The sequence below is a fragment of the Streptomyces sp. NPDC001401 genome (genome assembly GCF_042895385.1).
Lineage (GTDB): Bacteria > Actinomycetota > Actinomycetes > Streptomycetales > Streptomycetaceae > Streptomyces.
On sequence record NZ_JBIAWI010000006.1, the window covers coordinates 57,672 to 156,716 of the forward strand.

At 71.5% G+C, this 99,045-nt stretch carries 85 protein-coding genes, 1 pseudogene and 2 riboswitches (1 of these 88 cut by a window edge); of the genes and pseudogenes, 45 read left to right on the plus strand and 41 right to left on the minus strand.

Annotated features, from left to right (window positions below; genetic code table 11):
- From ACFY10_RS21485 to ACFY10_RS21510, 6 genes are all read right to left on the minus strand, one after another.
- Positions 1–986, minus strand: partial view of an LLM class flavin-dependent oxidoreductase gene (locus ACFY10_RS21485; protein ID WP_390666768.1) — the 5' portion only. It extends 55 nt beyond the left edge of the window; the window shows 986 of its 1,041 coding nt (coding positions 1–986); its start codon is at positions 984–986; the stop codon falls past the left edge of the window.
- The gene (locus ACFY10_RS21490) at positions 983–2,683 is read right to left on the minus strand and encodes a dipeptide ABC transporter ATP-binding protein (RefSeq protein WP_390666769.1); all 1,701 of its coding nucleotides are present in this window, start codon (positions 2,681–2,683) and stop codon (positions 983–985) included. The genes ACFY10_RS21485 and ACFY10_RS21490 overlap by 4 nt, the downstream gene beginning before the upstream one ends.
- A complete protein-coding gene (locus ACFY10_RS21495; protein ID WP_390666770.1) occupies positions 2,668–3,588 on the minus strand; it encodes an ABC transporter permease in 921 nt (306 codons plus the stop codon). The genes ACFY10_RS21490 and ACFY10_RS21495 overlap by 16 nt, the downstream gene beginning before the upstream one ends.
- Positions 3,585–4,544 (minus strand): ABC transporter permease, encoded by a 960-nt coding sequence (locus tag ACFY10_RS21500; RefSeq protein WP_390666771.1) that lies wholly within the window; start codon positions 4,542–4,544, stop codon positions 3,585–3,587. Before ACFY10_RS21500 ends, ACFY10_RS21495 begins: the two co-directional genes overlap by 4 nt.
- Positions 4,545–4,547: 3 nt before the next feature.
- The gene (locus ACFY10_RS21505; RefSeq protein WP_390667099.1) at positions 4,548–6,164 is read right to left on the minus strand and encodes an ABC transporter substrate-binding protein; all 1,617 of its coding nucleotides are present in this window, start codon (positions 6,162–6,164) and stop codon (positions 4,548–4,550) included.
- Between the two features lie 236 nt (positions 6,165–6,400).
- Positions 6,401–6,517: a putative leader peptide gene (locus ACFY10_RS21510; protein WP_390666772.1), complete on the minus strand. Its 117-nt coding sequence runs from the start codon at positions 6,515–6,517 to the stop codon at positions 6,401–6,403.
- A 33-nt stretch (positions 6,518–6,550) separates the two neighbouring features.
- Positions 6,551–6,664, minus strand: a riboswitch (SAM riboswitch).
- A gap of 94 nt (positions 6,665–6,758) precedes the next feature.
- Here ACFY10_RS21510 and ACFY10_RS21515 point away from each other — a divergent pair.
- Positions 6,759–7,148 (plus strand): hypothetical protein, encoded by a 390-nt coding sequence (locus tag ACFY10_RS21515; protein WP_390666773.1) that lies wholly within the window; start codon positions 6,759–6,761, stop codon positions 7,146–7,148.
- A 93-nt stretch (positions 7,149–7,241) separates the two neighbouring features.
- Here ACFY10_RS21515 and ACFY10_RS21520 read toward each other — a convergent pair whose 3' ends face one another.
- On the minus strand, positions 7,242–7,604 hold the full coding sequence (locus ACFY10_RS21520; protein ID WP_390666774.1) for a four-helix bundle copper-binding protein: 363 nt from the start codon (positions 7,602–7,604) through the stop codon (positions 7,242–7,244).
- A 273-nt stretch (positions 7,605–7,877) separates the two neighbouring features.
- Here ACFY10_RS21520 and ACFY10_RS21525 point away from each other — a divergent pair, with 273 nt between their 5' ends.
- Positions 7,878–8,249 carry a hypothetical protein gene (locus ACFY10_RS21525; RefSeq protein ID WP_390666775.1) on the plus strand — a complete coding sequence of 124 codons (372 nt, stop codon included), beginning with the start codon at positions 7,878–7,880 and terminating at the stop codon, positions 8,247–8,249.
- 147 nt (positions 8,250–8,396) lie between these two features.
- Here the strand turns inward: ACFY10_RS21525 and ACFY10_RS21530 are convergent, their stop codons facing one another.
- Positions 8,397–8,789 carry a cupin domain-containing protein gene (locus ACFY10_RS21530; protein WP_390666776.1) on the minus strand — a complete coding sequence of 131 codons (393 nt, stop codon included), beginning with the start codon at positions 8,787–8,789 and terminating at the stop codon, positions 8,397–8,399.
- Between the two features lie 455 nt (positions 8,790–9,244).
- On the opposite strand from ACFY10_RS21530, the gene ACFY10_RS21535 reads away from it, so the two are divergent.
- The 5 genes from ACFY10_RS21535 to ACFY10_RS21555 all read left to right on the plus strand — a co-directional run bounded on the left by ACFY10_RS21535 (position 9,245) and on the right by ACFY10_RS21555 (position 14,242).
- A complete protein-coding gene (locus ACFY10_RS21535; protein ID WP_390666777.1) occupies positions 9,245–10,147 on the plus strand; it encodes a TauD/TfdA dioxygenase family protein in 903 nt (300 codons plus the stop codon).
- Positions 10,144–11,031 (plus strand): ABC transporter permease, encoded by an 888-nt coding sequence (locus ACFY10_RS21540; RefSeq protein ID WP_390666778.1) that lies wholly within the window; start codon positions 10,144–10,146, stop codon positions 11,029–11,031. The genes ACFY10_RS21535 and ACFY10_RS21540 overlap by 4 nt, the downstream gene beginning before the upstream one ends.
- On the plus strand, positions 11,028–11,768 hold the full coding sequence (locus ACFY10_RS21545; protein WP_390666779.1) for an ABC transporter ATP-binding protein: 741 nt from the start codon (positions 11,028–11,030) through the stop codon (positions 11,766–11,768). The genes ACFY10_RS21540 and ACFY10_RS21545 overlap by 4 nt, the downstream gene beginning before the upstream one ends.
- A 69-nt stretch (positions 11,769–11,837) precedes the next feature.
- The gene (locus ACFY10_RS21550) at positions 11,838–12,893 is read left to right on the plus strand and encodes an aliphatic sulfonate ABC transporter substrate-binding protein (RefSeq protein WP_390666780.1); all 1,056 of its coding nucleotides are present in this window, start codon (positions 11,838–11,840) and stop codon (positions 12,891–12,893) included.
- Between the two features lie 38 nt (positions 12,894–12,931).
- Positions 12,932–14,242, plus strand: a complete 1,311-nt coding sequence (locus tag ACFY10_RS21555; RefSeq protein ID WP_390667100.1) for an LLM class flavin-dependent oxidoreductase — start codon at positions 12,932–12,934, stop codon at positions 14,240–14,242.
- Positions 14,243–14,401: 159 nt separating this feature from the next.
- Here ACFY10_RS21555 and ACFY10_RS21560 read toward each other — a convergent pair.
- Positions 14,402–14,749: pseudogene (locus ACFY10_RS21560) on the minus strand (arabinofuranosidase catalytic domain-containing protein); the annotation flags it as partial.
- A gap of 315 nt (positions 14,750–15,064) precedes the next feature.
- Here ACFY10_RS21560 and ACFY10_RS21565 point away from each other — a divergent pair.
- Positions 15,065–16,924: an ABC transporter ATP-binding protein gene (locus tag ACFY10_RS21565; protein ID WP_390666781.1), complete on the plus strand. Its 1,860-nt coding sequence runs from the start codon at positions 15,065–15,067 to the stop codon at positions 16,922–16,924.
- Between the two features lie 8 nt (positions 16,925–16,932).
- Here ACFY10_RS21565 and ACFY10_RS21570 read toward each other — a convergent pair whose 3' ends face one another.
- From ACFY10_RS21570 to ACFY10_RS21580, 3 genes are all read right to left on the minus strand, one after another.
- Complete coding sequence (locus ACFY10_RS21570; RefSeq protein WP_390666782.1) at positions 16,933–17,949, minus strand: MASE1 domain-containing protein; 1,017 nt, start codon at positions 17,947–17,949, stop codon at positions 16,933–16,935.
- A gap of 95 nt (positions 17,950–18,044) precedes the next feature.
- On the minus strand, positions 18,045–19,379 hold the full coding sequence (locus ACFY10_RS21575) for a PP2C family protein-serine/threonine phosphatase (RefSeq protein ID WP_390666783.1): 1,335 nt from the start codon (positions 19,377–19,379) through the stop codon (positions 18,045–18,047).
- A 106-nt stretch (positions 19,380–19,485) separates the two neighbouring features.
- The gene (locus tag ACFY10_RS21580) at positions 19,486–19,701 is read right to left on the minus strand and encodes a hypothetical protein (RefSeq protein ID WP_390666784.1); all 216 of its coding nucleotides are present in this window, start codon (positions 19,699–19,701) and stop codon (positions 19,486–19,488) included.
- A gap of 295 nt (positions 19,702–19,996) precedes the next feature.
- Here ACFY10_RS21580 and ACFY10_RS21585 point away from each other — a divergent pair, with 295 nt between their 5' ends.
- Positions 19,997–20,131 (plus strand): hypothetical protein, encoded by a 135-nt coding sequence (locus ACFY10_RS21585; protein ID WP_390666785.1) that lies wholly within the window; start codon positions 19,997–19,999, stop codon positions 20,129–20,131.
- 1 nt (position 20,132) lies between these two features.
- Here ACFY10_RS21585 and ACFY10_RS21590 read toward each other — a convergent pair whose 3' ends face one another.
- Positions 20,133–21,758: a PucR family transcriptional regulator gene (locus ACFY10_RS21590; protein WP_390666786.1), complete on the minus strand. Its 1,626-nt coding sequence runs from the start codon at positions 21,756–21,758 to the stop codon at positions 20,133–20,135.
- 306 nt (positions 21,759–22,064) lie between these two features.
- Between ACFY10_RS21590 and ACFY10_RS21595 the strand changes: the two genes are divergently transcribed.
- The 4 genes from ACFY10_RS21595 to ACFY10_RS21610 are packed head-to-tail and all read left to right on the plus strand — an operon-like array spanning position 22,065 to position 29,331.
- Positions 22,065–23,333 (plus strand): aspartate aminotransferase family protein, encoded by a 1,269-nt coding sequence (locus tag ACFY10_RS21595; protein WP_390666787.1) that lies wholly within the window; start codon positions 22,065–22,067, stop codon positions 23,331–23,333.
- Positions 23,285–26,281: an FAD-binding and (Fe-S)-binding domain-containing protein gene (locus tag ACFY10_RS21600; protein ID WP_390666788.1), complete on the plus strand. Its 2,997-nt coding sequence runs from the start codon at positions 23,285–23,287 to the stop codon at positions 26,279–26,281. The genes ACFY10_RS21595 and ACFY10_RS21600 overlap by 49 nt, the downstream gene beginning before the upstream one ends.
- Positions 26,278–27,717 carry an NAD-dependent succinate-semialdehyde dehydrogenase gene (locus tag ACFY10_RS21605; RefSeq protein ID WP_390666789.1) on the plus strand — a complete coding sequence of 480 codons (1,440 nt, stop codon included), beginning with the start codon at positions 26,278–26,280 and terminating at the stop codon, positions 27,715–27,717. The genes ACFY10_RS21600 and ACFY10_RS21605 overlap by 4 nt, the downstream gene beginning before the upstream one ends.
- A gap of 60 nt (positions 27,718–27,777) precedes the next feature.
- Positions 27,778–29,331, plus strand: a complete 1,554-nt coding sequence (locus ACFY10_RS21610) for an oxidoreductase (RefSeq protein WP_390666790.1) — start codon at positions 27,778–27,780, stop codon at positions 29,329–29,331.
- A 10-nt stretch (positions 29,332–29,341) separates the two neighbouring features.
- On the opposite strand, the gene ACFY10_RS21615 is transcribed toward ACFY10_RS21610, so the two are convergent.
- The gene (locus tag ACFY10_RS21615; protein ID WP_390666791.1) at positions 29,342–30,091 is read right to left on the minus strand and encodes an IclR family transcriptional regulator; all 750 of its coding nucleotides are present in this window, start codon (positions 30,089–30,091) and stop codon (positions 29,342–29,344) included.
- 273 nt (positions 30,092–30,364) lie between these two features.
- Here ACFY10_RS21615 and solA point away from each other — a divergent pair, with 273 nt between their 5' ends.
- From solA to ACFY10_RS21675, 12 genes are all read left to right on the plus strand, one after another.
- Complete coding sequence (gene solA, locus ACFY10_RS21620; protein WP_390666792.1) at positions 30,365–31,498, plus strand: N-methyl-L-tryptophan oxidase; 1,134 nt, start codon at positions 30,365–30,367, stop codon at positions 31,496–31,498.
- Positions 31,499–31,720: 222 nt separating this feature from the next.
- A complete protein-coding gene (locus ACFY10_RS21625) occupies positions 31,721–32,689 on the plus strand; it encodes a succinylglutamate desuccinylase/aspartoacylase family protein (protein WP_390666793.1) in 969 nt (322 codons plus the stop codon).
- Positions 32,690–32,798: 109 nt separating this feature from the next.
- Positions 32,799–33,902 carry an ABC transporter substrate-binding protein gene (locus tag ACFY10_RS21630; protein WP_390666794.1) on the plus strand — a complete coding sequence of 368 codons (1,104 nt, stop codon included), beginning with the start codon at positions 32,799–32,801 and terminating at the stop codon, positions 33,900–33,902.
- Positions 33,895–35,028, plus strand: coding sequence for an ABC transporter ATP-binding protein (locus ACFY10_RS21635; RefSeq protein WP_390666795.1), 1,134 nt, complete (start codon positions 33,895–33,897; stop codon positions 35,026–35,028). The genes ACFY10_RS21630 and ACFY10_RS21635 overlap by 8 nt, the downstream gene beginning before the upstream one ends.
- A 5-nt stretch (positions 35,029–35,033) precedes the next feature.
- The gene (locus tag ACFY10_RS21640) at positions 35,034–35,954 is read left to right on the plus strand and encodes an ABC transporter permease (RefSeq protein ID WP_390666796.1); all 921 of its coding nucleotides are present in this window, start codon (positions 35,034–35,036) and stop codon (positions 35,952–35,954) included.
- Positions 35,951–36,817, plus strand: a complete 867-nt coding sequence (locus tag ACFY10_RS21645; RefSeq protein WP_390666797.1) for an ABC transporter permease — start codon at positions 35,951–35,953, stop codon at positions 36,815–36,817. The genes ACFY10_RS21640 and ACFY10_RS21645 overlap by 4 nt, the downstream gene beginning before the upstream one ends.
- Positions 36,814–38,205, plus strand: a complete 1,392-nt coding sequence (locus ACFY10_RS21650; protein WP_390666798.1) for an aminotransferase class III-fold pyridoxal phosphate-dependent enzyme — start codon at positions 36,814–36,816, stop codon at positions 38,203–38,205. The genes ACFY10_RS21645 and ACFY10_RS21650 overlap by 4 nt, the downstream gene beginning before the upstream one ends.
- A 25-nt stretch (positions 38,206–38,230) precedes the next feature.
- The gene (locus tag ACFY10_RS21655; protein WP_390666799.1) at positions 38,231–39,184 is read left to right on the plus strand and encodes a succinylglutamate desuccinylase/aspartoacylase family protein; all 954 of its coding nucleotides are present in this window, start codon (positions 38,231–38,233) and stop codon (positions 39,182–39,184) included.
- The gene (locus tag ACFY10_RS21660) at positions 39,181–40,626 is read left to right on the plus strand and encodes an aldehyde dehydrogenase family protein (RefSeq protein WP_390666800.1); all 1,446 of its coding nucleotides are present in this window, start codon (positions 39,181–39,183) and stop codon (positions 40,624–40,626) included. The genes ACFY10_RS21655 and ACFY10_RS21660 overlap by 4 nt, the downstream gene beginning before the upstream one ends.
- Entirely contained in the window at positions 40,623–41,561 is a 939-nt protein-coding gene (locus ACFY10_RS21665; RefSeq protein WP_390666801.1) for an aldo/keto reductase, read from the plus strand. The genes ACFY10_RS21660 and ACFY10_RS21665 overlap by 4 nt, the downstream gene beginning before the upstream one ends.
- Before the next feature lie 45 nt (positions 41,562–41,606).
- On the plus strand, positions 41,607–42,272 hold the full coding sequence (locus tag ACFY10_RS21670; RefSeq protein WP_390666802.1) for a haloacid dehalogenase type II: 666 nt from the start codon (positions 41,607–41,609) through the stop codon (positions 42,270–42,272).
- A gap of 14 nt (positions 42,273–42,286) precedes the next feature.
- Positions 42,287–43,570: an NAD(P)/FAD-dependent oxidoreductase gene (locus tag ACFY10_RS21675; protein WP_390666803.1), complete on the plus strand. Its 1,284-nt coding sequence runs from the start codon at positions 42,287–42,289 to the stop codon at positions 43,568–43,570.
- Here the strand turns inward: ACFY10_RS21675 and ACFY10_RS21680 are convergent.
- The 3 genes from ACFY10_RS21680 to ACFY10_RS21690 form a co-directional block, all read right to left on the minus strand.
- Positions 43,543–43,758, minus strand: coding sequence for a hypothetical protein (locus tag ACFY10_RS21680; protein WP_390666804.1), 216 nt, complete (start codon positions 43,756–43,758; stop codon positions 43,543–43,545). The two genes, ACFY10_RS21675 and ACFY10_RS21680, sit on opposite strands and share 28 nt — an antisense overlap.
- 169 nt (positions 43,759–43,927) lie before the next feature.
- Complete coding sequence (locus ACFY10_RS21685; protein ID WP_390666805.1) at positions 43,928–44,134, minus strand: hypothetical protein; 207 nt, start codon at positions 44,132–44,134, stop codon at positions 43,928–43,930.
- Between the two features lie 126 nt (positions 44,135–44,260).
- Positions 44,261–45,535, minus strand: coding sequence for a hypothetical protein (locus ACFY10_RS21690; RefSeq protein ID WP_390666806.1), 1,275 nt, complete (start codon positions 45,533–45,535; stop codon positions 44,261–44,263).
- Positions 45,536–45,795: 260 nt separating this feature from the next.
- On the opposite strand from ACFY10_RS21690, the gene ACFY10_RS21695 reads away from it, so the two are divergent.
- The 12 genes from ACFY10_RS21695 (at position 45,796) to ACFY10_RS21750 (ending at position 56,173) form a co-directional block, all read left to right on the plus strand.
- A complete protein-coding gene (locus ACFY10_RS21695; protein WP_388816252.1) occupies positions 45,796–45,909 on the plus strand; it encodes a putative leader peptide in 114 nt (37 codons plus the stop codon).
- A gap of 131 nt (positions 45,910–46,040) precedes the next feature.
- A complete protein-coding gene (locus ACFY10_RS21700; protein WP_390666807.1) occupies positions 46,041–46,937 on the plus strand; it encodes a glutathione S-transferase C-terminal domain-containing protein in 897 nt (298 codons plus the stop codon).
- Between the two features lie 66 nt (positions 46,938–47,003).
- Positions 47,004–47,113, plus strand: a riboswitch (SAM riboswitch).
- 29 nt (positions 47,114–47,142) lie between these two features.
- Positions 47,143–47,301, plus strand: coding sequence for a hypothetical protein (locus ACFY10_RS21705; RefSeq protein ID WP_361258533.1), 159 nt, complete (start codon positions 47,143–47,145; stop codon positions 47,299–47,301).
- A gap of 154 nt (positions 47,302–47,455) precedes the next feature.
- The gene (locus ACFY10_RS21710; protein WP_390666808.1) at positions 47,456–48,436 is read left to right on the plus strand and encodes an amino acid ABC transporter permease; all 981 of its coding nucleotides are present in this window, start codon (positions 47,456–47,458) and stop codon (positions 48,434–48,436) included.
- Positions 48,433–49,230 carry an amino acid ABC transporter ATP-binding protein gene (locus tag ACFY10_RS21715; protein WP_390666809.1) on the plus strand — a complete coding sequence of 266 codons (798 nt, stop codon included), beginning with the start codon at positions 48,433–48,435 and terminating at the stop codon, positions 49,228–49,230. Before ACFY10_RS21710 ends, ACFY10_RS21715 begins: the two co-directional genes overlap by 4 nt.
- Positions 49,231–49,318: 88 nt before the next feature.
- Positions 49,319–50,341 carry an ABC transporter substrate-binding protein gene (locus ACFY10_RS21720; RefSeq protein WP_390666810.1) on the plus strand — a complete coding sequence of 341 codons (1,023 nt, stop codon included), beginning with the start codon at positions 49,319–49,321 and terminating at the stop codon, positions 50,339–50,341.
- A 79-nt stretch (positions 50,342–50,420) separates the two neighbouring features.
- A complete protein-coding gene (locus ACFY10_RS21725) occupies positions 50,421–51,146 on the plus strand; it encodes a GNAT family N-acetyltransferase (RefSeq protein ID WP_390666811.1) in 726 nt (241 codons plus the stop codon).
- 55 nt (positions 51,147–51,201) lie between these two features.
- Positions 51,202–51,288 (plus strand): putative leader peptide, encoded by an 87-nt coding sequence (locus tag ACFY10_RS21730; protein ID WP_390667101.1) that lies wholly within the window; start codon positions 51,202–51,204, stop codon positions 51,286–51,288.
- A 77-nt stretch (positions 51,289–51,365) separates the two neighbouring features.
- Positions 51,366–52,580, plus strand: a complete 1,215-nt coding sequence (locus ACFY10_RS21735; RefSeq protein WP_390666812.1) for an LLM class flavin-dependent oxidoreductase — start codon at positions 51,366–51,368, stop codon at positions 52,578–52,580.
- Between the two features lie 20 nt (positions 52,581–52,600).
- On the plus strand, positions 52,601–53,974 hold the full coding sequence (locus ACFY10_RS21740) for an NtaA/DmoA family FMN-dependent monooxygenase (protein WP_390666813.1): 1,374 nt from the start codon (positions 52,601–52,603) through the stop codon (positions 53,972–53,974).
- On the plus strand, positions 53,971–55,056 hold the full coding sequence (locus tag ACFY10_RS21745) for an LLM class flavin-dependent oxidoreductase (protein ID WP_390666814.1): 1,086 nt from the start codon (positions 53,971–53,973) through the stop codon (positions 55,054–55,056). Before ACFY10_RS21740 ends, ACFY10_RS21745 begins: the two co-directional genes overlap by 4 nt.
- A complete protein-coding gene (locus ACFY10_RS21750; protein ID WP_390666815.1) occupies positions 55,049–56,173 on the plus strand; it encodes an MsnO8 family LLM class oxidoreductase in 1,125 nt (374 codons plus the stop codon). The genes ACFY10_RS21745 and ACFY10_RS21750 overlap by 8 nt, the downstream gene beginning before the upstream one ends.
- Positions 56,174–56,176: 3 nt before the next feature.
- On the opposite strand, the gene ACFY10_RS21755 is transcribed toward ACFY10_RS21750, so the two are convergent.
- Complete coding sequence (locus ACFY10_RS21755; protein ID WP_390666816.1) at positions 56,177–56,689, minus strand: hypothetical protein; 513 nt, start codon at positions 56,687–56,689, stop codon at positions 56,177–56,179.
- Positions 56,690–56,896: 207 nt separating this feature from the next.
- Here ACFY10_RS21755 and ACFY10_RS21760 point away from each other — a divergent pair, with 207 nt between their 5' ends.
- Positions 56,897–57,874, plus strand: a complete 978-nt coding sequence (locus tag ACFY10_RS21760) for a cytochrome c oxidase assembly protein (RefSeq protein ID WP_390666817.1) — start codon at positions 56,897–56,899, stop codon at positions 57,872–57,874.
- Between the two features lie 629 nt (positions 57,875–58,503).
- Here ACFY10_RS21760 and ACFY10_RS21765 read toward each other — a convergent pair.
- A complete protein-coding gene (locus tag ACFY10_RS21765; RefSeq protein ID WP_390666818.1) occupies positions 58,504–59,406 on the minus strand; it encodes a LysR family transcriptional regulator in 903 nt (300 codons plus the stop codon).
- A gap of 188 nt (positions 59,407–59,594) precedes the next feature.
- Here ACFY10_RS21765 and ACFY10_RS21770 point away from each other — a divergent pair, with 188 nt between their 5' ends.
- A complete protein-coding gene (locus tag ACFY10_RS21770) occupies positions 59,595–59,888 on the plus strand; it encodes a DUF1330 domain-containing protein (protein ID WP_390666819.1) in 294 nt (97 codons plus the stop codon).
- A 49-nt stretch (positions 59,889–59,937) separates the two neighbouring features.
- Here ACFY10_RS21770 and ACFY10_RS21775 read toward each other — a convergent pair whose 3' ends face one another.
- The 5 genes from ACFY10_RS21775 to ACFY10_RS21795 form a co-directional block, all read right to left on the minus strand.
- Positions 59,938–61,419, minus strand: a complete 1,482-nt coding sequence (locus tag ACFY10_RS21775; protein WP_390666820.1) for an FAD-binding protein — start codon at positions 61,417–61,419, stop codon at positions 59,938–59,940.
- A gap of 109 nt (positions 61,420–61,528) precedes the next feature.
- Positions 61,529–63,058: an APC family permease gene (locus ACFY10_RS21780; protein WP_390666821.1), complete on the minus strand. Its 1,530-nt coding sequence runs from the start codon at positions 63,056–63,058 to the stop codon at positions 61,529–61,531.
- Positions 63,059–63,360: 302 nt separating this feature from the next.
- Entirely contained in the window at positions 63,361–63,645 is a 285-nt protein-coding gene (locus ACFY10_RS21785) for a hypothetical protein (RefSeq protein WP_390666822.1), read from the minus strand.
- A gap of 59 nt (positions 63,646–63,704) precedes the next feature.
- Positions 63,705–64,229, minus strand: a complete 525-nt coding sequence (locus tag ACFY10_RS21790; RefSeq protein WP_390666823.1) for an AAA family ATPase — start codon at positions 64,227–64,229, stop codon at positions 63,705–63,707.
- A gap of 144 nt (positions 64,230–64,373) precedes the next feature.
- Positions 64,374–65,462 carry a M12 family metallopeptidase gene (locus ACFY10_RS21795; RefSeq protein WP_390666824.1) on the minus strand — a complete coding sequence of 363 codons (1,089 nt, stop codon included), beginning with the start codon at positions 65,460–65,462 and terminating at the stop codon, positions 64,374–64,376.
- Between the two features lie 95 nt (positions 65,463–65,557).
- Between ACFY10_RS21795 and ACFY10_RS21800 the strand changes: the two genes are divergently transcribed.
- Positions 65,558–67,480 (plus strand): LuxR C-terminal-related transcriptional regulator, encoded by a 1,923-nt coding sequence (locus tag ACFY10_RS21800; RefSeq protein ID WP_390666825.1) that lies wholly within the window; start codon positions 65,558–65,560, stop codon positions 67,478–67,480.
- 89 nt (positions 67,481–67,569) lie between these two features.
- Here ACFY10_RS21800 and ACFY10_RS21805 read toward each other — a convergent pair whose 3' ends face one another.
- Both ACFY10_RS21805 and ACFY10_RS21810 read right to left on the minus strand, forming a co-directional pair.
- Entirely contained in the window at positions 67,570–68,061 is a 492-nt protein-coding gene (locus ACFY10_RS21805) for a hypothetical protein (RefSeq protein WP_390666826.1), read from the minus strand.
- 141 nt (positions 68,062–68,202) lie between these two features.
- Positions 68,203–70,767, minus strand: a complete 2,565-nt coding sequence (locus tag ACFY10_RS21810) for a CHAT domain-containing protein (protein WP_390667102.1) — start codon at positions 70,765–70,767, stop codon at positions 68,203–68,205.
- A gap of 148 nt (positions 70,768–70,915) precedes the next feature.
- On the opposite strand from ACFY10_RS21810, the gene ACFY10_RS21815 reads away from it, so the two are divergent.
- The 3 genes from ACFY10_RS21815 to ACFY10_RS21825 are packed head-to-tail and all read left to right on the plus strand — an operon-like array spanning position 70,916 to position 73,505.
- Entirely contained in the window at positions 70,916–72,352 is a 1,437-nt protein-coding gene (locus ACFY10_RS21815; protein ID WP_390666827.1) for a S8/S53 family peptidase, read from the plus strand.
- Positions 72,353–72,387: 35 nt separating this feature from the next.
- On the plus strand, positions 72,388–72,987 hold the full coding sequence (locus ACFY10_RS21820) for an RNA polymerase sigma factor (RefSeq protein WP_390666828.1): 600 nt from the start codon (positions 72,388–72,390) through the stop codon (positions 72,985–72,987).
- A 5-nt stretch (positions 72,988–72,992) separates the two neighbouring features.
- A complete protein-coding gene (locus tag ACFY10_RS21825) occupies positions 72,993–73,505 on the plus strand; it encodes a hypothetical protein (protein WP_390667103.1) in 513 nt (170 codons plus the stop codon).
- A 15-nt stretch (positions 73,506–73,520) separates the two neighbouring features.
- On the opposite strand, the gene ACFY10_RS21830 is transcribed toward ACFY10_RS21825, so the two are convergent.
- From ACFY10_RS21830 to ACFY10_RS21845, 4 genes are all read right to left on the minus strand, one after another.
- A complete protein-coding gene (locus tag ACFY10_RS21830) occupies positions 73,521–74,741 on the minus strand; it encodes a cytochrome P450 (protein WP_390666829.1) in 1,221 nt (406 codons plus the stop codon).
- A 72-nt stretch (positions 74,742–74,813) separates the two neighbouring features.
- Complete coding sequence (locus ACFY10_RS21835) at positions 74,814–75,611, minus strand: N-formylglutamate amidohydrolase (protein ID WP_390666830.1); 798 nt, start codon at positions 75,609–75,611, stop codon at positions 74,814–74,816.
- Positions 75,612–75,680: 69 nt separating this feature from the next.
- The gene (locus ACFY10_RS21840) at positions 75,681–76,247 is read right to left on the minus strand and encodes a dihydrofolate reductase family protein (protein WP_390666831.1); all 567 of its coding nucleotides are present in this window, start codon (positions 76,245–76,247) and stop codon (positions 75,681–75,683) included.
- A 97-nt stretch (positions 76,248–76,344) separates the two neighbouring features.
- Positions 76,345–76,893: a YciI family protein gene (locus ACFY10_RS21845; protein WP_390666832.1), complete on the minus strand. Its 549-nt coding sequence runs from the start codon at positions 76,891–76,893 to the stop codon at positions 76,345–76,347.
- A 94-nt stretch (positions 76,894–76,987) separates the two neighbouring features.
- Here ACFY10_RS21845 and ACFY10_RS21850 point away from each other — a divergent pair, with 94 nt between their 5' ends.
- Complete coding sequence (locus tag ACFY10_RS21850; RefSeq protein ID WP_390666833.1) at positions 76,988–78,163, plus strand: DNA glycosylase AlkZ-like family protein; 1,176 nt, start codon at positions 76,988–76,990, stop codon at positions 78,161–78,163.
- Here the strand turns inward: ACFY10_RS21850 and ACFY10_RS21855 are convergent.
- From ACFY10_RS21855 to ACFY10_RS21870, 4 genes are all read right to left on the minus strand, one after another.
- Entirely contained in the window at positions 78,113–78,412 is a 300-nt protein-coding gene (locus ACFY10_RS21855) for a hypothetical protein (protein WP_390666834.1), read from the minus strand. The genes ACFY10_RS21850 and ACFY10_RS21855 overlap by 51 nt on opposite strands.
- 148 nt (positions 78,413–78,560) lie before the next feature.
- A complete protein-coding gene (locus ACFY10_RS21860) occupies positions 78,561–79,157 on the minus strand; it encodes a TetR/AcrR family transcriptional regulator (protein ID WP_390666835.1) in 597 nt (198 codons plus the stop codon).
- A 10-nt stretch (positions 79,158–79,167) separates the two neighbouring features.
- Positions 79,168–80,613: an MFS transporter gene (locus ACFY10_RS21865; RefSeq protein ID WP_390666836.1), complete on the minus strand. Its 1,446-nt coding sequence runs from the start codon at positions 80,611–80,613 to the stop codon at positions 79,168–79,170.
- Between the two features lie 32 nt (positions 80,614–80,645).
- Positions 80,646–81,047: a DUF3291 domain-containing protein gene (locus ACFY10_RS21870; RefSeq protein WP_390666837.1), complete on the minus strand. Its 402-nt coding sequence runs from the start codon at positions 81,045–81,047 to the stop codon at positions 80,646–80,648.
- 102 nt (positions 81,048–81,149) lie between these two features.
- On the opposite strand from ACFY10_RS21870, the gene ACFY10_RS21875 reads away from it, so the two are divergent.
- Positions 81,150–81,770, plus strand: coding sequence for a MerR family transcriptional regulator (locus ACFY10_RS21875; RefSeq protein WP_390666838.1), 621 nt, complete (start codon positions 81,150–81,152; stop codon positions 81,768–81,770).
- 23 nt (positions 81,771–81,793) lie between these two features.
- Here the strand turns inward: ACFY10_RS21875 and ACFY10_RS21880 are convergent, their stop codons facing one another.
- From ACFY10_RS21880 to ACFY10_RS21910, 7 genes are all read right to left on the minus strand, one after another.
- Complete coding sequence (locus tag ACFY10_RS21880) at positions 81,794–83,095, minus strand: NAD(P)/FAD-dependent oxidoreductase (protein WP_390666839.1); 1,302 nt, start codon at positions 83,093–83,095, stop codon at positions 81,794–81,796.
- Positions 83,074–83,838: a 4'-phosphopantetheinyl transferase family protein gene (locus ACFY10_RS21885; protein WP_390666840.1), complete on the minus strand. Its 765-nt coding sequence runs from the start codon at positions 83,836–83,838 to the stop codon at positions 83,074–83,076. The genes ACFY10_RS21880 and ACFY10_RS21885 overlap by 22 nt, the downstream gene beginning before the upstream one ends.
- The gene (locus ACFY10_RS21890) at positions 83,835–85,640 is read right to left on the minus strand and encodes an acyl-CoA dehydrogenase family protein (RefSeq protein ID WP_390666841.1); all 1,806 of its coding nucleotides are present in this window, start codon (positions 85,638–85,640) and stop codon (positions 83,835–83,837) included. Before ACFY10_RS21890 ends, ACFY10_RS21885 begins: the two co-directional genes overlap by 4 nt.
- Positions 85,640–87,328 (minus strand): acyl-CoA dehydrogenase family protein, encoded by a 1,689-nt coding sequence (locus tag ACFY10_RS21895; protein ID WP_390666842.1) that lies wholly within the window; start codon positions 87,326–87,328, stop codon positions 85,640–85,642. Before ACFY10_RS21895 ends, ACFY10_RS21890 begins: the two co-directional genes overlap by 1 nt.
- Positions 87,316–88,944, minus strand: a complete 1,629-nt coding sequence (locus ACFY10_RS21900; RefSeq protein WP_390666843.1) for a PfaD family polyunsaturated fatty acid/polyketide biosynthesis protein — start codon at positions 88,942–88,944, stop codon at positions 87,316–87,318. The genes ACFY10_RS21895 and ACFY10_RS21900 overlap by 13 nt, the downstream gene beginning before the upstream one ends.
- A 30-nt stretch (positions 88,945–88,974) precedes the next feature.
- Positions 88,975–96,363 (minus strand): beta-ketoacyl synthase N-terminal-like domain-containing protein, encoded by a 7,389-nt coding sequence (locus tag ACFY10_RS21905; RefSeq protein WP_390666844.1) that lies wholly within the window; start codon positions 96,361–96,363, stop codon positions 88,975–88,977.
- Positions 96,364–96,445: 82 nt separating this feature from the next.
- Positions 96,446–99,045: SDR family NAD(P)-dependent oxidoreductase (locus tag ACFY10_RS21910; protein ID WP_390666845.1), on the minus strand; the 2,600-nt coding region annotated here is incomplete at its 5' end.

The following is a 99,045-nucleotide window of genomic DNA, read 5'->3' on the forward strand; positions in this document are numbered from 1 at the left end:
GCGATCAGGTGCCGTACGTCGTGCAGGATCTGCTCGTACTCCTCCCGGTGGAACTCGTAGGGCAGCTCAAGGCGCAGTTCGGACACCTCGGTGACCACCGGGTCGGCGGTCAGCTGCTCCAGGATCTGCTCGGCGGTTCCCACGACGTCCGGGGCGAACAGGGTGCGTTTTGGGCCCTGGGGCGCCAGGGTGCGTTCGTGGCGGCTCGCCGCGTAGGCGCGGTAGCGGGCGCGGGTGGCCGTGTCGGCGCTGTCGAGCGGCACGATCACCCGGCCCAGTGCCACGCGCGTCGGGCGGTCTCCCGGCAGGGCGCGCCGGTACTCGGAGAGCAGGTTCAGCTGGGCCGTGCCGAAGTCGTCCGTGCCCTCGCCGGTGACGATGTTGCCGGACAGCAGACCGAGGCCGTTCTCGCCGGCCCAGCGGACCGAGCGCAGGCTTCCGCCGCCGTACCAAATGCGTTGCGCCAGACCGGGATTGTGCGGTTGGAGGCGGGGGCGCTGGACGTTGCCCGGCGAGTGGATGACCGTGTCGGGGGTGCCGAGGTAGTCGCCGCGCAGGTTCTCCACGACCCGGGCGATCCTGCCGTACGACAGGTCGAAGCCGCGCCAGTCACCGTCGTGCACCACGTCGCCGAGCAGGTCGGCGTGCGGCATCCCGGTGCTGAAACCGATCTGGAGCCGGCCCCGGGACAGTACGTCGGCCAGCGCCAGGTCCTCGGCCAGGCGGAACGGGCTCTCGTAGCCGATGGGGATGACCGCGGTGCCGAGGTCGATCCGCCGGGTGCGCTGGCCGGCCGCGGCGAGGAACACGGCGGCCGAGCCGACGCCGTGTTCGAGGTGGCGCTGTCGGATCCAGGCGCCGTCGTAGCCGAGACCTTCGCCGTATTCGAAGAGCCCGAGGGTCTCCTCCAGGCCCGGGTAGGGGTCGTCGTCGGCGAAGTTGCCGGGCGTGAGGAAGGCCAGGGAAGTGATGACGGGAGTGCTCATGCTGGTCCTCGGCTCGTGGTGGTTTCCGCGACGGGGGAGGGCAGACCCCCGCCGGGGATCGCTGCGAGCAGTTCGCGGGTGTACTCGTGGCGGGGCTCGGAGAAGAGGTCCTCGGGCGGGCCCGTCTCGACGACGCGTCCAGACCGCATGACGGCGACCTGGTGCGCGATCTGGCGTACGACGGCCAGGTCGTGGGAGATGAACAGGTACGCCACGCCGGTGTCCGCCTGCAACTCGGCGAGCAGGTCCAGGACTTGGGCCTGGACGGAGACGTCGAGCGCGGAGACGGGTTCGTCGCACACCACCAGGTCGGGGGAGAGGGCGAGGGCGCGGGCAATGGCCACGCGCTGGCGCTGTCCGCCCGACAGTTCCGCCGGTCGGCGCTCCAGTGTGGAGGCGGGCAGCGCGACCCGGTCGAGCAGTTCGCGGGCGCGGCCGAGCCGGGAGGCGCGGTCGCCGACCTTGAACGCCCGCAGCGGCTCGGTGATCACCTCGCCGATGGAGAAGCGCGGGTCGAGGGAGGCGTACGGGTTCTGGTAGATGAGCTGGGCGCGGCGGCGCAGCTGCCTGACCCGGTCGCCTTTGGCGGTGGTGACGTCGGTGCCGTCGAACAGGACCTGTCCGGAGGTCGGGTCGGTGAGACGGAGGACGAGGCGGGCGGTGGTGGACTTGCCCGAGCCCGATTCGCCGACCAGGGCGAGGGTCTGCCCGCGGTGCACGGTGAGGCTGACGTCGTCGACCGCGCGCAGGGTGCGAGCCTCGCCTCCGGCGCGCGGCAGCCTGAACTCCTTGACCAGGTTGCGTACCTCGACCAAAGGCTCACTGGTCGGCGCGGCGGAGACCGGGGTGCGGGGGCGGGCCGTGGTCAGGCTCGGTGCGCTGGCCAACAGGCGGCGGGTGTACGGGTGTTGGGGGTCGGCCAGCACGGCGCAGGTCTCGCCCGCCTCGACCACCTTGCCCTGCTCCATGACCACCAGGCGCTGCGAGCGGTCGGCGGCCACTCCGAGGTCATGGGTCACGAGCAGGATCGCCGTGCCCAACTCCTCGGTGAGGTGCTGGAGATGGTCGAGGATGACGCGCTGCACGGTGACGTCGAGCGCACTGGTCGGCTCGTCGGCAATGATCAGCTTCGGTTTCGCGGCGATCGCCACGGCGATCAGGGCCCGTTGCCGCATGCCGCCGGACAGTTCGTGCGGGTACTGCCGGGCCCGGACGGCCGCGTCGGGCAGCCCGGCCCGGTCCAGCACGGCGATCGCCTCGGCGGCAGCCGTACGACGGGTTGCGAGACCGTGGATGCGCAGCACTTCGGCGACCTGCTCGCCGATCCGCTTGACCGGGTTGAGCGAGACCGTCGGATCCTGCGGGACCAGCCCGATCTGTGCGCCGCGCACGGTGCGCAGCTCCGCCTCCGACAGCGCGGCGAGGTCGTGCCGGCCGAAGCGGACCGTGCCCGCGTCGATGGTGCCGTTCGCCGCCAGCAGCCGGGTGACGGCGTGCGCGGTGGTGCTCTTGCCGGAGCCGGACTCGCCGACCACGGCAGTGACTTGCCCGGGCCTGACGTCGAGGTCCACGCCCCGCACCGCCGCTACCGTGCCGCCGCGAGTGCGGTACGACACGGACAGGCCGCGGATCTCCAGCAGTGGTGTGGTCACGTCCTCACCGTTCTCATGTTCATGGGTCGTCATCGCCGGGACCATTCGCCGTCCAGCGCCCGCGCGATGCGGTTGGTGGCCAGCACGGTCGCGGCGATCGCCAGACCGGGCAGCGCGGTCAACCACCAGGCGTTGGCGAGGTAGTTGCGGCCGTCGGAGATCAACGTCCCCCATTCCGGGGCGGGTGGCGGCGCGCCGTAGCCGAGGAAGCTCAGCGCGGACACGGCCAGGATCGAGGCGCCGAAGTCCAGTGTGGCCAGGACGATCACCGGCCCTGCGGCGTTGGGCAGGACGTGCCGTCCCAGCACCGAGTACCAGCGGGCTCCGCTGGCGCGGGACGCCTCGACGAACACCGCCTGCCGTACCCGCAGGACTTCGGCGCGCGCCACCCGGGCGAAGGAGGCGACGCTGGCGATGCCGACCGCGACCGCCACCTTCACCGTCCCGTACCCGAGCGCGGTGACGAGGGCCAGCGACAGGAACAGCGCGGGGATGGAGAGGAGGACGTCGACGAAGCGCATCAGCACGTCGTCCACCCAGCGGCCCACGAACCCGGCGACCACGCCGAGCAGACCGCCGACCACGAACGCGACCAGGACCGCGATCAGCGTGGCCTTGAGGGAGAGTTGGGCGCCGTGCACCACGCGGGAGAACACATCACGGCCCAGTTCGTCCGTGCCGAACCAGTGACTGCCGCTCGGACCACGGAAGTTCTGGGACGGCACACCCTTGAGCGGGTCCTGTGAGGTGAACAGGTCCGGCCAGAAGGAGGCCAGCACCACCAGCACGAGGACGACGGCCGACAACAGCAGACCGGGGCGGCGCAGCAGGAAGCGCAGCACCTGCCGTACGTTCGCACGACGGCCCGGTGCCGCGGGCGGTCCGGCCTCGACCGGGCGGGCGAGGCCGAGGGCGGCCTCCGCCTGGTCGTCGACAAGGCTCTGACTCATACGAAGCTCGCCCTCCTGTCCGAGGCCACCACGATCCGCGGGTCGAGGAGCGGATAGACGAGGTCGACGACCAGGTTCGTCACCACGAAGATCAGCGCCCCGAACGCCACCACCCCCTGGACCAGCGGGATGTCCTGGGCGGTGACCGCGGCGGCGGTCACCCGGCCAAGGCCGTCGCGGGAGAACACCGTCTCGACCACCACCGAACCGGCGATCAGCTGCCCGACCAGCAGGCCGACGACCGTCAGCGCGGGCAGCGACGCATTGCGCAGCGCGTGCCGCAGATGCACCCGCCACCGGCCGGCGCCCTTGGCGCGCGCGGTCTCCACATAAGCCTGGTCCAGTGCGGTGAGCAGGCTCTTGGCCAGCACCTGCGCGACCTGCGCGCCGGTCGGGATCGCCAGCGTCAGGGCCGGCAGCACCAGGCCCCGCAGCCCGTCGTTGCCGAACGCCGGGAACCAGTGCAGCCGGAACGAGAACGCCTCGACGAGCAACAGCCCCACCCAGAACGTCGGGACCGACACCCCCAGCGGGGGCAGCGACAGCAGCAGCTGCCGCAGCCACCGCTGCGAGGTGTACGTCGCCACCACCGCGAGAGCGCCGCCGAGCAGCACCGCCAACAGCAGTGCGGCACCAGTGAGTTGGAGTGTCTGCGGCAGCGCGTCGGCCAGCGTGGAGGTCACGGGGCGGCCCGTGGAGACCGCGTTGCCGAAGTCCCCACGTACCGCCCGGCCGAGATAGTCGGCGTACTGCACCAGCACCGGCTTGTCGAAGCCGTACTCGTGCCGCAGCGCGGCGAGCCGGGCCGGGTCGACGTCCCCCGAGTCCATCCCGGCACCGGCCATCGCGGAGACCGGGTCGCCGGGCAGGAAGTCCAGCACCAGGAACGACACCGTGTACGCCGCCCACAGCACGCCGACCGCCTGCGCCAGCCGTTTGATCACATAGCGGCGCATGCGCTAGCCGATCCAGGTGTCGTGCAGCTGGATGCGGCTGCCCGAGTCGAAGTCGAGGCTGTGCACCTTCTTCGACACGGCCAACTGGGTCTGGAGCTCCACCACCGGCACGTTGTACGCGTTCTGCACGATCAGCTTCTGCGCCTCGGCCACCAGCTGCGCGCGCTTCGCGGTGTCCGTGGTCGCGGCCTGCCCGGACAGCGCCGTATCCAGGGAACTGGCAGGCAGCCGGTAGAAGTTGGCCAGCTGGGAGGAGAAGGAGCTGCGCAGGATGTCCGGGTCGGAGCGGGTCACGTTGCCCCACACCACGTCGTAGTCACCGCGCTGGAGCGTGGTGGCGAACTCGCTGACCTGGCGCTGCCTGAGCACCACATCGATCCCGACGGCCTTCAGCTGCTGCTGGACCAGCTCCAGTGCGGGCTGGTTGGTGGCCGCGTTGGGGAACCAGGTGATGGTCAGGCTCAGCTTGTTGCCGCTCTTGGCGCGGATACCGCCGCTGCCCGCCTTCCAACCGGCCGCGTCCAGCAGGGACTTGGCCTTGGCCGCGTCGAAGGCGAGGTCCGAGGAGAGATCGGTGTAGTCGGGCGTGGTGTGCGCCAGGACGCTGGTCGCCGGCTGGGTGCCGGTCGGGAACACGGTGTCGGCGATCTGCTTCCGGTCGACGGCCGCCACGATCGCCTGGCGCACCTTCGCGTCCTTCAGCAGCGGCCGCGAGTTGTTGAGCCCGAGGCCGAACACCACGCCGGGGTTGGCCCGGCGCAGGAGGGTGACCTGACCACCCTTCAGTGCCGCCTCGTTGGCCTTGCCGACGCTGCTGATCGCGTCGACCTGCCCGGACTGGAGACTGCCGGCCCGCACTCCCGCCTCGGGCACGACCTTGAACACCAGCTTGTCCAGGTAGGCCTCGCCCTTCTTGGACCGCAGCGAGGAGCCCCAGGCGTAGCCGGTGCGCTTGGCCAGAGTGATCGACTGGTTCTGCACATACTGCTTCAGCACGAACGGCCCGGAACCGATCACGCCGTTGCTGCACTTCTGCTGCGGGGTCTTCTTCACGCTCGCCGACGACTCGATACCCAGCGAGTGGGTCGAAGTCGCTTGCAGGAACTGGGCGTTGGGCTGCTTGAAGACCACCTTGACGGTGAGCGGGTCGACCACGGTGGTGCTCTTGACCCCGCTCAGGAAGCCCTGCGCGAGGACGCCCAGGGGGCCGAGCTTCGGCACCGCGTCGAAGTTGTCCTTGACCACCTGCGCGGTCAGCTTCGAGCCGTCGCTGAAGGTGACGCCCGACCGCAGGTGGAAGGTGAACGTCGTTGCCTTGGCTTCGATGTCCCAGCTCTTGGCCAGCCACGGCACGATCTTGCCGGTCTTGGGGTCCTGGTCGGTCAGGGAGTCCACGGTCTGGCGCACCGAGTAGATGCTCTCGTTGCTGCCGACCTGCTGCGGGTCCACGCAGCCGGCGTCGGACCCCACCGCGAAGGTCAAAGTGCCGCCGGACTTCGGTTGGCCGCTTCCGCTGCCGGAGCCTTCGCCACTCGAACCGCAGGCGGTCAGCAGAACACTGGTGGTCAGAAGGGCGGCCAGGGATGCCCATCGAGAGGTGCGGAAAGACGGTCGGGACAGTCTGGAATCCGGAAGTGCTGTCACGGAGGGGTTTCTCCTACTCGTGTCACCAGGCACGGGGTGCCGTGCGAGGCACGGCCGTGCATGGGCGTGCGGCCCCGGCCGGATCGACACCGGGAACGGGGTGCGCTGTACAGACAGGGGGTCAGGGGGAGGACACCGCGAGAGGCGGCAACGGGAGAGGCGCGATGCAGCTGTGGCCGGTGACGGACGTCAGCCGGCGCCGACCGGGCTCGTCAGGCCTGACAGAAGCAGCTGGTCGAGCGCTTCAGATCGATGTGGCGTCGGCGCGAGAGCCGGGAGAACGCCGTGGCGTCGGCGAAGGAGGCGGGCAGGTCACCGCAGTGCCGCATGCCGGTCCCCCCATCTCCGGCCCCGGTTGCGGGGCCACGCGCTTGCGGGAGTCGTCGATGACCCCGCCGGGCTTTCACCTGGAGCACCCCACCGCGCGGGAGGGTTGCCGGTCAGCGAGCCAGGGCTTGACGCTGACACTCAATGCCGATCGCGATGCTACGGAGCGGTCTTGTCGTACGTCAATGCCGGAATCGGGGGGCCCTGTTCGAGAGAGCGGGGCCGTCTCACGTGCCGGGATGTGTGGCTGACACGGAGGGCGCCCTCGCCGCCCGCGCCGCCGATCTCCCGGTCCGTGGCGACCGGCCGCCCCCTACCCCTGACCACACACCTGCATCCGAGCCGTCCACCGGAGGAACTCCCCATGACGGACCGCCACACCGGCTGCCCGGTGTGCACCTCGCCCTGGAGGCCGACGGCGGCGCCCACCCCGCCGCCCAAGTGACCCCGACCGCACGGGCGGTGCGTGAGGCGGCCGTCTTCGCCGAGCACGCCGGCTTCGCCCTCGTCACCTTCGCCGGCGCGCCGCTCCCGGAACTCCAGAGCCGGGGTGTCCTCCGCACCGAGTACCGGGGCAGCACCCTGTGCGACCACCTGGATCTGCCACCGCTCGCCGCCACGCCGGTCGACTGAGCGAACGGGCTGTGCGCTCCCGCGGTCACAGCATCAGCTGTCGGCGTCGAGGGCACCTGGCTGCGGGTGCCCTCGACGCCGATCAGGCAGGGCTCACATCGTGGCGCCCGACATCGCGCGGCACATCTCGGCGGTGCGGCGACACGCCTCCGCGCAGCGCATCATCATCGGGTCGTCCGGCATGGACATACACGCCTCGGCGCACATGTCGCACGCCTTGGCGCACATCGCGCACATCTCGGCCGACATGGGTGAGCGGCGCATCATCATGTCCGCGCACATCCGGGTCATCTCGGAGCAGTCCATGACCGCGCGCATGATCTGCATCGAGGGCGCGCCGCCCATCTGCATGCAGGCGCTCATGGTCTCCTCGCACACGGCGTGGCAGGACATGCACGCCTCGACGCAGTCCTGCATCTCCTTGCTCATGGCGGTCATGGGGCCGGTCTGGGTCATGGCTCCTCCTGGGGGGTGAGGGGGCCCGGGGCGGGTCCCTTGCCCCTCGTTCTACTTCCTCTCGTGCCCGCTTGCCACGAGGCGGGCGGGAGCATTCCGTGCGTTTTTGCCCGAAGTGCCCGGACCCGGCGTGGACCGCGTCACAGGCTGGCCCAGGCGAGTGATCGACTCACCACTCGCGGTCGATCCCCCGGAGTGGGTGACATCGACTAGCACGGCCTCGACGTCTCGCTCGGCGCGATCGCAGGGCAGGCCGGGGTCGGCGCCGGCACCGTGTACCGGCACTTCCCCAGCAAGGAGATCCTGCTGGAGGCCGTACTCGTCCAGCAGGTCGACGACTTGGTGGACGCCGCACGATGGGCTGCCCGAACTGCCCCTGTGCCGGCGTTCTTCGGCTTCCTCCTCGAGGTCGTCGAGACGTCGTACGGGCGCAAGCACGCGTGTGACGCGCGGACGATGTCGCCGCGCTCACTGTCGGGTGCGGAACGATACGGGCCGCTCACCGCGACCGGACCGGCGGCACTCGCATGGTGCACCTGGCACTGGAGGGTCTGCGGAATTCCGCACCGGTCACGGAAGGGCGGGGTTGTCGTGACAGTCCCGGGACGCTGCACGCTGCACGCTGCACGCGGCGCCACGGTGTGAGGAGTGCGGGGCCCGGCTCGATGCCCGGGCCACCGGCGGCCGCGCGCGTTACTGCGGCGCGACCTGCCGACAGCGAGCACACCGCCGCCGCGTGGGAATGGCCACGGGCGTTGAGCAGCGCGTCGAGGCCGGTGCCGTCGCGGACGGCTAGGGCGCGTCGGGGGAGGCGACGCCGTCGTGGCCGCGGCTGCCCCGGCTGGACGTATGGCTGCGGATCACGAACATCATCACGCCCTCCGGGCTCGTCCACGGCCCGTGCTCCATCCCCGGGTGCCGGTACGCGTACATCCCCGCGGTGAACGTCTCGCCGAGGCGCAGGTCGGTGAGGGAGCCGTCGAGGATGTACACCTCCTCGAAGAAGTCGTGTCGGGCGGCGCCCTGCGGGCTGGTGTCCGTCCCGGGTTCGTACCGCTGGAGCACGGTGGCGTCTCCCGTCTCGGGATCCACGGCCAGCATCTGCTCCCACACGCCGGCGGGCGCGCCGGGCGGCCGCCGCCAGGGTGCCGGGGGACGGTGGAACTCGGATTCGGGTCTGCTCATCGGCAGTACCTTTTCACGGATCGGCCGGAGTGAGGGTTCACGGATCGGCCGGAGCGGGGGCCGCACGCAGGCGGAAGCCCACGCCCCGCTCCCTGGCGAGCAGGGACGCGGCGCACGGCTGCGCCGAGACGTTCCAGGTTTCCGCAATGTGATACCTGTCCGGAACCCATTGACCGAGGGCGCGGGCGTCTGCTCAACTCACGTTCCATGACCCCGCGCGTGGATTTGACTCGGCGGCGCCACATCGACCTGGCGCACGTCTCCAGCGCGTTCTGTTGTCGTTGAGGACCCTCCTCTCTCCGGTCCTCCTTCTTCTTCTTTCTTCTCTCCTCTCGTCCCCGATTCCGGGGCAGAGGTAGGTCCGCGCAGTCGGCTGCCGGTGCATTGACGCACCGGCGGCCGCAAGCTGCGCGTCCTTGACCTGAATCTGACATTCACAGTTCTCGGAGCTCCGCATGTCTCCGTCCATCCGTAAACTCACGAGCCGCATCGGCGCGGTCGTCGAGGGCGTCGACCTCACGGCGCCCCCCGACCCCGCGACGATCACGACGCTCCGTCAGGCCCTCAACGAGCACAAGGCGATCGTGTTCGACCAGGTCGACCTCGACAACGCAGGTCAGGAACGGGTCGCCGGATGGTTCGGCGAGCTGACGACCGCCCACCCGAACGTGCCGGCCGCCGACGGTACGACCAATGTGCTCGCCGTCGACAGCGAGACCTCGAAGGCGAACGAGTGGCACACGGACGTCACCTTCGTGCTCAACCCCCCGCAGCTGACGACCCTCCGGTCCATCGTGATCACGCCGTACGGCGGACAGACGCTCATCGCCAACGCCGCCGCTGCCTACCGCGACCTGCCCGACCCGCTGCGCGCCCTCGCCGACTCGCTGCGCGTCGTACACACCAACCAGTACGACTACGCCCGCTCCGCGGCCACTTCGGCACAGCGCGCGGAGTACGACCGGGTCTTCGTCTCGACGCCGTACGAGACCGAGCACCCCGTCGTCCGGGTGCACCCGCTGACCGGTGAACGCGGGCTGTTCATCGGCGGGTTCGCCAAGCGGATCGCCGGTCTGTCCAGCAGCGACTCGGCGGATCTGCTGCGGCTCCTGCAGTCGTATGTCACCCGGCCGGAGAACGTCCTCACCTGGACGTGGTCCCCGAACCAGCTGCTGATCTTCGACAACCGGATCACCCAGCACTACGCGGTGGACAACTACGACGACCACCCGCGCCGCCTCAACCGCGTGACCGTCGCGGGCGAGATACCGGTCGGTGTCGACGGCCGCCGCAGCGAGCAACTCGTGGGCGACGCCTCGCACTACAGCAGCGTGCTGGAAGTGGAGGTGGCGGCATGACCGAGGTCAGCCTCACGGGCCCGGCGGTAGTTCCGGCCGCCGAGCCGCCGAGTGCCCCGGGGCGCGAGGTCTTCCTGCCGCGTGACGCCCGTCGGCGGACGCCGCTGCACACCCTGCGCGAGCGGCTGCGCTGGCCGCTGGGCATCTACACGACCCCGGTCGTGATCCTCATCGCCTGGGAGCTCCTCGCCAGGGCCGGAGTCCTGAAGAAGACCTACGCCCCGGCGCCCACCTCCATCGTCAAGTCGGCCGTCGATCTGTGGCAACAGGGCGTTCTCGGACCGGACTTGGCCGTCTCGCTGCAGCGGGCCGGCATCGGTCTCGCGATCGGTCTCACGGTCGGCATCGTCAGCGGCGTCCTCGGCGGGCTGCTGCGCAGCGGCGAGTATCTCTTCAACGGCGTCGTGCAGATCCTCAACACCATCCCGCTGCTGGCCGTACTGCCGCTGATGATCGTGTGGTTCGGCATCGACGAGCTCACCAAGGTGCTGCTGATCTCGTTCGGTGCCGGTGTGCCGATGTACGTCAACCTGTTCGCCGCGATCCGCGGTGTCGACCAGCGGCTCATCGAGATGGCGCGGACCACGGGCGCGGGCAACTGGCGCCTGGTGACACGGGTGTTGGTGCCCGGAGCCCTGCCGGGATTCCTGGTGGGCCTGCGCTTCTCCCTCGCCTACAGCGTCCTCGGCCTCGTGGCTGCCGAGACGGTCAACGCCGACAAGGGTCTCGGCTTCCTGATCACCCAGGGACAGACCTACCTGCAGACCGGCCAGGTCTTCGTGGGGCTGGTGATCTACTCGCTCCTCGGTCTGCTCGCCGACCAGTTCGTCCGGGTTCTCGAGCGGGTGCTGCTGCGGTGGCGCCCCAGTTATGAGGCAGCATGACCACCACGATCGCCCCCCAGGACACGCGGCCCCGCCGGCAGGCCGGCGCCGTCGTCGAGCAGGTCGTCCGCCGCTTCGGCGACCGTGTCGTCCTCGACCACCTCGACCTCACCATCGGTGACGAGGAGCTGGTGGTCCTGCTGGGCCCTTCCGGTTGCGGCAAGAGCACCCTGCTGCGCCTGCTCGCCGGCCTCGACCGGCCCGACGGCGGGCGGGTGGAGGTCCCGGCCAAGCGCGCCATCGTGTTCCAGGCCGACCGGCTGCTGCCGTGGCAGCGGGTGCTGCGCAACGTCACCCTCGGCCTGCACGGACCGGACGCCGACCGGCGCGCCCTCGCCGTCCTCGCCGAGGTCGGACTCACGGGCCGCGAGAAGGCGTGGCCCAAGGAGCTCTCCGGCGGCGAGGCCCAGCGCGTGTCGCTGGCCCGGGCGCTGGTCTCCGAGCCCGAACTCGTCCTGCTCGACGAGCCGTTCGCGGCACTGGACGCCATCACCCGGCTGCGCATGCACGACCTCGTACGGGCCCTGCGCAGCAAGCACCACGCGGCCATGCTGCTCGTCACCCACGACGTCGACGAGGCCATCGCGCTGGCCGACCGGGTCGTCGTCATGAGCAACGGCCGCATCGGCACCTCCCACCTCGTCGAGCTGTCGGCCGCCGACCGCGAAGCGAGCGTCGCCCGCGAGGAGCTGCGCTCCTCGCTCCTCGAAGACCTGGGTCTGGCCAACCAGCACTGAAACCAGCCCGGTTACCTCCGCCACCCCCCGACTCGTCCCCGCCCCAGCACAGAAAGCACGTGAGAAACCATGCCCACAACACCCTCCCGTATCGTCGGCGCCCTCGGCCTGCTCGCCCTCGCGGGCACCCTCGCCGCCTGCGGAACGGAGTCGGAGGCGGCGGCCCCGCTGAGTCAGGCGAGCGGATCCAGTGCCGACAGCCACCCCGAGTGGAAGAAGTACACCTTCACCATCGGCGACAACGGCGGTGACGGCAGCCAGGAGCTCGCGAAGATCACCGGCGTGTTCGACAACGCCCCCTACAAGGTGAAGTTCGCCCGCTTCACCTACGGCCCGCCGCTCGTGCAGGCCGCCGCGTCCGGCGACATCGACCTCGGCAGCGTCGGCGACGTACCGCCGATCACGGGAGCGGCGAAGGAGTACGGCTTCAAGGTCGTCGCCGTCAACCGCTCGCTCACGCCCACCCAGTCCAGCGAGAACATCATCGTCCCCAAGGGCTCCACGCTGAAGACGCTCAAGGACCTCAAGGGCAAGAAGCTCGCCGTCCCGCAGGGCAGTTCGGCCCACGGCCTGGCCCTGAACGCGCTGAAGAGCGTCGGCCTCACCCCCAAGGACGTGAAGCTGGTCTTCCTCGACCCGGCGGCCGGCGCCACGGCCTTCAACACCGGCAAGGTGGACGCCTGGTCCATCTGGAACCCCCAGTCGGCGATCGCCGTCAAGAACGGTGCGCGGATCCTGGCCAAGGGCCTCCCGCCCATCGACCAGACCAGCAGCTACTACGTCGCCGGCGAGAAGTCGCTGAACGACAAGACCAAGCGGGCCGCCCTCACGGACGTACTCGAGCGCCTGGCCCACGAGTTCGCCTGGGCGATCAAGCACGAGGACAAGTACGCGGAGGCGATCTCCAAGGAGGAGGGCATCCCCCTGGCCGACGCCAAGACGTCCCTGAAGGCCTTCGAGACCCGCGTGACCCCGGTGGAGAAGTCGGACATCGCGGCCGAGCAGAAGCTCGCCGACGCCTTCCTGGAGGCGGGGCAGATCACCAAGAAGGTCGATGTCGCGTCGATCGCCGACAACCTCCTCCCGGCCGGGTACGACAGCTCGAAGCTGGACGTCCAGTCGTGAGCGGGGGAAGACGCCGGCTCCACCTCAACGCCTTCCTCATGGAGGCCGGCCATCACGAGGCGGCGTGGCGGCTCCCGCACAGCAACCCGCGGGCCGACTTCGACCTCCAACACTGGGTCAGGCTGGCCCAGTTGGCCGAGAGCGCCAAGTTCGACTCCCTGTTCCTGGCGGACGGCCCGGCGCTCATCGGCACCGGCGAGTTCCGCCCGCCGGGCCAGCTCGAGCCGCTCACGCTGCTGACCGCGCTGTCCCAGGCGACCAGCAGGATCGGCCTCATCGCCACCGTGTCGTCGACGTACAACGAGCCCTACAACCTGGCCCGCCGGCTCGCCTCGGTCGACCATGTCAGCGGCGGCCGCGCCGGCTGGAACATCGTCACCTCGGCGGGCGCCGACGAGGCGGCCAACTTCGGCCTCGTCAACCGCCCCGACCACGCCGAGCGGTACGCCCGGGCCGACGAGTTCCTGCACATCGCCAAGGCCCTCTGGGACAGCTGGGAGGCCGAGGCCCTGCTCGCGGACAAGGCCACGGGGCGCTACGCCGACCCGTCCCGGCTCCACCAACTCGACCACCGGGGCACGTACTTCAAGGTGGCCGGCCCTCTCAACGTCGAGCGTCCGCCGCAGGGTTACCCGCTGCTCGTGCAGGCCGGTTCCTCCGAGGACGGCAAGGACTTCGCGGCCCGGCACGCCGAGGCCATCTTCACCGCCCATCAGACGTACGAGCGGGCGGCCGCCTTCTACGCCGACATCAAGGCGCGGACCCGCGCGGCGGGACGTGACCCTGACGGCGTGATCGTGCTGCCGGGCATCGTGCCGTACATCGGGTCGACGGAGGAGGAGGCCCGGGCGCTGGCGAGGCAGTTCGACGAACTGCGCGTGCCGGAGTACGGGCTGCGCCAGTTGGCGGCGGTCTTCGAGACCGAGCCGTCCGTGTTCGAACTCGATGCGCCGCTGCCGGACTTCATCCTCGCCCGGCCCAAGCTGGAGGGCTCGCAGAGCCGCTCCGACCTGATCATCGAGCTGGCCGTCCGCGAGAAGCTGACGGTGCGCCAGATCATCTCGCGGCTCGGCGGCGGCCGCGGCCACTTCGAGTTCATCGGCACCCCGGAGCAGGTGGCGGACACCGTCATCAGCTGGTTCGAGGGCGGGGCGGCGGACGGCTTCAACATCATGGCTCCGGCCCTGCCGTCGGGCCTGGAGTCCTTCATCGAGCACGTTCTGCCGATCCTGCGCGGCAAGGGCCTGTTCCGGGAGGAGTACGAAGGCACGACCCTGCGCGAGCACTACGGGCTGCCGGTGCCGGCCAACCAGTTCCACCGGGCTCGGCCTCATGCGTCCGGCGACTGACATCGAGCCGCCGGCGCTGCGCGTCCAGGGGCTGAGCAAGACGCGCCCGCACTGCGGTCGGGCCCGAGTTCCCCGACTGATCCGGGAGGCCCGACGGCGCGAAGAGCCCGCGCAGGCGGGAGGCTGCGAAGGCCCTTCTTGTGTGCCGTCCTACCTGCCGTAACCGGCTGCGGTGATGTTGGCCTGCACCGCGTTCTCGGTGGCGTCCGACGGATGGCCGGAGGTCATGACACCTTCGTAGAAGGTGCCGGCGGATCCGTGGCTGTTGTCGCCGCCGATGCCGAGGATGATGGCTCCTTCCTTCTTCATCGGGTTGTAGCCGGAGACGTTGGGGCGCGCGCCGTTGTAGAAGGTGGACAGGGAGCCGGACTGGGCGTTGCCGCCGCGGATGGACCAGCGGCCCGGTCCGCCCTTGACGACCGCGGTGAGGTAACGGTGGCTGATCGACGGGTCGCCCGCGTTGTAACGGGCGTTGACGCCTGAGAACAGGCCGTTTTCGAGGTCGGCGCGAGTACCGCGGCGCCCACGGCCTGCCGCCCGGCCAGGACGCGGCACGGCTGCGCGCCCGCCTTGCCGCGGCGGGGCAGGTTCCGGTTCTGCTCGACGGGTCGGGCGCGAAGCCGTGACGGACGACGTTTGAGCCAACCGGGAGACGACGGAAAACGCTTGGACGCCGCGGGTGCGGGCGCGGGACACTCCCATCCCTGGCCTGCCCGTATGCGCGCGATGGCGTCGCCGCGACCGTGCAAGGGCGCTCACTCCGACGGCAACCCCACCGAGGCAGCACGCGCAGGTCCGCCGCAACAACCACACGGGATCGGGATGGGATTACCTGAATCGGGCAAGGTGTCGCCGCGCAGGGGCTCCGTGCTCCTCGCACTTCGTTACTACGGACGGGAGTTGGGCCGGCTGCGGCTGTGGGCCGTGCCCGGCATGCTGCTGCCCGCGCTGGGCAACATCGGGCTCAGCTACATCGCGCCGCTGGTCGTCGCGAAGCTCGTCGGCCGTATCGCCGCGGACGCCGGTATCGGCATCGGCTCGACACTGCCGTACGTCCTCGGCTTCGCCGCTGTCCTGCTGCTGTCGGAGGGGATGTGGCGTATCGGTCTGCACTGCCTGAACCGCGTCGACGCCCTCGGCATCGAGCACCTGTATGTGCTCGGTATGGACGAGCTGTTCGCCAAGGACGCCGCGTTCTTCCACGACAACTTCGCCGGGGCGCTGACCAAGCGGGTGCTGAGTTTCGCCTCCCGCTTCGAGGAGTTCGCCGACACACTGACGTTCAACATCGTGGGCAGCCTCGTACCGCTGGTGTTCGGGTCGGTGGTGCTGTGGCGCTACGAACCGCTGCTCGTCGTCGGGCTGTTGGTGATGATCACGCTGACGGCGCTGTGCGTGGCGCCTCTCATCCGGCGCCGCCAGGCGCTGGTCGACCAGCGTGAGGAGGCCATCGCCCGGGTGTCGGGGCATGTCGCCGACAGTCTGATGAACATGGACACGGTGCGGGCGTTCGCCGCGGAGCACCGCGAGGCCGCCGAGCACCGTACCCGCGTCGCCCACTCGCGGCGGCTCATGCTGAGGTCGTGGGACTACGGCAACCTGCGCATCGACACGCTGGTCGCGCCGATGTCCGTACTGACCAATGTGCTGGGCCTGCTGCTCGCGGTCGCGCTCGGCGGAGGCGAGCACGGCGTGGAGGCGGTCGTGGTCGCCTTCACGTACTACAGCAACGCCACGAAGATCATGTTCGAGTTCAACCAGATCTACCGCCGCCTGGAAAGCTCGATGACGGAGGCCGCGCAGTTCACCGAACTGCTGCTGGTTCCGCCGACCGTGCTCGACCCCGCGTCGCCTGAGCAACTGCTGCCGGGGCCCGCCGATGTCCGCTTCGAGCGGGTGACCTTCGCCCACGGGGGCGGGAATCCGCTCTTCGAGGGCCTCGACCTGGCCGTGTCCAGCGGGACGAAGATCGGTCTCGTCGGCCGGTCCGGCGGGGGCAAGACCACGCTGACCCGGCTGCTGCTGCGGATGACGGACATCGACGCCGGCCGGATCCTGATCGGGGGGCAGGACATCAGCAGGATGCGCCAGGCCGACCTGCGCGGCCTGATCGCCTATGTGCCGCAGGACCCGGCGATGTTCCACCGCACGCTGCGGGAGAACATCGCCTTCGCCCGGCCGGACGCCACCGACGCCGAGCTCCGCCGCGCGGCCGAGGCGGCGCACGTCACGGAGTTCGCCGACGCGCTGCCGGACGGCTTCGACACCATGGTGGGCGAGCGCGGCGTCAAACTGTCCGGCGGACAGCGCCAGCGGGTCGCCCTCGCCCGGGCGATCCTGCGAAACGCGCCGATCCTGCTGCTCGACGAGGCGACCAGCGCCCTGGACTCCGAGAGCGAGATCCTCGTCCAGGAGGCGCTGTGGCGGCTCATGGAGGGGCGCACGGCGCTCGTGGTGGCGCACCGGCTGAGCACGGTCGCCGGCATGGACCGGCTCGTCGTCCTCGACCGTGGACGGATCGTCGAGCAGGGCACGCACCAGGAACTGCTCGCCTCGGAGGGCGCCTACGCGAAGCTGTGGCAGCACCAGTCGGGCGGTTTCCTCGACGACACTGCCGCGGACGACAGCGCCGTCGCAGGCAGTGCCGTAGCAGACGGCCCCGCCCGCGCCGACCTGCACTGAACGACGGGTCACGCCCGTCTCGGCGCCTGTTCGCCCTGCTCTTCTTTCTCGTTCTGCCGGTAGGGAAGCGTGGGGCGGAGGTCGCCGGTGGCCATCCTGGCCACCATCTCGGCGAGCTGCCCGCAGGCCCGGGCGATCTCCTGCTGGGTCTGGTTCCGCTCGCTGACGACCGCCCCGAGCAGCAGCGCGGTCAGTGAGGCGGAGCCGTTGAACGCCTGCAGGGTGATCATGTTGGTGAGCAGGTCGTGACCGTGGAACGGGCCCGTTTCCTGGGCGGCGGCGATGATCGCGAAGGTCGACACGGCCAGGGCGCAGGGCGCGGCCCCGGACAGCTGGAAGCGGAAGGCCGCCCAGATCAGCAGCGGGAAGCCGAGGAACAGCAGCGGCGCGTGGCTGGTCTCGAGGAGACCGACGCCGGCCGTGGCGGCCACCAGCAGCAGCCCCTCCAGCCACCGGGACGCCGGCGCGTCCTTCGGCCGGTGTGCCGAGCGCAGGACGAGCAGCACCGGCGTGACCACCATGACGCCCATCGCGTCACCGGTCCACCAGACCGACCACGTCGGCCAGAAGTCGCCCGTGCCCAGCACACCGGCGAGGACCAGGGTCGCGCTGCCTGTCGTCGAGCTGACCAGCATGCCGGTGAAGGCGCCGAGAAAGATCAGGGCGAGTGCGTCCCGCAAACGGTCCAGCGCGTTGCGGAATCCCACGCGGCGCAGCAGCACGTAGGAGCAGACGGGCGCGAGGGTGTTGCCCGCCACGATGGCGAGCACGGCCGGGACGGACGGCCCCAGCGAGACGTTGACCAGGAACGCGCCGAGGGCGATCCCGGGCCAGACCCGCGGGCCGCGCAGCAGCAGGCTCGCCACCGCGATACCGCTGGGCGGCCACAGCGGGGTGACCTGGCCGCGCACCAGCTGCTGCAGCAGCCCCACCTTGGCCGAGCCGAAATACAGCGCGGCAATGACACAGATCTCCAGGGCGGCCAAGCCGCTGTGCCGGAGCCGTTCATGCCGCGCGACAGCCATCGGGCGACCTCCGTGTCGACCTCGCCCCGAAGCCCATCATCCGTCGGATCCCCCGGATCCTCCACGGTGCCGGACCTGCGGCTCGGCCGTGCCGGTCAGGTGGGCAGGGCGCGCAGGGCGAGGATGGCCATGTCGTCGTGACCGTCGCTGGGGTGGTGATCGGCCAGTGCCTGGACGAACAACGGCAGGGGCAGGGCGGCATGGGCCGTGGCGAGCTCGGCGAGCTCGTTCAGGCTCTCGTCGATGGAGTGGTCGGGATGTTCGACCAGCCCGTCGGTGAAGAAGACCACGGTGGCAGCCGGGGGCAGGAGGCGTGAGTGGTCGGGCCGGGGCTGCTCGATGTCGACGCCGAGCGGCAGCCCGGGCTCGACGAACAGGTACTCCACCGCGCCCTCAGGAGTGATCAGCAACGGCGGGACATGGCCCGCGGTGCTCCAGCGCATCCGCCAGCCCGGGCCCTCCGGTTCGATACGGGCCAGGGTGGTGGTCGTGACGGGGTTGTTCGTCAGGGCCTCCAGGGTCCGGTCGAGCTGGGCGAGGATCGCGCCGGGCGAATTGCGCTGGTCGAACAGCAGCGCGCGCAGCATGTTGCGGGTGGAGGCCATGGCGGCCGCGGCCTGCAGATCGTGGCCGACCACGTCGCCGATGACGACCGCCACCACGTTGTCGGGCAGCGGGATGGCGTCGTACCAGTCCCCGCCGAGTTGGCTGGGCTCGGCGGCGGGCCGGTAGATGGCGGCGGCGGTGAACGGCCCCAGGTCGGGCAGGGTGGGCAGCAGCAGCCGCTGGAACTGCTCGGCTCCCACCCGGATCCGTTCGAAGAGGCGGACGTTCTCGATCGCGATGCCGGCGGCGCCGGCCAGGGCGACGACGACGTTCTCGTCGTGCACGTCGAAGGGCCGTCCGTCGCGCCGCTCGGAGAGGTAGAGGTCGCCGTAGATCTCGCCGCGCACGCTGATGGCGACGCCGAGCAGGGTGTGCAGGTGCGGGTGGCCGGGCGGGAACCCGGCGGAGGACGGATGGGCCGGGATGTCGTCGACCCGCAGGGGCTCGGGGTAGCGGATCAGGTGGCCGAGGACGCCCAGGCCACGGGGCAGACCGGTCTCGGCCAGAGCGCTCCGTTCCTGCTCGGACAGACCGGCCGAGATGAACTGCGCCAGGCCCTCCCCGGACTCGTTGAGCACGCCCAGTGCCCCGTAGCGGGCGCCGACCAGGTCCATCGCGGTGGTCACGATCCGGTCCAGTACCGCGGGCAGTTCCACCTCGCGGCTGATGGCCATCACCGCGTCCAGCAGGCCCTGCAGCCGGTCCATGGTGGACAGCAGGGTGCGCAGTTGCTCGTCGATCCGGCCCACCTCGGAACGCAGGCGCAGCTGCAGGTCGTGCAGGTCCGGCTGCCTCGGCTGTCTTCCCTCCTTGTCTCCCGTCATTCCGGCCTCCTGACACGATCTCGAGACCCCAGCGTCGCACGGCCGACCAGGGCGAACGGCAATTACTCCACCGGCGGCACCGTCCCGGCGCCAAGGATGTGGCACATCAGCCGAACCCCGGTGAGCGGTGGCGCACCGCGGCGCCCTCGGTTCCGCTCGCCGACACCTCGTGTGCGAGCACCGGCAGGTCCGGGACGGCCGGGTGCCCGGGGCCCTCGCGCCAGGCCAGGACGACGGGGACGGGCGGCGCGTCCACGAGCGGCCGGAAGACAAGCGACGGGTGGGTGTGGTTGCTCGGCGTGGCCGTCGTGGAGATGCCCATGGCCGGCCCGCAACGACGTTCGCGGTGCTGACGAGCCTGGCGCGGGCCATTGCAGCACGGGCCGGCTGTCCGGTGCTGGGCCAAGGGCCGTCGCTGCCGCAGTGCGCCGCGATCGGGCCGGTCGTCACGGCGAGCGCGGGCGCGGTACGCACGGGCAACCGCCGAGGCGTCCTTGCGGCGGGTCTCAGGCCGACGGCAGCAGGGCGGCCGTATCGCCGAAAGCCTGCAGAGGGCTCTTGAACAGCGGGTTCAGGACGATCGTGGCGGCCGCCACGACCAGGATCGCCGGTCCGGCATGCGGGAGCGCACCCTGCGCCGCCTCACCATCGACGGCCGCCCCTCCGTACTCCTGGAGCCGACGTCGGTGCCGGAGCCGGTGTACGGGATCGCCTCCGGTGCCTCCACGGACGGCGGGGTCGCCGAGGGGTGATTCAGCGAGCCCGCATGACGTCCAAGGCGGCGAGCGCCACATGCAGTTCGGTGCGCTGTTCACCCGATTCCAGGTCGCAGTCCAGCAGCCGCTCGATGGTGCGCAGGCGTTGGTAGACCGTCTCCCGGGAGAGGTTGCCGCGGCGGGCGGTGGTGGTCTTGTTGCCGGCCGCTTCGAGGTAGTGGCGCAGGGTCGTCAGCAGGTCCGTGCCGTGCCGGGTGTCGTGGTCGACGAGCCGGCCGAGCTGTCGTTCGGCGTAGTCCTGTACGCGGATGTCCTCGCGCAGCGCGTACAGCAGGCGGCGCAGGCCGATGTCGGACAGTTCGTGGAAGGAACGGCCCTCGGGGAGCGGCAGTCCGGGCAGGGCGGCCGCCGCCACGCGGCCCGCCTCGCGGAACGAGCGGGCGGCGTCGGACAGGTCCGCGACCTCGGAGCCGACGCTCACCACCGCCTCGGGGGCGAGCGCGAGCGCGGTGCGGCTCAGCCGCTCGACCATGGCCCGCCACGCCTGGCCGGGGCGCAGGGCGAGAAGGATGCCGAGCCTGCCGGGGGCCAGGACTCCGACGAGCGCCGGCACCCCCGCGGTCCGCAGCTCTTCGGACAGGAGGCCCTCCGCCGACTGCGCGCGGTCGTCCTGCGCGCGCGTGTCCACCAGTACGGCGAGAAAGCCGCAGTCCTCGGTGGGCAGGCCCAGCGCGGCGAAGCGGGCGCGGGCGTCCTCGGGGGAGCGGTGGCGCTGTTCGGCCAGGTCGCGCAGGGCGCTGCGGTGCGCGGTGCGTTCCCAGGGCGTGGTGTGGATGAGGCGGGCGATGGTCAGGGCCATCGCCGTCCGCTCCAGCACGGTGACGTCCTCGGGCCCGAAGCCCGACGGCCCCGTGCGGGCCGGGGACGGGAGCATGACCGCACGGCCCCAGCGCTCGCCCTGGTACTCGACCGGTGCGACGAGCCAGCCCTCGCCGCCGCACACCTCGGTGCGGTCGCGGGACGGCACGGCCCTGGAGCGCTGTTCCCAGCCGGTGAGCGCCTCGTCCACCGTGCTGCCGGAGGGTTCGCAGATCAGCGCCTGGTGCACCAGGTTCTCCAGGACGACGGTACGGCCGCTCATCTCCGCCGCAGCGCGCACGACATCCCCGGGCACCGCACCGCGCAGCGTCAGCGCGGTGAACGCCTCGTGGATGCGCTGGGTCCGGCGCATCGCGTGCGTCTGGTTGCCCAGCAGGAGCGCATGGACGACCTGGGTGACCTCCAGGAAGTTGACGTCCGCGGCGAGCGTGACGAGGGGAAGGCCGCGGGCCCGGCAGGCGTCGACGAGCGCGTCGGGCGGCCGGTGGTAGCGCCGTACCAGCTCGATGACCAGGGCTGCCGCCCCGACGTCGGCGAGTTCGTCCACGTACCGGCGCACTCCGGCCGGTTCCTCGGGCAGGGGCATGCCGGTGGTCAGGACGAGTTCGCCGCCCTTGAGGAAGGAGGCGGGGTCCGTCAGCTCGGTGATGTGGACCCAGCGGACCGGCCGGTCCAGGCGGTCCACCCCGGTGACGACCTGCGGCTGCCCGGCCGCGAGCACGGGCAGGGCCAGCGCGTCGGCGACGGTGAGCGGACGGCTTGCCGGGTCGGCGTTCTCGCGCATGGGGCCTCCGCTCAGGGGCATCGGGCCTCCGCTCAGTGGAATGTGACATGGCACAGTTCAGTGGAATGTGACACGGCACTGATCCCTGCCACCTGCCCGGACACTGTGACAAGCGGTGCTGACCTGCGCAAGGCGCACCGGTCACGCGTCCCGACGCCCCGAATCGGCGCATTGCGGTGCAGCGCGGTTGACACAACGTCCGAACACCGTGCTCCGGCTGGACAGTTCAGGCGTTGTGGCCGCCCGGAGCGGCCGGGACGCTCGTAGGACCGGAGCAGCCGAGACCGTACGGGCCAGGAGACGAACATGACCGCACTGTCGCCGCACCTTCGCCAGGCCACCCCCGTCGTGGCGGCCCGGGGCGAGGGCGTCCACCTCTACGGCGAGGACGGCCGCCGCTACCTCGACTTCACCGCCGGCATCGGCGTCACCAGCACCGGCCACTGCCACCCCAAGGTGGTGGCGGCGGCCCAGGAGCAGGTCGGCACCCTCATCCACGGCCAGTACACGACGGTCATGCACGAGCCGCTGCGCCGCCTCGTCGGCAAGCTCGGCGAGGTGCTGCCGGCCGGTCTGGACAGCCTGTTCTTCACCAACTCCGGCAGCGAGGCGGTCGAGGCCGCGCTGCGGCTGGCCCGCCAGGCCACCGGCCGCCCCAACGTCCTGGTCTGCCACGGCGGCTTCCACGGCCGTACCGTCGCCGCCGCCGCCATGACCACCTCCGGTATCCGCTTCCGCTCCGGCTTCTCGCCGCTGATGAGCGGAGTGGTCGTCACCCCGTTCCCGACGGCCTACCGCTACGGCTGGGACGAGGACACCGCCACCCGCTTCGCCCTCCAGGAACTCGACTACACCCTCCAGACCATCTCCTCGCCCGCCGACACCGCCGCGGTCATCGTCGAACCGGTGCTGGGCGAGGGCGGCTACGTGCCCGCGACCCGCGCCTTCCTGGAGGGTCTGCGCGAACGGGCCGACCGCCACGGCTTCCTGCTCATCCTCGACGAGGTGCAGACCGGCGTCGGCCGCACCGGCCGGTTCTGGGGTCACGACCACTTCGGCGTCACCCCCGACATCCTCGTCACCGCCAAGGGCCTGGCCAGCGGCTTTCCGCTGTCCGGGATCGCGGCCTCCGAGGAGTTGATGAGCAGGGCGTGGCCGGGCTCGCAGGGCGGCACGTACGGCGCCAACGCCGTGGCCTGCGCGGCAGCCTGCGCCACGCTGGACGTCGTACGCGACGAGAAGCTCGTGGAGAACGCCGAGGCGATGGGGGAGCGGCTGCGCGCCGGCCTGGAGGCGGTGGCGGAGCGGACGCCGGCCATCGGCGACGTACGCGGCCTCGGGCTGATGCTCGCCTCCGAGTTCGTCACCGAGGACGGCAGCCCCGACCCCGAGACCGCCGCCCGCGTGCAGAAGGCCGCCGTCGACGAGGGCCTGCTCCTGCTGCTGTGCGGGGCCTGGAACCAGGTCGTACGCATGATTCCCGCCCTCGTCATCGACGAGACTGCGGTGGACGAGGGACTTCAGGCATGGGCGACCGCGGTGGAGACCGGCACATCGGGTTCGTCCGCCCGATGACGGACACCCCTGGCGGACGGGCAGCGCCCCAAAGGGGCGCGGGGAACTGCGCGACCAGCCACGACGAAGCCGCAGACGACCGACGGCACCTCGCCGCACTTCTCGCCGCGCTTCCAGCGGAGCGTCTGCGCGTCGAAACCGGCCCGGGCCCCACCGGCGCCTACGCCTACGACGCCTCCAACTACCGTGTCCCGCCGCAGGCGGTGGCCTTCCCGCGCTCCGCCGACGACGTGGTCGCGGTGCTGCGGGCCTGCCGGGAGGCGGGCCTCGCGGTCACCGCGCGCGGCGGCGGCACCAGCATGGCGGGCAACGCCGTAGGACCCGGTGTGGTCCTGGACTTCTCCCGGTACATGAACCGGATCCTGCACATCGACCCGGATACGTCGACCGCCCGCGTCGAGGCCGGAGTCGTCCTCGACACGCTCCAGAAAGCGGCGGTCCCGCACGGGCTGGCCTTCGGCCCCGACCCGTCCTCGCACAGCCGCTGCACCCTCGGCGGCATGATCGGCAACGACGCGTGCGGCAACCGGTCGGTGCGGCACGGACGTACCAGCGGCCACATCGAGGCCCTGGAGCTCGTCACCGCCGACGGCGTACGCGCGATCGCCGACCACGACGGGCTGCGCGCTGTCGACCCCGCGGACGCCGAACACATCGCCCGGCTCGAGTCGGCCGTACGCAGCCTGATCGACGACAACCTGGCGCCCATCCGCACCGAACTCGGCCGCATCCCCCGCCAGGTCTCCGGCTACCACCTGCACCGCCTCCTGCCGGAGAACGGCTTCGACATGGCCCGCGCCCTGGTCGGCACCGAGGGCACCTGCGCGGTCGTCACGGCCGCGACCGTACGGCTGACGGCCACCGCCCGGCACTCGGCGCTGCTGACCCTCGGCTACGACAACGTCGTCGACGCGGCCGAGGACGTGCCGGAGATCCTGCGCCGGTCGCCCACGGCGGTGGAGGGCATGGACGAGGCGATTGTCGCCACGATGCGCGCCCGCCGCGGCCCGGACTCCGTGACCGGACTGCCCGAGGGGCACGCCTGGCTGTACGTCGAACTCGACGGCGACGACGAGGCGGAGGTGTACCGCCGGGCGGCCGAACTCCTCGACGCACTCGCCGCCTTGGGCCGGACCACCGGCGGGCGGGTCGTCGACAGCCCCGCAGAACGGCGCTCCCTGTGGCGCGTCCGCGAGGACGGCGCAGGGCTGGCCGCCCGCCTCGTCGACGGCGGGGAGTCCTGGCCCGGCTGGGAGGACGCGGCGGTCGCGCCCGAGAACCTGGCCGGCTACCTGCGCGACTTCCGCAAGCTGCTGGCCGCGCACGGCCTGACCGGGGTGCTGTACGGGCACTTCGGCGCCGGCTGCGTCCATGTGCGCATCGACTTCGACCTCGCCTCGGACCCCGGCCGGGCCGCCGCCCGCCGCTTCCTCACCGAGGCGGCCGCCCTGGTCGTCGAGCACGGCGGCACGCTGTCGGGCGAGCACGGCGACGGGCGGGCGCGCGGCGAGCTGTTGGAGGTCATGTACAGCCACCGCATGATCCGCACCTTCGCCGCCTTCAAGGAGATCTTCGATCCCGAGGGGCTGCTGAACCCCGGCGTCATCGTGGCCCCGGCTCCCCTCGACGCCGATCTCGCCCTGCACCAACTGCCGCTCATAGACACGGAGTTCAGCTTCCCGCACGACGCGGACGGCTTTGCCGGTGCCGTGCGGCGCTGCGTCGGAGTGAGCCGATGCCGCAGTGATGCGGGCGGTGTGATGTGCCCCAGCTACCGGGCGACCGGCGAGGAGAACGACTCCACGCGGGGCCGCGCCCGGCTGCTGCAGGAGATGGTGCGCGGCGGGACCGTCCGGGACGGCTGGCGCTCCACCGAGGTCCGCGACGCCCTCGATCTGTGCCTGTCCTGCAAGGCCTGCTCGAGCGACTGCCCGGTCGGCGTCGACATGGCCACGTACAAGGCCGAGTTCCTGCACCAGCACTACCGGGGCCGCCTGCGCCCCCGCTCCCACTACTCGCTGGGCTGGCTGCCGCTGACCTCCAAGCTCGCCGGGTATACGGCCCGCCCGCTCAACGCCCTGCTCCGCGGCCCTCTGGGCAGACTCCTGGCCCGCCTGGGCGGCGTGACGACCCGACGCACCATCCCGCCGTTCGCATCCCGCCGCACCCTGCGCTCCGTCCTGCGCCGGGCCACAACCACCAGAACCGACCGACAGCCGAAGGCAGTTCTCTTCGTCGACAGTTTCACCCGCGCCTTCCGCCCCCGGGTCGCCGGGGCCGCGGCCCGCGTGCTCGACGACGCCGGCCTCCCGTGCACTGCCGAGGCCGGCCTGTGCTGCGGACTGACCTGGGTGAGCACCGGCCAACTGTCCATCGCACGCCGGGTGATGGCCCGCACGGTCGCCCGCCTGGACGACGGCGGCGACCTGCCGATCGTCGTCGCGGAACCCAGCTGCGCCGCCGCCCTCAAACGCGACGTGCCCGAACTCCTCGGCACCGAGGCCGCCGGGCGGGTCGCGGCCCGCGTCCACACCCTCACCGGCGCCCTGACCGACCTCGCCGCGCCCGGCTGGACGCCTCCCCACCTGCCGGACGACGTCGTCCTGCAGCCCCACTGCCACGAATACGCCACCTTCAAGAGCCGTCACCCACGCGAGCTGCTGCACCGCCTCGGCGTACGCAGGGTCGACGAGGCCGAGGGCTGCTGCGGACTCGCGGGCAACTTCGGCTTCGAGGAGCAGCACTACGACACCTCGATGGCCGTGGCCGGCCTGGCGCTGAAGCCACGGCTCGACGCCATCGCCCCGGACACCCGTGCCGTCGTCGTGGCCGACGGCTTCAGCTGCGCCACCCAGATCGACCACCTCGCCGGTGACCGGGGGATCCGTGCCCTGCATCTCGCGGAACTGCTCGACCCGGCCGCCGACCGACCAGGAGAGACCTCATGACCGACACCCCCACGCAGTTGTTCATCGGCGGTGCCTGGGCGGACGCCGCGGACGGCGCCACCATGCCCGTCGACGACCCCGCGACCGGCGAGACCCTCTGCGAGGTGGCCGACGCGGGCCCCAAGGACGCCCGGCTCGCGAAGGAAGCGGCCGTCAACGCCCAGCAGGAGTGGGCCCGTACGGCACCGCGGGCACGCAGCGAAATCCTGCGCCGCGCGCACGAGATCATCCTCGCCCGCACCGACGAACTCGCCCGCCTGATGACGTCCGAGATGGGCAAGCCGCTCGCCGAGGCGCGGGGCGAAGTGGCCTACGCCGCCGAGTTCTTCCGCTGGTTCTCGGAGGAGGCGGTCCGCATCGACGGCGGCTACGGCACCCTCCCCGACGGCCGGGGCCGCATGCTGCTCACCCGCCGCCCGGTCGGCCCCTGTCTGCTGATCACCCCGTGGAACTTCCCCCTCGCCATGGGCACCCGCAAGATCGGCCCGGCGATCGCGGCGGGCTGCACGATGGTGCTCAAGCCGGCCCCGCAAACCCCCCTGTCCAGCCTTGCGTTGGCCGCCATCCTGAAGGAGGCGGGCCTGCCGGACGGCGTACTGAACGTCGTCACCACCTCCCGCGCGGGCGAGGTGTGCGAACCGCTCCTGCGCGGCGGACGCATCCGCAAGCTCTCCTTCACGGGTTCCACCGCCGTCGGCCGGCTGCTCCTTGCGCAGTGCGCCGACACCGTCGTACGGACCTCGATGGAGCTGGGCGGCAACGCGCCGTTCATCGTCTTCGACGACGCCGACCTCGATGCGGCCGTGGACGGCGCGATGCTCGCCAAGATGCGCAACATGGGCGAGGCGTGCACGGCCGCGAACCGCTTCTTCGTCCACCGCTCGGTGGCCGAGGAGTTCGGCCGGCGCCTGGCCGGGCGCATGGGCGCCCTCGTCGTCGGCCCCGGCACCCGCGACGGCGTCGACGTCGGCCCCCTGATCGACGCGGCCGGGCGGGCCAAGGTCGAGGAGCTGGTCGCCGACGCGGTGGAGCGCGGCGCCAGGGTGCTCGTCGGCGGCCGTACGCCTGAAGGCCCGGGCTGCTTCTACCCGCCGACCGTACTCACCGACGTCGACTCCGGCAGCCGCCTGATGGACACGGAGATCTTCGGCCCCGTCGCCGCGATCCTCACCTTCGACGACGAGGACGAGGTCGTGCACCGCGCCAACGACACCCCCTGGGGCCTGGTCGGCTACCTCTTCACCGAGGGCCTGGACCGGGCGCTTCGGGTCAGTGAACGCCTGGAGGTGGGCATGGTCGGCCTCAACACCGGTCTGGTGTCCAACCCGGCCGCGCCGTTCGGCGGCGTCAAGCAGTCGGGGCTGGGCAGGGAGGGGGGCCGGGTCGGTATCGAGGAGTTCCTGGAGTACCAGTACCTGGCGATCCCGGTGAGGTGACTGCGGCAGGGAGCGCGCAGGGGCAGGCGGGCGGCGAAGAAGGATCACTACTCTGTCCGGGTGCTGTCATACGACGAACTGACCCCACCGGAGCGCGAGTTGTGGAACGCGTTCCCCGAGGGGCGCCGCGTGGATCTGCGGTCCGGTGTGGCCGAGGACGACCGGGTGGCCGACGGCGGACAGTGGGGGCCAGGGCGTACCGTCCGGGCCGAAGTGATCGTTGCGCTGCTGCTCGGTGCGCATGCCGTGCAGCCCGGTGCGGTCGGCTCTCTGGCGCTTGCCGGCGCGCGGATCTCCGGCCGGATCAACCTGGCCGGTGCGCGGATCGATCACCCCCTCTGGTTCGAGGACTGCTGGTTCGAGCAGGACGTCAGCCTCTTCGGGGCCGAGACCCGGACCGTCGCGATCACCGGCAGCCGGGTGCCCGGTCTCGAAGCCGGGTCCGCTCGTATCGAGGGACGTCTCGACCTGCTCAAGTCGACCGTGGAGACCGGCCCCGTCTCCGCCTTCCACCGGGAGATCAGCGCCCTGTCCCTCACCCACGCGCACGTGACGGGCGGCATCGTCCTCAACAGGGCCGAACTGCTCGCACCCGAAGGGTGGGCCCTGTCGGCCGGTGGCCTGGTCATGGACGGAGGCGTCTTCTGCGGGAGACTGGTCGCGCACGGTGAAGTCCGGCTGCTGGGTGCGCAGTTGGCGGGCGGACTGTTCATGCGGGGCGCGCGGCTGGAACGCCCCGGTCCGCGCGGAGTGGCTCTCTCCCTGGACAACGCCGTTGCCTCGACGCTCGACTTCTCCCGGGGGTTCACCGCGAACGGCACCGTGCGCCTGCGCGGTACCCGGGTCTCGGACAACGTGACCTTCGAGGGATCCGTCCTGAACGGGCCACCCGACGGTGACGGCCCGGCCCTGCTCTGCGCGCTCATGCAGGCCGTCGACTTCGACCTCACCCTGGCCCGCCCGCCGTCCGGGACGGTGGACCTGCGGGGCGCACAGGTGTCGTATCTCCACGACTGCGACGACAGCTGGCCGGAGACGGTGGAGCTGGACGGCTTCGTCTACGGCTCCATCAAGGTGGCCGTGGCGGGCGAGTGGCGGGAGGCGGTGGGCAGCCCGGACTCCGTGGCCCACCGCATGCGGTGGATACGACGCAGCCCCGGCTACAGCCCCCAGCCGTACGAGCAGTTGGCGAGCTGGTACCGCAAGGCCGGCCACGACGACGACGCCCGCCGGGTGCTGCTGGCGAAGCAGCGTCACCGGCGCCGCACACTGCGGCCGGCAGCCCGCGCATGGGGGCACCTGCTGGACGCGACCGTCGGTTACGGCTACCGCCCATGGCTGGCGGGCGTCTGGCTGCTCGTGCTGATTCTGCTGGGTACGGTGACGTTCGGCGCTCACAGCCCGACGCCTGTGCAGGCGGGCGCAGGGCCCCGGTTCCAGCCCCTCATCTACACACTCGACCTGCTGATCCCCATCGGCGGTCTGGGGCAGCGCACGGCCTGGTACTGGACGAGCGGCAGTCTCCAGTGGCTGGCCTATCTGCTGATCGCCTTCGGCTGGGTGCTGACGACGGCCGTCATCGCGGGCGTGACCCGCGCCCTGCAGAAGAACTAGCCACCCGCCCTCACACCCCCCTGCGCCGCGCCGCGATCTCCGCCGCCGTGTCCACCACCAGCCGTCCCAACTCCGGCAGCCGTTCGGCCTCGTAGCGGGAATCCGGCATGGACACGGCCACCGACGCGAGCGGTGTCGTACCGTCGTCGTCCAGGATCGCCGCTGCCACGGCGCAGACGTCGGGCCGGTACTGATTGCGGTTGAGGGAGTAGCCGTCGGCCCGCACGCGTTCCAGCTCGGCACGGAGCGCAGCCGCGTCGGCCGGTGTGTCCTCGCTGTAGCTCTCCAGGCCGCGGGAGATGAGTTCGTCCACGTCGGCCGGGGGTAGATGCGCGAGGATCGCGCGTCCCGTGGCCGTGGCGTGCAGCGGCGATGTGTCGCCGATGGTGTGGAACGTCCGTACCGCGTGATCGCAGTCCACCCGGTCCACGACCACCATGCACTGCAGCGCGTCGGGCACCGAGAGGTGGATGGTCTCGTTCACTGCGTCCCGCAGCCGGATCATCGGCTCCCGGGCGGCCGCGAACAGGCTGGATCCCTGCAGCGCCGCCGGCCGGACGGCGAGCACCCGTGCGCCGATCTCCCAGCGCGTGGTGTCCTTGCGGTTCGCGCGCAGCCATCCCGCCTCGTTGAGCGTGACCAGCGTGCGCTGCACGGTCGACTTGGGCAGCCCGAAGAGCTTGGTCAGTTCTCCCACTGTCACCGGCTGGTGCTGCGCCACTGCCTCAAGGATTCGCAGTGACCTTGTGACGCTCTTCATTTCCATCTGATTTCCCCCGTTAACTCTGCGGATCCCTCGCGCACACCCCTTGACTCCCTCCGAAAGCCGCTGTCAAGCTCGTGCCAGATTCTAGCACAGCGTTCCACAATGTGGCACGGCCCTTCAAGAGAGTGGCCCGAAGCCCATCGCTCCGGACAGCGCGAGACGTGACCCCGTAGCCGCCGCCTCCGTAGCGGCCGCCTCTTCCGGAAGCCAAGAGTCCGCATACCGGGCGTTCAGCATTTCTGCCCCCGGCGTACGAAAGGAACCTCCGTGTCAGCCAGCAAACGCGTCGCCGTCGTCGGCGTCGGAACGATGGGCAGCCAGGCCGCCTGGTGCCTGGCTGCCCGTGGAGCGGAGGTGGTCGGCTACGAACGCTTCGCCCCGGGCCACGACCGCAGCGCCGCCGGCGGCGAGACCCGGATCTTCCGCAGCGCCCACTTCGAGGACTCCCGCTATGTGCCGCTGCTCCAGCACGCGGACGGCCTGTGGGAACGGCTCCAGCAGGAGACCGGCCGCGAACTGCGCCGCCTGACCGGCTGCCTGCTGATGGGGCCGACCGGGCACCAGCAGATGGCCACCGTCCTTCAGTCCATCGCCGAACACGGCCTGGACCACGAGGTGCTGGATGCCGAGTCACTGGCCAAGCGCTTCCCGCAGTTCCGCATCGAGGACGGTGACGCGGCCGTGCTCGACCGCCGCGCCGGCTTCATCCGCCCCGAGCTGACGATCCAGACCGCAGCGCGCCGCGCCGAGCAACTGGGCGCCCGTATCCACCGATACACCACCGTCCGCGAGATCGTCCCCCTCACCAACGGCGTCGAGATCCGCACCGACACCGGCACCGAGCGCTTCGACACGGCCGTGGTCAGCCCCGGCCCCTGGGTCAACGACCTGCTGCCGGACCTGCCCTGGGAGGTGGACATCCGACGGCTGATCAGCGCCTGGTACGTGCCCACCGCCGACGCCTGGTCCGGCGAGGAGCGCCCCGCCTTCATCCGCACCGCGCCCACGCACTGCTACGGCCTTCCCTCCCCGGACGGCGTCTCCGTCAAGCTCGGCCTGTCCCGCGCCCTGCACCGTCCGGCCGGTGACCCGAACCGGCTGGACCGGACGGTGGAGCCGGAGGAGCTGGAGATCTTCACCGAGCTGATCGGCCATTACCTGCCGGACCTCGACCCCGACCCGATCCGTCTCTCCGTCTACATGGAGGGCTACACCGAGAGCAGCCGCCCGCTGGTCGGCCCGCTGCCCGGCGCCGAGCACGTCGTCCTGCTCGCCGGGTTCTCCGGCCACGGCTTCAAGCTCTCGCCCGCCTTCGGCGACATCGCGGCCGACCTCGCGCTCGACGGCACCTCGCCCCGGCCCATCGACTTCCTCTCCACCCTCGACCGCGCGGAGGCGTGACCACCATGACCGCCCTGTCCGTCGGCGCCCTGCGCGCGGAGTCCGGGACCAAGGTCCGTGTCGGTGTCCGGGCCGACCTCGGTTTCCTCGATCCTGCGGAGGTGTGATCGCCATGCCCGTCGCTCTGTCTGTCGGTGCCCTGCGCGCGGAGTCCGGGACCAAGGTCCGTGTCGGTGTCCGGGCCGACCTCGGTCCCCTCGATCCCGCGGAGGTGTGACCGCCATGACCGCCCTGTCCGTCGGCGCCCTGCGCGCCGAGCCCGGCACCAAGGTCCGTGGGAGCGTCGTGGCCGACCTCGGCACACTCACCGTGGACATCCCGCTGACCCTGGTCAACGGTGCCCGCCCCGGCCCCCGTGTCCTCATCACGGCAGGCGTGCACGGCGGCGAGTTCACCGGCATCGACGCGGCCACCCGGCTCGCGGCCCGGCTCGAACCGGGCGAGCTGCGTGGCCAGTTGATCCTCTGCCCGGTCGCCAACCCGCCGGCCGTCTACCAGGGCCGCCTCGGCGTCTCCCCGCTCGACGGCATCAACATCAACCGTGTCTTCCCCGGCGACCCCGACGGCAGCCGCACCGAGCGGCTGGCCGCCTGGCTCTTCGCGCACCTCCTCGACGGCGCCGACGCATACGTCGACCTGCACTCCGGCGGCATCGACGAAGTGCTCACGGACTTCGTCGGCCTCCGCCTCACCGGAGATCCCGAACTCGACGCCCGGACCGCCGACATGGCCCGCTCCGCCGGCATCGAGGACGTTGTCATCGGCCTGAACGCCGACGGCGGCAACAGCCACGCGGCCGCAGCCCGCCAGGGCGTCCCGGCGATCCTCGTGGAGACCGGCCAACTCGGCGAGCGCAACCCCGAGACCGCCCGCCGGCTCGTCAACGGCATCTACGGAGTGCTCAGCCGCCTCGGCGCCCTGGACACGGAGCCGATGCCGACACCGACCGTCCGCCAATGGGTCTGGGCCGCCGGCGTCACCGCCGAGGCCACGGGCCTGTGGTACCCCGACTTCACCGTCGGCGACGACGTGACGCAGGGCCAGGTCATCGGCCATGTCATCGACCCCGCCGATGGCCAGGAGCACAAGGTCCACACCCCCGCCACGGGGCGGATCTTCTACGGCATGCGCGGCCTGACCGTCGCCCCCGGCACCGAACTCGCCGCCATCGCCGCCCCCGCTCCCCACTGACCCGCCCCCCCCCGCCACGAAGCCCCCGCACGCGACACGAACGAGACGCACCAGCAGCCACCCCCCGACGCTCCCCTCATCACGTACCGCACCACCAGGAGGCCCCCCGGTGAGAGAAGTCCGGACAGACCGCAGAGCGTTCCTTCGCGGAGTCGGCGGCGTCGCCGCAGGCATCGCCGCCGCCACCTCGCTCAGCGCCTGCGGCACCGGCACCAGCCGGTCCGTCGGCAGCGGCGGCAAGAGCTCCAAGACCCTCGTGGTCCGCAACAGCGGCGGCACCTACGGCGACGCCAACCAGCAGGCGATCTACGACCCGTTCACCAAGGAGACCGGCATCCAGGTCAAGGTGGTGAACATCGAGTACGCCCAGATGCTCGCCCAGATCAAGCAGGGCCGCCCGCAGTTCGACGTGATCGACGACTCGATGGCCGACTTCGTGCTCTTCAAGAAGGAGGGCGCCACCGAAGAGCTGGACTACGGCCGGCTGAAGAACTTCAAGAGCGCCGGCATCGCCAAGAACCTGGTCACCTCCAACGCCGTCGGCAAGAACTACTGGGCCAGCGTGATGGCGTACCGTACCGACGCCTTCGGCGGGAAGAAGCCGGCCTCGTGGGCCGACTTCTGGGACACCAAGGCGTTCCCCGGCAACCGCGCGCTGCAGGCCCTGGACGCCGACCTGCCCGAGCTCGAGTTCGCGCTCCTCGCCGACGGCGTGGCACTGGACAAGCTCTACCCGCTGGACGTGGAGCGCGCCTTCAAGGTGCTCAGCGAGATCAAGCCGCACGTCCGCAAGTTCTGGGACACCGGCGCCCTGCCCGGCGTACTGCTGGGCCGCAAGGAGGTCGACGCCTCCAGCGTCTGGCACGGCCGCCTGGATGCCCTGATCAAGGGCGGCGCGCCGCTCGCCTACCAGTGGAACGGCGCCCGCCGGCAGAGCAACGGCCTCGCCATCCCCAAGGGCGCCGCCAACCTCGACGCCGCCTACCGGCTCATCGACTTCTCGCTACGGCCCGAAGTGCAGGCCGCCTACGCCGAGATCTACCCGATGGCCCCGTCCGTGCCCGCCGCGTACAAGAAGCTCTCCGCCACCACGGCCGCCAACCTGGGCAGTTCGCCCGCGCACCTGGAGTCCGGCTTCGACCTGGACGTCGAGTGGTGGATCAAGAACCAGGACGCCGTGTCCAAGCGCTGGCAGGAGTGGACGCATGCCTGAGACCGACGTGCGGCCTTCGCCCGCCTTGCCGAAGACCCTCACCGGCAGCGGAAAACCCTTGTCGGTGACGCGACTTCGCAAGACCTACGGCGGTGTCACGGCCGTCGACGAGGTCTCCATGGAGATCGCCGCGGGCGAGTTCGTGACCTTCCTCGGGTCCTCCGGCTCCGGCAAGACCACCACCCTGATGATGATCGCCGGATTCTGCGAGCCCGACTCCGGCGGCATCGTCGTCGGCGGCCGTGACGTCACCCGCCTCGCCCCGCAGAAGCGCGGCCTGGGTTTCGTCTTCCAGCAGTACCTGCTCTTCCCGCACATGACGGTCTGGGACAACGTCGCCTTCCCGCTGCAACTGCGCGGCACACCGAAGGCGGAGCTGCGCCGCCGCGTCGGCGAGACCCTGGAGATGGCCGGACTGTCCGCCATGGCCCGGCGCCGCCCCCGCGAGCTCTCCGGCGGCCAGCAGCAGCGCGTCGCCCTGTGCCGGGCCCTGGTCTACCGGCCCCCGGTGATCCTCATGGACGAGCCGCTCGGCGCCCTCGACAAGAAGCTGCGCGACCAGCTGCAGACCGAGATCAAGCGCATCCAGCAGGAACTCGGCCTGACCGTCCTCTATGTGACGCATGATCAGGAAGAGGCGCTGGTCCTCTCCGACCGGATCGCGGTGATGCGGGACGGGCGCATCGACCAGTTCGACACCCCGCAGGAGCTCTTCGAGCGCCCTCGCACCCCGTTCGTCGCCGACTTCCTCGGCGCCGCCAACTTCCTTCCGGGCCGGGTGGAGGAGCACACCGCGGACCACACGCGGGTACGGCTCGACGGCGGCGGCCTGCTCGAGGCGCGCCCGCAGTCGGTCCCCGACGGCGCACGCGTACGCGCGGCGATCCAGCCCGGCCGGCTCGCCCTGTGTCCGCCGGGCGACGGGTTCTGTACCGGGACCGTCGAGACGGTCACCTATGTGGGCACCCTCGTGCGCGTCACCGTCCGCCCCGCCGGCGGCGCGGGCACCGAACCCGTCCGGCTGGAACTGCCCGCCGGCCACGCCCCCGCCCTGGGTGAGCGCGTCGGCCTCACCGCGGACCCGGCGAACGTCAGCGTCTTCTCCGACGCGGAACACGGGGGGTGACAGCGGTGGCCGTACTCGCTCCCGTGTCCGGCTCCGCCGCCCCGGTGCCCCGCAAAAAACGGCTGAGCCGCGCGCTGTCCGACCGCCGCACCCGCTTCGGACTGCTCAACGCCGCACCCGTCGTCGTCTACCTGCTGATCCTCTTCGTCTATCCGATCTTCAGCACCCTGATGCTGAGCCTCAAGGGCGCGGACGGCGGCTTCACCCTCCACTGGTACACCGACGCCTTCCGAGGCGCGAACCTGGAGATCCTCCTCACCACCCTGCGGATCTCCGTCGAGACCTCGCTGCTCGCCCTGGTCGTCGGCTTCGCACTCGCCTCCGCGATCTCCAGGCTCAAGCCCCTGTGGGCGGGCCTGGTGATGCTGGTCGTGGTCGTCCCGCACTTCATCAGCGCACTGGTGCGCACCTACGGCTGGATCATCCTGCTCGGCGACAACGGCGTCGTGAACAACGTCCTGACGGACCTTCACTTCCCGGGCGCGCCCTTCCAGTTGCTCTACAACGAGATCGGCGTCGTCATCGGCACCACCGCCGTGATGCTGCCGTACACCGTCCTGCTGCTGTACGCCGTCATGAAGGGCATCGACCGCCGGCTGATGGCCGCCGCGGCGAGCATGGGCGCCGGGCGGATCACCATCTTCCGCCGGGTCTACGTCCCCCTGGTGGCCCCCGGCCTGGTCAACGCCGGCGTCCTGTCCTTCATCCTCTGCCTCGGCTACTACCTCACCCCCGCCCTGATGGGCGGCGAGAAGCAGACCATGGTCGCCTCGCTCATCGACGAGCAGGTCATGAAGCAGAACCAGTGGAACGGCGCCTCCGCGCTCGGCATCATCCTGCTGCTCCTCACCTTCGCCGGACTGCTGCTGCTCAGGCTGCTGAAGTCGGCGGGCGAGGCCCTGAAGAAGCGGGGTACGACCTCATGATCGAGCTCCGCTCCACCCTGGCCGGCCGCATCACCCTGGCCGTGCTGTCCACCCTGATCCTGCTGTTCCTGGCCCTGCCGATCGTCGTCATCGTCGTCACCTCCTTCGGCAAGGACGCCTTCGGCAACTTCCCGCCCAGTGCCTGGACGTTCGGCTGGTACCGGCAGCTGTTCGCCGACGGCAGCAAGTGGCCGGCCGCACTCTCCCTCAGCGCCCTGGTGGCGGCCATGACCACCGTCTTCTCGCTCATCCTGGGCATGACCGCGGCCACCGCCCTGGTCCGCAGCGAACTGCCGCTGCGCTCGGCGGTCTACGGCCTGGTCCTCGCCCCGCTGATCATCCCCCAAGTCGTCATCGCCCTCGGCCTGTTCCTGCTCTTCGAACCGGCCGCCATGCTCGGCAGCCCGATCGCCATCGCCCTCGGCCACACCGTGCTCGCCTCGCCGATCGCCGTGATGATCCTCATGGCCACCCTCAAGGGCATCGACGAACGCCTGGAGGACGCGGCGGCGAGCATGGGCGCGGGCCGCCTCACCATCGCCCGCCGCATCACCTTCCCGCTGGCCATGCCGGGAGTCGTGGCCGCCGCGATCTTCTCCTTCATCACCAGCTTCGACGAGTTCTTCATCTCGCAGTTCCTGTCCTCCGTGGACACCGTCACCCTGCCCGTCCAGGTGTTCAACGTCCTCCAGTACAACGTCGACCCGTCCGTGACCGCCGTCAGCGCGATCCTCATCGCGGTCGCCGTCGTGGCCCTCGCACTGGTCGGCGTGGTCCGCCGGCTCAGCGGCTCCGGCAGCCGGCAGGGCCTGCTGCCCACGGAGCCCGCCGTGGGCCTGCCCGCCGGAAGTGAGACCCCATGACCACCAGCACCCGCACCCCCGCCGGCGAACTGTCCGCCACCGCGGCCAGACACCTCCTGCTCAACATGACCCCCAACGGCTCGCTCGGCAGCGACGGCGAGAATCTCTTCGTCGTCCGCCGGGGCGAGGGCCCCTACGTCCACGACGCGGACGGCCGCCGCCACATCGACGGCCTCTCCGGCCTGTATTGCTGCCAGCTCGGCTACTCCTACGCTCCCGAGTTCGCCGAGGCGGCGGACAAGCAGCTGCGCGAGCTGTGCTTCAGCCCGCTGTGGTCGGCCTCCGCGCACCCCACGGCCATCGAACTCGCCGAACGGCTGTCCCGGATCGCCCCGCCCGGCATCGAGCACACCTTCTTCTCCGGCGGCGGGGCGGAGGCCGTGGAGACCGCCTGGAAGATCGCCCGCCGCTATCACGCCCTGCGCGGCGAGACGGGCCGGGTGAAGGCCATCGCGCGGCGCGGCGCCTACCACGGCCTGACCATCGGCGCCCTCTCCCTGACCGACGACCCCGGGCTGCGCGAGCCCTACGGCCCCGGCGCGATCGAGACCCGGTTCGTGTCCAACACCAACCGCTTCGGCCTCGACCCCGAGTACGCCGACGACGCCGCGTACACCGCCCGCCTCCTCGCCGAGCTGGAGGCCGCGATCCTGGCCGAGGGCCCCGAGACGATCGCGATGCTGATCGCCGAGCCGGTGCAGAACCGCGGCGGCTGCATCACCCCGCCCGAGGGCTACTGGCCCGGGCTGCGCCGACTCGCCGACCGCCACGGCTTCCTGCTCGTCGCCGACGAGGTCATCACCGCGTTCGGACGGCTGGGGGAGTGGTTCGGCGGCGACCGCTACGGCGCCCGCCCGGACATCGTCACCGTCGCCAAAGGCATCACCGCCGGGTACGCCCCCATGGGGGCAACTCTGGTCAGCAGCCGCGTAGTTGAGGTCATCAACCGGCCCGGCGCCGTCCTCAACCACGGCTACACCTTCGCCGGCCACCCGCTCAGCGCCGCCATCGCCCTGCGCAGCCTGGAGATCATGGAGCGCGACCGGATCCTGGACAACGTCCGCAGCCACCAGGACCACCTCGCACAGCGGATGGCCTCGCTCGCCGCCCTGCCCATCGTCGGCGACGTCCGCGGCGCCGGATTCTTCTACGCCCTCGAACTCGTCGGAGACCTCGACGGCGGCGCCTTCAGCGACACCGCCCGCGCCGACCTGATCGCCGGCCTGATCCCGCGCCGGCTGCGCGAGGCCGGCCTCCTCGCCCGCGTCTACAACCGCGCCGCCCCGCTGGTCCAGATCGCGCCCCCGCTGATCAGCGACCGCGAACTCCTCGACCGTATCGCCGAGATCATCGCGGACACCCTCGACGAGGCGTCCGCCCGCCTGTGACCCCGCACCTGAAAGGCATCAACTGATGTACTCCATCGGCCCGTTGACCGTCGCCCCCGGCGAGCGAGCCCAGGGCCTCATCCCCGTCGGCACCAGCACCTACGGCGTGCAGCTCGGCATCCCGCTGATCGTCGTCAACGGCACCGAGCCCGGCCCGGTGCTCTGCGTGGACGCCGGCGTGCACGGCGACGAGTACGACGGCCAGGAGTCCGTCCGCCGCGTCCTAGCCGAGACCGACCCCACCACGCTGCACGGCACGCTGGTCGGCATCCCCTGCATGAACACCCCCGCCTTCGAGGCCGCCGCCCGCACGAGCGGCCTGGACCACCTCAACCTCAACCGCATCTTCCCCGGCGACGCGGACGGCTCGTACTCCCTGCGGCTGGCCGCCACCTTCGTCGAGCAGGTCGTCCCCGCCATCGACGCCCTGGTCGACCTGCACACCGGCGGCACCTTCGGCGAGATCGCCCCGCTCGTCATCCTCCAGGGCGGCCACGAGGACCTGGCCACGGACCTCGCCCTCGCCGCCGGGCACGAACTGGTCTGGAAGGGCGGCAAGTGGGGCGGCACGGTCCGCCACCCCACCCTCGCGGCGGGCAAGCCCGCGATCACCATCGAGGCGGGCGGCGGCACCTACCGCGAGCAGACCGTCGAACTGCACATCGAGTCGATCCGCAACATCATGCGGCAGCTCGGCATGACCGACGGCGCGGCGAAGCTCCGCGACACCTACACGACGGTCTCCGGCACCTTCGCCCGCTCCGCCGCCGGCGGCTTCTTCGTCGGCCACGCCGAGCCGGGGGAGAGCTGCAAGGAAGGCGACCTGATCGCCCACATCGTCGACCACTACGGCAACACGCTGGAGGAGGTCCGCGCCCCGCAGGACGGCATCATCCTGTGGGTGCGCCGCATCCGCACGGTCCGGCCGGGCGACGAGGTCGTCATCTTCGGCGAGGTGCAGGGGGAGATCCGGCCATGACCCGGCTGCTACTCGTCGACGGCAAGGAAGTCCCCGCGGCCGACGGGCGCACCTTCGCCGTCCTCGACCCCTCCGACGGCACCGAGTTCGCCCAGGTGGCGCTGGCCGGTCCGGCGGACGTGGACCAGGCGGTGGCGGCGGCCCGCGCGGCCTTCACCGCACCCGAGTGGGCCCGCATGCGCGCCGCCGACCGGGGCAGGCTGCTGCACCGCATCGCCGAAGCGATCCGCGGCGAGGGCGAACGCCTGGCCCGCCTGGAGAGCCAGGACGTCGGCAAACCGCTCGGCCAGGCCAAGGCCGATGTCGAGGCCGCCGCCCGCTACTTCGAGTTCTACGCGGGCTTCGCCGACAAACTCGGCGGCTCCACGATCCCCCTCGGCCCCGGCCTGATCGACTACACCGTCCGCGAACCGATCGGTGTCTCCGGCCAGATCATCCCCTTCAACTACCCGCTCCAGAACACCGCGAGGGGCTCCGCCCCGGCTTTGGCCGCGGGCTGCACGGTGGTGCTCAAGCCGTCCCCGGAGGCACCACTCACCCCGCTGGAGATCGGCCGGATCGCCCTCGAATGCGGCCTGCCGCCCGGGGTGTTGAACGTCCTCCCCGGCGACGGCGAGACCGGCGCGGCCCTCGCCGGCCACCCGGACATCGACCAGGTCACCTTCACCGGCTCGGTGCCCACCGGCATCAAGGTCGCCCAGGCGGCCGCCGCCAACGTGGTGCCCGCCGTAACGGAGTTGGGCGGCAAGTCGCCGTTCGTCGTCTTCGCCGATGCCGACTTCGACCTGGCGTTGACGGCCATCATGGGCGCGTCCTTCAGCAACGCCGGACAGATGTGCTCGGCCGGGACGAGGCTGCTGCTCCAACGAGGCGCCGAGGACTTCCTGGACCGACTGGTCGAGAAGATCGCCACCCTGCGCGTCGGCCCCGGTCCGACGGACCCGGACATCGGCCCGCTGGTCGCCGCCCGGCAGCGCGACCGGGTGCTGGGCTATCTGGACCTGGCCCGGCAGGAGGGCGCGACGGTCCGCGTCGGCGGCGGCGCCCCGTCCGCCCCCGAACTGGCCGGCGGCTACTACATCGAGCCGACCGTCCTCACCGGCCTGACGAACCAGTCCCGCCTCGCCCGCGAGGAGATCTTCGGCCCCGTCGTCACCGTCATCGGGTTCGACGACGCGAACGAGGCCCTTCACATCGCCAACGACAGCCCGTACGGCCTGTCCTCCTACGTCTGGACCCGCGACCTCGACCAGGCGATGAGCCTGGCCGAGGGCATCCGGGCCGGCCAGGTCTTCGTCAACGCCACCGGCGTCGGCACCGGCGTCGAACTCCCCTTCGGGGGCTACAAACACAGCGGCTGGGGCCGGGAAAAGGGCCTCGAAGCGCTGGCGAGCTACACCCAGACCAAGAACGTCTGCATCGGATTCGGGAGCCGGCCGTGAGATACCGCCCGCTGGGCGAACGCGGCCCGACCGTCTCCGTGGTCGGCGTCGGCGGCAACAACTTCGGCTCCCGGCTGGACGAGGAGGGCACGAAGGCCGTCGTCCACGCGGCCCTCGACGCCGGGATCATCCTGTTCGACACGGCCGACATGTACGGCGGGTTCGGCGAGAGCGGCGGCGTGCGGGGCGACGGCGAACGCCTCCTCGGCGCCGCCCTCAAGGGCCACCGCGACCAGGTCGTGCTGGCCACCAAGTTCGGCATGGAGATGGGCCCGGACACCGACCGGTACGGCCCACGCGGTGCCCGCCCCTACCTCCGGTACGCCGTGGAGGCCTCCCTGCGCCGCCTGGGCACCGACCGGATCGACCTGTTCCAGTACCACGAGCCGGACGGCGTCACCCCGCTCGAGGAGACGGTGGCCGCGCTCCGCGAGCTGATGGACGAGGGCAAGATCCGGTACATCGGCTGCTCCAACCTCCCGGCCGGGCAACTCACCGACGCCTTCGTCTCCACCCAGGCCCGCTACCACCTGCTCGACCGCAGCGCCGAGAACGACCTGATCCCCGCCTGCCTGCGCACCGGCGTAGGCCTGCTTCCCTACTACCCGCTCGCCAACGGCCTCCTCAGCGGCAAGTACCGGCGCGGCGAACAACCGCCGCCCGGCAGCCGCCTGTCCTGGCGGCAGGGCTGGCTGACCGACGCCGCGCTCGACCGCGTCGAGGCGCTGACCGCGTACGGCGCCGCACGCGGCCGCACCCTCCTCCAGGTCGCCGTCGGCGCACTCGCCGCCCTGCCCGCCGTCGGCTCGGTCATCTGCGGCGCCATGACCCCGGAACAGGTCACCGCCAACGCGGCGGCGGCCGACTGGATCCCCGACGCGGCCGACCTGACCGCACTCGACGCGCTCGTCCCGGCCGGCGAACGCGTCGTCTGAAGCCGTCAACTCCCTTACCAATCCCGCGAATTGAGGCAGACCGCCATGCGAGAGATCGTCACCTTCGACGCCTACGGCACCTTGATCGACTTCCAGCTCGCACCCACCACCCTCAAGGTCCTCGCCGACCGGCTCGACCTGGACGGCCTGGACGTCGACGAGTTCCTCGACGACTTCCGCGTCATGCGCTTCCAGGCCGTCCTGGAGGCATACCGCCCCTACCACGAGGTCCTGCACTCCAGCCTGCGCATGGCCATGCGCCTGCACGGCCTGGAGTACCGCGAGTCGGACGGCGACGCCCTCGTCGAGGCCGTACCCACCTTCGGGCCCTTCCCCGAAGTCCCGGACGCCCTACGGGCGTTGAAGTCCCGCTACGAGATCGCCATCATCTCCAACACCGACGACGAGCTCATCGCGCAGAACATCGCCAACATCGGCGTCGAGTTCGACCACGTCATCACCGCCCAGCAGGCCAAGGCGTACAAGCCGGACCGCCAGACCTTCGAGCACGCGTACCAGACCATCGGCGTCGACCCGTCCCAGGTGATCCACACCGCGCAGGGCTGGGAGTACGACCTCATCCCCACCCGCGACCTCGGCCTCGCGCGCCGGGTGTGGATCAACCGCTACGGCCGCCGCGGCAGCACCGCATACCAGCCGTACGACGAACTGCCCGACCTGTCCGGCCTGCCCGCCCTCCTCGGCTGCTGATCAGGAGCCCCGCCATGAAGCAGATCCCGTACTGGCTGGACACCGCCCCGCCCCTGCCCGACCGTTCGGGCCGGGAACTGCCCGAGTCGGCCGACGTGGTCGTGATCGGCGGCGGGCTGACCGGCCTGTCCACCGCCTACCACGCCGCCCGCAAGGGCGCGCGGGTCGTCCTCGTCGAGAAGGACAAGGTCGGTTCGGGCGCCTCGGGCCGCAACGGCAGCATGTGCACCCAGGGCATCACCATCGGCGTCGCCCAAGCCCGCAATCGCTTCGGACAGGAGCGGGCCCGCGAGCTGTACGACTCCTTCCGCGAGGCCGTGGACGTCGTCGAGGAGCTGACGCAGAAGGAGCAGATCGACTGCGACTTCCACCGCTCCGGCCGCCTCGGAGTGGCCTTCAAGCCGCAGCACTTCGAGTCGATGAAGGCGACCCAGCGCGACCTGGCCGAAAACTTCGACCACGAGACCAGGCTGCTGACCCGCAGCGAACTGAGGTCGGAGCTGGGCTCGGACTACTACCACGGCGCCCTGCTCGACCCGCTCAGCGCCGGACTGCACGTGGGCAAGTACGTCCACGGCCTCGCCGAGGCCGCCGAAGGCGCCGGCGCCGAGATCCACGAACGCAACGCGGCCACGGGCCTCACCCGCCTCCCGGGCGGCGGTTTCCTGGTCGAGACCCTGCACGGCACCATCCGCGCCCAACAGGTCATGGCGGCCACGGACGCCTACACCGACAAGGCGATGCCGTGGTTCCGCAAGCGGCTCATCAACGTCGGCAGCTTCATCATCGTCACCGAGCCGCTGGGAGAGGCCCGGGCCAAGGAGCTGATCCCGAACGCCCGCCTCGTGGTCGACTCCAAGAACATCGGCCACTACATCCGCCTCACGCCCGACAACCGCCTCGCCTTCGGCGGCCGGGCCCGCTTCGCCCCCTCCAACCCCGCCTCCGACATCAAGAGCGGAGACATCCTCAAGCGCGAGATGGCGGAGATCTTCCCGCAGCTGTCCGACGTACGGATCGACTACGTCTGGGGCGGCATGGTCGGCTTCTCCTGGGACCGCCTGCCGCACGCGGGCGAGGCGAACGGCCTGTACTACTCGATGGGGTACTGCGGCCACGGCGTCCAGATGGCCACCTACATGGGCCGCGCGGTCGCCGAGATGATGGACGGCCACCCGGAGGCCAACCCCCTGCGCGGCCTCGGCTTCCCCAAGGTCCCAGTCCCCTTCTACAACGGCACGGCCTGGTTCCTGCCGTTCGGCGGCGCGTATTACAGGGCCAAGGACCGACTGCGCTGAGGCATCAGGCAGTTGTGCGGGAGAGGGGCGCCGGACCGGACGGCGGCCACCGCGCAACCCACCGCGAGACCAAAGGTGTTGAGCCGGTGCAGGCTGACTTCGACGTCCGGGGCGAGGGCCCCGGTGAGCCCGACCAGTTGGGCGAACGCCTCGGGGCTCATCGCGCCGGGCCCGTCGAAGAGGGGCAACTCGCCCGCCCTCGGCCACGGTGAGTACGGTGGCCCACTCCTCGTGGCCCTCCTCGGTCGCGGTTCGTCCCAAGCAGGTGGCTCCGCGACCGCGTCGGCGTCAATTTCACCCAGCCCCGACAGGACCGGTTCCTCGACGAGGCGCAGGAGACCGCAGACCCACCCAGGCCTAGCGGGCGCCGGACGAGATCCAGTCGTCGTTGTTTCGGTGGCGGTCCAGTCCCATGGCCTCGAATTCGTCCTCGCCCAGGCTCTTTCGTGCGCCGAGCCGCCGCAGCGCCTGAGAGATCGGGCTGACCGCCCGCGAGAACCGCTTCTTTGCGGGCGTGTCCAGCGGTCCCAGCGCAAGCGCTCCACCGGGGAACCCACACTCCACCAGCGGGTTCCTGCCACGTGAACCAACACACTGACCGTGGGCGTGAGCACGAGCCGAGCCCAACGGAAAGGCCGGCCGGGGGAGTTGTCGTCCCCGGCCGGCCTCCGTCGTCGTACGAATGGCGGGCTACCGCCGGGCCCTGCGGCGGCGTGCCGCCAGGAGCGCGACCGCGCCGATGCCCACGGCCGCGGTCGCCGCGCCGGCGATGGGCAGGACGGGGCCGGAGCCGGTGCTTGCCAGGTCGCCGTTGGCGGAGGCGGACTGGGCGGAGGTGCCGCCCGTCGACGAGTCGCCCCCGGTGGAGGAGCCGCCCGTGGAGCCCGAGCCGCCGGTGGAGGATGTCGAGCCGCCACCGCCCGAGGAGCCGGAGCCGCCCGTCGATCCGGAGCCGCCCGTCGAGCCGCCGCTACCGGCGACGTCGAGTGTGATGGCGGCCGTGTCGTTGGCCTTGTCGGTGTCGAACGGCCGGGCGGCGCCGGCGAGGGACACCGAGCCCTTGGCGCCCGCGACCGCCTTGTCGATCCTCAGCTTGAAGGTGTACGTCTCGCCGGCGCCCTCGTCCTCCCAGGACTGGCTGGTGCCGCACTCGTAGCTGCCGGTGGCCACCTTGTCGCAGAAGTCGTGGGCCTTGGTCACGGTCGTGCCGGCCGGCATCCTGATCCTGACCTTGGTCACCGGGATGCCACCGTCCCGCAGCACCCAGGCCGGTCCGGCGTTGGTGAACTTCACCGTCAGCGGGACCGTGTCCCCGACCTTGCCCTTCAGGTCGGCTCCCGTCACCCGGAAGTCGGCGGTGTTCTTCGCGGTGACCTTGACGTCGACCCCGTCCCAGTCGGGGTGCGGCGAGTAGCCGGGATGCGCCGGAGTGGCGTCCGGCTGCTCGACCAGCTTGACTGCGGGGGCGGTGCCACGGACGGGCGCGGAGGAGCCGTCCTCGGGGGAGGAGTCGTCGGTGGAGACGGTCACCCGGAGCCTGTCGTACAGGGCGTGGTCGAGGACCTTCAGGGTCAGCGCCTTCTCGGGCGCGTAGACGACCCCCGGCTTCACCGTCTGGTCGAACTCGCAGACCGCCTCGGACTTGCTCGGCTCCTCGTCGAACGAAGTGATCTCGTAGCGAAGGCAGTTGGCGGGCAGCTCGGTGTGGCTCAGTCCGCGGGTGACCGAGTACGACAGGTAGACCTTGTCGACCGAGCCGTTGCCGCTGTTGGTGAAACCGGCCGGCACGTCGAAGGTGCTGCCCGGCTTCACACCGTCGATCGCCGCGATGTTACTCAGAGTCAGCACGGCTCCGGTGTCGTCGGCGGCGACGGCCGGCGCGGCGCCCAGTGTCACCAAGGCGACGGCACCGAGGGCGCCGACGGCCTGTCGGAGCGGACGAGGGCCGGAAGAGCTCGAGAGCATGGGGGTCCTTTGCGGTGAAGCATCGGCGGCAGGCGGACGAACAACGGGGGAACGGGAGTTCCCCAACAACAGACAACCGCCGACCGCGAATGGTTGCACCGGGGAACGATGTGGCGGCTGGGACCGAGAAGCCGGTGTCCGGTCGGCCGTCCTGATGCCGGTGTCCGGCCGACTGTCCGCGATGCGGGACGGCCCTCTTGACGCCGCCTCCACCTCGATCGACACTCCAGTGGGGAATCCTAGTGAATAGGTAGGGAAACATGAGGCGCCTGGAACCGGTCACCGTCCGAGTGAGCCGTTCGCCTCTCCTTCTCACCTCCCGCCGTCACATCGACCTGCAGCGCGTCTGCAGTGCGATCCGGCTCCAGGGCTGAGCCGCGCCCATCCCGCGCCGACGGCGTCCCCTGGGGGAGTCGTCCCCACCGGCGCGCACGGGTGAGCCCTGCTCCCTCGCCCGACGTCGCTTCCGCCGCGCGTACGTCCGCGCCCGCTCCCGGGGAGAGTCATGACCGTCACACCGCTGGCCGCACACGCGTCCGACCGGCCCGCGCCCGCCTTCCGCGGCCGCATCGGCAGGGACGCGCGCAGCGGCCACTACGCCGTACCGGGCCGCTACCGACTCCATCTGTCGACCGCGTGTCCCGACGGCCTGCGCATCGCCGTCACCCACAGCCTGCTGGGCCTGGACACCGTCTGCCCGGCGACCTTCCTGCCCGCCGTCCCCGACTGCCCCGAGGGCGGCCACTCGGCCCTGCGCCCGCTGTACGAGGCGAGCGCCCACCGGTACACCGGCCCGGCCGTCGCGCCCGTGCTCAGCGACGACTGGTCCGGACGCATCGTCAGCACGCACGCCCCCGACATCATGCGCGACCTCGCCCGCCGCTTCGGCGGCGACCGCCCCTCGCCGTACCCGTGCGGCGCGGAGTCGGAGATCGAGGCCGTGGAGCGGATGTGCGCGCAGGGCATCGAGGACGCCGCGCAGCGCGCCGGATCGGCCGGCGGCGAGGAGTCGGAGCGCACGGCGGCGCTCGAGACGCTGCTCGAGACGCTGGGTTCCCTGGAGCGGTGGCTCGTCGGCCGCACGTACATGATCCGCGACGAAGTCACCGCCGCGGACGTCGAGTTGTGGGTCGCGCTGGTCCAACTCGACACCGTGCACCGCAATCACCTGGACGCCGGTGCCGTCCAGCGGATCGCCGGCCATCCCACCCTGTGGGCCTACGCCCGCCGGCTGGCCGCCCATCCGGCCTTCGGCAGGCATCTCGACCTGGACGGCATCGCCCTGCGCCACCATGCCCGTTGTCAGGGCCTGGAGGCCGCCGGAGCCGCTGTCCAGATCCTGGACTGGGCGGCCCATGCGTCCGACGGAAACGGGGCCGGACCGCAGGTCAACAGGTCATGAGTCGTTCCACACAGTGGACCGGCGTTGACATTCGTTCGGCCGGTTGTCTTAATTGCCGCTCAGAACGGTCATGAGCGTCAGCGACAAGCCCTGGCTAGCTGACCGGCAACCCTCGCTCCGCGGTGGGGTGCCCCAGGTGACGACCGGACCGGATGACGTTTCGGTAAGCGCGAGGCCCACGGGCCGGAACAGTGACGGTGACGCCATGTACGCAGCTCCCAGGACGGCCGCGCGCCGCCCTCAGGGCTGCGTACAGCCGTACGCGAACCTGCTGAACCTGTTCGCCGCCAACCGCGCCGTCGATCTGCTCCGCGTGAACAGCGCACTGTGTACCGCACCGGGCTGTGCCCGCTGCCGGGGCTGACACCTCCCCTCAGCCTCCGCATCCCCGACGAACACCCGCCCGCACGGCGTGTCGTCGTCCGCCCAGCCCCCGGTCCCGTGCACCCAGTGCGCTGCATCCTGCCGCAGCGTGCGGTGTTCGCGGTCCGGGGTGTCCGACTCAGCCGGAGCCCACCATGAGTGAACCCCCAGGCGTCACCGTCACCGCCCCCGAGGCGCCGCCCGCCGACGAGCCGTCAAAGCCCCTTGCGGCACAGCGAGTTCTGCCGCTGCGCAGGCCGGGGCGCTGGATCGCCACCGCCGTCGTCCTGGTCCTTGCAGCCCAGTTCGTGCACGGCCTGACGACCAACCCGTTCTACCAGTGGGACCGCTTCGGCTACTGGTTCCTGCGGCCGAACATCCTCGACGGACTGCTGATCACCCTCGAAGTGGCCGCCTACAGTGCCGTGTTGGGCCTGATCGGCGGCATTGTCCTCGCCCTGGCCCGGCTCTCCAGGAGCCCGGTGCTGCGCGCCGTCAGCTGGACCTACATCTGGGCGCTGCGCTCCATCCCGCTGATCGTGGTCCTGCTCTTCCTCTACAACTTCAGCGCCCTGTACAAGACGTTGAGCGTCGGTGTCCCCTTCGGGCCGGCCTTCTTCTCCTTCGACGAGTCGAAGCTGGCCACCGACATGGTCGTCGCCGTGATCGGGCTGAGCCTCAACGAGGCGGCGTACGCGGCCGAGGTCGTCCGCGGCGGAATCCTCTCCGTCGACCAGGGCCAGCACGAGGCCGCAGCGGCCCTCGGTCTGCCGAAGAGCTACCAGTTCACGAGGATCGTCTTCCCGCAGGCGCTGCGCTCGATCACCCCGAACTACGTCAACCAGCTCATCGGCCTGATCAAGAGCACCTCGCTGGTCTTCTACGTGTCGCTGCTCGACCTGTTCGGCACCGCGCAGTCCATGGGCGCCACCTACCCCGGCGACATCGTGCCGCTGCTGCTGGTCTCCACCGTCTGGTACCTGATCCTGACGAGCGTCGTCTCCGTCATCCAGTTCTACGTCGAGCGGTACTACGCCCGGGGCGCCACCCGCAGCCTGCCGCCGACCCCGTTGCAGAAGCTCCGCACCGGTCTCACCGGCCTGCGAGCCCGTATCCGCAGGGAGGCCGCCGTATGAGCGCGAAGACTCTCGAGCCTCTGGCGGGCGTCGAGGCCGCCACCGTCGAGGTGCACGACGTGCACAAGTGGTACGGCGCCCACCGGGTGCTGAACGGCATCGACCTGACGGTGCGTCCGGGCGAGGTGACCGTGATCCTCGGCCCGTCCGGCTCCGGCAAGTCCACCCTGCTGCGGGTCATCAACCACCTGGAGAAGCCGGAGATCGGCCACGTCAGCATCAACGGCGAACTGATCGGCGTGAAGCGGCAGGGCGACCGGCTGAAGGAGCTGAGCGAGCGGGCCATCCTGACCCAGCGCGGCCGGATCGGCTTCGTCTTCCAGAACTTCAACCTCTTCCCGCACCTGACGGTCCTGGACAACGTGGCCGCAGCGCCCGTCGCCACCGGCAGGCTCAGCAAGCCCGAGGCCCTGGAACTCGCCCGCGAACTCCTCGGCCGCGTAGGCCTCGCCGACAAGACCGGCGCCTACCCGCGGCAGCTCTCCGGCGGCCAGCAGCAGCGTGTGGCCATCGCCCGCGCCCTCGCCCTGCGCCCCGGCGTCATCCTCTTCGACGAACCCACCTCCGCCCTCGACCCCGAACTCGTCGGTGAAGTCCTCGCCGTCATCAAGGACTTGGCGACCAGCGGCACCACCCTCGTCATCGTCACCCACGAGATCGGCTTCGCCCGCGAGATAGCCGACCGGGTCGTCTTCATCGACGAGGGAAAGATCGTCGAACAGGGCCCGCCCTCCGAGGTCCTCGACAAGCCCCGGCACGAGCGGACCAGGGACTTCCTGAGCAAGGTCCTCTGACCCGCTGCCCTCCCCGCGACCCCACGGCGCGCCCAAGACCTCCCCCCACACCGCCCTCATCACCCTCTCTGAGCGACAAGGAACGGCCATGTCCATCCACTTCACCCGACGCAGCCTGATACGCGGCATCACCGCGGCGACCACCGTCGCCACCCTCGCCACCGGGCTCGCCGCCTGCGGTGGGGACAGCGACGCCGCCACCAAGACCTCCGACACCGCAGGGAGCCTGACCGTCGGCCAGATCTCGAACGGCGCCGCCAAGCAGACCACCCTCAAGGTCTCCGAGGTGAAGTCGATCAGCGCCGAACTTCCCAAGTCCGTGAAGAGCAGCGGCAAGCTGGTGATCGGCATCGGCGCCCTGCCCTCCGGTTTCGCACCGCTGGCCTACGTCGGCAGCGACCAGAAATCCCTGACCGGTGCCGAGCCCGACTTCGGCCGCCTGGTCGCCGCCGTTCTCGGCCTGAAGCCCGAGCTGAAGAACTTCACCTGGGAGAACCTCTTCGTCGGCATCGACAGCGGCAAGGTGAACGTCGCCTTCTCGAACGTCACCGACACCGAGGAGCGCAAGAAGAAGTACGAGTTCGCCTCCTACCGCAAGGACAACCTCGGCTTCGAGGTGCTCAAGTCCAGCAAGTGGCACTTCGACGGCAACTACGAGAACCTCGCCGGCAAGACCGTCTCCGTGGGCGCCGGCACCAACCAGGAGAAGATCCTCCTGGAGTGGAAGAAGAAGCTCGAGAGCGAGGGCAAGAAGCTCGCCGTCAAGTACTACCCGGACCGCAACGGCACCTACCTGGCCCTCAACAGCGGCAAGATCGACTCCTTCTTCGGCCCCAACCCGGGCATCGCCTACCACATCACCCAGTCCGCGAGCACGCCCAACCCGACGCGCAACGCGGGCACCTACTCCGGCGCCGGCGCCTCGCTCCAGGGACTGATCGCCGCCACCGCCAAGAAGGACAGCGGCCTGGCCAAGCCCGTCGCCGACGCCATCAACTACCTGATCAAGAACGGTCAGTACGCGAAGTGGCTGAAGGCCTGGAACCTCTCCAACGAGTCCGTCGCCAAGTCCGAGGTCAACCCGCCCGGCCTGCCCCTCGACAACTCCTGACAACCCGCAGCCGGGAACCCCGCCGTCGCCTCACGGCGGGGTTCCCCCCTCGTGCCACCAGCACCGGAGCCGCCTCCCGATGTCCACCGCCAGCATCGAAGCCACCTCGTCCCACATCCTGGACAACCCGGCCTGGGCCGCACTCACCGGTCCGCACGCCCACTTCGCCGAACGTGCCGGCCGCGCCGCCCGCTACCCGGCCGATGTGGCTCCCTTCTACGCGGTCTCCGACCTCGACGACCCGCGTGCCTGGGCCGACCTGGCCAGCCTCGTCGGCCCCGGCGGCACCGCATCGGTGCGCGGCGTGAGGCGGGCCCCGGCCGGCTGGGAGGTCGTCCGCACCGGCCAGGGCGTCCAACTCGTCGACACCGGCCTGCGTGCGGAGCCCGACCCCGAAGCGGTACGGCTCGGCCCGGACGACGTGCCCGAGATCCTGGACCTCGTCTCCCGCACCGAACCGGGCCCCTACCTGCCCCGCACCGTCGAGATGGGCACCTACCTCGGCATCCGCCACCACGGCCGCCTCATCGCGCTGGCCGGTGAACGCCTCCACCCACCCGGCTGGACCGAGATCAGCGCGGTGTGCACCGACCCGGACCACCGGGGCCGGGGCCTGGCCACCCGCCTGGTCCGCGCCGTCGCGGCAGGCATCAAAGAGCGCGGCGAGCAGCCCTTCATGCACGCCAGGGCCACCAACGCGAACGCGATCCGGCTGTACGAGTCGATCGGCTTCACCCTGCGCCGCCGTACGGTCTTCTCGCTCGTACGACCGACCCAAGCCGCCGTCCTGGAAGAAACGGCATAGCCGTGCCGTTGTCCCTGTCGAAGGCGATGTATCGAATCGAGCGGAGGCAGGACGCATGACACGTGTATTCCGTGCCGTCCGCCTCCACACCCGGCCCCACATCGACCTCCAGCGCGTGGCCGGCGCGCTGTGTTGCTCCTGATCCCGTTTCCCCAGCCGCCGTGCGCCCCACTTCCGCGGGCCCGGCGATCTCGTACGGACCTCCAGGAAGGCACCCCCGTGTCCTCAACTCCCGCTTCCCATCTGCACCTTGCCGTCGCCCTCGACGGCACCGGCTGGCACCCCGCCTCCTGGCGCGAGCAGGTCGCCCGCCCCCGGGACCTGTTCACCGCCGGCTACTGGGCCGACCAGGTCGCCGAGGCCGAGCGCGGCCTGCTCGACTTCGTCACCCTCGAGGACGGGCTCGGCCTGCAGTCCTCGCACTACGGCGAGTTGGACGGCCGCACCGACCAGGTCCGCGGCCGCCTGGACGCCGTACTGACCGCGTCCCGCATCGCACCCCTCACCCGGCACATAGGCATCGTGCCGACCGTGATCGCCACCCTCACGGAGCCGTTCCACATCTCCAAGGCGATCGCCACCCTCGACTACGTCAGCACCGGCCGGGCCGGCCTGCGCATCCAGATCACCGCACGCCCGCACGAGGCCGACCACTTCGGCCGCCGCACCTTCCCGCCGATCAACCTGGAGGAACTCCGGAGCCCGGCCGGACAGGAACGGCTCACCGACCTCTTCGACGAGGCCGCCGGCTACGTCGAGGTCGTCCGCCGCCTCTGGGACAGCTGGGAGGACGACGCCGAGATCCGGGACGTAGCCACCGGCCGCTTCATCGACCGCGACAAGCTGCACTACATCGACTTCGAGGGCAAGCACTTCAGCGTGAAGGGTCCCTCCATCACCCCCCGCCCGCCGCAGGGCCAGCCCCTCGTCACCTCCCTCGCCCACCAGACCGTCCCCTACCGGCTGGTGGCCCGCCAGGCGGACGTCGGCTACGTCACCCCGCACGACGCCGACCAGGCCCGCGCGATCGTCGCCGAGATCCGCGCCGAACAGGAGACGGCCGGGCGCGCCGACGAACTCGTCCACGTCTTCGGCGACTTGGTGGTCTTCCTGGATGACGACCAGGCCGCCGCGGAGGACCGCCGCGCCCGCCTCGACACCCTCGCGGGAGAGCCGTACACGAGCGACGCACGCATCTTCGCCGGTACGCCCGCCCAACTCGCCGATCTGCTCCAGGAGTTCGCGGAAGCGGGACTGACCGGATTCCGGCTGCGGCCCGCCGTCGCCGGGCACGACCTGCCCGCCATCACCCGGGGCCTGGTCCCCGAACTCCAGCGCCGCGACGCCTTCCGCACCGCCTACGAGGCCGACACCCTGCGCGGCCTGCTGGGCCTGACCCGCCCCGCCAACCGCTACGCCGCCGCCACCGCCTGAGCCGGAAGGACCGTACCGACATGAGCAAGCCGCTGAAGCAGATCCATCTGGCCGCGCATTTCCCCGGCGTCAACAACACCACTGTGTGGAGCGACCCGAAGGCCGGCAGCCACATCGAGTTCAGTTCCTTCGTGCACTTCGCGCAGACCGCCGAACGCGCCAAGTTCGACTTCCTGTTCCTCGCCGAGGGACTCCGGCTGCGCGAACAGGGCGGAAAAATATACGACTTGGACGTCGTCGGCCGCCCCGACACCTTCACGATCCTCGCGGCGCTCGCCGCCGTCACCGAACACCTCGGCCTGACCGGCACCATCAACTCCACCTTCAACGAGCCCTACGAGGTGGCCCGCCAGTTCGCCAGCCTCGACCACCTCTCCGGCGGCCGCTCCGCCTGGAACGTCGTCACCTCCTGGGACGCCTTCACCGGCGAGAACTTCCGCCGCGGCGGCTTCCTCCCGCAGGACGAGCGCTACTCCCGCGCCAAGGAGTTCCTGGCCACGACCAACGAGCTCTTCGACTCCTGGCACGGCGACGAGATCGTGGCCGACCAGGCGACCGGCACCTTCCTGCGGGACGCCAAGGCCGGCTCCTTCGTGCACACCGGCCAACACTTCGACATCCACGGCCAGTTCAACGTCCCGCGCTCCCCGCAGGGCCGCCCGGTCATCTTCCAGGCCGGCGACTCCGACGAGGGCCGCGAGTTCGCCGCCTCGTCCGCCGACGCCATCTTCAGCCGGTACGCCACCCTGGACGGCGGCCAGGCCTTCTACACCGACGTCAAGAACCGCCTCGCCAAGTACGGCCGCCGGCACGATCAGCTGCTGATCCTGCCCGCCGCGAGCTTCATCCTGGGCGACACCGACGCCGAGGCCGAGGAACTGGCCAAGGAGGTGCGCCGCCAGCAGGTCAGCGGGGCCACCGCCATCAAGCACCTGGAGTTCGTCTGGAACCGGGACCTCTCCGGCTACGACCCGGAGGGCCCGCTGCCCGACATCGACCCGGACGTCAGCGACAACCACATCGCCAAGGGGCGCGCCCAGGTGCGCATGTACCGCGACCCGCTGGCCACCGCCCGCGAGTGGCGCGAGTTGGCCGCCGCGAACAACTGGTCCATCCGCGACCTCGTCATCGAGACCGGCAACCGCCAGAACTTCATCGGCTCCCCGGCGACCGTCGCCAAGACCATCAACGAGTACGTCCAGGCCGACGCCAGCGACGGCTTCATCCTCGTCCCGCACATCACACCCAGCGGCCTCGACGTCTTCGCCGACAAGGTCGTCCCGCTGCTTCAGGAACAGGGCGTGTTCCGCACGGAGTACGAGGGCCCGACCCTCCGCGACCACCTGGGCCTCGCCCACCCGGACGAGGCGTCCAACGAGCGGGCGGCGTCGTGAAGTTCCTCGCGATCACCCTGATCGTGCACCGCCCGGACCCGGTCACGGGCGTCCAGAAACCCACCCACGACCGGTTCCGCGAGGTCCTCGACAACGCGGTGCTCGCCGAGGAGCTGGGCTTCGACGGCTTCGGCGTGGGGGAGCGGCACGAGCGGCCGTTCATCTCCTCGTCCCCGACCGTCGTACTGAGCCATGTCGCCGCTCTGACCAAGCGGATCCGGCTGTTCACCGCCGTGACCACGCTCAGCCTCCTCGACCCGGTCCGGGCGTACGAGGACTACGCGACCCTCGACCACCTCTCGAACGGCCGCCTCGACCTGATCATCGGCAAGGGCAACGGGGCTGCCCAGCGCGACCTGTTCCACGTCACGCCCGAGGACCAGTGGGACCGCAACGCCGAGAGCTACGAGGTGTTCCGGCAGATCTGGCGGCAGGACAAGGTCACCGCGGCGACCCGCTTCCGCCCCGGGCTGACGGACGCGGAGGTGTGGCTGCGCCCGTACCAGCAGCCCGTCCGGGTCTGGCACGGCAGCGCGACCAGCAGGGAGTCCGTCGACCTCGCCGCCCGTTACGGCGACCCGCTCTTCTCGGCGAACGTCACCAACCCCATTGAGCCGTATGCCGAGTTGATCCGCCACTACCGCGAGCGCTGGGAGGTCTACGGCCACGACCCGGCGCAGATCGCGGTCGGCGCGGGCACGGCGGGCATCTACGTCGCACCCAGCTCCCAGGAGGCGCTGGCCGCCTACCGGCCGATCTTCGAGTCGAATCTGGCGTTCTTCAAGAAGGCCGGTCTGCCGGTCGTCTTCGAGACGCTGGAGGACTTCGTCGAGCGCAGCTCGGCCCTGATCGGCAGCCCGCAGCAGGTGATCGACAAGGTGCACCGCTACCACGAGCAGTTCGGCCACACGGTGGTGCACCTGCACGCCGACGCGAGCGGCCTCACCGACACCCAGCACCGGGACTCGCTGGAGCTCTTCCAGTCGGCGGCGGCCCCGGTGCTGCGCAAGGACATCCCGGACCCGCCCTTCGACTGGGGCCCGGTGCTCCCGTCGGCCACTGAGGAGGCCGCCCGTGTCTGACATCCCCCTCGGCGTCCTCGACCTGGTCCCGGTCTCCTCGGGCTCGACGGCCGCGGACGCCCTGCGCAACTCCATCGACCTGGCCCAGCAGACGGAACGCTTCGGTTACGCCCGCTACTGGTTCGCCGAACACCACCTCAACCCGGGCGTCGCCGGCACCTCCCCGGCGGTGGTCCTGGCCCTGACCGCCTCCGCCACCTCCACCATCCGCCTCGGCTCCGGCGCCGTACAACTGGGCCACCGCACCGCCCTGTCCACGGTGGAGGAGTTCGGCCTGATCGACGCCCTGCACCCCGGCCGCTTCGACCTGGGCCTCGGCCGCTCGGGCGGCCGCCCGCCGGGCGAGAAGGCGACCGGACCGACGACCACCCCGGTCGTCGACGGCCGCGCCCCCAACGGCCTGCTCATCCCGCCCCGCTTCTCCTTCGAACGCCTCCTCGGCTCACCCCGGATCGCCCTGCAACGCAAGCTGCTCCTGCTCCCGAACGCCGAATCGCAGGACTACGCCGAGCAGATCGACGACATCCTCGCCCTGCTGGCCGGCACCTACCGCTCCCCGGAGGGCGCCGAGGCACACGCCGTACCGGGCGAGGGCGCCGACCTCGAGCTGTGGATCCTGGGCAGCAGCGGCGGCCAGAGCGCCGAAGTCGCCGGCGCGCGGGGCCTGCGCTTCGCCGCCAACTACCACGTCAGTCCGGCGACCGTGCTGGAGGCGGTGGACGGCTACCGGTCCTTCTTCCAGCCCTCCGACGTCCTCGACAAGCCGTACGTCAGTGTGTCCGCGGACGTCGTCGTCGCCGAGGACGACGAGACGGCCCGCGAACTCGCCACCGGCTACGGCCCGTGGGTGCGCAGCATCCGCACGGCCGAGGGCGCGATCGAGTTCCCGACGCCGGAGGAGGCACGCGCCCACGCCTGGACCGACGAGGACCGGGCCCTCGTCCAGGACCGCCTCGACACCCAGTTCGTCGGCTCCCCGGCCCGGGTCGCCGACCAGCTGGAACAACTCCAGGAGGCCACGGGCGCCGACGAGTTGCTCATCACGACCATCACCCACGACCACGCGGACCGGGTGAGGTCGTACGAGCTGCTGGCGCAGGAGTGGCGGCGGCGGTGAGACTCAGCAGCCGGTGCCGGCCGGGATGAACTCCACGCGCGCGTGCTCGGCCGCCGCCGAAACCTGGTCGTAGGTATCGCGGGTGACCCGGTACCAGACGTCGTCCTGCGAGGTGTCGCGGTTCACGTCGTCCAGGCTCACGCACCACCGTTCCGCGCGGACGACCCGCCGGTAGCTCTCCGTGCCCTGACGGACCTTCCTACAGCTCTGGTAGTGCTCGGTGGTGTACCAGACGCGGGTCGTCTTGCGGGTGCCGGTGCCCGAGCGCGTCGTGTGCCTGACCTGCCTGGTGCCGGGCGTGCACTTCGTGACCAGGCGGGCCCGGGTGTCGGCGACGGTCTTACGGGAGACGTGGCGGACGGTGTCCCGGAGCCCGGAGACGCGCTCCGGGCTCGCCTGGGCCTGCTTGGCGACGCTTCCGTGCCCGGCGGTGGCGTCGGTCCCTCCGTCACCGCATGCGCCGAGCCCGGCCATGAGGACGGCCGTCACCCCGGCAGCCAGCAGCCGACGAGTCATGAACATGTCTCCCCCTGAGGTCGGCGGCCAGCGTAACTGATCTCTGGCCGAAAACGATCGGTCCGCAGGTCTCGGTAAGGGTTCGGCATGAGCTCGGTATGACGGGCGCCGATCGCCGGGCACGGCGCGGTCCGGCCGGTCGCGGGCGGCGTAAAATGCCTGGCCGGGTCCGGTCAGGTGTCCCACATGCCGTGGAGGGAGTGCGCGATGGCGAGTCCGCCGGAACTCACCGTGGGGCGGCTGCTGTCCGCATGGGAACCGGACGTGCCCGCACTGCTGCTCGTCCTGCTGCTGGGTGCCCTGTACGGCTGGGGCGTACTGCGGCTTCGGCGCCGGGGCGAACGCTGGCCCATGTCCCGCACCGCCGCCTTCGCCCTGCTCGGCCTCGGCACCCTCGTCGTGGCCACCATGTCGGCCCTCGCCGTCTACGACCACGTGCTGTTCTGGCCGGCCGCGGTGCAGAACATCCTGCTCGACCTCGTCGCTCCGCTCGGCCTTGCACTGGGCGACCCGCTGCGACTGGCCGTCCGTGCCCTGCCCGAAGGCGCAGCCCGGCGCGTCCAGCGGGCGATGACCGGGCGCCTGGTGCGGCTGCTCACCTTCCCCCTCGTCAGCACGGCCCTGGTGCTGGCAACCGAACTGACGGTGTACTTCACCCCGTACTTCGCCACGGCGCTGCGCGACAACTGGCTGCACCAGCTGATGTATCTGCACCTGCTGCTCGCCGGCTGCCTGTTCGTGGTGCCAGTGCTGACCCGCGAGGAGACGCTGCCCGCCTGGTGCACCCATCCGGTCCGGGCGGCGCTGGTGTTCCTCGACGGAATCGTCGACGCCGTACCCGGCATCGTGGTCATGACCCACGGCACGCTGATCGCCGGCACCTGGTACCTGCACCATGCCCCGCCCTGGTCGCCGGATGTGCAGCACGACCAGCAACTCGGCGGCGGCGCGATGATCGGCATCGCCGAACTGGTGGCCCTGCCCTTCCTGCTCGCCATCCTGTTCCAGTGGGCCCGCACCGAACGCGAGACGACCGCCGCGCTGGACCGCCGCCTGGCGACGGAACTGGTGCCCGCCGCGCCGACACAGGGACAGACACAGTCGCCCGACCTCGTACGCCCGTGGTGGGAGACCGAGAACAGCGAGGTCGCCCAGCGCATCCGGCAGCAGCGACCGGCGCGCTGACCCACGCCGGACCGGCCGGGCGTCGGTGGCTCATTCCTTCCGGTCGAGCTGATGCCCGCGAGCTCCCACCGACCTTCCGTACGCCACCACCCCGGCCCGGCCCGCCTCGTGGCCGCGCCGACAACGGAGCCAATCCGTCGGCTCTCGACGAGCGTCCGCGCCCGCGGCTGTGCGTCCGTCGCACTTCAAGCCGCCCGAACTGCTTGAGACTGCCGTGTGTGGTCGCCGGAGGCGCATCGGCTCCAGGTGCCGCCAGCCTCGGTGACGAGCCGGGTAGCGGTTTTGTCGTGGTTCGGCCTCGGGGAGCAATGGAACAGCGGTTGGCGTTGAGCATTGACCGACGTCATGGACGCCGTTGACGGCGGGCGTTCCCGCCGGTTACCCGTGCTTGTCCGGTTCGGCGTCGGCGAAGGCGCGGTATCCGCCGAGATCTCGGGCTGGGCGAGGACGTCGCCGCGGTGTACGACTCGGACCGGACCCGGGGCCATCATCGGATGCTGATCCGCCGGCGTAGCGAGATCGTGTCGGACATTCAGCAAGACCGCCGTCGTCATTACCGCGAAGTCCGCCGGGTGCAAGGTCTTCGGCCTCGCCACCGCAGGCGTCCGTCTCGCTTGACCTCTTGCCCGTCAGTCCGGCAGCCAGTGCAGCTCGTGCGCCAGGGTTTTGGCGACGGCACGGATGCGGCGGTGCAGCGGCGACTGCTCGCGTGGGAGGACCAGGTGGATCGTCAGGCTGGGCGCGCCCCGCAGCGGTCTCCAGGTGAGACCGGCCGGTTGTGTCGTGATCGCGGCTTCTCCGGCCGGGGCGAGGGTGACCCCGTCGCGCAGGTCGCGCTGTGACATGTCGAAAGAGACTGTGGGCGTGTGGAATCGGGGATGTGGCCGGGTACCGCGGAACAATGCGGCCAGCTGGTCGTGGATCACGGGGTTGGCCGCACGGTCGGGGAGTCGCAGCGGATACGCGGCCGCGTCGGCGATCTCGATCTCCGGGTGTTCGGCCAGCGGATGGTGCTGCGCCAATTGGACGCCGATGCGCGCACGCCGCAGCAGGTACCGGCGCACGCCACGGCCCGGCTGTTCACCGCGGGTGATCCCGGCATCGATGCGGCCGTCGGCGACCGCGGGGGAGATCTCCGGTGTCGCCATCGGGACCGCGCCGACCTCGAGTCCGGTACTGCTGCGAATCAGCCTGTCCACCAGGGCCGGTGCCGTCTCGGCCCCGGCGCTGAGGCTGTATCCGATGCGCAGCGTGCCCAGTTCACCGGCCGCCGCGCTCCGGGCGGTGTCCCATGCCCGGTCCAACGCCGCCAGCGCGGGCGGCGCGGACTCCGCCAAAGCCGCACCGGCCGTGGTCAATACGACGCTGCGCGTGTTGCGGACCAGCAGGGCCGTACCGAGTTCCGCCTCCAATCGGCGCATCCGGGCGCTGAGTGCGGGCTGTGCGATACCGATCCGTGCGGCCGCGCGGGTGAAGTTCAACTCCTGCGCCAGCACCAGGAAGTACCGCAGGCTCACCGTATCCGGCGCCACGTGCCCTCCCTGCCGATTGATAACGATCCGTTCTGAGTCTATCCCGTATTGATCTTTCCCTCGACCCCACATCAAGCCCTAGCCTGCGCATATGACGGTTCAACTGACCGCAGTAACCGTCGCCGGGATCGATCGATCTGAGTGTCAATTCGAAGTCGGACGTGTCCGGCCGAACACAGGAGGTTTCCATGGCCAAGGGCTACTGGGTCAGTGTCTACCCCGCCATTTCCGACCCTGAGACGCTGACTGCCTACGGCGACCTGGCCCGTCCGGCTGTCCAGGCTGGGGGCGGGCGCACCCTGTCCCGTGGCGGTCGAGTCGTCGCCCACGAGGCCGGAATCACGCACCGCGTCGTTCTGGTCGAGTTCGACAGCTTTGAACAGGCCGTCGCGGCATACGAGAGCGAGGCATACCAGAAGGCGCTGGTGGCCCTCCCCGACGGCTTCGAGCGCGACTTCCGCATCATCGAAGGCATCGACTGACCGGCGGGCCCAGCCATCGCTGAGCATCCCGTTGTGCAAGCCCGGCGCTTTAAGGCCGGGTAGTTGACAATATGCCCTGGCCAGGCGCCAGGATCCCGCACGGGTCGTACCTGTGCTTCGCCGACTCCAGTCGCGGCCAGGCGGAACCGAAGTGGGTGCGCCAGTCCGCGTGGGTGAAGGGGATGCTGCCCACCGGGTACTGCGTGCCGCCGGCCCCCGCGGTGGCCTCGTAGGCCCGGCGGTTGGCGGCGAGGAGGCGGTCGACGCTGGCGGTGTCGTCCGGCGGTGTGGCGCGCAGGACGGCGAAGAGGTACGGCACGGGGTCGTCGGGGGTACGGAGCAGAGGCGTGGTGAGGCGCTTGCGCAGGAGCGGGTAGGCGAGGACGACGCCGGGGCCCAGGTCGTCCGCGGTGAGGGCGTCCAGCACGTCGCCCGTGAGGCCGGCCGCGGACCGTCCGGGGAGCAGCAGGTTGAGCCAGGGATGGGCGTACGTCCAGAGACCGGCTTCCTTGAGGGCTTCGACCCCGGGGGCGATCCGGTCGAGGAAGTCGTAGTAGGGGAGGTCGGACTGCTGGACGCCGGACGGGCTGTGGCGCAGGCCCCGCAGCAGGACCGTGTCGTCCGGAGCGGGGCCGACCGGCGGGCCGTAGGCCACGGCCTCCAGGGTGTGGACGCGGAAGGCTCCGTCGGCGTCCGCCGAGACCTGGCCCTCGACGTAGTCGAATCGGCCCTCCTGGACGAGGGCGCGCTGATCGTCGAGGAAGGTCTGCAGGTCGTCGTAGGGCAGCAGGTAGTGCCGTACGGTCTCCGGCGCGCGCACCAGGCGGAGGGTGGCGCCGACGATGACGGCGCACTGGCCGAGACCGGCCAGGACGGCGTGGAAGAGGTCCGGATGCAGGGTGGGGGAGCAGCGTAAGAACTCGCCTGCTCCGGTGACGACTTGGAGTTCACTGACGTTGTCGACCTGGGCGCCGTGCCGGTGGGTCTGGCCGCCCAGACCGCCCACGGACAGGGTGCCGCCGACGGAGAGTTCGAGGTAGTCGGTGAAGACAGGCGGGGTGAGGCCGTGGGCGATCGTGGCCTTGGCGACCTCGCTCCATCTGGCGCCCGCGCCGACGGTGAGGGTCGTGCTGCCCGGTTCCAGGGGGTCGATGTCCGCGAGGGTGGCGGTCTCGATGACCAGGCCGTCCTGGACCTGTGCCTGGCCGTCGGTGGTATGTCCCTGGCCGCGCGGTGCGACCGGCAGGCGGTGCGTGTTGCAGAAGCGGACCATGGCGACGACGTCACGGACCGAGCCCGGGCGCAGGACGGCGGTGGGGCGGCGGTGCACGATGTGGCCGTAGTCGTCGGAGGCGGCGGCGAGTGAGGCCTCGTCCATGACGAGGGTCCCGTCCAGCGCGGGGATCTCCGCGAGGTGCGGGCCGGATCCGGTCACGGCCCAGCTCCGGGCGGCGGGGTCGAAGCCGACCACCGCCGCCCCGGATGCCGTAAGGCCGCGCAGCAGGGCACGTCGTGACGGTGTGTGGGGCATGGGCACAACCACTTCGCACGCAACGTTGGATGATCAATTCCTCGTCATCCTAGGCGAGTTGGGCGAGTTGCGGCGGTGTGCGGTGTCACCGGCGGGGGAGCGGATCAGGTCATTCCTCAGCGGCGAGTGACGCGCGGGTCGGCCTGCCCAGTGCCCAGAAGAGCACGCCGAGGAACATGAACCCGACCAGTGGGACGGCCTCCGTCAGCAGGTACTTCCAGCGCTCGCCGTGACTCCAGCCGTCCGGGGCGTAGTCGGAGCCGAACCAGTGGTCGCCCAGCCCGGGGGCGACCAGCTGCACGCTGGCGAACAGGATGAGCACGGTGAGTACGACGCTGATGGTGCGGGGGATGGGCGCCTTGTACGGGCGGGGGACGTCCGGGGCCTTGCGGCGCAGTACCGCGAGCGCCGGGAAGATGCCCAGGTAGCTGACGAGGGTGGTGGAGACGGCGAGGCCGAGGACGGCGCCGAAGAGCTTGGCGGCGCTGCCGTTGGTCAGTTCGTGCGCCAGGACCAGGACGAGGGTGGAGACCAGCCCGCTGAGGATGTTGACCCTTACCGGGGTGCCGAACCGGCTGGAGATGACGCCGAGGAAGCGGGGCGCGGCGCCGTCGTAGCCGGAGACGGCGAGGGCGCGGTCGGAGCCCATGACCCAGGTGACGCCGGACGACAGCACCGTGAGGATGAACATGATCGCGGCGAGGTCCCCGAGCAGGCTGCCGGCACCGCTGAGCGTGGCCGTGCCGTCGGAGGCGACGTGGCCGCCGTACACGGTGAAGACCTGCCGGATGGCGTCGATGAAACCGCCGAGGCCGCTGATGGCCTTGACCGGCAGGACGAGCAGGATGCCGAGGATCGGCAGCGCGTACAGCGCAACGGCGAGGCCGGCGCTGCGGAAGATGGCGAAGGGCACGTCCTTCTGGGCGTCGGTCATCTCGTCGCCCGCGGTGTTGGGCAGTTCGAAGCCGACGTAGTTGAACATCAGGACCGGCACCAGACCGACGAAGCCCGCGTACGTCGGGGAGAAGTCGCCGAACCCGAAGCCGTGCAGGCCGTGCTTCACGCCGTAGATCACGACGGTGATCGTGAACAGGCCGAGGAGGACGAAGCGGCTCCAGGCGCCGATGGTGGGAATCCACTTGCCGATGTCGAAGGAGAGGATCGCGGCGAGCACGCCCACCCAGACGAAGATCAGGGTGAAGACGTAGAAGGCCGGGGTGCTCAGGTCCTTGCCGTCGTTGAAGAAGGTGGTGAAGGCCGTGACGGCGGAGACGGAGAGTGTGCCGCCCAGCCACACAGGGTTGGTGATCCAGTACAGGAAGTTGTTGACGGCGCCCGCGAGGCGTCCGAAGGCCCGGCTGGTCCAGATGTACGGGCCGCCCTCGTCGGGGAACGCGGCCCCGAGTTCCGCGGTCAGCAGCGCGGACGGCACGAAGAACACGACGGCCAGCACGATGAGCCAGGTGAACGCCTCGGCACCGGACGAGGCCACCGTGCCGATGGTGTCCACACCGACGATGGTGCACAGGAGGAAGAAGAGAATGTCGAAGCGGCCGAAGTGCTTGCGCAGCTTCTGCCGCTCCGTCTGGGCTGCCGCCGGCGCACCGGCCGGCTCCATTGCTACTTGCTCAGCGGCCACCGGGAGCTCCTGCGTGCTCGGGGTACAGGTTCGATCCGGCCAATGATCTGCGTCGCCGCACAACCGCACAAGCGTTCATGTACAAGTTTTGACCATCGCCGCAGCGCCTTGCTGCAGCGGAAACCCCGCCGAAACATCGAACGCCACAGGCGCAGGCCACACAGGGGCGGCAACTGACCCGCACCCAGCTCACTCCTTCCAGTCGAGCTGATGCTCGGGAGTCCCCACCGACCGCCCGTACGCAATCGCTTCCGCGCGGGCCGCCGCATCGCCGCGCCGATACCGGCTGATCCGATATGCGGCTAGCGCCGCGTGGCCTTCCCGGCGAAGACGACCACGCGCTCGTCCCCGGCGCTGAAGTCCGCGTACCAGCCGTTGGCCGGCTCCAACGCATCGGCCAACGCCTGCCCGAGCCCGCCGACGTCGTCGCCGTCGGCCTCCCACTCGACGAGCGTCCACAGCCCGGGCTGCGCGGCGCTCGCACTCGCCGAGACGTCGAGCCGGCTGACCTTGCGCAGCCGCAGCCCTTGGGGCTGGAAGACCGCGCCGGGCCGCAAGCTCTCCCCGATGACGTATCCACTGATCACGTGCGGTCTCCCTGAGGTCGGTGGCTGTGGGCACCTCTCCAGTGCGGAGAGTGATGCACTCATGTCTCGAAGTTATCGGCCGCCACTGACATCACGGCTTCGAGCAGACCGGCCAGCGACTCCTCGGGGCTCTCTCCCGCCGTGTCGACGACGATGCGCTCGCGCTCCCACGGCTCGTACTCCCGCTCCACGACCTGATCCCAGTCCGGCAGCGGCAGATCCGGGATGTCGACCGACCGTGAGGTCACTCGCCGCCGGTGCTGGACCGGATCGGAGCACACCACCTCCACCTCGACGCAGGACACCCCCGCCCGCCCGGCCGCGTCACGCCAGGCGTCCCGCGTGACACCCAGCGGATTCACCGACTCCGCGATCACGGTCAGGCCCTGCCGCAGATGCTCCTCGGCCAGCGCGTATGCGACGACGTAACCCGCAGGCCCGACGGGATGCCGCGCCAGGCCGGAGCGGACGAGGGCCTGCTCGATGGTGTCCACCCGCAGGTGGACCGCGCCCATCCGCCCCGCGAGGAGCCGCGCGAGGGTGGTCTTTCCGGTGGCGGGCAGGCCGCCGATCACGACGAGCATGCGGTCATCCTGCCCGGCGCTGGTCCGCAGGCTGACGGCCCGAAACGGGTCGGAGCACATCTCCCTCCCCCGAAGGTGATGTGCTCCGACCTTCCCCCGGCGCCGGACTGATGGTCCAGCTACCGCGTGGGCGGTCATGCGCCGTCACCAGCACATGACCGCTGTCTCCCCCGGACCCCACGCGGAGTACAGACGTACTCGGACGAAGTAGCGGCGGCCCTTGACGAGCCGGGCCTTGATGGTGGCGTTGTGCGGTGCTCCTCCGTCGTCCCGGCCGGTGAGATAGCGGGGCTCCCCGTCCCGCTCCTCGAAGACCACGAGAACGGAGTCGCTCGCGCCGAAGGTGCCGATGGTGTACTCGCGGGTCTCCGGCGGGTCGACGGTGAAGTCGGCCTGCTCGCCGGGGGCGAGGCCGAGCGGCGCGGAGCGGAAGGGCACCAAGGCGGGCGGCCGATGGGGAGTGTCGGCCGGCGGGTACCAGCGCAGCACGAACTCCTTGTCGGCGGGCGAGAGCGTGCCGGGCGGGTTGAGGCCCCCGCGGAACTGCTCCGGCTCCAGGATCAGCCCGCCCGAGAACGGATACTCCATGATCGACTGCGGGTCCCAGACGGAGCCGTTGACCTCGTCCGGGTCGAGCTTGCGCAGGATGTTGAAGAATGTCTTGTCGCGGTTCCAGAAGTTCGGGGCGCCCGCCAGATCGGCGTAGACGGCCTCGTCGTCCCAGTGGATGCCGGCGAACGGGCTCTGGTGCTCGTGCAGCATGCCGAGCGCGTGCCCGATCTCGTGCAGGGCCGTGCCGCGCTCCCCGGGCGCGGTCAGGTCCCAGCCGAAGTTCATGGTGCGTTCGTTCTGCCCGACCTGCAGGCAGTCCTTGCCCACGGTCGACCAGGAGCCGTCGCCGAGCTGGAAGCCGATGCGCAGCTCGGCCTCCGAGCGGTCGCCGACCTCGACGAAGGACACGCCGATGCCGAGGCCCTGCCACTCCTCGAAGGATTCACGCACCACGTCCCGCTGCTCCTTGGCGCCGACCCACGACACCCGGCGGGACTGCCCCGTTCCCGGTACGGGAATGACCGACCCGTCGGTGTCGCCGTCGAAGAAGCAGTAGTGCAGAACGGTGACGTTGACCCACATCGACCGTCCGCCGATGAGCGCACTGAGCCGCTCGGCGGTCAGCCCCGGTGTGAAGGCGGGGGCCGACTGCTGCGCGAGGGAGCAGTAGCGTCCGGTCATGCGCACAGGTTGCCGCGGGCAGGGGCACAGGCGCCTGAGTCGGGGGCTACTCAAGTCACCCTGTATCAGGCGTGAGTACTCGCGCTCATACTCCCGTGACGATTTTCGAACGCGACGCGAAGACCCTTGAGCTGCCCTGGCAGTTCACCGGACGTGAGGGCGAGCTCGAGCTGATCCGCCGGTCCCTGACCGCCGGCCGGCACGGCATCGTGGTGACCGGCCCGGTCGGCTGCGGCAAGACCCGGCTGGTCACCGAGGCCGTGCGGGGCAGCGACCGCGCCCGGGCGGCCGGGACACCCGAGACCCGGCACATCCCCTTCGCCGCGTTCGCCCACCTGCTGCCCGAGGCGGTCTCCCTGCACCGGGCGGTCCAACTCCTGTCCGGGGTACGGCTGCTGGTCGTCGACGACGCACATCTGCTCGACGACGCCTCGGCCGCCCTCGTGCACCAGCTGGCCGTGCACGGCCGCACCCGCCTGATCGTCGTCGCCGGCGACGGCGGCCCGTACCCCGGGGCGATCTCCCGGCTGTGGACCGGTGAGCTGCTGCCGCGCCTCGCGCTGGAGCCGCTGCCCCGCGAGGACACCGAGCAGCTCCTCGCGGCGGGTGTCGGCGGAAGCATGGAGCCGCTCACCCTGAACCGCCTCCACCACCTGTGCCAGGGAGACCTGAGGCTGCTGCGCGAACTGGTGGACGCGGTGCGTGAGCGCGGCCTCCTGACCCGTCTCCGTCCGGACACGGACGAATGGGCGTGGCGGGGCCCGGTGCCGGTGACGGCGACCGTCCGCCAGCGCACCGCCGAGATCCTCGAACGCCCCGGCCCCGACGAGCGCAGGACGCTCGAACGCCTGGCCTTCTCGGAGCCCCTGCCCCTGCCCGTGGACGACCTCGACCTGCGGATCCTGGAAAACCTCGAGGCCGACGGCCTGATCCGCATCGACGACCAGTGCGACCAGGGCGCCGTCCGCCTCGCCCGCCCCCTGTACGGCCCGGTGCTGCGTGCCGCGGCCGGCAGGCTCCGGGCCAGGCGGCTGGCCCGCACACCGGCCCAGTGCGCTGCGGCCCTCGCCGCCGAGTCGGCCGCGCTGACCCGACGGATCGAGCAGGCGGACGTACGGTCGCTGCCGACGCCCGTGGGGGAGTGGCTCGCCCAGGAGGGCGCACCGGTGCCCGCCGGGTATGCGGCCGTACGCGCGCGGTTCTCGCGGCTTCGGGGGGAGCTGCGGGAGGCGGCGGCCTGGGCGAGGGAGGGGCTCCGAGGTGCTACGGACGACGCGCCGTGCCGCACCGAACTCGCCCTGGCCGCCGCGCAGTCGGGGGATGCGGCCACCGCGCAGGAGGCCGCGGCGGGGTGCCCGGACCTGGACCGGCCGTCCGCGTGGCTGATCGCGGCCCGCGGGGATGTGGACGGGGCGCTGGCGGCGATCGGCGACGCCACCGACGGCATGGTGCAGCGGTACGGCGACGGCCGCGACCGCATGGGCGCGTCGAGCGCCGACATCACCGGCGCCGACACGGCGTTCGCCCTCTACGACGCCGTACGGCTCGGAGCCCCGGAGAAGGTCGCCGAGCGACTGCCGGCCGACGGTGTGTTCGCCGCGCATGCCCAGGCGCTGGCCCGTGGCGACGGTCCGGCCCTGGACGGGGCCGCGGAGGCGCTGGAGGGGTGGGGGTTCCTGCTGTTCGCGGCCGAGGCGCACGCGCAGGCCGTACGCGCGCACCGCGACCCGCGCGCCGCACGCACCTCACGCACGCGTGCCGTCGCCCTGGCCCGCCGCTGCCAGGGCGCCCGCACCCCGGCCCTGTCGGGGCTGGTCCTGGGTGAACTGACCGCCCGCCAGCGGCAGATCGTCACCTTGGCGGCCGCGGGCCTGAGCAACCGGCAGATCGCGGAACAGCTGACGCTGTCCATCCGCACCGTCGGCAACCACCTCTACAGCGCATACGCCCGGCTCGGCGCGAGCGACCGGGGCGCGCTGCCGTGGCTCGTGGAGCTGCCGGACGCGCAGCCGGCCTGAGCCGCGCCCATGAACCGGCGGTCTGACCCCCAGTATTCGGGGGAGGGGTCAGGCCGCCGACCCCTGCCGGGAGCACCGGGCGTGTCGCGTCAGGCGTAGGCCCAGCGCCACGCGTTCGAACTGTATGTGCACTTGATCGTCGCGCCGCTCGCGGTGGTGGTGACGGCCCCGTGGTCGCTGTTGCGGCAGAACTGTCCAGCCGAGTAGCAGTTCCCCGAGTTGGACTTGATCGAGCACGTGCCCACGCTGTCCTGGCTGCTGCTGTTGCTGCCCGTACTGGCGGCCTTGGCGGCGGCGGTTCTGGTGACGGTGACCGTGGGGCCGGGCTTGGCTTTGGCCTTGACGGTTTCGGTGACCGTCGGACCGGGCTCGGGGGTGGCCGTCACGGTCGCCGTGATCGTCGTCGCGGGCTTGACCTTGGCCTCGACGGGCTGTTTGTCGCTGTTCGCGGGGGAGGCGATGAGCGCGCCCGCGAAGAGCAGGCCCGCGCCGCCGAGCCACACGCGCTTGCGTTTGCGCAGCGGACGGATGTCCGGCGGGCGTGGCGCGGGCGGTATGGGTGCCGTGTACGGGTTGGTCATCTCGTCCCCCCTGGGTGTTTCTGGTGGAGTGACCGTAGTGCCCTACAAGGCGACATGTGAAGGATGTGTAAGGGGAGTGATCATTCTGTGATTGTCGTCCTGGGCTGCTGAGTACAGAACTGGGGCTCGCATCCTGCGAGTTCAGGCCGCCCCGAACGCCGTGAACGCCCACCCCGTCGCCTGGTGCAGCGCATCCCCCGGCAGCGAGGCGCGCGCATCGCGCAGGGCCTCGGCCAGTGACAGGCCCGCGCTCAGGCCCTTGTGCAGGGCGAGCATCAGCTCCACCACGGCGTGGTCGTTGACGGGTGCGCTGCTCGCCACCACGCCCGCCGTGCCGAGCGGCAGCAGGGCGGTGACCAGGCCGAGGAGTTCGTCCGCGCCGACCGAGGCGAGGCGGGCGGTGTCGCAGCTGGACAGGATGATCCGGTACGGGCTGCGGTCCAGGCGTTCGAAGTCGTGGACGATGAGCGGGCCGTCGGCCATCCGCAGTGCGGAGAACAGGGGGCTGTCGGCGCGGAAGGTGCCGTGCGCGGCGATGTGGGCCAGTGTGGCGCCGTCGAGTTCCTCCAGCACGCGTGGCACGCGCGCGTCGTCGTGTTCCAGGAGGGTCGCTCTGCCGTAGCGGTCGGCGAGTTCGGGCACTTCCGCGCCGCCGGTGGCGAGCCCCGGTCCGCGCACCAGGACGTGACGGCCGCCGGGCGGCGGTTCGGTCTCGTGGGCGCGCAGCCAGCTGCTCGCCGACGGCGACACGCTGAGCACCCGCTCCCGCAGCGAGGGCAGCAGCGCCCACGGCACGCGGTTCAGCCGGCCCGGCGGCACGACCACCACCGGGCCGCAGCCCAGATGGGCGGCGGCCGGGCCGAGCAGCAGCTCCTCCAGGCGGCGGCCCATGGCCTCCACCACGGGAAGCCGTGCCTCCGCGCCCGGGTGGGCCAGCCGCCGCAGCCCGGCCTGCACATGCTCGGCCTCGGTCTCGGCGTCGGCGAGCAGCCCCGCCTCGAACCGCCGCACGCGTCCGTCCCCGCACAGCAGCACCTGGACGCGCCCGTCGAGCACCGCGAGCTCCACCAGCCGCACCTCGCCCAGTTGCTCCAGCAGCCTGCCGATCTGGAAGCGGTCCTCGGCGCCGGGCGCGTCGCCGCGCATGTGCAGGGTCCGGGAGCGGATCTCCCGCTCCAGACGCCGCTGTTCACGCTCCAGGGCCGGAATCGGGCGGCCGTCGCTGCGGGCCTCTTCCGCGCGGGCGGCGATCTCCCGGAACGCGGTCAGGTTGCCGAGCAGGGCCGGGTCGGCGGGCGGCCGGGTGGGCGGCGTGGACAGGACGGTGGCCCGCCAGCGCTCGCTCCACATCAGCAACCGGCGCGGGCTGCCCGAGTCGAGGCTGGCCCGCTGGGCCAACGCGGCCAGCTCCGCGCCCTGTTCGGTGGCGCGGGCCCGCAGCTCGGAGGCGCCCAGCGTCATCCGGTGGTCGTCGAGCACGTCGAGCCCGCGCCGGCACGCCTCCAGGACACCCCGGCCGGAACCGGCGGCCCGCGCGCGCAGCGCCTGCGCGGCCCAGCCCGTCATCCGCGCCAGCGGCGGTCCGCTGTGCCGGCTGCGGGCGGCGACGGCCAGATGCCGCTCCGCGTCCGCCGTCCAGCCGAGGTCCAGCGCGATCCGGCCCGCGAGCAGCGAGGCCTCGGGGGCGGCCGGCGCGCCGAACGACGCGAGCCGTTCGGCCACCGCCGCCGCGTCCGCGACCAGGCGTCCCGAGCCGCGCCCGGCAGCCACCCGCGCCTCGATCAGCACCAGCCGGGCATGCGTCTCCCACCAGGTGCGCCGCTGCCCGGCGAACAGCCGCACCGCCAGCGCCGCGCGCGCGATTGCGGTGTGCGGATCGCCCGCGAGACGGGCCGCGCGGGCCGCGACCAGCAGCAGCTCCGCCTTGCGCGTGGACTGCCCGCCGATGCCGTCGAGCGCCCCTATGGCCGTGTCCGCCTCGGCGAGCGCCTCCGGGGCGAGCCCGGCGGCCATCAGGACCTCGCAGCGCCGGATGTAGAGCATGAAGGACGGCGTGCCGAGCTTGGCGTAGCGCTCCTCGGCCTCGTCCAGCAGCCGCAGCGCAACGGGGATGTCGCCCGAGCGGAAGGCGGCCAGGCCCCGGCTCTCCACCACGTCGGCCTTGTCGTGCTCCTGGCCGGTGGTGTCCCACTGCGCGTGCGCGGCAGTGAAGTCCGCCTCCGCCCGGTCCACCGCACCGAGCGCCAGATGCACCGTGGCCCGCAGGGTCAGCGCCCGCGCCGTCCAGATGACGTCGTCCGCCTGCCGCAGCACGGGAATCGCCTTGCGTACGTCCTCCAGCGCCTCCCGGTGCCGGCCCAGCACCCAGGAGGCGTAGGCCCGCCGGAACAGGACACGCGCGCGTGTGTGCCCGCTGCTCACCGCGACACCCCGCTCCAGCGCCTCCAGGCCCTGCCGGGTGCGGCCGGAGTGCACCAGCGCCACGCCGAGGGTGGCCAGGATGTCCCCCTCCCGGTCGGGCGCCTGGGCGCGCGCCGCCAGATCGCGGGCGCGGCGCAGATGGTGCAGCGCGATCCGCATGTCGCCCCAGTCCCGCTGCCAGATGCCGATCACCTGGTGCGCGACGGAGGCGCGCCACGGCGACGGGTCGCAGTCCAGCACGCCCTGTGCCCGCGCCAGAGCCTCGCCCGGGTCGGCGAACACCATCGGCAGCAGTTCGAGAACCGAGTCGCTTCCCGCTGTCACTCAAAGGATGGTAGTGGCCGTGGTTGCGCCCCACACCGGTTTGGCGCTGTATCAATCGACGGCTGCGCGACTCTGATTCACGACTGTCGCCTCAGCGGGAGGACACGCCATGGCACCTCAGCGATTCCACGAGCAGTTCGACCAGATCCAGCGATCCATGCCCGACGTCTCCCTGGCGATGGGGCCCGACGACGCGGCGGAGTTCATCTACGAGAAGGGCGTCGTCCTGGCCCGCGACGGTGAGGAGGCGCGGCTGGTCGAGGACACCGTGCGCGGCCACTTCACCGAGGCGACCGGCCTGACCGCCGACCATGTGCAGCGGGTGAGCCCCGAGACCAACCGCTCCGGCATCACCCGTATCCAGGTCGGCGACCCGGGCCACGGCGACCGGCGCGGCGACCGGGCGGTCGCGCACGCCCTGCGGGCCATGCGCGAGCACGAGGGACGCGCCCAGCGCCGGCTGGTCAGCCGCAACCACGTGGTGTCGATCGCGGTCAACTCGTGTCCCGGCGACGAGCCCGTGCCCGCCCCGCTCACCCAGGGCACCAACCCGGTCGCCGCCGCGGCCGGTTACGACACGGACACCGCTGTCGGCGTCCTCGTCATCGACAACGGCCTCACGCACGACTACGGGATGGTCCCGCTGCTCGCCCACGTCCAGGGCGACCTGCACGGCACCGAGACCGACGACCAGGGCAACCTGCTGCAGTACGTCGGCCACGGCACCTTCATCGCGGGCCTCCTCGCGGCCGTCGCACCCAACACGAACGTCACGGTGCGCAACACCCTCAACGACGCCGGTGCCGTCCTGGAGTCCGAGTTCGGGCAGCGGCTCTTCGACGCGGTCGACGAGCACGGCTGGCCGGACGTCATCAGCCTGTCCGCCGGCACCTCCAACGGCCGCACCGACGGCCTGCTCGGCGTCGAGAGCTTCATGCAGGAACTGCGCACCCAGCGCACCCTGTTGGTGGCCGCGGCCGGCAACAACGCCAGCGCCACCCCGTTCTGGCCCGCCGCCTACGCCTCCCTGCCCGACTACTCGGACGTCGTCCTCTCGGTCGGCGCGCTGCGCAGCGACGGCGAGTACGGCGCCTGCTTCAGCAACCACGGTGCCTGGGTGAACGTGTACGCCCCCGGCGAGCGCCTCACCAGCGCCCTGACCGGCTTCGACGCGCCCGTCCCGTACGTCTACCAGCACTCCACGTACGACGCCTGCCGCTTCGGCTTCACCTACGCGTGCACCTGCCAGTACCCGCGCCACACCGGCGTGCTGAGCGAGGCCGGCACTCCCACCTCGGCCAAGGCGGACCAGGTGATGTTCGAGGGGTACGCGCACTGGAGCGGCACCTCGTTCTCCGCTCCCGTGGCCGCCGGCATGGTCGCCGCCTACATGACGGCCAACAAGATGAGCGACGCGCGTGCGGCCCGCAAGCAACTGCTCGCGGACAACACCGGGTTCGCGGAAGTGCGCGGGGCGCACGTACCGGCGCTGCGCCCGGCGGGCTGGCGCCCCGGTCCGGTCGTGCAGCTCTCTCCCGGCGTATGAGGTCCGGAACGGTCCCCTCCACGGCGTACGATGACATGCCGTACACGAGGGGTGGGGCCGTGGACCGAGCAGATGTCGGCGCGTTGGTCCAGTCCGCCGTCGACGGCGACGCGGCGGCCTGGAAGGCGCTCGTGGAAGGGCTGAGCCCACTGGTGTGGTCCGTCGTGCGCTCGCACCGGCTCTCCGACGCCGACGCGCACGAGGTGTACCAGACGGCGTGGTTCCGCTTCGCCCAGCACCTGGGGCGGATCCGCGAACCCGAGAAGGCCGGGGCGTGGCTGGCGAGCACCGCGCGGCACGAGTGCCTGAAGGTCCTCAAGAGCTTAAGGCGGCTGACCCCGACGGACGATCCGCAGCTGCTCGACCGGATCAGTGAGGACCGTACGCCCGAGCAGTCGTTCCTCGACCTGGAGGAGGCGGCCGCCGAGACCGAGCGCATCCGGCATCTGTGGCAGGAGTTCGAGGAACTCGGCGATCGCTGCAGGCAGTTGCTGCGCGTCCTGATGGCCTCGCCGCCGCCCAGCTACCAGGAGGTGTCCGCGGCGCTGGGCATCGCGGTGGGCAGCATCGGACCGCTCCGCCAGCGCTGTCTGCGGCGCCTGCGGGCACGACTGGAAGCACGGGGAGCGGTGTGACCGACATGAACAACGGCAACATCGGCAACAACGGCAACAACAACGACGACATCAACGACCTCGACGACATCACCGCCATCGACGAGGTGGCGTACGACCTGTTGGAGGAGGAACTCCGCCGGGCCGCGGCCATCCTGGACCCGGTGCCGGCCCAACTGCGGCAGATCGCCGTCGAGGCCTTTGCGCTGCACGACCTCGACGCCCGCATCGCCGAGCTGACCTTCGACTCGGTGGTCGACGCCATCCCCGTGCGGGGAGCGACGGATGTGCCGCGGATGCTCACGTTCCACGTCGGCGGCGTGACCGTGGACGTCGAACTGACCGCGCAGGGGCTGATGGGGCAGGTGCTGCCGCCGCAGACGGCGGGTGTCGAGGTGCTCAGCGGCCCGCAGGCCGGCTCGCCGCTGACCACCGACGACATGGGGCGCTTCACCTACGGCGAACCCCCCGCCGGTCCCTTCGCGCTACGGCTGCGGACCGGCGAGGGAGTGCTCGTCACGGACTGGCTGACGGCCTGATGCACGGCCCTGCCCTCACCAGGTGACGGGCAGGGTCTGCGGACCGCGGATCATGGTCTTGCGGCGCCAGACGACCTGGTCGGCGGGGACCGCGAGGCGCAGCCCGGGCAGCCGCTCCAGCAGCGTGTCGACGAGCAGTTCGGTCTGCAGACGGGCGAGCACGGCGCCGGTGCAGTAGTGTGCGCCGTTGCCGAAGGCCACGTGCGGGTTGGGGTCGCGGTCCGGGTCGATCCGGTCCGGGTCGGGGAAGACGTCCGGGTCGCGGTTGGCCGCGAGGTAGGAGACGTACACCGGCTCGCCGGCGCCGATGCGGTGGCCGTGCAGCTCGACGTCCTCCAGGGCGATGCGGGCCAGGCCGACCGAGGTGCGGTGCGGGATGTAGCGCAGCAGCTCGTCGAGCACACGCCCGCGCGCCTGGGGTTCCCGCATCCGCTCCCTCAACTCCGGCCGGGTGAGCATCAGGAACAGCATCTGGCCGCAGTTGTGGGTGACGGCCTCGCCGCCGATCTGCAGCGGCCCGGCCAGGCCCACGGCCTCCTCCTCGCTGATCTCGCCGCGGCCGACGGCGGCACCGAGCAGCGTGTACACGTCGTCGTCCGTGCTCTGTGCCCGCGCACGGATGGTGTCGGTGATCCACCCGTACATGCCCTTCTTGGCGCGGTCGGCGGCCTCGGACCCACCGGAGGTGGAGATGATCTGCCGCGTCCAGGCATGCACCTGCTCCCGGTCCCCGGCGGGCACCCCCATCACCTCGCTGACCACGGTGATCGGGAAGGGCTCGAGGACCCGCTCGATCAGATCGGCCGGCGGTCCGTCGCGTACGACTCCGTCGAGCAACTCGTCGAGGATCTGCTGGGCGCGGGGCCGCAGCCGCTTCATCGCGCCCACGGTGAAGGCGCCGGCGATGGGCCTGCGCAGCCGGTTGTGGTCGGGCTGGTCGGCCCAGGCGAGCGAGCCCGGCCGGGGAGCGAAGTTGGGGGCGAGCCGGGTCACCTGACGGCTGGTGACCTCCGTGCGGCTGAACCGCGGATCGTTGGTGATCAGCTTGACGTCGTCGTAGCGGGTGGCCAGCCACGCCCAGCCCTCGCCGTGCGGCAGCCGGATGCGGGTGAGCGGGCCCTCGTGCATGAGGTCCGCGAGCACCGGGTCGAACTCGGTCCCGGCCAGGTCGTGCGCGGGCCAGTCCCGTACCGGGGGCGGGGCCTGCTCCGTCAGCGTGGTGATCTCCTCGGTCATGCCCTCCACCCTCACCGCGGCCCGGGCGCCTGTCGCGCGGGAGTGCTCCAGCCGGAGGTCGCAGCCCGTGCCTCAGCCCGTGACGGCGCCGACGAGTGCGGCCAGCGCCGACGCCAGCGGGCCGAGTCCGGGGCCGGCGGGCCCGCCCGGCTCGGACATGTACGTGTCCCGGCGGATCTCCACCATCAGGGCGCTCACCCGCGGATCCCTGCCGTAGAACTCCAGCGGCACATACGTCCCGCTGAACGGGCTGTCCAGCCCCGTCTCCCCGAACGACGCGAAGGCCTCCCGCGCCGCTGCGAGCAGCTTAGGCGGCGTGTGGAAGGAGTCGGTGCCCAGGCAGACCGGCGGCCGGGGGCCCTCGGCGTGCAGCTCGTAGGGCAGCGGGGCGGTCGGGTAGGAGTGGACGTCGATGATCACAGCCCGTCCCGTGGCGGCCAGCCGGTCGGCCACGGCCTCCGTCATGGCCTGTGCGTACGGCCGGAAGTAGCGGTCGACCAGCGGTTCGGGGTCGGTGTCCGCGGGCCGCAGGGCCTCCCGGTGGGTGGTCCGGGTGTAGACCGCGCCCATCCCGACGGACCGCATCTCCTCCCGCTCGTCCGGGAACCGCTCCGGATCGACGACCAGCCGCGAGAGCCGGTTGACGAACCGCCACGGGGTGACGCCCGACAGGCCGGCCGCCGCGTCGGCTAGCTCGGCCGTGTGCGCGTCGGTGATGTGGTCCAGCTCCCGCTCCAGCGCCGCGTCGTCCAGCACGATGCCCGGGCGCACCGCGGCCGGTATCTCCCGCGCCGAGTGCGGAACATGCAGGATCACGGGGGAGCCGGCCGCGCCGGGCAGGAACTCGAAGGATGGTGCGGCGGAGGGCATGGGGCGGCTCCCGGGGCATGTCGGTGAGGTTGGTGGATGATCTGCATCCTGCCGGTCGCCGGGGCGAGCTCAGCGCTGGCTCGCGGGCATGCCGGGAAGCCGGCTGCGACTGCCCCGGCAGGAGTAGACGATCTCCACCGCACCTCCGGGGAGGGCACGTTCGCGCTGGAACGCCAGGCCGGTGTCGGGACTGAGCGCGGGTGTCAGCCGCATTCCGCTGCCGAACAGGAGCGGCAGGACCACCAGCTCGAGGGTGTCGAGCGCGCCGAGGGTGTGGAAGGTCCCGATCGTCCGCGGGCCTCCGATGAGGTGGACGTCGCCGCCCCGGTTGGCCGCGCGGAGCTTCTCCAGCAGCCGTAGGGGATCGCTGTCGGTGACGACGTGGTCGGGGGTGCCGGCCGGACGGTGCGAGCCGAGCACGAACACGTCCAGGTCGGGCCAGGGCCAGCGCTCGTTGGTCAGCGCCGGCTCGAAGGTGGTACGGCCCATCAGAGCCGCCTCGCACCCCTTGAGGAACTCCCGGATGCCGTGGCTCTCGCCGGACACGAACGCGGGATCGGCCGTCAGCGAGGGCCAGCCGGTCGGCGTGGTCACAAAGCCGTCGGCACTCATGCTCATACGGGCGCGGATCTGCATGATCTCTCCTTGCAGGTCGACTGCTGTCATCCGTGCGTCGAACGGGAAACCCGCCGATCGACACAGCGCCGAGAAAACTTTGTGGCGTGTCCCTCGGTCACCGCCGCCCGCCGAACTCCCAGGGGTGCACCTCGATGTCGGCGTACCGCCCCGCGGTCAGGACGGCGCGTGCCGTGCCCGGGTCCGGGGCCCGGAGCAGCACCGCCGTACCGAGCCAGGAGGCGCCGTCGTCGGACAGCAGCGGCCCGTACGCGATCAGGTCGTCCCGGTCGGCCGGCACGGCGAGGTCGGCGGCCGGCCCCGAGCCGAGACCGAGCACCAGGTAGCAGCTGCCGCCGGTGCGGCCGCCGCCGAACTCCCACATGGTGCGCCCCAGCAGGTTGCGCCACCGGCGCAGCAGCACGTCCCGGTACACGCCGGCCTGGTGGTTGGGCTCGTCGAAGGCGAACGCGCGGGCGGCGGCGGGATCCGGCAGGTCGACGATGTGCACGCTGCCGGTGGGCGTGTCACCGTCGGCGGCGAAGGTCGGGCCGCGGGCGATCAGCTCCTTCGTGTACCGGTCCATGTAGGACCAGTGCTCTTCCAGCAGCTCCTCGCGCAGCGGGACGGAGCCGGGCCGGTCGCGGTGGTAGCAGAAGAACTCCATGGCCGCAGACTCTTCCCAACGCGCGACGGGATCTCAAAGGGTTATACCGAGTGACCGACCTGCCGTTGTCACCCCCCTCTCCTAATCTCGTGCCATGACCGTGCATGAGCTCTCGCGCACCGAGGCCCGCCGGATCGCCGTACGTGCCCAACTCCTGGACGCCGTACGGCCGGCCGGGCTGCTGGATGTGGTGCGCGGGCTGACCCTGCTGCAGATCGACCCGACCGCCGCCGTCGCGCCCAACGCCGACCTGGTGGCGTGGAGCCGGCTCGGATCGCCGTACGCACCGGGCCAGTTGAGCGCCGCGCTGGAGAGACGCACCCTGCTGGAACTGCAGGCGATGATCCGGCCGGCCGAGGATCTCGCGCTGTACCGCGCCGAGATGGCCGAGTGGCCGGAGCGGGGGACGCCCTCGTCGTGGCGTGAGTACCACCGGTCGTGGGTGGCGACCAACGACGTCTGCCGTCGGGACATCCTCGACCGGCTCGGTACCGAGGGGCCGCTGCCCTCGCGCGCCCTCCCGGACACCTGCGCCCAGCCGTGGAAGTCGAGCGGCTGGAGCAACAACCGCAACGTCACCAAGCTCCTGGAGCTGATGGTGCAGCGCGGTGAGGTCGCCGTCGCCGGACGCCGCGGCGGTGACCGGCTGTGGGACCTTGCCGGCCGGGTCTACCCCGACCTCCCGGCGGTCCCGGTGGAGGAGGCGCTGCGCATCCGCGACGAGCGGCGGCTGCGCGCCCTCGGCATCGCCCGCGCCCGCGGTCCTGAGTGTCAGGTGGAGCCGGCGGACGTGGGCGAGGCGGGTGAGCCAGCGGTCGTGGCGGGCGTGCGGGGCAAGTGGCGGGTGGATCCGGCCCAGTTGGGCCTGCCCTTCGAGGGGCGGGCGGCCCTGCTGTCACCCTTCGACCGCCTCGTCCACGACCGCAGACGCACCACCGAGCTGTTCGAGTACGAATACCAGCTGGAGATGTACAAGCCCGCCGCCAAGCGCCGCTGGGGGTACTTCGCGCTGCCGGTCCTGTACGGGGACCGGCTGGTCGGGAAACTCGACGCCACAGCCGACCGCAAGGCCGGGCTGCTGCGGGTCGGCGCCGTCCATGAGGACGTCCCGTTCACCACGACCATGACGGCGGAGATCGGCCGGGAGATCGAGGACCTGGCCCGCTGGCTCGGGCTGGAGCTCGTACCGCCCGGCCAGGCACTGCCCGACTCGGCAGTGTCAGCCGCCGTCGCTGACCCCGGAGGCCACGAAACGCCGGTGGAGCGGTGAGAACGTGGACTGAGGCTCACCGGTGATGCCGGCTTCCTTGACGGCGGGTGCCAGCCGCCCGCCGAAGAACCGCTCGAAGTCGGATTGGGCATTCCATACGTCGGTGACGTGCAGCGCGCCCCCGTCGAACCAGGCCACGTGCAGGACGGCGCCGTCTGGTTGGTCCTGCTCCCAGTCGACCAGTTGCCGGACGGTGTCGTACTGCTGGGGCGTGACCCCTGTCCAGGTCAAGGACAACACAACAGCCATGGACTGCCTCCTCTGATTTACTCGCTTCCCCCGTTCAGTAGACCGAGCCGGGCCACCGGTCACCTGCCGTGGTAGGCCGTTCGTGGCGCGGCTTTGCGACGTCTCGGCGGCGTCGCGTCTTCGAGGGCGGGCGGCATGGGCGCGGAGATCAGCCGGGAGATCGAGGACCTGGCCCGGTGGCCGGAGATGGAGTCGGAGGCTTGAGGGCCGAGCCGACCCACTCCCACACCCGGTGGCCGGGCGGAAACCCCATCGTCGTCAGGGCGCCCAGCAGCATCCCGCAGGCCATGAAGGCCGAGGTCTCGGTGGTGTCGGCACCCAGTGGCGTGTGCACCGTCTCCCAGAGCCCGGTCCAGCCGGCCCGGATCGCCTCGCCGAACGTGTGGTCTCCAGCCGCCTCGGCGGCGGCCACGGTGACGTAGGACTGGAGTTGCATGGCCAGCCGGTCGGGCCGCTCCGTGATCAGCCGGGCGTAGGCCTGCGCCATGGCGCGGCGCGCCTCGGTGCCCTCCAGGCCCCAGGCCGCCTCCTCCATGACCAGGCGGGTGTCCTCCAGGGACCTGAGCGCGGCGGCGACGAAGATCGCCTTCTTGTCGGGGAACAGCCGGAACAGATACGGCTGCGAGACGCCCACGCGCCGGGCGATCGCTCCGGTCGAGGTGGCGTGGTAGCCCCGCCGCGCGAACTCGGCCTCGGCCGCGCGCACCACGGCCTCCCGTCGTTCCGCCGCGCTCATCCTCACCATGCGGCCGGGCTCACCCCTCCACGTCCGCCGGGCGGGGCCGGCGCGGGATGCCGAGGGCGCACAGCGCGCCGCCGAACACCACCGCCACGCCGACCCAGACCGCGGGGTGCAGCCCGTCGATGAACTGCTGCGGGCTCTGCGTGCTGCCGTACGTCACGAACACCGTGCTCAGTACGGCGATGCCGAGCGCGCCGCCGATCTCCCGCACCGTCGTGTTGGCGCCGGACGCCTTGCCCGCGTGTTCCTTGGCGACCGAGCCGAGCACGACGGCCGCCGTGGGCGCGAACACGAAGCCCATGCCGACACCGGCGACGATCATGGGGCCGACGAGGGAGGAGTACGCGGTGTCGGTGTCGGCGACCAGGTTGATCCAGCCGAGGCCCACGCCCTGAAGGAACAGCCCCAGCGCCATGAGCCGGCCGCCGCCGACCTTGTCGGTGAGCAGCCCGGCGACCGGGGCGACGAACATCGGCATCAGGGTCCAGGCGAGGGTGCGGACACCGGCTTCCAGCGGGGTGCGCGGGGGCACGATCTGGAGGTACTGGGCGAGCAGGAACAGGGAGCCGAAGACGCCGAAGTACATGGTCGCGGAGACGATGTTGGTGAGGGTGAAGGCGCGTACCCGGTAGAAGGAGAGCGGCAGCATCGGCTGCGGGGCGCGGGCCTCCCAGACGACGAAGGCGGCCAGCAGTACGGCACCGGCCGCGAACGCCCCGAGCACCTTCGCCGAGGTCCAGCCATCGCTCTCGCCGTGCACGATGGCCCACACCACGGCGCACAGGCCGGCCGCGGCCAGCAGCATGCCCGCCAGGTCCAGGCGCACGGCGGGCAGGGAGCTCTCGCGCAGGGCGAAGAGGACCAGCGGGACGGCGATCACGCAGACCGGCACGTTGATCCAGAAGATCCACCGCCAGTCCAGGCCGTCGACCACCGCGCCGCCCACCACCGGGCCCATCGCCACGGCGAGCCCGCTGACCCCGGACCACACGCCGAGCGCCATGCCGCGCAGCCGCTCCGGCACCGCGTGGGAGAGCAGGGTCAGCGACAGCGGCATGACGGCCGCCGCGCCGAAGCCCTGGACCGTGCGGAAGGTGATCAGCTGCGCGCTGGTGTCGGACAGGCCGCAGCCGATGGAGGCCAGCGTGAACACGGCGATGCCGAGCACGAAGACGCGGCGGCGGCCGAACCGGTCGCCGAGGGCCGCGCCGGTCATCAGCAGACAGGCGAAGCTGAGGACATAGGCGTTGACGAACCACTGCAGCTGCTGGGTGGACGCCTCGAGGTCGACGGCGAGGGTGTGCAGGGCGGTCGATACGACGAGGTTGTCGAGCGCGACCATGAACATGGGCACGCTGCACGCCACGATCGCCAGCCAGAGCGGGATGCGGCGGCCGGCGGGGGCGGCCGGTGTGTCGACCTGGTCGGCGAGGGCCGGGTTCTGTTCGGACAGGGTCATGGTGGGTCTCTCCTGGGGAGCCGGTGGGGGGATCAGGCCTCGGTGGTCTGCTGCTCGGCGAGCCGGCGCCGGGCGTCCGTCCAGTCGATGGGCAGGTCGGCCGCCTGGACCTGCCAGAAGGTGAAGACCGAGTCCTTCATCGTGGGCCGCAGCCCGGTCATGATCGAGCGGTGCGGCTCGGTCTTCGCGTACGTGTACAGCGCCTCCTTGTCGTGCCAGGCCGACAGGGTCCAGAAGGTGCGGCTGAACGGCTCGGCGATCAGCGAGGCGCCGTACGCGCCGGGCGCTTTGGAGACCTGCTTCCACGCGGCCAGGGACTTGAGGAAGAAACGCGGTACGTCCTTGAGGGAGCGCACCTCCAGGCGGGACGCCATGACGAACGCCTGGGCGTCCGGTGCGGGGGTGGAGACGGTGGTCCAGGGCAGTGTGGGCATGGCTGCGGCCTTCTTCGGCTGCTCGGAGGGATAGAATTGGATACCTCTACTATCCAGACTAGACAGTAGAGGTATCCAATTTCCAGAGCGGAGCCGTTTCCGATGCGTATGTCCGAACTGAGCCGCCGCAGCGGTACCTCGGTCACGACGATCAAGTACTACATCCGCGAGGGCCTGCTTCCCCCCGGACGGCAGACCGCCGCCACCCAGGCCGAGTACGACGATCAGCATCTGCGCCGGCTGCGCCTGGTCCGCGCCCTCGTCGGCGTGCGGGGCCTGTCCGTGAGCACCGCCCGGGACGTGCTGAGCGCCCTGGCCGAACACACCGACGACACCCACCGCGTCCTGGGCCTCGCCCTCGGCGCGATCCGGCTGGCCGAGGAGCCCGCGGCGGGCCCGCCGGAAACGGCGGAAGTCGACGAACTGGTCAAGGAGTTGGGCTGGAACGTGCACCAGGCGGCACCGGCCAGGGCCGACCTCGCCGAGACCCTGACCTCGCTGCGCACCCTCGGCGCCCCGCTGGACCTGCGCACCCTGCTGCCCTACGCCCGCCTGGCCGAACAGACGGCATCTCTCGACCTCGACCAGCTCGACGGCATGGAGGACCCGTTGGAACTGGCGGAACGGGCGCTGCTGCTGACCGTCCTCCTGGAGCCCGCGCTGCTGGCACTGCGGCGCATGGCCCAGGAGAACGAGTCGGCGCGACGGCACGGTGAGCACTGAACCGCCCCTCGAACCGGTCCGGTTCAGCCCAGTTCGCGCAGGAGCTGGGCCGCCGCCTCGGCGCCCGCCGCGAACGCGGCCTCGTGCGAGCCGATCTGGTCCGGGCCCAGCTGCTTGGAGTGGAAGTAGGACCCGCACAGCTTCAACCGGGTGCCCTCGTTGGCGTCGTAGATCGCCGACTGCCGCTGGCGCAGATCCATGTCGATGACCGGGTGGGTGTAGTCGAACTCGGCGAGGACCGAGGCGGCGTCCACCGGGCCGGGCGGGTCGAGGGTGACGAAGTAGTCCCGCTCGGCCGTGAAGTCCTGCAGCTGGTTGAGGTAGTAGGTGACGAAGCAACGGGTCTCGCCGTCCACCCGGAGTTTGCCGTAGTTCCAGGACATCCAGCTGTCCCGGTCCGTGGGCATCAGGGACGGGTCGGTGTGCAGGACCACCCGGGAGCGGCTGTACCGCACCCCTTCCACCGCCGCCCGCTGGGCGTCGGTGGGGTTCTGCAGCAGGGCGAAGGCCTCGTCGGCGTGCGTGGCGAGCACTGCGTAGTCGAACCGCTCCGTGCCGGCGGCCGTGGTCACGGAGACATGATCCGGCTCCTGCCGTACGCCGGTTGCCGCAGCGGAGACCCGCAGGTCGGGGCCGATCGCCGCGAGGGCCTTGCGGACGTAGGAGATCGAACCGCCGCCCACCGTCCGCCAGTCGACCCGCTGCCCGCCGAGACCGCCCTCGTCGTGGCCGACGAAGAACGCGATCACCGTCGCCGCCGGCATCTCCCAGATCAGCTCGGCGGGCACCGACCAGACCGCCGAGCACAGCATGATCAGGAACGAGTGGCGGAACTCCTGGCTGTAGCCGCCCTGGTCCAGGTAGGCGCCCAGCGACATGTTCGCCCGGCCGCGCACGAAGTCCCGGCGGCTCTCCTCGTGGAAGCGGCGCGCCTCCCGCCAGACCGTCGGGAAGGCCGGGTGGTCGGCGGCGTAGCGCTCTTCGATGGCGGACTCGTCCCACTCGAGTTCCTCGGTGCCGAACTCCAGCCCGCTGTCGAGGTCGAAGAAGGTGAAGCCGCCCGGGTGGGCGACCGTCTCGACGCCCAACTCGTCGAAGAAGGCGGTCAGTTGCGGGTAGAAGCGGCGGTTGCAGACGATGAACGCCGTGTCCAGGCCGATGGTCCGGCCGTTCTCCTCGACCTCCACGGTGTTGGCGTGGCCGCCCGGCCGGTTCTCGCGCTCGAAGATCGTGATGCGGGCGCGGTCGCGCAGGTGGTAGGCGGCGGACAGGCCGGCGGGGCCGGCCCCGATCACGGCGATGTTCAGCGGGGTGTGCTGGGGCATGGCAGGTCTTCCTTCCGGGAGAGAGGCGGCATGGGGGGCGTGGTCTTCCGGCCCCAGGCGGGGTGGCGGTGGCGCAGGGTGCCGCCGCCCTCGGTCGCCACGGCGACGAGGTGGTCCGGGTACGGGCGCAGCAGCTGGAGCTGCCATCGCGCGGCGGCGGCCGGCCGGCGGTGGTCGATGACGGTGAACCGTCCGGCACCGGCCCGCCGGAAGTGCACGCCCGCCGGGCCGTCGGCCAGGCCCACACCGAGTCCCTTGAGGTAGGCCTCGGTGAGCACCCATCGGTTGGTCGGGTCGAGGGCCGAGGTGGCGGACCGGTAGGGGCCGGACCGGTCGGCGGTGTCGAAGTAGGCGCTCACGAAGCGCGTCTTGTCGGGGTCGAAGGGGACGCGCTCGACGTCCACCCCGCAGGCCCGGCCCCGCGTGACCACGCACACGATCAGGCCATCGGTGTGCGACAGGTTGAACCGCAGTCCGTGATCCGGGCGAGGTTCGGGCCGGCCGGTGCGGGTGAGGGCGAACTGCCAAGTGTCCGGCGGAAGTTCGGCACGGGCGCTGAGGGCGAGCCGGCTCAGCAGACGGCCGCCGAGAAAGCGCCGCCGGGAGGCCGGGCGGCGCAGCCGCTCATGCCGCTCCCGCTCCGAGGAACTCAGCAGCGCGGTCCCGCCCATGCGGGAGGCCAGCTCCGCCACCCGCTGCTCGGGCAGCGTCCACAGGTCGATCGCCCGCGTGTCAGGGGTCACCGGGCTTCCGCGCACCGGGCCCCCTCGGTGGGGGCGGTGCGGTCCGCCAGGGTGATCGGCCAGTGCGACAGCAGCCGGTTCTCTTCGTGCAGCCGGGTGAGTACGGCCAGCACCTCGTCGGCGGCGGTCGGGTCGCGATAGGGCTCGTACGGGTGGAACTGCCGGTTCAGCCGCTCCAGTTGGAGCAGCAGCAGGGCAGCACTCGGCAGCGGGGCGGCCATCGACTCCTGCGAGTGGACGTAGGTGTGCACGCACGCGGCGGCCGCGTGCACCAGGCAGTACTCCTGCGCCAGGTCGAAGAGCTCGGCCGAGGTGGCGTACCCGCGGCCCAGCTCCGCCCGCAGCCGCTGCGCCCGCTCCTCCAACGGGCCGAGCCTGCCCAGCAGCTGGCCGGCCACGTCGGCGGCGAGCAGCAGCCGGTCGCGGTCCTTGTCGGCTGCCCGGTCGGCGAGCAACCGCAGCCGTACCAGAGCGTCGGGTGAAGCCAGGATCGCGTCGTCGAGACCGCGGCTGGACAGCTCCTGCAAGTGCGGCCGGTAGAGGGGAAGTTCGGCGTCCATGGCGTAGAGCAGGGCGGTGTGCTCCGCGGCCTCGCGGCGCAGCTCCGGGCTCGCCGTGCGCGCCCTCTCCAGGAGGGATGCCAGCTGGTGGCCGATATTGCGCAGATTGACGACGGTGTTGCCGTCGGCGACGTTCGTCACCGACAGGTCGCGCAGCATCTTCTGGTGCATGCCGAAGCGGGGATGCGTGCGCAGGAACGTCCGCGCGCCGAGCACCACGCTCAGCCGGGAGTGCGTCTGCTCCAGCAGCGTCGGCACCACGTACTTGGCCACCGACGACCACACGCTCACCTGCGCCGGCGAGGCCTGCACGCTGCGCACCGCGCCCAGGCACACCGCGTCCGCCACCATCAAGTCGGCGAAAGACTCGGCGAGCTGGCGCCCGGTGTACGGGGAGTCGATCACAGGGGTGTTGAACAGCACCCGGTCCTGCGCGAACTCCAGCGCGGCACGCAACGAGGTGTCCACGCCCGACAGGGCAAGGCTGAGGATCACCAGCCGTGCCGTCTGACTGGTTTTCAGGGCGATCTCCAGTCCCTGCCCCTCGGCCCCGATGCGGTCGGACTCGGGCACGAACACCCCGTCCATCCGCAGGCCGCTGAGATCCAGGGCCCGCACGCCGTGCAGCTTGAGCAGCGGCGTCTCGCGCACCGTCTCGGCCTCGGCCCGCCACTTGTCGACGACGAGGATCGAATAGTCCCCGGCGCCGCCGCGCGGCCCGGTGCGGGCGAAGACGACCATGCGGTCGGCGAAGGTGGCGTTGCCGATCGGCCACTTCTCACCGGCCAGCCGGTAGCCGCCCGGCACCTTCTCGGCGACCACCTCATTGCTCAGCAGATCGCTGCCGTGCGCGGCCTCGGACAGCCCCCACGCGATGCTGACGCCGCCGTGCACGTCGTCGATCTGCCGGCGCTTCTGCTCGTCGGTGCCTGCGATCCACACCGGCGTGAACGCGGCATTGGTCAGGCCCAGCGCGATCGCGGTCGCCCCGTCCCGGCGTGCGACCAGCCGCATCAGCGTGAACCCGGTCTCCGGGTTGCCGGCCTTGCCGCCCTGCTCGGCGGGCAGCCCGTAGTCGAGGAAGCCCCAGCGGTGCAGCATGCTGACGAAGGCGTACGGGAAGCTGTCGCGCTCGTCGTGGTCCAGTACGGCGGGGAAGGACATCCGGCTCGCCGGGTCGTGCGGATCGCCGAGGTACTGCTCGAGCCGCTCGGCGAGTTCGGTCAACTCGGCCTGGGACATCAGGAGTTCTCCATCCGGTGCGAGGCGGGAGCGAGAGGGACGGGCAGGGCGGTCAGCAGCCGGTTGTCGCCGGTGAGCGCCAGGGTGGTGTCCAGGGCGGGCAGCAGTTCGGGGCCCGCGCGGCGGGGGTCGACGCCGTCGGCGCGGGCCAGCAGGAAGGCGAGGGCCGCGCGCAGCCAGCCCGCCTCGCCCGGCTCACCGCCGTACAGCGAACGGCCGCGGTTGGCCCACCACAGGTGCACGCACGCGGCGGCGGCGTGCAGCCAGGCGTAGCGCTCGGCCAGGTCGACCAGGGCGGTGGGACGGGCGCCGGGCCGCCGTACCGCAGCGGCCTCGAGCTCCAACGCGGCCAGTCCATCGCCGAGTTGCCAAACGAGCGCCGCGGTGCGGTCCTCCAGGACGTCGCAGACATCGGGCAGTTGGCCCATCACGGGGTCCGCGCCACGGACGACCAGGTCCAGCCGGGTCGGCTCGTAGGGCGGCAACTCGGCGTCGAGGTCGAAGATCCGATGCAGGGCGTCCTGACCCGGTGTGCCCGCACGCCCGGCGAGCGAGGGGATCTGGGCCGCGTACGCGCGCAGGTTGGCCAGCGGGCTGGCGTCGATCACCCGGACCACGCCCACATCACGCTGCAGCTTCTGGAACAGTCCGGCGCCCGGCGCCTGTTCGCGCAGCACCGAGCGGGTGGCGAGGACGCCGGCGCAGCGCCGGACCAGTTCGTCGGTGGCCTCCGCCACCACGTGCTTGGCGGCGAGCGCCCAGACGCTGAACGCCCCCGGGACGACATGGATGCCCCGGGCGGCGGCCAGCGCCACCGCGTCCGCGGCCAGCAGCGCCGCGGAGGCGATCGCCAGGTCCCGGCGCGCATGCGGTGATTCGGCCAGCGGCCGGCCGGAGACCTGCCGCTCGGCGGCGAAACGAAGCGTCAGACGCAGGGCGCTGTCCGCGCAGCCGAGGCTGCCGGCCATGCTCATCAGGCGTACGGCCTGCTGGGCGAGGACGGCCACTTCGAGCCCCTCACCCTTCTTGCCGACCAGAGCGCCGTCGGGAACCCGCAGCCCGGTGAAGCGCAACCGCGCGGTGTCCACCCCCCGCATGCCCCCGGTGCGGGCGCCGGGTTCACGGACCAGCCCCTCACCCTCCGGGTCCAGCAGGAACGCCGAGAAGGCCCCCGGGCCGCGCTTGCCGGTGCGGGCGAGCACATAGACGGCCTCGCAGCGCAGGCCGTTGCCGACCATCCACTTCTCGCCGTACAGCCGCCCGTCCTCGTCGAGCCGCACCTCGCCCGACAGCAGATCGCTGCCGTGCTCGGCCTCGGTCAGGGCGAACGCCACCGAGCCGCCGCGGGTCAGGATGCCGGCCACCCGACGCCGCTGCTCCTCGCTGCCGTGCAGTTGGAGGCAGGTGGCGGCGATGATGCCGAACATGGTCCCGGGCATGACGTTGACGTCCCGGCGGGCCGCGGCGCGCACCAAAGTCATGCTGTCGGCGAAGGAGTCGAGGGTGCCGCCCCACTCCCTGGGCAGGTAGTTGAGGTGGAAGCCCGCCGAGACGAGCGTGCGGCACAGCTCGTCCGGGTGGGCGTCGCTCTCGTCGCGGGCGACGGCGGCGGCGAAGCCGTACGGGTTGGCGGGGTCGTCGGGATCCCCGAGGAGCTCCTCCACGGCCTGTGGCGTCAACTCGCCCATCGGGCCGCCTCGGTGAGGGCGGGCAGCTCCAGCGGAACGGGCTGGTAGTCGGCCGCGGAGGAGGGGATGGTCACGCCCGCGGTGGCCAGCTGGGCCAGGCGGGTGTGGAAGGCGGCGCCGCGCATCAGATGGTGGGCGACGTCGGCGACCGTCCGGTTCTCGGGGGTGCTGAGGTAGCTGCCGGCGACCCAGGCGTTGAAGCTGCCCATCGAAGGGCCGCACCAGATCTGGTAGTCGGCCGTGCGGTCGGCCTCGCCGGTCACCGCCCAGCGCGAGGCCATGCCCAGGTACCAGCGGAACACCAGCGCCATCCGGCGCTTGGGGTTGTCCGCGGCACGCGCGAGCTGGTCCGGGTCGCGGCGGCTGAAGTACGCCACGCACTCCTGCCAGATCGCCTCCAGCGGACGGCGGAACAGCTGCGACTCCAGCCGCGCCCGCTCCTCGGCGGGCAACGCCTCCAGGCCGTCGTAGGCCTGGTAGAGGCGGTAGAGCTGCTGGGCCCGCATCGCGAACATCGAGCCGCGGCGGAGCACCTGGAGCTCCACACCCATCTCGAACATGTCGGCCGCGGGCGCCATCACGCAGTCCGTGACCTCCGCCTGGGCGAGCAGCGCCCGGGCGGCCGGTGAGGTCCCGGACTCAAGGCAGGACTGGTTGACGGAACCGGTCACCACGTACGCCGCGCCCATGGTGAAGGCGGCGGCGACGGCCGACGGGGTGCCGAGGCCGCCCGCCGCACCGACCCGGATGGGGGTGGCGTAGCGGTGTTCGCGCTGGATGTGGTCGCGCACGCGCAGGATGACCGGGAAGAGGGCCGGCAGCGGACGGCGGTCGGTGTGGCCGCCGGAGTCGGCCTCCACGGTGATGTCGTCCGCGAGCGGCACATGATGGGCGAGCTGCGCCTGCTCCGGAGTGACGAGCCCGTCCCGCAGCAGGGTGTCGACCAGCGCGGCCGGGGCGGGGCGCATGAAGCGTTCGGCGGTCTCCGCCCGGGACACCTTGGCGATGAGCCGGTGCTCGGCGACCACCCGGCCGGACGGGTCGCGCCGCAGCCCGGCCAGCCGGTAGCGGACCAGGTGCGCGGTCAGCCCGAGGTACGCGGAGGCCTCCACGCACCGCACACCGTGCCGCAGGAACAGCTCGACCGCCTCGCGTTCCAGCCGTTCCTCGCTCGGGCTGTGAATGAGATTCACCGCGTACGGCAGCCCGGGGATCTCGGCGGCGAACCGGCCCAGTACCTTCGCGATCGTCTCCGGCAGCAGGCCCGCCGCGCCGAAGGAGGCGAGGAAGCCCTGCCGGGCCAGCGCGATCACCAGGTCGGCGGAGGCGATCCCGCCGGCCATGGCGCCCGCCATGTACGACTGCCGTACGCCGTGCGCGGCCCGGAACTCGGCCGAGCCGAGCCGCTCGGGCGGGAGGGCGGGTACGGCGGCCAGGACGGCGGGGCCGTTGCCGCCGGGGGCCGCCGTACCGCCCGCGACCGCGCCGATGCCGCGCGCCGTCGAGACGATGAAGCAGGGCTGCTCCACCTGGGCCAGGGCCTGGTGGATTCCGGCCGAGTCGACGCTCGGACATCCGGTTCCGGACCAGCGGAGCGGGTCCTGTGTCGTGCTCATGGGTAGTCAAACTCCTCGGCTGAGGGGACGTCAGTCGGCTTCGGGACGGACTTCGATGGCCACGTCTGTGAGTTCGTAGATGCGCAGGCCCGGCTTCCACAGGTCCGCGTCGGCGATCAGCAGCAGCCGGTCCGCCTCCCTGCGGACCTCCTTGACGTGCACGTCGAAGAACAGCTCGCGGTCGTCGCGCAGGATCTGACCCCGGTACTTCCACTTGGTCTCGACGCCGGTGGCCATGGCGAAGCTCGGCCGGGCGATGCCCTCGGCGAGGTTCCCGTCCAGGACGAACAGGCGCATCGCCTGCAGCACCGCCTCGACGCCCAGCGAGCCCGGCATCACCGGGTCCCGGTGGAAGTGGCAGTCGAAGTACCACTCGTCGGGGCGGAGGCTGCGGTGGCCGTGCAGATATCCGGCGCCGTAGCGGCCGCCGTCCGCAACCAGGTCGACCCGGTCGACGAGGTCGAACCGTCCGGCGGGCAGGTGCAGTCGACCGCCCGCGGAGTCGCGGAAGACGGGTGAGCCCTCGCCCAGCTCGATCCGCTTCACCCGGTCGGCCGCCGGCTGCTCCGCCTCGATCCACGGCTTGCGGTAGGTGCCGCTGTCCAGGCCGACCTGGTTGGACAGGGCAGCGGCGTTGAAGTACCCGAAGAGGGACTCGCCGGTGTAGAACACCTCCCCGTCGGCGCTCAGTTCGTACGAGAAGTTCTGAAGTACCGCACCGGAGACGACACTTGTCATCAGCAGCTTCGAGTGGTGCCGGATGGTCCTGCCGCGCAGGTCGATGTCCTTGACCAGGGTCGCCCGGCCGTCGAGGTTGCGGATGGCGTACTCCTCCTCGGGCTGGCGCAGCGTGGCGCCCAGGTAGTAGCCGAGGAAGATCGCCGCCTGCAGCGAGGACTCCATGTACACGCAGTTCGGCATGTACGGCGAGGAGTTCTGCGCGTAGTACCAGGCGTCGTCCGGCGAGTCGTACTCCGTGATCATCTCCGAGCCGGGGCTCAGGTCGCCGCGTGTCCCGGTGAGGGACATGACCCGGTCGACGAACTGGAAGTCGCCGTTGGGGATGTAGGGGGCGCGGGAGTTGCGGTAGATCTCGAACTCCGGGCCCATCGCCATGTCCAGCAGGCCCTTGGCGGAATGGGCCAGATGCAGCTCGTTGATCATGGCGGGTTCGCCGTTGCGGTTACGGCGGCCCAGGAACTTCGGCACGCCGCCGATCTCCGGCCGGTACGGCGTGCCGGGCTTCTCCACGATCTGCAGACCGAGGTTCTGCATTCGCACCACCGGCTTGTCGCCGAGGTAGACGAGGACGTCCGCGATCACGGTCGGCCGCGGCAGCAGCGTCAGTTCGGTGACCTCGACCTCGTAGCGGATCTCGGCGTCCTTCGGGGTGACCTGGCCGCGCACCTGGACGTCGATACGGCGCCCGGTCACCGTCTGGAAGCGGGCGTCCGGGAGCGTGAGATGCATGCCCTGGTGCAGCAGGTAGATCTGCAGCAACTGGACCGCGCCCTCGGCGATCAGCGAGCCGGCGAGCACCGGGTCGTCCGGGAAGTGGCAGGTGAAGTACCAGCCGTCCGGCCGAAGGCGCTTGACCGCGCCGATCGAGCCGAGCTCGCAGGGGCCGCCCTTGCGGTCGATGGTGACCTCGTCGACCATGCGCAGCCGTTCGTCCGGCAGCCGCAGCGCCGGGTTGATGCCCGGGTCCTGCGCGTGGTCGGGGCCGAAGACCTCACCGGGCCGGCCCTGCGCCAGCAGCTCCAGGTCGTTCGCGTCGAGCCGGTCCTTGCGGGCGTACGCCAGCGGCTTGAAGGTGCCCTTGGGCAGCGCGGCCCGGCGGGCGCGGTCCTTGTCGGTGAGGACGACACCGAGCGGGGTCTCCAGCTCGCGCTTGCTGAAGAACCCGGCGCAGGCGTCCTTGAGTTCGAGGATCAGCTCCCCGTCGGCGTAGCAGTGGTAGCTGAAGAAGAAGATCGTGGTGTCGCCCTGGTGGACGAACCGGTCGATGGAGATCTCGTAGCGCAGGGTCTGTCCGGTCGTGGGCAGTCCGCCGTGGAAGATGAGCGAGCTGTCGAGCAGGCGGTAGACCCGCTCGCCCTTGTTGCGGAAGTCGATGCCGAGATAGCTGACGAGCAGCAGGTCGCACTGGCCTGACTCCACGGTCACGGCCGGGGGGACCCCGCCGTCGACGGCGTACCAGGCGTCCTCGGGGACGTCGTACTCGGTGGTGATGCGGGACGGCTCCAACACCCCCGGCCTGGCGTCCAGTTCGGTGACGCGGGTGACGAAGTGGTAGGGCGGTGCGGGCAGCCGCACCCGGGCACCGTAGGTGTCGATCTCGGCGAAGTCGGGGCCGAAGACCTTGGCCACGGAGCCGGTGGCGAACTCCAGCAGGTCAGCCTCGTCCCAGACGACGCCCTCGTGGACCGTGGGCGGCTCCTGCGTGGGGGGCTCTTGAGGGAGGGCCGGGGCTGAAGCGGGCGTGGCAGGACGGTGGCTGGGGGGCGGCGCCGGCCTGTCAAGGAGAGTCTCGTTGCGGTCAGGGAGGGTCTCGGGGCGGTCGAGGAGAGTCTCGGTGCGTTCGAGGGTGGCTTCCTGGAGCACCCGGTGGGTTTCCATCACCACCTCGTGGGTGGCCAGCATCTCGCGCCGCAGGTCCCGCACCAGGTCGGCGACTTGGCCGCGGCCGGCGGTGGTGGGCTCGGAAGGCGCAGGCGCAGACGCCGGCGGTTCGACGAGCGGGGGTGCGGTCTCGGCCGGGGTGGCGGCCACCGGCGGCTGCGGGCCGCCCCAGGCGAGGACCGTGACCGGATCGCCGTCGAAGGTGATCACCTCGGAGATTTCCAGGGTCGGGTCGGCGGGCATGTCGGCGGACTCCTCCGGCGGGACGGAAAGGACGGGTACGGCGGGCAGGTACGGCGCGGTCGCAGGGACGGCGGAGGCGGGTGCGGGGTCGGCGGATGGTGCCGAAGTCGCCGGGGCGGCGGGTGTGGGGGTGGTGGACGGCTCCGAGGCCGTCGCAGCGGCGGAAGCCGCGGCGGACGATCTCGTGGTTGCCGGAGCGGCAGGTGCGCGGACGACGGGCGCCTCGGCGCGGCGGGCACTCGGTGGGGCGACCGTCTCGCGGAGCGCGTGAGCCGGCGTCGTGGGCTCCTGCCGGCCCGCCCCCGACAACGCGGCCACGGCCTCACGGGCGATGCGCTGCGGGATGGCTTCTCCCTGGCCCAGCCGGATGGTGGGCAGACGGCGGGTCTTCGCAGCGGCCTCTGCGGCCGGCCCCAGCAGGGCGGTCAGGTCCACCGGCAGACCGTGGCCGACGAGCCGGGCCGCCAGGTGGGCCAGCGGTGTGGTGGCCGGAACGCCCCGGCGGTCTACGCAGGCGGCCACGTGCGGGGCGTCGCCGAGGGTGTCCCGGATCCAGCGCGAGCAGGTGGCGCCCGGGCCGACCTCGATGAAGTACCGGTAGCCCCGCTCGTACGCCGCCCGCACCAGGCGCGGGAAGTCGATCTCGGAGCGCAGGGTGTGCGCGATGCGCCGAGGGGACTCGGCCAGCCGCTCGGCGGGCAGCGGCTGGTAGTCGTAGGCGCTGAACAGTTCCAGGTCGCCGAACGAGCCGAGCGGGTAGTCGTTCATGCGGGCCAGGGCGTCGAGTTCGGGGTCCACGACCGGGCAGTGCATGACGACGTTGACGGGAGAGCGGGCGGCCGGGCAGCCCAACTCCGCGATGAGCGCGCGGCATTGGTCCGGGTCGCCCGCGATCACCAGCTCCTGCGGGGTGTTGACGTGGGTGAGGTGGACGCGGTCGTAGCGGGCGAGCGCCTCGCGCACCGGCTCGGCGGGGGACAGGAGCACATGGGACGCCCACACCTGGGCGTCGGGGGTGTCCTCGGACAGACCCCACGACTCCCGCACCGTGCGCCGTGGTCCGCACAGCCGGTCCTGGAAGACCGGGCTGTCGCTGATCAGGGCGTCACTACGGCCGGCCGGGTCCCAGCCGCCCGTCGCGAACAGCATGCTCGACTCGCCGAGGCTGTAGCCGAACCCGCCGTGCGCGGTGATGCCGAGCACCTCCCGCACGAGCGCGGTGTAGAGGATCGAGAAGCTCGTGCCGGTGGCCAGCATGAACGGGACGTCGTCGCCGAGCCGCTCCTCCAGCCGCATCAGGCCACGCCGGTCGAGGGCTTCCAGAGTGCGGGGGTAGAGGTGGGCGGCGCGCAGCATCCGGGCCGGCTCGGCGGCCTGCCGCTCGAAGCGGTCGAGCAGGCCGGGGAAGGCCCGGAACAGGTCGGCGCCCAGGCCCGGGTAGCTGTTGAAGGCCCCGGGGTAGACCAGCGCAACCTTGCCGGAGGGGCCGATGGGCCGCGGCGTGAAGAAGGAACCGGCCGGAGTGGCCCACTCCCTGCCCTCGGCGTGAGCTGCCGGAACATCGCGGATGGCCAGCTCCAACTGCCGTATCAGCGCCTCGCGTTCACCACCCACGAGCACGATGCGCAGTGCCCGCGCCGCCAGGCCTTCGGCCGCCTGGCGCGCCAGCACCCGCGGGTCGGCCCCGTCGGTGAGCAGCGCGCGGTGCCGCTCGGCCTCGGCCAGCAGTCCGTCCGGTGTGTCGGCGGCCAGTGCCAGCAGTACGGGACCGCCCGCCCGGTGCCAGTCGGCGGCGGGACGGGGACGTTCGGCAGTCGGTACGGAGGACAGCACCACGTGGGCGTGGGAGCCGCTCGCGCCCACGATGTCCACGGCGGCACGACGACGGTCCTCGGACCGCTCCCGCAGCCAGGGACGCGAGGCGTCGGGCACGTACAGCGCGGAGCCGGCGAAGAGCTCGGCGAGGTCCTCGGCGGGGCGGCGCCAGCCGGGCGTGCCGGGCAGATAGCCGTGCCGGACGCACAGCACGGCCCGGATCAGACCGGCCAGCCCGGCGGCGCAACCGGTGTCGCCCAGCTGGGACTTGGCGCTGCCGAGCGCCGTGCTGCCGGATCCGTGCCGGTAGACCCGTGACAGGGCGGCGAGCTCGGCACGGTCGCCGTCGACGGTGCCGCCCGCGTGGGCCTCCAGGTATCCCACGTCGGTGGCGGCGACCCCGGCCTCCTCCAGTGCCGCCGTCGCGGCCTCGGCCAGGGCGTCGGATGTGTCGCCGTAGCGCACCGCGACCGCGTCGATCCGGGCGTGCACCCGGCCCGGCAGCGCATCGGCGCGCGTGACGACCATGGCGCCCGCGCCGTCGCCGACACGCCACCCACGGGAGCCCTCGTTGAAGGACAGCCCCGCCTCGGAGGCCGGCCGGGGGCCCGTCAGCAGGCTTTCCGCCGAACCCGCCAGATCCACGGCGCCGACCAGCACCGCCTCCAGCTCCGGGTCGAGCAGCAGCAGTCGGGCGACCTCCAGGGCCTCCGCGGTACCCGCGCCCTCGGCCGAGAGCGTGAACGAAGGGCCGGTGAGGTTCCAGCGGGAGGAGATCCGCCCGGCCATGACATTGCCGATGTAGCTCAGGACCTCGTTCGCGCCGATCGGGTCCACCACGGCGTCCCGGGCGACCTCGGCGAGTGCCGCCCGCTGTTCCTCGGTGAGCTGGATCCCGGCCCGGTCGAACTCGGCGCGCAGGAACGCCGCAAGGCCGTACCGGCTCAGCCGGGCGTGCGTGTACGGCTCCAGTTCCGCGGCCACCACCACGGCCACCCGGCGCGGGGCGGGCGTGTCGCGCCCGGTGCCGAGCTGGAACCCGGCGTCGCGCAGGGCCTCGTCCGCGACCCTGGTCATCAGGGCGTGCTGCGGGTTGTAGATGCGCAAGTCAGCGGGAGGAACGCGGAGTTCGGCGGGGTCGACCTCGACGCCGTCGACGAACGCGCCGTGCGGTGCGGTGAGTCCTGCCTCGTCGAGGGTTCCGCCCTCGGTGGCGTCCAGGCCCCGCCAGCGCCGCTCGGGCAGCGGCCGTAGCGCGTCCTCGCCGCGGTGGACGGCGCGCTCGAAGGCGTCCAGCGTCTCCAGCGATCCGTAGGAAGCCCCGAGGCCCACGACGTCCAGCCCGGGCAGCTTCCTGGGCTCGGCGTCGGCGTGCGCCGCCGTGTCGGGCGCGGCGGAGAGCACGACGTGCGCGTTCGTGCCGCCGAAGCCGAAGGCGGACACCGCCGCCCGTCGGGGACCTGGGTTCTCCGGCCACGGGCGCGGGGAGCGCACCAGGGTCTGGGCACTGACCTTTCCGTCCGGGGAGCTGATCGGCTCCGCCACTCCGACGGTCGGCGGGATGGTGCCGTCGGCCATGGCCAGCACGACCTTGAGCAGGCTGCTCAGTCCGCCGACGGTCAGCAGATGCCCGATGTTGCCCTTGGCCGACCCGAGCAGCGGCACCCGGCCGTGCGCGCCGAAGAACTCCGCGACGGACTCCGCCTCGGTCGCGTCCCCGATGGGCGTGCCGGTGGCGTGGCACTCCAGGTAGTCGATGTCGGCCGGGTCGACGCCCGCGTCGGCGTAGGCCCGGGCCAGCGCGTCGAGCTGGCCGTTCTTGCGCGGTACGAGGGGGTGGCGGCCGGCGCCGTCGTTCGACAGGCCGATGCCGTCCACCACGGCGTGGATGCGGTCGCCGTCGCGCAGCGCGTCGGCCAGCCGCTTGACCGCGACCATGCCGGCGCCCTGCCCGGTGACGATGCCGCGGGAGCGGCCGTCGAGGGGCTGGCTGAAGCCGTCCTCGGGGTAGGCGTGCAGGTCGGAGAAGGACAGGTGGATCAGGGTCGGGTCGGGCGCGCAGACGGCGCCCGCCAGCACCACGTCCGCCCGGCCGGAGGCGAGGTGACCGCAGGCGAGGCTGAGGGCGTACAGCGCCGACGAGCAGGCCGCGTCCAGGCAGTAGCGCGGTCCGCCGAGACCGAGGGCGGCGGCGGTGACCGCGGCGGGCGAACCGCTCACCCGCAGGTTCTCCGGAACGATCGCGTCCCGGTCCACCAGCGGGCGCGCCCCCTCCAGCCCGGCGAGCTCGGGCAGCCCGGCCCGGCGCAGCCCGGCCAGCACGGCCTCCTGCGCCAGCGGGACGCTGACCTTCGCCGAAGTCGGCGTAGGAAAGGAGTAGTTGCCCATGACGAGGCCGGTGCGGGCCAGGATCTCGGGGCGGTCGGCCAGGCCGCAGTCGCGCAGTGCCTCGCGGGCGGTGTGCATCGACCAGTGGAAGAGGCGGTCGAGGCGGGAGAGGCGGTCGGCGTCCAGGCGGTAGCCGGCCGGGTCGAAGCGGAAGTCCGTGACGAAGCCGCCGCGGCGCGACGTGATGCGGTGGCGGGGGTCGAGGTCACGCTCGTCGAGCGGTGCTCCGAAGACCTCCTCGCCGCCGTCACGTCGGCTGTCCGTGCCGGTGCGGAGGTTGTGCAGGAAGTCGTCCGGGGTGTGGGCGCCGGGGAACAGACAGGAGATCCCGACGATGGCGAACTTGCTCATTGCAGCTGTCTCCTCCAAGGGGCCGGGCCCGGCGGGCGGTCGGGGGAGGCCGTCCGCCGGACCCGGTGGTCCGTAGGTCGGTTCAGCGGCTCGCGAACTTGGCGGCCAGCTGCGGGGTGGACACAAGAGAGACGCCTGTGAACCGCATCAACACGCGTCCGTCGGGCGCACACGCCGTCACTGTGAGCGCCGCGCTCCGACCGTTCGTCGACTCCGGCTCCACCACCACGAGGAACGGCTCGCCGTCGGGCAGCGCCTCGAACAGGTCGACCTGTGCCACCGCCATCGGCAGGCTCGCCGTCTCCAGGTTCAGCCGCATCCACACCAGCGCGGCCTGCAGCAGCAGATCGGCGGTGCCGGGCGCGTACCGCTCGCCCCCGAACGCCCCACCGGCGGGCCGGTGTTCGGCCAGCGCGCACTCGAGGACCAGCCGCGGGGCACCCGACTCCAGCAATCGGCGCAGGCCGCGCAGCGACTCGCCGTGGAACAGCGTGCCGTCGGCGTAGAACCCCTGGGCGTCGCTGCCGCCGCCGAGGACGGGCAGCCCGGACAGGGGCTGCGGCCGCTCGGACGCCGCACCGAGGCTCACCCGAGCCGCGAAGTGCGGTCGCATGGCGCCTTCCCCGTTCACCGACCGGATCGAGACGTCGGCCTCGGCCCCGTCAGGCGTCGGGTCGACGGACAGCTGGAACCGGCCGGCGTCCAGGTCACCGTCGAAGACGACGCCCTTGTGGACCGAGAAGTCCCGTATTCGGGCAATGACTTGGCCGGTCAGCCGCTCGAGAGCGCCCACCGTCCAGCCCAGGGCCGCCGCCGCGGGCAGCACCGGTGCGTCGCCGATGACATGGTCGGCGACCAGGGGATCGGTCAGGAGGCCGGACAGGTCACGTTCCATGACGGTCGGCGCGGTGGCTGCGGAGTGCTCGGGCGCGGACAGGGGAGTGGTCGGCCCGAGGACGGTGACCACGTCACCCGCCCGCTCGGGGGCGAACTGCTCGGTGAACAGCCGGACTCCGGTCCCCTCAGGGATGAGGGTGATGCCGCGCTCCTCGAACACCGCCTTGATCTGCGGCGACACCATTCCGCTGTCCCAGGCGCCCCAGTTGAGCGCGGTCACATGGGCCTCGGGGTGGTTGCGCTTGTAGGCGGTGGCCCAGGCGTTGAGCACCTCGTTGGCCATCGCGTAGTCCGACTGGCCGCGGTTGCCGAAGAACCCGGCCACCGACGAGAACAGCATCACGTGCCGCAGCGGCCGGTCCCCCAGGGCTGCGAGCACCGAACGCAGTCCGCCGAGCTTCACGGCGAACACCCGCTCGATCTCGGCCGCCTTCTTCGCGGAGATCAGCTGATCGGCGAGGACTCCGGCACCGTGCACCACACCCGTGATCCGGTCGAGGTACGGCGCCAGCGCGGCGGCGGTGGCGGAGACGTCGGTGATGTCGACCGCCAGGTACTCGACCTCGCTGCCCGCTGCCCGTACCTCCGCCAGGGTCGCCCGGATCTCGCGCTCGCCGACGACCGACTGGTAGAGCTGCTCGACACGCTTGGGGGTCGGCTTCTCTCCCGCCTGCCGCAACTGCTCCACGGCCGCGGCCTTCAGCGCCGCCGCATCGGTGAGGCCGGCGGCCCACTCGGGCTCCGCGCCGAGTGCGGTACGGCCGAGCAGCAGCAGCCCGGGGCGGTGTGCGGCGGCGAGCGCGGCGACGCAGCGGGCGGTGATGCCGCGTCCGCCGCCCGTGACGACCAGCAGATCGTCCGAGGCGAGCACGGGGACGCCGGTGGCCGGGGCGGCCGGCTCCTCGCCGAGCGTGAGGGCGACCCTGCGGGTGCCGTCGTGGCCCACCTGGACCGAGGTGGCGCAGGCGTCGTGGATCTCGGCCAGGACCAGTTCGGCGGCCTGCACCGGGCTGAGGGCGGGCGCGAGATCCACGGCCCGGCAGAACACCTCGGGCGCCTCCACGGCGAGGGTCTTGACCAGGCCGGCGACACCGCCGGCCGGGGCCGTGTCCTCGGCCACTCCGTGCAGGCCGAAGGAGCCGTCGAGCCGGGTGGCGGTCACGAACGCGGCCCGCTGCCCGGTGCCGGCGGCGGCCGTCAGCGGTCCCACCACGTGCTTGGCGACGAGCAGTGTGTGCGCGAGCCGGCGCACCCCCTCCGCCCACGGCAGTTTGTCCGCGGCGGCGAAGAAGGCGACAAGATGCAGCGCATCCGCGGCCAACTGCTCGATGTACGAAGCGAGTTCCTGGGCGCCCCAGCCGGTGAGGGCCGCGTCCACGGCACCGGTGATCCGCTGCGGCACACCGGGCAGGCGCAGCACGCGCACCTGCCAGCCGTCCGCCACGAGTCCGGCCGCCGCGGCCTGAGCGACCTCGCTGCCGTCGTCCACGACGAGGGCGACGGCACCCTGCGGATAGGCGCCCACCAACCGGTCGGGCTCGGGCAGTTCCACGAGCGCGGCCTGCCCACGACCCAGCGCACCCGGCGTGGGGGCGTCGGCGACGGCGGTCTCCGACGGCACGTGGGACCGCTGCGGTTCAGGGGCCGTCGCCCCGGCCAGTCCGCCGACGAAGCCCACGATGTCGCCCAGTGTGCGGAGTTCGGCGAGTTGTTCGGGGCCGACGGGGGTGGGGCTGGGGAAGCGTTCCTGGAGGACGCCCATGATCTCGACGCGCTTGATGGAGT

Coding starts and splice junctions, on each gene's coding strand:
- ACFY10_RS21490 (WP_390666769.1), bottom strand. CDS start 2,683: ATGGTCCCGGCGATGACGACCCATGAACATGAGAACGGTGAGGACGTG.
- ACFY10_RS21495 (WP_390666770.1), bottom strand. CDS start 3,588: ATGAGTCAGAGCCTTGTCGACGACCAGGCGGAGGCCGCCCTCGGCCTC.
- ACFY10_RS21500 (WP_390666771.1), bottom strand. CDS start 4,544: ATGCGCCGCTATGTGATCAAACGGCTGGCGCAGGCGGTCGGCGTGCTG.
- ACFY10_RS21510 (WP_390666772.1), bottom strand. CDS start 6,517: ATGCGGCACTGCGGTGACCTGCCCGCCTCCTTCGCCGACGCCACGGCG.
- ACFY10_RS21520 (WP_390666774.1), bottom strand. CDS start 7,604: ATGACCCAGACCGGCCCCATGACCGCCATGAGCAAGGAGATGCAGGAC.
- ACFY10_RS21530 (WP_390666776.1), bottom strand. CDS start 8,789: ATGAGCAGACCCGAATCCGAGTTCCACCGTCCCCCGGCACCCTGGCGG.
- ACFY10_RS21535 (WP_390666777.1), top strand. CDS start 9,245: ATGTCTCCGTCCATCCGTAAACTCACGAGCCGCATCGGCGCGGTCGTC.
- ACFY10_RS21540 (WP_390666778.1), top strand. CDS start 10,144: ATGACCGAGGTCAGCCTCACGGGCCCGGCGGTAGTTCCGGCCGCCGAG.
- ACFY10_RS21545 (WP_390666779.1), top strand. CDS start 11,028: ATGACCACCACGATCGCCCCCCAGGACACGCGGCCCCGCCGGCAGGCC.
- ACFY10_RS21550 (WP_390666780.1), top strand. CDS start 11,838: ATGCCCACAACACCCTCCCGTATCGTCGGCGCCCTCGGCCTGCTCGCC.
- ACFY10_RS21555 (WP_390667100.1), top strand. CDS start 12,932: ATGGAGGCCGGCCATCACGAGGCGGCGTGGCGGCTCCCGCACAGCAAC.
- ACFY10_RS21565 (WP_390666781.1), top strand. CDS start 15,065: ATGGGATTACCTGAATCGGGCAAGGTGTCGCCGCGCAGGGGCTCCGTG.
- ACFY10_RS21570 (WP_390666782.1), bottom strand. CDS start 17,949: ATGGCTGTCGCGCGGCATGAACGGCTCCGGCACAGCGGCTTGGCCGCC.
- ACFY10_RS21575 (WP_390666783.1), bottom strand. CDS start 19,379: ATGACGGGAGACAAGGAGGGAAGACAGCCGAGGCAGCCGGACCTGCAC.
- ACFY10_RS21580 (WP_390666784.1), bottom strand. CDS start 19,701: ATGGGCATCTCCACGACGGCCACGCCGAGCAACCACACCCACCCGTCG.
- ACFY10_RS21585 (WP_390666785.1), top strand. CDS start 19,997: ATGCGGGAGCGCACCCTGCGCCGCCTCACCATCGACGGCCGCCCCTCC.
- ACFY10_RS21590 (WP_390666786.1), bottom strand. CDS start 21,758: ATGCGCGAGAACGCCGACCCGGCAAGCCGTCCGCTCACCGTCGCCGAC.
- ACFY10_RS21595 (WP_390666787.1), top strand. CDS start 22,065: ATGACCGCACTGTCGCCGCACCTTCGCCAGGCCACCCCCGTCGTGGCG.
- ACFY10_RS21600 (WP_390666788.1), top strand. CDS start 23,285: ATGGGCGACCGCGGTGGAGACCGGCACATCGGGTTCGTCCGCCCGATG.
- ACFY10_RS21605 (WP_390666789.1), top strand. CDS start 26,278: ATGACCGACACCCCCACGCAGTTGTTCATCGGCGGTGCCTGGGCGGAC.
- ACFY10_RS21615 (WP_390666791.1), bottom strand. CDS start 30,091: ATGAAGAGCGTCACAAGGTCACTGCGAATCCTTGAGGCAGTGGCGCAG.
- ACFY10_RS21625 (WP_390666793.1), top strand. CDS start 31,721: ATGACCGCCCTGTCCGTCGGCGCCCTGCGCGCCGAGCCCGGCACCAAG.
- ACFY10_RS21635 (WP_390666795.1), top strand. CDS start 33,895: ATGCCTGAGACCGACGTGCGGCCTTCGCCCGCCTTGCCGAAGACCCTC.
- ACFY10_RS21645 (WP_390666797.1), top strand. CDS start 35,951: ATGATCGAGCTCCGCTCCACCCTGGCCGGCCGCATCACCCTGGCCGTG.
- ACFY10_RS21650 (WP_390666798.1), top strand. CDS start 36,814: ATGACCACCAGCACCCGCACCCCCGCCGGCGAACTGTCCGCCACCGCG.
- ACFY10_RS21655 (WP_390666799.1), top strand. CDS start 38,231: ATGTACTCCATCGGCCCGTTGACCGTCGCCCCCGGCGAGCGAGCCCAG.
- ACFY10_RS21660 (WP_390666800.1), top strand. CDS start 39,181: ATGACCCGGCTGCTACTCGTCGACGGCAAGGAAGTCCCCGCGGCCGAC.
- ACFY10_RS21670 (WP_390666802.1), top strand. CDS start 41,607: ATGCGAGAGATCGTCACCTTCGACGCCTACGGCACCTTGATCGACTTC.
- ACFY10_RS21675 (WP_390666803.1), top strand. CDS start 42,287: ATGAAGCAGATCCCGTACTGGCTGGACACCGCCCCGCCCCTGCCCGAC.
- ACFY10_RS21690 (WP_390666806.1), bottom strand. CDS start 45,535: ATGCTCTCGAGCTCTTCCGGCCCTCGTCCGCTCCGACAGGCCGTCGGC.
- ACFY10_RS21695 (WP_388816252.1), top strand. CDS start 45,796: ATGAGGCGCCTGGAACCGGTCACCGTCCGAGTGAGCCGTTCGCCTCTC.
- ACFY10_RS21700 (WP_390666807.1), top strand. CDS start 46,041: ATGACCGTCACACCGCTGGCCGCACACGCGTCCGACCGGCCCGCGCCC.
- ACFY10_RS21705 (WP_361258533.1), top strand. CDS start 47,143: ATGTACGCAGCTCCCAGGACGGCCGCGCGCCGCCCTCAGGGCTGCGTA.
- ACFY10_RS21710 (WP_390666808.1), top strand. CDS start 47,456: ATGAGTGAACCCCCAGGCGTCACCGTCACCGCCCCCGAGGCGCCGCCC.
- ACFY10_RS21715 (WP_390666809.1), top strand. CDS start 48,433: ATGAGCGCGAAGACTCTCGAGCCTCTGGCGGGCGTCGAGGCCGCCACC.
- ACFY10_RS21720 (WP_390666810.1), top strand. CDS start 49,319: ATGTCCATCCACTTCACCCGACGCAGCCTGATACGCGGCATCACCGCG.
- ACFY10_RS21725 (WP_390666811.1), top strand. CDS start 50,421: ATGTCCACCGCCAGCATCGAAGCCACCTCGTCCCACATCCTGGACAAC.
- ACFY10_RS21730 (WP_390667101.1), top strand. CDS start 51,202: ATGACACGTGTATTCCGTGCCGTCCGCCTCCACACCCGGCCCCACATC.
- ACFY10_RS21740 (WP_390666813.1), top strand. CDS start 52,601: ATGAGCAAGCCGCTGAAGCAGATCCATCTGGCCGCGCATTTCCCCGGC.
- ACFY10_RS21755 (WP_390666816.1), bottom strand. CDS start 56,689: ATGACTCGTCGGCTGCTGGCTGCCGGGGTGACGGCCGTCCTCATGGCC.
- ACFY10_RS21760 (WP_390666817.1), top strand. CDS start 56,897: ATGGCGAGTCCGCCGGAACTCACCGTGGGGCGGCTGCTGTCCGCATGG.
- ACFY10_RS21770 (WP_390666819.1), top strand. CDS start 59,595: ATGGCCAAGGGCTACTGGGTCAGTGTCTACCCCGCCATTTCCGACCCT.
- ACFY10_RS21775 (WP_390666820.1), bottom strand. CDS start 61,419: ATGCCCCACACACCGTCACGACGTGCCCTGCTGCGCGGCCTTACGGCA.
- ACFY10_RS21790 (WP_390666823.1), bottom strand. CDS start 64,229: ATGCTCGTCGTGATCGGCGGCCTGCCCGCCACCGGAAAGACCACCCTC.
- ACFY10_RS21795 (WP_390666824.1), bottom strand. CDS start 65,462: ATGACCGGACGCTACTGCTCCCTCGCGCAGCAGTCGGCCCCCGCCTTC.
- ACFY10_RS21805 (WP_390666826.1), bottom strand. CDS start 68,061: ATGACCAACCCGTACACGGCACCCATACCGCCCGCGCCACGCCCGCCG.
- ACFY10_RS21810 (WP_390667102.1), bottom strand. CDS start 70,767: ATGGTGTTCGCCGACCCGGGCGAGGCTCTGGCGCGGGCACAGGGCGTG.
- ACFY10_RS21815 (WP_390666827.1), top strand. CDS start 70,916: ATGGCACCTCAGCGATTCCACGAGCAGTTCGACCAGATCCAGCGATCC.
- ACFY10_RS21820 (WP_390666828.1), top strand. CDS start 72,388: ATGCCGTACACGAGGGGTGGGGCCGTGGACCGAGCAGATGTCGGCGCG.
- ACFY10_RS21825 (WP_390667103.1), top strand. CDS start 72,993: ATGAACAACGGCAACATCGGCAACAACGGCAACAACAACGACGACATC.
- ACFY10_RS21830 (WP_390666829.1), bottom strand. CDS start 74,741: ATGACCGAGGAGATCACCACGCTGACGGAGCAGGCCCCGCCCCCGGTA.
- ACFY10_RS21835 (WP_390666830.1), bottom strand. CDS start 75,611: ATGCCCTCCGCCGCACCATCCTTCGAGTTCCTGCCCGGCGCGGCCGGC.
- ACFY10_RS21840 (WP_390666831.1), bottom strand. CDS start 76,247: ATGCAGATCCGCGCCCGTATGAGCATGAGTGCCGACGGCTTTGTGACC.
- ACFY10_RS21845 (WP_390666832.1), bottom strand. CDS start 76,893: ATGGAGTTCTTCTGCTACCACCGCGACCGGCCCGGCTCCGTCCCGCTG.
- ACFY10_RS21850 (WP_390666833.1), top strand. CDS start 76,988: ATGACCGTGCATGAGCTCTCGCGCACCGAGGCCCGCCGGATCGCCGTA.
- ACFY10_RS21855 (WP_390666834.1), bottom strand. CDS start 78,412: ATGGCTGTTGTGTTGTCCTTGACCTGGACAGGGGTCACGCCCCAGCAG.
- ACFY10_RS21860 (WP_390666835.1), bottom strand. CDS start 79,157: ATGGTGAGGATGAGCGCGGCGGAACGACGGGAGGCCGTGGTGCGCGCG.
- ACFY10_RS21865 (WP_390666836.1), bottom strand. CDS start 80,613: ATGACCCTGTCCGAACAGAACCCGGCCCTCGCCGACCAGGTCGACACA.
- ACFY10_RS21870 (WP_390666837.1), bottom strand. CDS start 81,047: ATGCCCACACTGCCCTGGACCACCGTCTCCACCCCCGCACCGGACGCC.
- ACFY10_RS21875 (WP_390666838.1), top strand. CDS start 81,150: ATGCGTATGTCCGAACTGAGCCGCCGCAGCGGTACCTCGGTCACGACG.
- ACFY10_RS21880 (WP_390666839.1), bottom strand. CDS start 83,095: ATGCCCCAGCACACCCCGCTGAACATCGCCGTGATCGGGGCCGGCCCC.
- ACFY10_RS21890 (WP_390666841.1), bottom strand. CDS start 85,640: ATGTCCCAGGCCGAGTTGACCGAACTCGCCGAGCGGCTCGAGCAGTAC.
- ACFY10_RS21895 (WP_390666842.1), bottom strand. CDS start 87,328: ATGGGCGAGTTGACGCCACAGGCCGTGGAGGAGCTCCTCGGGGATCCC.
- ACFY10_RS21900 (WP_390666843.1), bottom strand. CDS start 88,944: ATGAGCACGACACAGGACCCGCTCCGCTGGTCCGGAACCGGATGTCCG.
- ACFY10_RS21905 (WP_390666844.1), bottom strand. CDS start 96,363: ATGAGCAAGTTCGCCATCGTCGGGATCTCCTGTCTGTTCCCCGGCGCC.